Below are 115,343 nucleotides of genomic sequence, written 5' to 3' on the forward strand. Positions count from 1 at the left end.
ATGAAGGCTTATACACATGAAAATATCGGTAACTTATCTGGTGGACAACAACAACGCATCTTTATTGCTAGATCTTTAGTCAATGATCCCGAACTACTCATCTTAGATGAACCGACTGTAGGGGTGGATAATGAGAATGTACAGCGATTTTACGATTTACTTGATAACCTAAACCGCAATAAAGGCATTACGATGCTTATGATAACGCATGACACTGGAACAATCGCTGAACAAGCAACTGAAATTGCATGTTTAAATAAAACATTGCATTTCCATGGAAAACCAGAAGCTTATAAAAGAATATCGAACGAAGAGTGGTCTCATATTTATGGGCATAATATCCATTTAATTACACACGACCATTGATTTGGAGGAAGACATATGCTAGCAGATTTTTTGGAATATGATTTTTTAAGAAATACGTTATTTACTGGAATAATAATTGGTCTTATCGCACCTTTACTAGGAACATTTATTGTGGTCAGAAGATTGTCTTTGCTAGCTGATGCGCTATCCCATGTCACTTTAGCTGGAATCGCATTCGGTTTATTATTAGAAAAAAATTTCGCACTCATGATCAGTCCACTGTATACCGGAATAGCTTTTTCTGTGTTCGGTTCAATATTAATTGAAAAGTTGCGTGGCGTTTATAAGGCATTTCAAGAGCTGGCTATTCCAATCATATTATCTGGTGGTGTAGGGCTTAGCGTTATATTTATTTCAATAGCAGATGGATTTAATACAGATTTATTTAGCTATTTGTTTGGCTCTGTATCTGCAGTAAGTAAAAGCGATTTTTATTCTATAGCTGGTATAGCAGGGTTTATTATTATTATCATCGTCTTGTTTTTCAAAGAATTATTTACACTTTCTTTTGATGAGGAGCATGCAACTATTTCTGGATTACACACGAAAGCAATCCATTTATTATTTATCGTTTTAACTGCACTAGTTATTGCAATCTCGATGAGAATCGTCGGAGTGTTACTTGTGTCTGCTCTTATGACACTACCTGTTGCAGCTAGCATGCGTTTTGCTAAAGGATTCAAGCAAATGGTGTATTTATCTATTGTATTTGGTGAAATAGCTGTTATTATAGGGTTAATAACAGGGTATTATTTAAGTTTTCCACCAGGTGGAACGATTGTATTAGTATCCATTTCACTGTTAATATTATCCATCATTATAAGCAAGCAGCGTTCAAAAGCAACATCCTAAGAATTGTAACCACATCTAAACAAGCAATACTTCTTTTTTGCTCTCTATTTAAGAAACGTTTTATTACATGATTACTTCAAGCGTCTTATTAATAAAACATATAAGTAGAAATATACCATGTGGAGCATATGAAGCACAATACGAAGTGAGGGAAGCTGTATGAATAGACAAGAGGCTGTCACACTTTTACGTAAAAAAGGCTATAAAATGACGGGGAAACGAGAAGACATCTTATCTTTTTTTGAAAAAGCAGATGGTTACCGTACCGCTAAAGATTTAATTACACATTTAGAAGAAAATTATCCCGGTATCAGTTTTGATACCATTTACCGTAATTTACATCTCTACCACGATCTAGGCATTTTGGAAACAACCGAATTAGGTGGTGAAAAGCATTTTCGAATGAATTGCGCACATCATCATCATCACCATTTTATATGTAAAGATTGTGGTAAAACAAAAGAAATTGATATTTGTCCTATGGAAGAAGTCGAACAACTATTAGCTGCATATTCGATTGAAGGACATAAATTTGAAATCTACGGAAGGTGTCCTGGATGCATGTTAGCACAAACATAAAATTAGTCACAGCAATTGGATTAGGCGGAGCAGTTGGAGCAATGGGAAGGTATAGTCTAACATTTATATTCTCAACAGATGGCTTCCCATTTGCTACGTTGTCCGCCAACTTGCTTGGCTGTTTTTTATTAAGTTATTTATTACATCATAAACAAATTAAAAAACACTTGCCACCAACGTTGTTCACAGCATTAACGACTGGATTAATTGGCTCATTTACTACTTTTTCCACTTTTACCGTTGAAACGATTGAGCTTTGGAATAGCCATTTTTTCTTAGCGATTACCTATGTTTTACTTAGCATTGCCGGCGGCTTGTTATCCTGCTATATTGGTTATTTATTTTCCATACATACTAGAAAGAAGGCAAGAATATGAGCTTTTTTTATGTTGCTTTAGGAGGCTTTTGTGGAAGCTTTGTCCGCTATCAACTGTCAATTGTCGCAAATAAGCGATTAATTGGAACTTGGCTTGCCAACGTCACAGGATCTATCCTTTTAGCATCTCTTGTACTTATATACACAAAAGAAATCCTTCCACATACTTGGTGGCTTATTCTTGGAGTCGGTTTTTGTGGAGCCTATACCACATTTTCCACATTTGGTAATGAAACCATGCAATTACTATTACAACAACAATGGAATAAGGCTATCGGCTATATTAGCCTATCGTTCATCGTTTCTATTCTACCAGCAACATTGATTTTATCGTTATAATACCAGCGTCTAGAAAGACTGACCATGTATATATCAAGTCTTTCTAGACATAGTTATAACCTCTATATTTTCATGTATCTTTTACTAATTTTAAAACACACACAAGTGAAGTGTATATCGTTGACGCTGAAAATGCTGTTGTTTTACTATATCTATCCCGAATAACGAATTATGTTGCTACCGTTATTCAGGGATGTACTTCACAACTCCCTTTGGATTATGCGAAAACTTCCTCAATTATTCTCTCTGATGCATGATCTAGCATATTTTTATTGATCACTTCATCAGGTTGCTTATTCATTTGATCTTGCAATGCTTGCGCCTGTCCTGGTTCACCTATTACCACTATTTTTTCCCAGCCCTCATCTTTAGCTAGCTTATCCAATTTAGGAGCTACAGATTTATACCAACGATGTTTATTCGCTTCAAAGCGAGCGTTTAAATCGTCCTTTTGAGTCGTAGGATTCCCTGGTCCCATCGCCGTTTTTTCACGCCAATCATCTACATTAACATCTAATTCAAAATGCTTCTCCATATCCAATTCATTTAAATAGGATTCGATAACTCTCACTTCGTTTTGCTGCACCAATACGATCCCAGTTTTTGGGTATTCTTCTTTCAATTTCTTTAATTGTTCTAATTGTGGCGTTTCCTGCCAGAAAAATTCTGTTTCTAAACGCATTTGAACTCGTATTGCAAACCACACTTCTTCATCTGCTGTTGCAAACACAATAACACCTTTGCGAAATTGTTGTTCATTGCCTCTAATGAAATTTTCCACGTTTTGTTTTACATGTTGAAAATTACGAAGTTCTTCTTTATCATCAGATTCTTCTAAATAATGTTCGAAATTACGTATTCCGTTTTTGAAATGAATTTTCCATTCCCCACCTTGTTGTTCAGGGTCAGAAGGGTCTGTATTTAAATACATGGTAAATACTTTATCAGGACCTCCTCTTTCTACTGACTCTAATTGTTTTAGTTCTTTGTTTAAATCCATCTCTATCTTCACTCCTTCGTTGCTATCTGCTTCTTAGTAATGTATTACCGATTGAAGTAGATCATAAACATATGGGTGAAAATACTTCTTTTAAAAATAGTTAAACTATCGCTATTTCCTCACTTGGAGGCCTTGTTTTGCTTACAAGCTAGGCCTCAAATTCTTATGTTACCCCATAGTAGAATGAAACTATGAAATGAGTTTCAAACCAACTGCTGCACTTAAAATCATGCCAATAAAAAGTAACCTCTTCCAATCGCTAGATTCTTTAAAAAATAACATACCAACAATGGCACTGCCTACTGTTCCCATTCCTGTCCAAACAGCATAAGCCGTACTCATTGCAATTGTTTCCATTGCAACACCAAGCAGTATGAAACTTAGTCCAAAACCACCAAATAACCATAAAATGGAGATGACACTTATCCGTTGATTCACTTTATTAATTCCCGTAACACCGAGAATTTCACTAAACCCTGCTAATACAAGTATAAGCCAATCCATTATGACACCTCTTTCCTATCTTTTTGTGATGTGACTAATTTTAAGCCGATAACTCCTGATACTAACAATAGAATGAGCGCCATTTTCAAAAGTCGAATTGGCTCTCCAAAAATCACTATGTCTGCTATTACTGTCCCTGCCGTCCCTATACCGGCGAATACCGCATAACTGGTACCAACGGGCAAGCGACGAGAAGCCATAATAAGCAAGTGCATACTAATATAAATAGCTATTAGCGTTAACCCCCAATCAACCATACTGTTTGAGTGTTTTAGACCAATTACCCAGCAAATTTCAAATAAGCTAGCGATAAATACAGTATTCCAATCTTTATTCATGCTCATCACCTTTTCTCATCTATTTTTAACGTACTTTTGTAAGTAGTCTCCCTCTTTCAGAAATAAAGGGAGACGCCAAGCGGTAAAGCGGGATGCATTTAACCTAAGAACTTTTTCACAACGTAGTAAACTACACAATTTGTTGTTTGGCAAGTGGTTATTTAAGGTCGAATGGATGACTTATTGCTACGCCATATAGCATGGGTCATCATTTTCCTTATGCTATAAGCCTTATACTTTTCTATAATAGAAAAAAAGCAAACAAAAAACCCAGAAAGATATCCTATATTTAGATATCCTCCCGGGCTTTTATCCCTCCGTGTACACGTTGTGGAAAACGCGCATTTTCTCTTGGTCCAGACCAGATAATAACTTATCATCTGCGGAACCCTAGAAAATTAGGTTAAAAATTTAGTCATTATGACTTATTATAACGATACATAAACAGGTCTGTCAAATATACTTTTTGTCTACTATGCGGCAAACATTCAGACTAGCTACTTTCTTATTTTCAATAGCACTAGTTGATTTTTTTCATAAGCCTATTATGAGATAGATTTACTAAAATTTTTCACAAATAACCTTGAGCTATTTTTTAATTAATGTAACCGTAACAACCTGTTGAAAAAGAACAGCTTACATCCTCAAAATGAGAGTTTTTCCACTATACTATGTAGTGTGCACACTTTCTTGCTTTCTAGTTCTCTTTATCTTGTTTTACTTGTTTATAATCACTTGACAACATCCGTGTAAATGAGATGATCATCAGCAGCAATATGACCGTAAATGGGAGCGCTGATATTAACGAAACGGTTTGTAAAGCTTCTAAACCTCCTGCTAATAAAAGTACAATAGCAATAGCAGTTATTAAAAGCCCCCAAACAATTTTTGTCACTAATGCTGGGTTTAAGCTTCCTTTTGAAGTCATTACACCAAGGATATATGTTGCAGAGTCTGCTGAAGTCACAAGGAATGTAAATATTAGAAATATAGATAAGATAGAAAGTATATTTGTCATCGGCAAATGCTGATACGTTTCAAACAAGGCTACTGCAATATCTACATTCACAGCTTGTGCTATAGAAGTTCCATTCATTAGATCATTATATACTGCTGTCCCTCCAAAAGTCGCAATCCAAATACAAGCAATTGCTGGTGAAACAACCAATACTCCTAAAACATATTGACGAATACTTCTTCCTCTAGATACGCGCGCTACAAATGCTCCAACAAATGGAGACCAGGCAGTAGCCCAAGCCCAATAGAAAATAGTCCATTCCCTTACCCAAGTATCTCCTGTATAAGGGGTTAAACGAAGACTGTAATGAATGTAACTTGATAAGTAATCACCTAATCCTAAAACAAATGTATTTAAAATAAAAACAGTGGGGCCTGCTAGAAATACAAACACTAGTAACAGTAGACAAAGCCCTAAATTAATATTGCTCAACCATTTTATCCCTCTATCTAATCCTGTGCTAGATGATATTAAGTAGGTTACAAGCATGACTCCAGCAATACCGATTTGTACCCATATGGAAGTCGGTACATCAAAAACAGACTTTAAGCCACCATTCATCTGAAGTATTCCTAATCCCAAAGACGTTGCTACTCCCATCACAGTCGCTACTACTGCTAGAGTATCCACTGTATTTGCAATCGATTTATTTTCACCTATGATTGGTTGAATGGAAGTTGAAATTAATCCTCGTTGCTTTTTTCTAAACTGTAAATAGGATATAACAAGTCCTACAATCGCAAATACTGACCATTGGCTAATTCCCCAATGAAAAAAGGCGTAACCCATAGCAACTCTCGCTGCTTCTTCTGTCATAGCTTCTACTTCAGAAAATGGAGTGTTAAAAAAATGACTCATTGGTTCTGCTACGCCCCAAAAAACAAGACCTGCTCCAAAACCAGCTGAAAAAAGCATACCAACCCAGGTAAAAAAAGAATATTCTGGTTTAGAATGCACTGCTCCTAATTTTATCTTCCCATACTTACTAACAGATAAAATAAGTAAAAATGCAACAAAGATAAACACAGCCAAGAGGTAAAACCAACCAAAATTAATAGTAGTAAAATTAAACATTTTTTCCGCTACATCGCCAAAATGATTTGGCATAATCGCTCCGACGATAACAAGTAATAGCACAACAAACGCTGACACATAAAAAACTGGGTTGTTAAAAGTATTTTTTTTCATAACAATTCCTTTCTATTTGATTTACCGGTTTTATTTCTAGAATAAGCGGGGAGTAACACGCGAACAAAATAAACAAGAGGGATACCTTAATGTATACCCAAATAAAAAAACAATAAACCTAATTTTCTAATATTTGCGCGTGAGCTTTCCTATAGTGGAACAAAAGCTCGGGGCGCACTATCATTCCATCAAGGGTAAAGACTTTGTCCTTCGCTCCGCTTCGTCAATGATTCCAGTATTGCTTTTTTAAAAGGCGTCATAATATAGCTATTTTAACATCTTTTTCACTTAATATTTTTTTAGATGATTACCTTTAGTTATAATGAAACGCGAAATGAATATTAATATAGAGGATAGGTTAAAAAATGGTGGGGTTCTGTATAATACAATGGCTAGCTTGAAAATATACAGATCTTTTAATTTTTTGATAGGAGCAGTTACGAGTGGAATACTTATTAGGTCATAGGAGGAACTATATTGGAAATATTACGAATGGATCATCTGGTTTTAACAGTTGAAAGTGTCGAGCAATCAATACAATTTTATGGTGACGTTTTGGGGATGGAAATTGAAACGTTTAACCAAAATAGAAAAGCAGCTAGATTTGGTTTACAAAAAATTAATTTTCAAGAAGTTGATAAGGAAATTTCGCCTAAAGCTATTCACCCAACTCCTGGATCAGGAGATTTTTGTCTTATTACAACAAATACACCGAAAGAAGTACTTCGACAACTTAAAGCAAAAAGAGTGTCTATTGTATTAGGCCCCGTTCAGCGTTCAGGTGCTCTTGGTTCTATTACTTCAATTTATGTAAGAGATCCTGATCAAAATTTAATTGAGATTTCTAGCTATCATCCACATGTTAAAGTGCACGGTAAATAGAGTATTTTGTTTTACATCAGAAGAGAATCTCGTCACTAATTACATGGCTGTTTTATTTTTGCATATAAAGTTGGTTTGTTTTCGTTTTTGAAGGGCGAGGCTTGGACAATACGCTAGAAATCAGTGGGAGTGAATTACCCCACTGATTGAAACACCTTCTTTTATAATTTCCTAGACCACAAAAAAAGCCGTCCTCACTTGAGAACGGCCTTAAGCTTATTCGATTAAAGAACGCGACGTACATGCCCTTTAAATGCATTGCTCCAATATGAATTAGACATGCTTTCTATGGATACTCCTGGCGTACTTTGCGCACCAATGAAATTACCTCCACCCATGTAAATAGCGACATGTCCATTTTTCTTATACGTATCAAAGAAAACTAGATCTCCGGGTTGAATTTCACTGTATGAGATTTTTTGACCTACATTTACTAATGCGCTTGTGCTTGATGGAATAGAGTAGCCACCTTGTGCAAATGCCCAAGATACAAATCCAGAACAATCAAATCCACTTGGGCCCTTTCCTCCCCAAACATAAGGCACGCCTAAATGTTGACGTCCAGAATTAACAATTGTACTTACGCTGCCACTTCCAGCTGACATTTTTGGTGCAGCAGAAGAGCTTTTACTTTTTGTTTCGCTTTTACTACTTAGCGTTTGCAATTCTCCACCATTTGAAGCATTACTACGAGTTGTAGCTTCAGGTTGACGTTCAACTTGCATGCTTTGTCTTACTTCCGCTTGAAGATCAGCAAGATTACTATCTTTGATTTCTAAGTCTTCTTTTAAGCCTTCAAGATCAGCTTTTTTATCTTTTAGTTTTGCTTCTTTTTTCTCGTTTTCTTCTTTTTGTTGTTTAATAGTTTCCTGTATACCTTTTAATTCAACTTGTAATGCTTCCATTTCCTCTAAACTATTAACAACTTTATCTTTCTTTTCATTTACTTCTTTTTTATCTTTTTCTTGTTCTTCTATTAAATTAGCATCTGAATTTGTAATTTTATTAACAGCTGATACACGGTTAATAAATTCACCAAAGTCCTTAGAACCAAAAATAACTTCTAAGTAGTTAACGTCGCCACCACTTTTTTGATAGGAAACGGCACGTTCTTTTAACTTATTAAAACGCTTTTCGATTGCATCTTCCAATGTTGCTATCTCTTTTTCAAGCTTGTCCACTTCTTGTTCTTTTTTAGCAATATCGGCTTGCACTTTTTCAATTTGTGCTTTATTTTCTTTCATTGCATCATCGAATTGCGTGATTTGTTGATTCAACTCTTCTAATTCAACGAGTACATCAGCAATTTTCGCTTCTGCTTTTGAAAGATCGGCTTTAATTGCTTCTCGATCACTTTTAATTTCTGTTTGCTTATCTTTTAAGTTCCCTAGTGTCTCCGCTTGCACCTGTGTATGAAAAAATGCACTGCTAAATCCAACGACTGTTACAGTCGCAACTGTTACAATTGACTTCTTCAAAATACTCCCCCGCTTTTTACATAGAATTTTTTATATGTATCTATCTTTTTGCTGTAGCTAATAATAGACATTTAATTATGTATAACTATCTTTAGTAGGCAACTCGTATTATAACAGCTAAAAGTTGCAAGCGTGTTATAGTAATATTACAATTATATTTCAAATGCGACATAATGTTTAACTTTTCATGAAAAGAAGCGTTTATTCGCTAACGAACAACGCTTCTCCGGGGATATTTTCGAAATATAAATGAAGTTCTTAGATCATTTTACTTATAAAGAAAATTGCTCTTCTTCTGTGGAACCTTTTAATGCAGCCGTTGAGGACGTGCCTCCAGAAACCACCTGTGCAACTTCATCAAAATACCCAGTTCCTACTTCTCGTTGATGTCTTGTAGCAGTATATCCAAATTTTTCGCTATCAAATTCATTTTGTTGTAACTCCGAATATGCCTTCATACCTTCTGTTTTATATTTTCTTGCCAATTCAAACATACTGTAATTAAGAGCGTGAAATCCTGCTAACGTAACAAACTGGAACTTATATCCAAGTTCTGCTATTCTATTCTGGAACTGAGCAATTTCTTCGTCTGTCAACTTTTTCTTCCAATTAAATGATGGTGAACAATTATAAGCTAACATTTTGTTTGGATATTTTTCGTGTATCGCCTCGGCAAATTGTTTAGCTTCTTCGTAATTTGGTTCTGAAGTTTCACACCAGATTAAATCAGCATACGGCGCATACGCAAGCCCCCTTGCGATCGCTTGATGAATGCCGGATTTTGTCTTATAAAATCCTTCCGTTGTTCTCTCTCCAGTAATAAATCGAGCATCATAAGGATCGACGTCGCTCGTAATTAAATCGGCAGCATTTGCATCGGTTCTAGCAACAATAATAGTTGGTGTTCCCATTACATCCGCAGCCAATCGAGCAGCAATTAAATTTCGTACCGCTGTTTGTGTAGGAAGCAATACTTTTCCGCCTAAATGGCCACATTTTTTCTCCGAAGCTAGTTGATCCTCAAAATGTACTCCTGAAGCACCTGCCTCAATCATGGATTTCATTAATTCAAAAACATTTAATTGGCCACCAAAACCAGCTTCTGCATCAGCGACAATTGGCGCAAACCAATCGATATCCTCTTTCCCCTCTGAATAATGAATTTGATCCGCTCGTTGCAACGCTTGATTTATCCGCTTTACTACATTTGGTACACTATTCACAGGGTACAAGCTTTGGTCTGGATACATTTGCCCTGCTAAGTTCGCATCTGCAGCTACTTGCCAACCACTTAGATAAATTGCTTTTAATCCAGCTTTAACTTGTTGGACAGCTTGATTTCCTGTTAAAGCTCCCAGTGCATGAATGTAATCTTCCGTTTGTAATAATTCCCATAATTTCTCCGATCCTTTTTCTGCCAATGTATATGCTATATCCACGGAACCCCTTAAACGGATAACTTCTTCCGCACTATAAGGCCTTTCTACACCTATCCACCGTTCATCATTTTCCCAAGCTTTCTGTAATTTTTCTACACGTTCAGTTATCATTTTAAATTTCCCCCTTTGTTAGTAAATACAAACTCTTTTTGTTATAATACAAATTTTATTGTTATATAACATAGATGCCAAAAAAATTAATCTTGTTTTTTAGAAAGACAATGATCACATTCCTGAATGATGCTTTCTCCATCTACAGCTTTCCCACATTCTGGACACATTGTAAATTCTTTTTGCACGTTCACTCCTCCTTTTATATAACAGTTACAATATAAATGCTTTTGTTATAAAACAGTTTATGAGATATACTCGAAAAATGCAACCCTTTTTTTCAATTTGGTTGAAAAATTTTTTAAATTCATGGAAAATAGATGAGGATATTAAATTTTGTCTTATATATATAAAGTGCTATTACACCCACTTTTGAAGTGTTCTGTAAGGAAAAGCGAAAGGGAAGATAAAGCTGTACAATTTCTGATTTCGTCTTAGAACCCTTTCCTTTGTAACTTTAACTCTTATAGTACTAAATAATCCGATAGGACAAGCTTTTATGTAATACATCTAGGAGATGAACTATAGTGAAACCTTCCCATTTTATTGGCAGCAGAGTTGTAAAAACTGGTGTCGCAGTTTTCCTTACCGCTTGGATTTGCGAACTGTTTCATGCACCAGCCGTGTTCGCTGTCATAACAGCTATTGTAACAATCGAGCCAACTGTAGCTGATTCCATACGTAAAGGCTTTATACGCTTTCCCGCCTCCGCAATCGGTGCTGCCTACTCTGTATTTTTTATATATTTATTTGGAAATTCACCAATAACCTACGCGCTTGCAGCAACATTGACCATCGTCACTTGTTTCCGATTAAAGCTGCACGCAGGACTATTAGTTGCTACGCTTACAGCTGTGGCAATGATTGAAGTCATTCATAGTAATTATTTTATATCTTTTCTCATTCGTCTTGGCACCACTACTATCGGCTTAGTAGTTTCTACAACAGTTAATATGTTCGTTCTACCACCTGATTATACAGCGCATATTACGGAGAATATGATGGCCATTCGAAAACGTTTAGCAGCTAAAATTGAAAAAGTATTCTATGCAGTAACAGCAGAACAGCCAATAACAGCGGTCTATTCATTACAATCATCGGATGATGTATATAAAAAAATTCGCCAAACGGAAACACTTATCCAATTCCAAAAAGAAGAGGCTAAATATCATCCACTAACAAGTAACGAAAAGGAATTTTTCAAGCAAATAGAAAAACAGCTAGCAAGCTTAAAACTAATTCATTACCATATTGATAATGTGCTTACCACGAAGTTGAGAAATGACCTTTGGATGGACCATGAAAAAAAGATTATTAGAGAGGTTGTTGATGAATTGGTGGACACTTTCTACCATAAAACCAAGTTAAATCAAACGGACATTTGCAATCTAAGAGAACTTTATTGGCGAGAAAATGGAGTTGCCAGTCGAAAACCAGATGCAAATATTGCAAATCTTCCACCCGAATTAATTATTACGTATGAGTTACTTACTATTTGTCAGTTAACGAATCGTTTCTTAGAGTATGGAAATAAGGTTGAAGTGGTAAAGTCATCTGATTAAGGAGTACGATGTGCAGTTAATAAGTAATAAAGCTAAGCTTATCACCAAGTTTCATGCCAAAACTCTATCGTTGACCTATGAATTATTTCACAGGAAATATTACCTTAGGACAAAGGTACAAGCGCCTGGTTAGCAATGTAACGAGTGGAACGAAGTAACTAAAGTTTTAGGAATCATGGTGAGACGGTGTTGTACGAACCAATGATGGCTTATCATAGGGTGGATTCGTTAAGTCGCCTAGTTGCTGGGCGCCGGAACCGGACGTGGCTAAAAACTTAGTAAGTTTATCCTCACTGCAAAATTTTATAATTTTCTAGACTACAAAAAACGAGCTCTCCGGCACTCGTTTTTTTTACTTATTCAACTAAATGATTTTTAAAAGCATATATAACCGCTTGCGTGCGATCTTGCACCTCTAACTTAGATAAAATATTACTTACATGTACTTTTACCGTTTTTAACGAAATAAACAATTGATCGGCAATTTCTTGATTTGTTTTTCCTTGAGCGACTAACAACAAAATTTCCCATTCCCTTTCTGTTAAAGCTTCGTGCAAAGCTCGTTCTGGAGAACGCATACGATTCATAATTTTCCCTGTCACCTCTGGCTCCAACACAGTTTGTCCTTCAAAGGTTGCCCGAATTGCTTTAGCTATCTCTTCCGCTTTCGATGTTTTCAACATATAACTTGTTGCACCTGCTTCTAAAGCGGGATACACCTTCTCATCATCTAAAAAGCTAGTCACAATAATTATTTTAGCTTCTGGCCATTGTTCTATAATGAGCCGTGTTGCCTCAATTCCGTCCATTTCTTTCATAACAAGATCCATTAAAATAATATCGGGCTTTAGCGTTAACGCTAGTTCTACAGCTTCTCCTCCATCAGATGCCTCTGCAACAACTTCTATATCTGGCTGGGCCGTTAAATAAGAAGTTACTCCAATACGTACCATTTCATGGTCATCAGCAAATAGTACATGTATCACTCCATCTCTCCTCCTTCTTTAAAATAAGGAACTTTTACTTCTAGGCGCGTGCCTTGCTTAGGAAAACTGATTATTTTATAGCTGCCACCTATTTCATAAGCTCTTTCTCGCATATTTTGTAAACCATATGATCCAGTTTTTAATTTTTCCATATCAAACCCAACCCCATCATCCGTTGCTCGCAAAATAATATTTCCATCTCTTTCTACTAACATGACATGTAAAGAATTAGCTTTTGCATGGCGTAATGTATTTGATAAAGCTTCTTGGATAATCCGAAACAATTGATCCTCTACACCTTTATCAACGGTAAAATCCTCAATATTCCAATCAATTTGCATTGGCACTTTTTGTGTGAGTTCAATTAACAACTCCTTCGTCCCTTCTTGTAAAGATTTCCCTTTCAAAGCTACAGGACGTAAATGTAAAAGAAGTGCTCGCATTTCTAACTGCGATTGTTGAATCATATTCTCTACCATTCGAAGTTGTTTTTTCATTGTTTCATCCTGAGGTGGATTTGTTTCTGTAATTGTCGACATCATCATTGAAGCCGCAAATAATTGCTGACTGACGGAGTCATGTAATTCGCGAGCTAATCTATTTCTCTCTTGAACAACAATTTCCTGTAAGCTTTGTTCTCGTTCTACGGCTCGTTCCGTTGCTAAGCGTTGAGCATGCTCCGTTTGCATCCTAAATTTATGTTGAATTTGCTCAAGATGATGCTGCATTTGTTCCAAGCCTTTTGGTATTTCCAAATCAAAACTTAGTTTTTGTCCTTTAACAATTTCTTCCATTCTCTTTTCCACAAAGTGAACACGTTGTCTCCAATAGATACCTGCAACTATCCCAGTTATAATACCAACAGTGACAGGAATAACAAATAAAATAAATAAGAAGGAGATATCTTCTATTTTTTTATTAACTATCGTACTCCAATCATCTACGAACGCAAAAAGTGTTACTCCTGTTACTAATATTGTTAAAATAATACTATATAAAACTGCAGTAGAGATATGCCGTAATAACAGGTTCATATTCGTTTCACCTCGACATCTCCAGAGAATATAGCTATAATTATTTTTACACGAGGGAACGACGTATCATAATTTTTCGTTTGATATAATAACGTTTGGTTCATCATACGATCATGGTAATTTCCAAAAATGTGCGCACGTCCAATAACCGAGCTATGATGAATACTAACTTCTACGTCATATGGCACATGAATCTCGATATTTCCTACAAGATGGCGAATAGAGATGACTGCCGTATCATTTGGTAACACAGTATTACTTAAATCTATAACTCGATCACCGAATGCTCCATGAATGTTAACATCTCTCCATTGATAAGCAACATCATCCGTTCTTTGGTCATCAAAAAAGCGGTGATCAAAAAACGGGTGTTTACGAACAAGGTCTTCTTGTTCCACCTGCGCCGTTTCCGTATTTAAATAAGGTTTTACCCATTTCGCTACCTTTTTTGATTTCGAATATTGAATAACAAATATGGCTATTGTAGCAATAACAAAAAATCGAATCGCAAGCATATTTAAAATGGAAAAAATAATTCCTATTAAACCTGCCCAAAAAAATAATTTCCCCCAAAAACGTTTTAGATTTTTTCTTCCCACATAAATAAGCAAGGCAAAAAAAAGCGCAGGAATAATCATGCCGCCTTCAAAAAAAGTAATCTCTAATACAAAGAGAATGACACCAACAATCAGTATCCAATTCAATGTATCGGTTGATAGTCGATGAAACATGCTGCACCCCTCCTACATTTGCCAAGCCTTCTAAAAATTTGTTTTCAAGGAATAAAAGAGAAGTAAGGTTGGCTAACTTCTTCGTTCGCCTCCAAAAAACAATGCTCCTTTACTCTATGCCTTGCCTAGTAACCAAAAGTGTCATCATAAAATATACTTTTCGTATACATTTTAGACAAGCTATTCCAGAAGAAAAACAGGCGCTCTATCTTGCGCCTGTATAGTATACCATGTTTTTCTATTACAAAGAAGAACTGACAGAACGCTAGGCAATACTTAAAACACTGTGAAAACTTCTGCTACATGTCCGATTATACTTCTTCTTTATCATTCATTTCTTTTTCTAGTTTAGCAATTTTTTGATCAAATGTGCTCCGGTAATAAGCGCTATTTACTTTATATTCTAACCCTTCGATATAACGTTCCATTTCAGCAAATTTAGAAAATGGTTTGTCCGCAGTTTCACCAATGACCCGATTTATTTGAGAATTTGCGCGTGCTATATTTTCTCGCCCCATTAACTCCATGCGCCGTAAATGCATATCCTTTAACTTATGCTTCATACTTTCGTACTTTTGTTCTAATGTATCAAGTTCTGCAACGGCCTCATCCCGAGAAGCTTTCATACGCTCAGCTCTTGCTTGATATTCTTGATGTTCGCGGAATGCAAATTCGTACATTTCTGTTTCTCCGGCTCTTTCAGCAATATTAGCTTGCTTTAACCGTTTATCTGCTAAATCTTGCGCTAATTGATATTCCTTTAAAAACTCATCTTTTAGCTTGTACTGGCGTTCCAAAAGCTTCCGTACTTTTTCCTTCTCTTGCTCACTTTGCCTCAAGTAATGGTTTAAAGCTGCAATAGGGTTTTTTTGCTCCTTTTGATCCATCATGTGGTGTAAATCGCTAACGACAGACTCCTTCATTCTTGTGAAAATGTTAGTCATTCATTATCTCTCCTTTTTGTTCACTTATTTAATTCTGCCCATTCACGTTCAAAATTTGTAAATGGGTCGTCTTCTTTTATATGATGTACAACTGGAACATCGTCTTCTTTCTTCCAACTTTTATAAACCATGTAGAGTGCCGCTATCGCAACAACGCCTATTAACGCAAACATATTTGAAATGGTCATACTCAAAACAATGAGCCCTACAATAACCCAGCCTACTTTTCCTGCAACTGAATCAGTTTTCATAAACTGCTTAAAAATAACATACAGTAACCAAATACCTAGCGCGAAGAATACCATTGGTCCTATGTTAGCAAGTAGGACCATGAAGGCTACTAACCCTGCTAGAAACAAAAGAAATTTTTTCACTGCAGCTCCTCCTTCCTTTAACTTACTTCTATCATACAAGCTAATACTTTGTTTCGTAATGAACTATAGCCATATTTTCGTCTAGTACTTAAGGCGTACTAGGAGTCAATGAATGAAGTAAAATGGTTGGTAACAGATAATGTTCTGGTTTGTTCTCGCCTAGGAAATTATAAAATTTTGCAGCTACAGATAAACTTGCCATGTCCGGACCCAGCGCCCAGCAACTAGGCGACTTCACTCCATTGCCTTACGATAAGTCATCATTGGTTCATACGAAATACGGAGGCTCACTAAAGACAGGCTTGCCGGAAGGCGCCGGCATACTCATGTTGCAGGAGCATGATTCCTAATACTTTAGTTGATTGGTTCCAGTCGCTACGTTGCTGAACGGGGCTCAAGCGCCTTTGTTCACTGTCTGTTGCGACACGACACAAAAAAGACAGCAAGATTATTGCTGCCTTCTCCGTTTGATATATAAGTAAACGATAATACCGATCCCTACACCGATACAAATATAAATAACTGTAGAATACAATTCCATAAATGATAATATGTTGGTCCATGATTCACCGAGCTGAACACCGATCAAAATTAATAAAGTGTTCCAAGACAATGTACCAGCAACTGTTAGGAATAAAAACATGACAAAATTCATGTTTGACATCCCTGCTGGAATGGATATTAAACTTCTAACCAAAGGGACCATTCGACAAATAAATACCGTCCAATAGCCGTACTTATCAAACCAAGCATCTGCTCTTTGAATATCTTGTTTTTTTATTCTTAGCATAGAGCCATATCTGTGAATAATTTTTTCTAAGTGTTTAACATCAAGCAAAAGACCAATGCCAAATAAAATAACTGCCCCAAGAACTGATCCAACTGTTGCTGCAACAATAACACCTACGACAGATAAATCAGTCGTTGTTGTTAGAAATCCTCCAAATGGTAAAACAATTTCTGAAGGTATAGGTGGAAATATGTTTTCTAAAGCCATCATAAAAAACACACCAATATAACCTAACTCTTCCAATACTGAAGTGACCCAATGTTGCATCTAAATCTCTCCTAGTTTTGCTATTTTACTATCAACCGACAGAATATGAACACAAACTAATTTATCACCGTATCAAGATTGCTTCAAATCTGATAGGGTATTTAGATTTTATAATTGTCATGTTGACTTACAAAGAAAGTAGTTTAGCTAGGTTAAACAGGTTTGCGCAATTAATTGGTAAGAAGTCTTTCTGCTGACATAATCAGGAGTGTTCGTTAAAATCATCATTTCATCTGCTTGTATGCTAGTTGCAATGCTTGGAGTCGCCTATGAACTTGGGATGGATCTCCAAAAATATATTCACTTTTTATTTTTTCTAATACCCTTTCTTCCTTTGCAACATCATCTTTTCGAGTCTTCTTATCCCCTGCTGGTTCTTTGTTTGCCCGATAAGAACTTTTTGCTAGCTCTTTCGCCTCTGAAAATGTTTTCGCGCAAATTACAGAAACAGCAACGATTACTTTTTCATGGCACCTTTTCTGATACTGATGAACAATTGTTGGACCATCCTTATCTGTCATAAAATGACCAAACACATAGGGTAAACCTTTTTCAACAGCAAGAATAGCACTCTTTTCACTTGTACCTAGAATCCAAAGGTTTGGAGAAGAATCAGGTATAGGAGTAGGGGAAACTTTTGCATACATATGATCCTTAGGGAATGTTTGGTGAAAGAAATGATGTAACTCATCAATATCCGTGCCAATGTTTTTAACTTTTGTTAAATAATCTCCTGATAAAGCAATGATTGCTTCCGCTGAACCACCAGGGGCTCTACCAATACCTACGTCTATTCTTTGCGGATATAATGTTGCTAGAATATTATATCTTTCACTAATATTAAACGACTGATAGTGTGGTAATAAAACGGCTCCGGCTCCAATCTTAATATGTTCTGTCCTATTCCCAATTAAACCGAGAAGAATGTCCGGAGCAGGGCAGGCAAATCGTTTCATGTCGTGATGTTCGGCTACCCAATAACGTGAGAAACCAAGCTTGTCCGCTAATCTGTTCATTCAAGCGTAGCTGTTATAGCCTCTTTTGGTGTAGCCCCATTTAATACAGGCACTTGATCTAAAATACTAAGATTCAACCATCTACATTATGTATCCATTTTATTAGCAATGCGATCAACCATCTTTTCTGCTGCTCGTCGATAATAATTACTCATATTAGCAAGAGAAGTAACTAATAGAAGCTCCTGTAAATAATCAGCATTCTGACTAGGTAAAGATTTACTATGCTCTTCCACATCATGCATTAATTGTTCGGTTTCTAATTTCATTTGTTGCATACTATCTTCAGCAAGCTGTACATAACTTTCATATAAATTTGCTAAGGCAAAATTTTCTTCTGTAATCATTTTGTTCAGTTGATGCAATGTTGTTTTGACGTCATTAATAGATAGAGCACCTTTTAGCTGGTAAATCATCGCAATTAGCATTAAATGATTCTTAGAGTATTTCTTATTTTCAATCGGATAGAACAGTTTCCCTTTCGCATAGTTATTAATCATCGTTTTCGTTAAAACTTTTTCTTGTTCATCTCGCTTTAACACGTCAAACTTATTTTCAAATAATTGAATAACTTGATCCATATATAAATCTAAATCTGGAATATCATCCAATGATAATTGGCTATTTAATTGAATTTGTTTAAAGAAATCATGCACATTTTCCATTCAATACCCTCTTTTGTACCTTCAATGTAAATTGATTTATTATCAACTTATTATACGAAATTAAAAATAAGAAGTAAACCTTGACTACATCTTAAAATACATATATTATGGTTATATAGTTTTTGAAACTACATACCAAGATAAAGGTGTTGATTAAAATGGGTGTATATATTCGAGAACCGATTAATGGACTAACTCATTTATTCGGTGCAATATTGTCGTTTATCGGTCTTTTGGCATTAATTTTTAAAGCAAATGAAACAATTGGTTCCCCACTTGCCATTACAGCAGTTGTAATTTTCGGTTTAAGTATGACATTGTTATATTCCGCATCAGCAACATACCATATGGTTATTGCAAAAAAACAGGTCATTGCTTTTCTTAGACGTATAGACCATTCCATGATTTATATATTAATAGCTGGAACGTATACACCATTATGCCTCATCAGTTTAAAAGGTACGTTAGGGTGGACACTTTTTATTATTATTACAACCTTAGCAGTGTTAGGTGTAGTATTTAAATTAGTATGGTTCCATTGCCCAAGGTGGCTATCTACTTTACTCTATATAGGAATGGGCTGGATTGTAGTATTTTTCAGTTCAAATTTAGCGCCTATCATAAATAAAGGTGGAATGGTATTTCTAGTCTTGGGAGGAGTCATCTATACCGTTGGTGGTATCATTTACGCATTAAAGCCAAAAACACTAAATTTTAAGCATATGGGCTTTCATGAAATTTTCCACCTGTTTATTCTAGCAGGTAGTTTATTCCATTTCATTACTGTATATGTTTATGTCTTATAAAACGTAGCTTCAACCAGTTTGGAGATTTTATATCCTATGCTATTAGAAAACTGGACTTATCACCAAATAATATGATCGTTTTTCTTTAAAAACCAAAAAACCTTATACTTTCCTATAGCGCGAAAAAGTACGCCGCTGACCAAGATCAGCAACGTACTTTTTTATTGCTGTGGACTTGAAGGATTCGAAATACTGGACAAAGCTTCTCCTGCCTCATTCTGTAGCTGATGATCTACAGCTAAATCCCCTAAAGCAACCATGCCAATAATTTTGCCATTTTCCACAACGGGTAAACGTCTAATTTGTTGTTGTGCCATTAGCTCAGCTGCTTCATGAATATCCATTTCAGGAGTACCATGAACAATTTTTTGTGCTGTCATCACTTGAGAAACTGGGGTTTGTGCTGCTTCCCCTTGCGCCGTAGACCGTAATGTAATATCGCGATCTGTCAACATACCTACCAAATTCCCTTGTGCATCTACAACAGGTATGGCGCCAATATTATGCTCACTCATTAATGCTGCAGCTTCTTGAATAGTTTGTGAATCGTTTACTGTATACACATTTTGTGTCATATAGCTACGAATTTGCTGATTCATAAAATAACCTCCCTTTATGCTTAGGATGGCTAAAATGTTTTTGCTTATTCGGCTTATTTTTTTAGAAAAACTTGGCTTGTCACCAAGTCTTATGGCGGAAACTGTAGTTTTTCTTATACTTTTTTACTTTCTTTTAGTAAAAAACCCCTCCGTCTATTTTTAAAGAGGGAGAGATTATTTATAAGAACTACTTTTTAAAAAAAGAAGATAGGAGTGGGCTTACTTGGCCATATAATTTGTTTACCTGTGACGCTACTTCTGTCACTTTGTTAAAATCAACTTGCCCTTCCTGATTACGAAAGTTAGTTAATAGTTTCATCACACCAGAAGAAGTTTGGTCCTGTTTGCGTGGTTGAGTAGGCCTTCCAATCCAATTAGGTGCATGTCTAGGTCGATCTTGTAGTAGCTGTTTTCTTCGCCTTTCAGGAAACAATGTCATCACCTCTTTCAAGGATGTTTCTATATAGTCTATGTGTGGCTTAATATGAATGAGAATGGACATTTGTATTATTTTTACACTATAGGAAAGCATAAGATTTTTTGGTTTTAGTAAAAGAAAAACGAAGACTTTCGCCATAAGACTTGGCAACAAACTAAGTTTTTCTAAGGAAAAAGTCAAGCTAAAAACTTCGAAGTATGAAAGAAACTTTTTTATTTGTGCATTGCTGTTGTAGGAATACATTTATTTAAAGTTATCCGAAGCTCCTGTTTTACTAATATTTACATCTACCGTTACATGAATATCTGCTTTGGAGAAATAGTTTTCCCCTTGATCCCAATTGTCTTTTACTTTTTGCCATAGGTCATAGTGACGTTGAAAAAGTGTATCACCTATTTGGATAACATCTACTTGTAAATCATCCTGGACTACTTTTATCGTTTTTTCTGTAATTTCTTTCACCTTTTTTTCAGTTTCTTTTTCCAACTTTTTAAAAAATGAAGCTTTAAGGACTTTAGAATTTCCAAACGTCTCTGCTATGCTTCCCTCTATATTCAAGGAAATCTCAAAAGCTAGATTATCTTTATCATCACTTAAAACATCGTATGTGTGATTTATATCTAATACTTCAATCACAACGTCTTCGCCATCGACATTAACCATAACCGGACTTGTTTGATCGTGCTCTGTTAAAAATGCTAACCCCCTCGTCTCTTCTCCCGATAAAGAAGCAACCATTCTATTTTCAGGAGCTTGAAAAACAGCGGCGTTTTTATATTTTAACGTTTGGTTATCTCCCACTTGAATTTCTGGAATGGTGTAACTCCGCTTCGTTAACATCCGTTCCTGCAATTGGCCAACTTGAAGAGGCTCTAAGGAACTAGCTGTTTTATAGCTATTCTCCAATAATGAATCAATATAAAGTGCAGGAACTTTTTCTCCAGGTGGGAGTACATCTAGAATTTCTTTTGCTTCCGTTCCTTCTTTGGCAATTAATATTCTCATACCTCTTCGCATTTCATGGTCACGTATATACACATCCATGACCTTGGAAAATAACCCAGGTTCTCTCGCAACTTTATCGGACACGACAACAACTTTCATATGTTGAAAAAAAAGCCGTTCATTCGCGGAAGTAGCCATTTCTCTAATAATTTCAAAAATACTATTGCCTGTTATTGTTATATTATGATAAGCCTCTTGTTCCCTACCCCCACCTTGCAATGGTGTTCCCAAGCCGCCGGGAAGTACAATTTGATTTGTAAGCTTTATCTTAAAAGAATTATCATTACCATTTTCTTCCTCAAGGTCAATCGCTGATCCCACCACGAACCCCTGATCTTCAATCTCCGTTCGGTCCCAACACCCCGTTAAAAGCAGGAATACAACCATACAAAGGACAAAAATGGGTATTTTTTTCACATTGCATCCATCCTTTTGTTTCTCTTTCCATTCTTTTTCCCTACTTTTTACGTTTTATACGGAAGCAAATGCGAATACATTGGATAATAGCTATGATTAAAAAAGGAAAGCTTGCTTAAATATAAAATGACATTTTTAAAATGTTAAATATCGTTAATCCATCTGTAATCCATTTTATTTTTAACCTAAAAATCCATTTAACAAAGAATACAGTCTAAAACAATTGTAGGAGGCTGACTAATGAATAAGATACCAACAATTTAAGATATGGAATTCAAGGTAAAACATTATATAAAACATCATGCATTATTGGAGTTACTTTTAAAATTTTTTCATACATGCTATATTTTTATATAGTTTACTTATACAAAACAAAGATGAGCGTGATGAGAAAATGAATCGTTTCAAAATTTTAATCATAGAAGACGAACCGATAATTCGCGACGAGTTAAGAGATCATTTACAGAATGCAGGATATAAGACGGATGTAGTAACTGAGTTTCAAGATATTTTGTCTTATGTTCGAAAATCAAGCCCTGATCTTATTCTTCTAGACATTAACTTACCTTATATTGATGGTTACACACTTAGTCGTGAGATTCGCAAAGAATCAAATGTCCCGATTATCATCGTGACAAGTAGGGATAATGAAATGGATGAGTTATTGAGCATAAACCTTGGAGCTGATGATTTTATAACGAAACCTTATAACTTACAAATATTAACTGCAAGAATAGAAGCTTTATTCAAAAGGACATACGTTAATCAATCTAATAATGTACTTTCTTGTGGAGAGTTAATATTAGATATAGCAAAAGGTGCTGTTTATTACCATGATAAGCAACAAATACTTACTAAAAATGAGTTGAAAATTCTTCACTATTTAATGCAGCATAGAGGAACAATCATTTCAAGAGAAACAATGATGGAATATCTCTGGTCTTCCGATCTATTCGTTGATGATAACACGCTTTCTGTTAACATGACACGTTTGCGCAGAAAACTAGAGAAATTGGGTATAACTAATCCTATTGAAACTCGTAGAGGACTAGGGTACGTGATGTCATGAATATCTTAAGTTTTTCCCATGAAAAATTACCATTTTTATTAATAAATGTTGTATTGTTTGGTTTGTTTAGTATCATTCTTTGGAAGATCCATATATCTTTTGAAATGATTTTAATAGTTGGATTAGCTTGGTTCGTCCCTTTAATTATTGCCTATCTTTTAGAGTATGGAAAAAAGCGAAGATATTATCAACATTTGATTGATTATCAGGAGTCGCTTGATAAAAAATATTTACTTCCAGAAATATTGGAACGACCCACTTTTTTAGAAGGAGCAATTGTACAGGATGCTATAGAAATCGCCTATAAGCAGATGCATGAACATATCAATATATACAAACGGGAGCAAAAAGATTATCAAGAATATATTGAAACATGGGTTCATGAAATTAAAACGCCTCTCTCCTCAGCAAAATTAATTTTGAACAACCGTGATATAGATTATGGAGTAATACAAGAATTAGACAGGACAGAACAATTCATAGAGCAAGTACTTTATTTCGCAAGAAGTAACAATGTCTCAGAGGATTATCTTATTAGCAAATTCTCACTTAGAGAAGTTGTTACTAGAGTAGCCAAAAAAAATGCCAAAGATTTCATTTACAAAAAGATCAAATTATATCTTGGGGAGCTCAATGAAATGGTCTATAGTGATAAGAAGTGGGTGGAATTTATTTTAAATCAGATTGTAGTCAATGCTATCCAATACAGTAAAAAGGCTAGTAGCGAAATACAAATAACTTCAACTCCTTATGATAACAAGGTCGTGTTACAAATTAAAGATAATGGAATTGGAATTAAAAAGAAAGATCTACCAAGAGTTTTTGACAAAGGTTTTACAGGAGAAACTGGTAGGACATATAGTAAGTCAACTGGATTAGGGTTATATTTATGCAAACGGTTGGCTGATAAGCTAAATCTAGGAATAAGTATAGAATCAAAACAAAATATTCATACAACTGTTTTTCTTGTTTTCCCAATGAATAAATCACTTTTAATGGAACCGTAATAGTACGGTTCCATTTTTAAATGGTTAAACTTACAAAAACGTAACTTTCATAACACTTAATGCAATATGAAAGAATAACATGAAGGGTTATACTGAAACTAATTCATTAAACTTGGAGGAGAAAATATATGCAAAATATACTACAGGTCGACCATATAGAAAAATATTTTGGAAATAAGGGAAATATAACAAAGGCCCTTAATGACATTTCCTTTAAGGTAGATAAGGGAGAATTCGTGGGAATAATGGGACCATCCGGAAGTGGTAAAACAACGTTACTTAACTGCATCTCAACTATTGATACAGTTACAACTGGTCATATTACCATCAACGGAAAAGATATTACTACCTTAAAGAGGAGGAATCTGGAAAAATTCCGTCGTGATGAACTAGGATTTATTTTTCAAGATTTTAATCTATTGGATACACTTACTGCTTACGAAAACATTGCCCTAGCATTATCTATACAAGGAGAAAAGCCATCTAAAATTCAATCTAATTTACAAGAGATCGCCGAAAAATTGGAAATAAGTTCTGTCTTAGATAAATTTCCTTATGAAATGTCAGGTGGGCAAGAACAACGTGTTGCCTCTGCTCGTGCTATTGTTGCCAATCCTTCCCTAGTATTAGCAGATGAGCCCACAGGGGCACTTGACTCTAAGTCTTCTAGATTATTATTAGAATCATTTGAAAAACTGAACAAAGAACTTTCAACTACAATTTTAATGGTTACGCATGATGCTTTTACTGCCAGTTACTCTAATCGAATTCTGTTTATCAAAGACGGGAAAATTTTCAATGAACTTATAAAGGGGAATGATTCAAGAAAAGCGTTCTTTAATCGTATCATAGAAGTCATAACCCTTCTAGGAGGCGATGCAAATGATGTATTCTAAATTATCCTTACGAAACGTTAAACGGAGCTTTAAAGACTATGCTATTTACTTTTTAACCATTACATTCGCTGTTAGCCTTTTTTATAGTTTTAATTCTTTGACCGCACAACAGGCAATGCTAAAACTGTCCAATAGTCAAGAAGATATGGTACAAGATTTAATATATACCATTGGAATTATTTCTATTTTCATTTCCACCGTACTAGCGTTTCTAATTATTTTTGCGAACAGTTTTTTAGTCAAACGTCGTAAAAAAGAATTAGGAATGTATATGACGCTTGGGATGAGTAAGTTCAACATTTCCAAAATCCTTGTAATGGAAACCTTTTTTATTGGGCTTGTTTCTTTACTAGTTGGTCTAGGCTTAGGAACCATTTTATCACAAGGATTGTCCTTATTAACCGCTGCACTTTTTCAAGTAGACATACAAGAGTATACTTTTGTATTTTCTACAACGGCAATGTTAAAAACTATTCTGTATTTTGGGATTATCTTCCTAATAGTTATGCTTTTCAATGTAATCATGATAAATCGTTACAAGCTGATCGATCTTTTTATAGCAAATAAAAAAAATCAGCAAGTAAAACTGAAGCGAACATCCACTGCTATAGGTGTTTTTGTATTATCTTTACTTTTGATTGGCAGTGCATACTTCCTTATGTTGAAATATGGTTTATTTAAGAGCATGAATTTACTCTGGACCAGTGTTGGTCTAGGATCAATCGGTACATTTCTTTTCTTCTTTTCATTATCAGGATTCTTGCTGAATATAGCGAAAAAAAACGAGAAATTATATTACAAGAACATCAATATATTTCTATTAAGACAAATAAATAGTAAAGTGAACTCTACGTTCATTTCAATGACCATTATTTGTTTAATGTTATTCTTTACAATAGGAGTACTCTCGACAGGATTTAGTTTGAAAAATAGTTTGGAAAAAGATCTAACAGTAACTACTCCTTACGATTCCACGCTCTCTTTCTTTAAATATGAAGAAAGTGTTGAAAATCTTGAAAAGAAACTTGAGGAATTAAATGTTAAACAATATGGGGACAACATTACATTTAAAGAATACTATTCAGATGAATCAATTTCCTCGTATTTAAAAGGATATACAGACAAACAAGCAGAGTCTGTTTTAGAAGGCAAAGCATCTGCTCCGTTAACATTAATAAAACGCTCTTCTTATGAAGGCTTAGCCCGATTACAAGGAAAAGACCCTGTAAACTTGGAACAAAACGAAGTACTCATTCTAACCAACCAAAAAGATATGAAAAAAACGATGAAGCGATTTGTAGATAACAATAAAAGTATTAAAATAAATCATAAAGAATATCCACTATCAGGATTTCAATTCATGTCTGTTAGAACAGATAAATCAGCTAAAGACACTATGATTGTAGCATTGCCAGATCAAGCAGTATCAGAAATGGAACCATCCAGAATTTCGCTAAATATACAGTATGAGGGAGAAGCAAACAAAGCAGACCAAGAACTGTATAACTTAATCGAAACGTATAACAAAAACGCTGATAAAAACACGTATTTATTGGGAATGACTAAAACTTTAGTATATGAAGATGCTACAGGTACCTCTACAATGATAGTGTATATAGGAATATACTTAGGAATTATATTTCTAATTTCTAGTGCTGCAATCTTAGCATTACAACAGCTGTCCGAGGCTAGCGATAATAAGGTACGATATGACCTGCTAAAAAAGATAGGCGTAACACAAAAGGAAGTAAATCAATCCATTTTCAAACAAATATTCATTTATTTCATGATGCCACTTTCTCTAGCTATCATTCACTCAATTTTTGGTATAAAGGTAGTGAATAGAGCCATTATGTCTGCTGGAGAATCAAATGTATTCTTCCCTTCCCTTCTTACTGCTGGAGTTATTATAGTAGTGTATGGAGGATACTTTTTAGCAACATATTCTGGATATAAATCAATTCTAAAGAAGTAAATTATAAATTTCCGAGAACTCATCAATGATTAAACCAATCACATACCAGCTAAATTCAGTTTTAATTGTTGTAGATGATTAGTGGAGTCTTCTTTTAAATCCCATACTTCTACTCGGTTAGCTTTTATCCACAATAAATTCTATGATAAGATAATATTGCACTCTTTCCCTCTCCTTTACCTTTTTTTGTCAGCAACACAAGGTTATCAAAAGAGAGAGGAATGAGTGTATTTTTTTGCTTCTTTCTGCGCATTGGCACAATAAGGAGTGCCACCACATTCCTAGAGCCCTATATATAGCCATTTGTACCCAAGTACAGAAAAAGAAGCCGTACTCCAATGGAAGACGACTTCGAACCAGCTAAAATATTTAAATTTAAATAAAAGTCTTACCACAATTCTTACCACGCTGTTTTTAACACTATCACACCAATACTTGTATGTATTTGGTGGAGACGGTGGGAATCGAACCCACGTCCAGAGATATCGCCACTCAGGTTTCTACACGCTTAGTCAGTATATTATCATTCGCTTACTCTACAGCCTACTGACAGGCTTTCGAGCAGCTAGTCTGATTCATTTCAACTATCATCCTCAGACGGTGAATGATAGTATAGCCCGCTTCATTTGAGACCCTTCAAATCTGCCACACGGGCGATAGCAGGAAGGATCGCTTAGCAGTGCTTAGGCAGCTGCTAAAGCAGTGTTATTGTTTGTTTTGCCAGTTATTATTAGGCATAACGTTTTACGAGTCGTAACCTCGACGTGCAACCTGAGCTCAATCTATCCCTGTCGAATCCGTAACGTCCCCATAAAAAGGATGCGCTATGGAAGATTGAGCAACTATTCTTTTTTTGTCCATTAGTTATTATAACATTTGTAGAAAAAAAGTCAACTACCACGAGTCTTATCTATTTATTAACGCATATGATCTTTGATAGCTCGATCCACGTCTCGTTTCATTTGCTTTCTTTTCAAATCTTCACGCTTGTCGTATTTCTTTTTACCTTTTCCTAACCCTAACAGTACCTTTGCATAACCATTTTTAATGTAAATTTTCAATGGCACAAGTGCATACCCTTGCTGTTGGGTTAAACCAATTAATTTATCAATTTCTTTACGGTGTAAAAGCAGCTTTCTTGTACGAGTTGGATCGTGATTAAATCGATTCCCCTGTGCATATTCTGCAATATGCAAATTAATTAATTTTACTTCACCACGATCAATTCGCGCATGCGCATCCTTAATATTTACCCTTCCAGCACGAATCGACTTAATCTCTGTGCCTTGCAGAACAACCCCTGCTTCATACGTATCTTCTATAAAATAGTCATGAGATGCTCTTTTATTTGTTGCAATTACTTTTCCTTGTCCTTTTGGCATCGGTACTTCCTCCTACTTCTTACATGCACCTTATTCTACCAAAATACGAGCCATATTCCAATAAATACATGTATATTATTCTGATGAATTGTATATCTATATGAACCATACAAAACAAAATCTAAAAGCTAAACGATGTAAAACTTGGCTTATAGTCAAATCTTTCTGACGTAAGCTATAATTTTTCTTATACTATAAGTCTTAAAACTCTGAACCATCCTATAGTTTCACAAAACCGCCATCCATATAGAACAGCGGCTGTAAATTATTTCTTTATTCGTTTCGCTTTAATTTTTTTCTTTGGTTTCGTTTCTTCATCGTATACAATGGAAAAATCAACCGTGCGTTCATCAATGTTAACACTTGCTACTTTTACTTGCACTTCTTCTCCAATGCGGTACACTTTAGCTGTTCTTTCTCCAATCATTGCTTGACTCCGCTGATCATAATGATAATAATCATCCGTTAAATAACTAACATGTACCAAGCCTTCTACTGTATTCTCTAGTTCCACAAATAAACCAAAATTCGTAATGGAACTAATTACCCCAGTATATTCTTCACCAATTTTATCCTGCATAAATTCTGCCTTCTTCAAGTCATCTGTTTCTCGTTCAGCGTCGACCGCTCGCCTTTCAGCAGCAGAAGTTTGTCTAGCGATTTCTGGAAGTTCGTCTTTCCACTTCTGCAATGTTCGCTGATCCATCTTTTTATCAATTAGATAAGTACGAATCAAGCGGTGTACCATTAGATCTGGATAACGACGAATTGGAGAAGTAAAATGTGTATAAAAAGATGTCGCTAAACCGAAATGCCCAATACTTTGTGGGTCATATTTTGCTTGTTGCATCGACCGAAGCATTAATTTCGAAACGATCATTTCTTCTGGCTTTCCTTTTACCTCTTCCAACACCTTTTGAAGCGCTTGTGGATGAATTTCATTATTCATACCTTTGACCACGTAACCAAGACCCGCTAAAAATTCAAAAAACGTTTGTAATTTATCAGGATCTGGGTCTTGGTGAATACGATGAATAAACGGCACGTCCATCCAATGGAAATGCTCTGCTACCGTTTCATTTGCCGCTAACATAAATTCTTCTATCAGTCGCTCTGCAACAGAACGCTCTCGTAACACAACATCCTGTGGCTTTCCATTTTCATCTACTACTACTTTTGCTTCTTTGAAGTCAAAATCAATCGCACCTCGATTCATTCGCTTTCTTCGCAAAATAGCAGCTAATGCTTCCATATTTTCAAACATAGGTATAAGATCTTGATATCGTTCTTGTAAAGAACTATCTTTTTCTACCAAGATTTGATTCACATCATGATAGGTCATCCGCTCGTTTGTTCGAATAACGCTTGGGAAAATTTCATGTTTTACAACGTTGCCAGAAGTATCTATTTCCATTTCGCAACCCAATGTCAATCTATCCACTTTAGGGTTCAGTGAGCAAATTCCGTTAGATAAACGGTGTGGAATCATCGGAATGACGCGATCAACTAAGTAAACACTAGTACCTCTTTCAAAGGCTTCTTCATCCATAGGGCTACCTTGATCAATATAATGGCTCACATCAGCAATATATACTCCGAGAAGATAGTTACCATTGTCTAATTGCTTTACAGATACAGCATCATCTAAATCTTTTGCATCTGCACCGTCAATGGTTACAATGGTTTCCTCACGAAGATCCTTGCGTCCTTCCATTTCCTCTTTCGTAATCGTTTCAGGTATATTAGCTGCTTGCTCTAACACTTTTTCAGGAAAGTCTACTTTAATGCCATGCTTATGAATAATGGACATAATATCAATGCCAGGGTCATTTTTATGTCCTAAAATATGAATAATTTCCCCTTCCGCACTTTTCCTTCCTTCTGGATATTTCGTAATATGCGCAATTACTTTATGTCCGCTAACAGCACCATTCGTACTATCCTTAGGGATAAAAATATCATTAGGAATACGCTTATCATCTGCAATAACAAAGCCAAACGAACGATTATTTTCAAATGTACCGACAACTTGTAATGTCGCTCTTTCTAAAATCCGAATGACAGTTCCTTCCGAGCGATTTCCAGAATCACTTCTTTTCTCAATACGGACAAGCACTTTATCCCCGTTCATAGCAGAGCCAAGATCAGAATAATGGATATAAACATCATCGCGTGATTCATCATCTGGGATTAAAAAAGCAAACCCTTTGGCATGCATTTGAATTCTACCACGGACAAGGTTCATCTTTTCAGGTAATCCAAATCTGTTTTTTCTTGTTCGTACGAGCTCCCCAGATTCCTCTAACGCATTTAATGCTTTGATGAGCTCTTTAAATTCTGTTGCATCTTCAATCTCTAGCGCTTCTTCTATTTCATGGACTGTTAAAGGCTTTGTACCATTTTCTTTAAAATATTGTTGAATTTTTTCTTTCATTGTTTCTTCACCCTCTTTCTATTTATTATTCTCATTTGACTGTTATTATAATCATTGTTCCCAGTTTAAAGTTTCGAGAAACTGATAAATATCCTCAAAAACTTGCTCTTTTTCTTTTCCCATTGTAATAACGTGTCCTGACTCTTCATACCACTTGATCGTTTTATGCTCTGCTTCTACATTTTCATAAATATAGTTTGCACTGTCCGTATTAATCATTTGATCCTTTCTAGCTTGAACGACCATTGTTGGCGTATAAATCGTATCTACTTCATTTTTCACTTCAGTAATAAATGCACCTAATTGTTTAAATAGCGGTTTAGAATTTGTTAATAACGTATCTAATTCTTGTTCTATCACATGATCATCTTTACGTTCCAGCTGTTTATATTCTTTGGCAAATAGTCGAAACCCTTTTGTTAATTGCGTTTCATTATCAAAAAACATAGGTGAACACATTGGAATAACAGCCTTTGTTTGTTCTGTGTATGCTAATTTCAAGCCTAGTACCCCACCTAATGATAAGCCAGAAACAGCAATTTCTCTATACCCCAAATCTTTTAAATGCTGGTATGCTTCTAACACATCCTCCCACCACTCGTCTGGTGTCGATTGAATTAAGTCTTCAGGCGGTAACCCATGCCCTCTGTAGATAGGTGCATGACTAGTATACCCGCGTTTTTCTAAATATCGCCCTAACATACGGACGTCTGCAGAATGTCCAGTAAATCCATGTAATAATAATACGGCGCGTGGCCCTGCTTCAAAAGTAAAGGGTTGAGGTTGTTTTATTTTCATGATTGATAACTCCTTTTCCTGCTTTATTACAATTACCTATTTTCGTTTATTGTAAACTCCTTATTGAAACAAGTTACCCCTTTTTAGTAACCTTGCAGTTTAATATACTATTTCATCAACGAGAACTGCATATTTTATTTTAATCAAATTAGAACCCTTTTAACAAAACTTCTGCCTTTTATTAGAAAAAATTGGCTTGCCGCCAAGTCTCATAGCGGAAGCCTTATACTATAATTAATAATAATTTTTATGCTTCCCTATAGTGGAACAAAGGTGCAAGGTTAGCAACATAGCGAGTGGAACAAATCAACCGAGATAAAGGAATCACCTTGGGTGACAAACCGATGATAACTCAGCTTAGGGAGATTCGTGAAGTTGCCTAGTTGCTGAGCGCTTGAACTAGACGTGGTTACTCGGTTAATTCTTCATTCTATACTTTCTTACTTTTCAGTAAAACTCGACTATCGCCAGCGTCTTTATGACGATAGGAAGACTTCATTTTTCTGAAAAACACAAGAAACCAGCATGGTTCGCATTTCGAACCACCATCTATTATGAAAACAATAAATTTCGCAACATGAGCCATAAGACTTTCTAATAATAGAATAAAACCCTTACCTGCCAGGTTAGAAGCGGTAAGGGTCTAAAATATCATTTATTGTAATACATAGGCACTTAAAAATGCTAATACAAAGAAAATGACCGCTGTGACAATTGTTCCTCGATGTAATACAAGATCAATTCCCCTTGCCTTCTGTTTACCGAACAACTGCTCAGCACCTCCAGAAATAGCACCTGATAAACCTTCACTTTTTCCAGATTGTAGCAGAACTAATATAATCATTATAAGTCCGTCAATAACTAACAATACATTAACTATTCCAAGCATAACTCATTATACCTCCTGTAACAGATAAGCAAGCACGTCGTACACTTTTTCCGAATTTACAAGTATGCTTTTAGAGCATACGTAGACTTACGTATAACTTTAGCACAGTTATAGGAAATATAGCAAGCCTTTTTAAGTAGACGAAAAAGAAATCTACAATTATGATAGGAAATAAGAAATGGAGGCTGATGTCTTATGAAACAGCAAACTTTTTGGTACCAAACTGATGATCATACAAACGTATTTATAAAAAAATGGGAGCCCGCTTTTCCTGCGAAAGGGGTTATTCAAATTGCTCATGGCATGATGGAGCATATAGAAAGATATCATGATTTTGCTACTTATTTAACGTCTCAAGGGTTTATCGTTTATGGAAATGATCATAGAGGACACGGAAAAACTGGTGAAAAACAAGGCATGCTTGGTTATTTCGCTGAAACAGATGGCTTTTACAAAGCGGTTCATGATCTGCGCCAAGTATCGGAACTTATTCAGACTGCTCACCCATCATTACCTTTATTCTTATTCGGACATAGCATGGGATCTTTTTTTGTCCGTTCTTATATCCAGTCTTATAGTAATTCCATTTCTGGAGCTATTCTTTCTGGAACTGGATATTATCCTACAACTCAATTAATAGCCGGTCAACGTCTAGCATCTCTCCTTCCGCCGAAAGAAAAAGCCGTTTGGATGAATAAGCTTGTCTTTGGTTCGTTTAATAAAAAAGTAGGTCACGCTCCTACTGGATTTGAATGGTTAACGCGGTCAACAGAAGCAATTGAGGAGTATATCAAAGATCCGTACACTGGATTTATTCCAACCGGACAATTTTTTTACGATTTATTTACCGGTTTGCGAAGTATTCATAACCCGAACAGTTATCTACAAATACGACGCGATCTACCAGTACTATTGATTAGCGGCGATCATGATCCAGTTGGAAATTACGCAAAAGGTGTTTGGAAGACAGCTGAATTTTATACCAATTGCGGTTTAACTCAGATTGTAACAATGCTGTTTGCTAACGCGAGACATGAGCTAATTCATGAATGGAATAAACAGGAAGTATATGAAGTGATTATGCAGTGGACGAAGAAAGCGATTGCTTAAAACGTTATTTATAAAAGTTTTGCTCATGAACACTTTTATAGCCTTTAAACTTACTTTGTTTACACTCCTGAACATTGTCATGTATCTTAATTAGACTGGATAAAAATACATGATGTGGAAATAATACACATAATTCACCACTTTTTGCGCTTGTTTTCGACAAAGTTTTTAAAATCTCTTTTAATTGCTTGTACGTTCCTACACAAGCAGTTAAAATAGATATGATTGATACAAAGAAAGGTTGGAAAATGATTATGGCTAACATTCAAGGAATTGCTGCATCTTCAGGTATCGCTATTGCCAAAGCATACCTATTAGAAACTCCAGACTTATCATTTGAAAAAATCACGACAGCTACCCCACACGTGGAAATAGAACGACTTGACAAAGCACTTGAGATTTCCAAGCAAGAATTAGAGCAAATTAAAGCTCATACGAAAGAAAATATTGGTGATGAACATGCGGAAATTTTTTCTGCTCATTTGTTAGTACTTAGTGACCCTGAATTGATTAATCCTATGAAGAATAAAATGAATGAAGAAAATGTAAACGCAGAAGCTGCGCTAGATGAAGTTGCTACCATGTTTATCGACATGTTCAAAAATATGGACAATGATTATATGCGAGAAAGAGCAGCAGATATATATGATGTAACGAAACGTGTTAAAGCCCATCTATTAGGGGTCACTTTCCCAGACCCTGCATTGATTGATGAAGAAGTAATTGTAATCGCAAAAGACTTAACACCATCCGATACTGCGCAATTAAACAGAGATTTCGTTAAAGGTTTTGCGACAGATATTGGTGGCCGTACATCGCACTCAGCTATTATGGCAAGATCGCTTGAGATCCCAGCAGTTGTTGGTACAAAAGAAGTGACAAACACCATCCAAAAAGATGATTTAATTATCGTTGATGGTAATGAAGGGGTTGTAATTGTTAACCCAACGGAAGAAATAGTCGCAACTTATGAGAAAAAGCAAGAAGAATTTGCCAAGCAAAAACAAGAATGGGCAAAACTAAAAAACGAACCTACATTAGCTGCTGATGGCGAACAAGTAGAACTAGCTGCAAATATTGGTACACCAGATGACGTACTAGGCGTTTTAGACAATGGCGGGGAAGGTGTCGGCTTATACCGTACAGAGTTTTTATATATGGGTAAGAGTCAGCTCCCAACAGAAGAAGAACAGTTCACGGCATATAAATCCGTGCTTGAGCAAATGGAAGGAAAACCTGTTGTTGTTCGTACTTTAGATATTGGTGGGGACAAAGAGTTAAATTACTTAGATCTTCCTAAAGAATTAAATCCATTTCTAGGTTTCCGTGCTATTCGTTTTTGCCTAGATAATGAGCATGTGTTCCGACCACAATTACGTGCATTACTACGGGCTAGTGTTTATGGAAATCTAAAAATTATGTTCCCAATGATCGCTACGTTGGAAGAGTTTCGCCAAGCAAAAGCCATTCTAATGGATGAAAAAGAGGCTCTTTTAAAAGAAGGAAAAGAAGTATCTGATCATATTGAAATAGGGATCATGGTAGAAATCCCTTCAACTGCGGTTATTGCAAAACAATTTGCAAAAGAGGTAGACTTCTTCAGTATCGGTACAAACGACCTGATCCAATATACGATGGCCGCAGACCGAATGAACGAACAAGTTTCCTACTTATACCAACCATACCACCCAGCCATTTTAAATTTGGTAAACAATGTTATTGAAGCTGCTCACAGTGAAGATAAATGGGTAGGCATGTGTGGAGAAATGGCAGGAGATGCTATTGCGATTCCTATTCTACTCGGTCTTGGTTTAGATGAATTCAGTATGAGCGCTACATCTATTTTACCTGCACGTACACAAATACGTGACCTAGATAAAGGAAAGTTAGCATCCTATAAGGACGAACTTCTTTCTATGAGCACTGCTGAAGAAGTGGTCCAATTTATTAAAGAAAAAACAGAATAAGTTAGATAAAACCGCAGGACGCTTTCGTTTTGCGGTTTTATACTACTATTTTAATATGTCTTTTGTCATCGTACAATTGCATATGCGTTTTCGTTTTTCTTCATTCCCTCTCCCTGCAGGTCTACAGTAGTATACAGGGTTAACTTAAGAAACACTATTCGCATCTTGTATTATTCATGCTAACAGCCTACGTAGTACTTTTCATCCGCTCTTCTCCCCTAAGTGAAGAAAATTTTTTAGTAGGACCGATGTTATTACATTTTCCCCCCTCATTCTAGTTGCTTATAACTAACGACTATTCCTTTACGTTGGGAATTAGGAAGATATTTTATGTGATCTAAGATCTTATTAGTCTGTTTTTCTCATTCAAGAAAAATTGTTTTGTTTAAAACAGCGAGAAAAAATAACTTGCATTCGCGTATAATTGCTTATATACAACTTCTAATGGTGCTGCTTTCAGTTGTGACATTTTATGTACTGCTCGATGAATCATAGTCGGTTCTGTCATTTCGCCTGCGAACGGCCCTTCAAAAGGCCACGGCCCATCTGTTTCCACCATCATATGCGTTAAGGGGTACCTTCGTACAAGCTGTTGGATCTCTTTTTCATAGCAAACATCTGGCGTAATCGATATTAAATATTCATTTTCTATCATCCGTTCTACGGTCCGTTTACTGCCTTTGAACCAATGAAAATGTGCTTTTTGAATAGAATGCTTCTCTAATAGATCACATACGACATCTGCATCTTCATAAACGGCATGCAAACTAATTGGTAGGTCAAGTCGCTTGGCTAGCTTTATAAATGCCTCTAGGACTTTGATATAAGCTTCTAATTTTAACTCTGGATCTTCTTGCCGTTTATAATATGGTAAACCAACCTCACCAATAGCGACTGCTTCATAATGGTGCTTTTCGATATACAGCAACAAATCTGCCAGATCTTCCTCTGTTGGAAGAGTTTGCTCAGGATGAAAACCAAACGCAGGCTTCACCCTTTCAAATTGTTTGTGTAAATCAAGATTCATTTTACAAGATGGTAAGTCATAGGACACGCTAACCATTGCTTCTAGTTTCGTTCGCTCTGTTTGCTGGAGGATTTGTTGTCGTTCCTTTTGTTTATACATGTCTAGATGGATATGTGCATCGATAATAGCTACATTCATGCTTACTCCCTCAATTCATAATAAAGCTGTTTTTTATAATCTAAAAAAGATTTGCTTAACACAAGTTCCTCTTCACGTGGTCTCTCAAAGGGGATAACAAGCTCCCTTTGAATCCTTGCTGGTTTATTTGACAATACAAGAATTCGATCGGATAAAAATAATGCTTCTTCAATATTATGGGTAACAAACAAAACGGATCTTCGATGTTTTTCCCATATAGATAGTAACCACTTTTGCATTTCCGCTCTCGTAAATTCATCCAAAGCAGAAAAAGGTTCATCTAAACAAATCATCGATTGTGGACTCTTCATACTACGAAGAAAAGAAACACGCTGTTTCATGCCTCCTGACAATTCATGCGGGTATGCTTGCTCGTAACCTTGTAACCCAGCTTTGGCAATCATTTCCCGTGCTTCTTCTTCATCTGTCTTGCCAAGAACAATTTCTTCCCCAAGCAAAACATTTTGTAAAACCGTTCGCCATGGAAAAAGCGAAGCGTTCTGTGGCATATAGCTAATATTTCCACGTAATCCCGAAATATCCTGTCCATTTAAATAAATAGCACCTGTATCTGGAGCGGTAATGCCACCAATTATATTAAATAATGTACTCTTCCCGCTCCCTGATGGACCTAATATAGACACAAACTCACCATCTTGAACCGAAAAAGAAAGTTGCTGTAACACTTGCTGATTACCAAACGATTTACTTACATTTTGTACGTCTAATTTCCCCATTTCATTCTCCTTCTTCCATATCGCAATGAAAAACTATAGCGTTATTATTCATCTTCTTGAGCAGGCGCTTTTACCACTTTTCGTTCTACAAAAGAAAGCAGTCCAAAAAACAGTAAACTTAACGTGACAATAAACAAAATCGCAACAAATACGCGATCCGTTCGAAACGATGAGGAAGCAAGTGTCATATAATAACCAATTCCCTCACTCGCACCAAGCCATTCGGAAATAACTGCCCCCATTACACTATAAGTAGCTGCGATTTTCAAGCCACTGAATAGGGATGGTAAGGCATGTGGCCATTCTAATTTGAAGAAGATTTGCCGTTTATTGGCACCAGCCATTAGCATATAATGATGTAATTCACGACTTGTTTGTCGAAACCCACCCAAAGTAGCTATCGTGATTGGAAAAAAACAGACGAGTGTAATCACAATTAATTTAGGTAATATGCCAAAGCCGAACCAAACAACGAGTAATGGAGCTAAAATAATGATTGGAATATTTTGTGAAATTATTAATAATGGATAGATCGCCTCTCGTAAAACTGGCACTAAATGTAAACAAATAGCAACTAGGATTCCAACACTACTGCCAATAACAAATCCTATCACAGATAGTTGAATGGTTGCCCAGAGATGATGATTGTAATCGCTCCAGCCAATGATGGTTTCTTGCCCAATAGATGTAGGGGGAGGCAAGATCCATTCCGGAACCTCAAATAGCTTACTTGCTGTCTCCCAAATGATAATCAAAAGGATGAGGACCAAAGCTGGCCGCCATCCTCTTCTCAATACATTCCTATCCATTACCGATATTTCTCCGTTAACGTATCCATCGAAGCCCCTGATGGCTGGAAAAATATCTTCACTTGCGAAATAACGCTTGGACAACCTAATTCTTCCATCCGCTGGTTCATTTTCTCCACAATCTCAAGCAAGTTGGATAATTCCCCTTCCATCGTCGTTTCCAAAGGGCTTACATGATAAGGAACCCCAGAAGCATCAATAATTGCAATCGCTTCATCTACATAAGGAATTACATCTTCCCCGTTTTTCGTTTTTGGTATAATTTGTACACTTACAAGTGCATTAGCCATGACGTCTCCTCCGTTACTTCTGTTTTGAATCTAAGTGTTCGCCACAAAATAATGTGACGTTTGCTCATTTATTGTTTAACGAATCCTTGCTCTTGCTTAGTTGTTTGGTAAAAATTCATTCGTAAACGCTTTTTCACTGTCAAGAGGCTTATCCAGTAAATCATTGTCATACATCCAGGTCGAATAATTTTCCCATACTTCTAGTTTTTGTTCGCCCCATCTAGCTGCATCATCTTGATACTTATCCGCTAACCATTTTTGACTTGCCTTTACTAAGTCTGCGTCCAAATCAGGCTCGGCTTGAATTAAAATCTCGGCCGCTTCATCAGGGTTTTCAATTGCTAGTTCATACCCTTTTGTTACAGCAGCTAAAAATTGCTTAATCGTATCTGGGTCTTCTTCTATCATCGTTTCATTGGTTGCCAATACTGGCGTATAGTAATCTAATTTTTCCGTATAATCAGTAAGATAAACCATATTGATCTCTTCATTTCGAAGTTCCGCTTCAATGCCTGTCCAACCATAAAATATCCAAGCAAAATCAATATCACGTTCTACCGCAGTAAAGAAATCGGTATCGCCCATATTAACAATGTCCACTTTCTCAACGTCAGCATCATCTTGCTTCATCAACGAGCTAATTACTGCTTTTTCAAGGGGGGCACCCCAGCCGCCATACGTTTTTCCTTCGAAGTCTTTAGGCTCGGTAATATCTTTTTCCTTTGGCGAGGCAAATCCAGACGTATTATGCTGAATAACTGCTGCAATTGATACAATAGGGATATCTTGTACTCTTGCTTCCGTAATCCCTTCTTGGTAACTTACACCAAAATCAGCCTTACCAGAAGCCACTAATTGATCAGCACCTGCTTCTCCTGGCATCTTAATATCAACATCCAATCCTTGCTCTTCAAAGTAGCCTTTTTCCTTCGCTACATAGAGTCCTGTATGATTCGTATTTGGCGTCCAATCAAGCACTACAGAAACTTTTTTTCGTGCTTTATCTGCTGATTTTTCTTCTTTACCTTGCTCACTGTCATTTGCATTGCATGCTGTTAGTAAAACAATGAGCAAACTAAGCATAATAAATTTTTTCAATCTGTCTCCTCCTCCAGTATAACTACAGCTATGTAAGGTGCAGAGAATAAGGAAAACTTTATTTCACGATCGACTTAGCTTTCCCCTTCATTGATGGATAAATGACCTGATTGGGAAGTCTAGCAACAATCCATTCTGTCTTAGATTTGTTGTTGATATTGGATGTTTATCATTTTGAAAAGCACGCATGAGTTTAAAAAAAGCCTTAGGCGATTACGTACACCTAGGGCTTTTTCCACATGCAAATGATACTTTCTTATCGACATGTTCCCTACGCTGGTTTTACCCAGATCAGGTTCTAAGAGTCCGTATCTTAAGGATACAATCTCAACCAGCAACACTGGTCCCCCTACAACGCTTGTATGCTATTATATAGTTGTCTTTCCATAAGTAACTATGCCATATTTGAAGGGATTTAGCAAGTTTTAATAGGTCTTTTTGTGCAAGGAAATAGCATTAACTATGTCTTGTTTCCAAATGTTTTTTATTAAACATATCCAATAACTGTAACAAATTATAAATACATAAACTTCGGAAAATGAATGTTTATTGAATAAAAAACTTGACATAAAGAATATAATATTTTACATTATGAACATAATACTTTACTAAGTAATATTTTTAATATATCTTTAAGTCCCTTTAATAATTACGACTAAAGAAGGTGGTCATCATGCTTAGCAATAGAATAGCAGTATGTAGGGCAGAAAAGAAATGGACACAACAAAGACTAGCTGAAGAAGTAGGTATAAGCCGCCAAACAGTTACAGCTATGGAAAATAAAAAGTATAACCCTTCACTCATTTTAGCATTTAAAGTATCAAAAGCTTTAGGTAAACCAATTACAGAAGTTTTTAATTACAAGGAGGAAATTTAAATGTCTACAACCTTAGTGATGATTTTTTTAGTAATTATTATTGTTTCAGAACTTTACAAATCAAACTTTGAAAAATCAGTTGAATCGAGAGATGAAAGAGGTCGACTTATTTTATTAAGAGTTAAGTCACTATCATATAACTTTTTAACTGGTGGAATTTTTCTAGGTATGTTCTTGACAGCTATTTTTAACATCATGGAGTTAGAATTTTTCCCTTTTTATGTCTTAGCGATATTTTTGTTACAAGGTGTTATATCATCCGTCTATTTAGCTATTATTAGGAAGAAAGAAATTTGAAAAGTAGATAGCACAACAAAGAACATGCTCTAAGCTGATTTCATTCTCGAGAAAAAACTAGCAACGTTTTTATACTTAAGCTAGATTTAGACAATACAATTACATATTAATGATGATAATTAAAGCTGCTCGACTACCTTTTTGTAATCGCTATCAAGAAGCTGTTCACATAAATCTTTCAGCTATTTCTTCATTACTATTTTTTTATTTACATACCTTTCTCGGTACTTTTTGCAAGATTATAATATTTACTAGCATTCAGGACTACCATAAATATTCTTTATTTGTTATTAGCTTTCTCGGTTTCTAAACGTCACCCTATACAATTACTACCTTTTTTACACCAATTTTTCATTTACGCTATTTCTCTATTCCCTCCATTATTTTCAGATAGGCTCCAGATCCTAAACAATATGAAATAGATGACTGCACTAATTAAAGCACAAACCATAATAAAGCCAAAAACCTTTATAGATGTTTGGCTGGCGCAGCCATACCTGACCTTCATGTAGTAACACAGCGGAAAGAAGGAAAAACTTGACTTACCAACAAGTCTATATAACGAAAATCATTGTATCTTTTTATACTATAGCCATAGAATCTTAAGCATTTTCTGAAAGCTAATTTGGGATAGCATGAAAAGCTTCCCAATCCTTCACTACACAGTAATACATAACCTCATCGTTTATCTTAAAGTTGCGGGTGAAAAGCCAATTAAAAACCTCCCTATTCGCTATTACACGAACAGGGAGGTCGTTAACTATTTGTTATTTATTCAAGTTGTAAAATGCTGTTTTTCCAGCATATTCGCCCATGCCAGCTAATTCATCTTCAATACGTAGTAATTGATTGTATTTAGCTACACGATCCGTACGTGATGGAGCACCTGTTTTAATTTGGCCAGCATTTGTTGCTACAGCAATGTCTGCAATGGTAGCATCTTCTGTTTCACCAGAACGGTGAGAGATAACAGCTGTGTAACCAGCGCGTTTTGCCATTTCGATAGCTTCAAATGTTTCCGTTAAAGTACCGATTTGGTTCACTTTAATAAGGATGGAGTTACCAATTCCTTGCTCAATACCTCTAGCTAATTTTTCTGTATTGGTTACGAACAAGTCATCTCCAACTAGTTGTACTTTTTTGCCTAGACGATCTGTTAGAAGTTTGAAACCATCCCAATCATTTTCATCTAAACCATCTTCAATAGAAACGATTGGATATTTACTAATCATATCTTCATACCAATCAACCATTTCTGCAGAAGTACGTACAACACCTTCGCCTTTTAAGTTGTATTTGCCATCTTCGTAAATTTCAGAAGCGGCTACGTCCATTGCTAATTTCACTTCTTCACCAGGCTTATAGCCAGCTGCTTCGATAGCTTCTACAATCGTTTGTAATGCTTCTTCGTTAGAGCCAAGGTTAGGTGCAAAACCACCTTCATCCCCTACAGAAGTGTTGTAACCTTTTGATTTCAATACATTTTTCAAGGAGTGGAAAATCTCTGCGCCCGTACGAAGTGCTTCTTGGAACGTTTCTGCTCCTACTGGCATAACCATAAATTCCTGAATATCTACGTTGTTGTCTGCATGTTCCCCACCATTTAAAATGTTCATCATTGGTGTCGGTAATGTTTTGGCATTGAATCCACCAAGATAGTTGTAAAGTGGTACTTCTAAATAGCTTGCTGCAGCGTGTGCAACAGCCATGGAAACACCTAGAATAGCATTTGCACCTAATTTTCCTTTATTATCAGTGCCATCTAAGTCAATCATTAGTGCATCGATAATATTTTGACGCGTTACATCTATTCCTAATAGTTCAGGCGCAATTACTTCATTCACATTTTGCACTGCTTTTAAGACACCTTTACCTAGATAGCGGCTTTTATCGCCATCGCGTAATTCTACTGCTTCATATTCTCCTGTAGAAGCTCCGCTAGGAACTAATGCAGAACCAAAAGCACCTGATTCTGTAAATACTTCTACTTCAACGGTTGGATTACCGCGAGAATCTAATACTTCGCGTGCGTAAACATCTGTAATATATGGCATTCAAATCGTCTCCTTTTTTTCAAAACGTTTGTTAGTTTTAGTATTTTATTAATGATTCGCCAGTCATTTCTTTTGGCTTTTCAATATCTAATAAATCAAGTAAGGTTGGGGCTAAGTCTGCTAAAATTCCGCCTTCACGTAAGCTGATCCCCTCTTTTGTAACGATAACAGGAACCGGATTCGTTGTATGAGCAGTCATTGGCTTTCCGTCTGGTGTAATGACTTCATCCGAATTACCGTGGTCGGCTGTAATAATAGCGTGTCCGCCAAGTTCAATAATTTTATCAACAATTTTTCCGAGGCACTCGTCAACGGTTTCGATAGCTTTAACAGTTGGCTCTAATTTTCCAGAGTGTCCTACCATATCTGGATTGGCGAAATTTAAAATAATCGCATTACGGTCACCAGTTTCGAGTTCTTCTAATAACGCGTCCGTCACTTCGTAAGCACTCATTTCTGGTTTTAAATCGTATGTCGCTACTTTTGGTGAATTAATTAAAATTCTTTTTTCACCTGGAAATTCCGCTTCACGTCCCCCACTCATGAAATACGTAACATGTGGGTATTTCTCCGTTTCAGCTATTCGCAATTGCTTCATATCATGCTGTGCTAAAACTTCACCAACTGTATTATCTAAATTAACCGGCTCATAGGCAACATAGCCGTTTACTGTTTCGCTAAAGTTCGTTAACATCACAAAGTCTAAGTTTTTCGGCACTTTGTCTCCACGGTCAAAGTCATGAAAATCTTCATTGGCAAATGTACGTGAGATTTGAATAGCGCGATCTGGACGGAAGTTGTAAAAGATAATGGAGTCTCCATCTTCCACAGTTCCAACTGGGTCACCAGCTTCATTCGTAATAACGGATGGAATGACGAACTCATCATAGATTTCACTAGCATAAGACTCTTCCACAACAGCGAGTGGATCCGTGTATTTCGGACCTTCTCCGTACACCATGGCGTCATATGCTTTTTTCACACGATCCCAACGCTTGTCCCGATCCATGGAATAATAACGTCCAGAAATCGTCGCAATTTGCCCAACTCCGTATTCTGCTATCTTATCTTGTGTTTGCTTAATATATGTTTTAGCAGTCTGTGGACCAACATCTCGTCCGTCTAAAAATGCATGGATATAAACTTTCTCTAGTTCTTGTTCTTTTGCAAGCTTCAAAAGCGCAAACAGGTGATTAATATGGCTGTGCACACCACCATCAGAAAGCAATCCAAAAATGTGCAGCGCCTTCCCATTTTTTTTCGCATGTTGCATCGATTTTATGAACGCTTCTTTTTCAAAGAATTCGCCTTCTTTAATCGATAAATTAACACGGGTCAAACTTTGATACACAATTCTCCCCGCACCAATATTCAAGTGGCCAACTTCAGAATTACCCATTTGCCCTTCTGGTAAACCGACAGCTTCACCACAAGCTGTTAGCTGATTATGGGCGTATTGATTCCAATAGCGGTCAAAATTAGGTTTGTTCGCATGTTTGACAGCATTCCCTTTTTCTTCGTCACGAATAGCGAAACCATCTAAGATGATTAATGCCGCTAGTTTGTTTTGTTTCATTTGGCACCTGCCTCCACTAATTGCAAGAATGATGCTGGTTCAAGGCTTGCTCCACCAACTAATGCACCATCAATATCGGATTGAGCCAGTAATTCATCAACATTTGCAGGTTTTACACTGCCACCATATTGAATAATGACTTTGCTTGCCGTTTCTTTAGAAGTAAGTTTTGCAACCACTTCACGAATATGCGTACAAACTTCATTTGCTTGTTCACTCGTTGCTGTTTTTCCTGTACCAATTGCCCAAATCGGCTCATAAGCAATAATTGTGTTAGCAACTTGTTCTTCGCTAAGTGCTTCTAGAGCTTTTGTAACTTGCATTTCGACATGATCCATTGTTTCGTTAGCTTCACGCTGTTCTAGTGTTTCACCAACACAAACAATTGGTGTTAGTTCGTGTTTAAATGCAGCATGCACTTTTTTATTCACTGTTTCATCTGTCTCGTTATAATATTCTCTACGCTCTGAATGCCCTAAAACAACATATGTTACACCTAAATCTGCGAGCATTTCAGGACTTACTTCGCCTGTAAATGCACCACTTTCTTCATAATGCATCGTTTGAGCAGCAACTGCTAACTTCGAACCTTTTGCTTTTTCCACAAGCTGAGCTAAGTAAGGAAATGGGGAACAAACGATAGCCTCCACCTTGTCTGATTGAGGTAGTTTTACTTTCACCTCATCGACAAACTGACTCGCTTCACTTGCTAGCTTGTTCATTTTCCAGTTTCCAGCAATTACTTTTTTGCGCATCGTCTCACCTCATACCAATTTATTTGTCAGTTAAAGCAGCTACACCTGGAAGAACTTTACCTTCCATAAATTCCAAAGAAGCTCCTCCACCAGTAGATACATGATCCATTTTATCACTTAGACCAAATTTTTCTACTGCAGCAGCTGAATCGCCACCACCGATTACTGTATAGCCTTCTGTTTTTGCTAATGCATTAGCAACTGCCTTTGTACCATCCGCGAAAGCTTCCATTTCGAAAACTCCCATTGGACCATTCCAAATAATTAATTTAGATTTAGCAACAATTTCAGCATACTTTTCTGATGTTTTAGGACCAATATCCAATGCTTCCCAATCCGCTGGAATTTGATCAATGTCCACTTCTTTTTTATTTGCATCTTCAGCAAATTTGTCAGCTACAACAGCGTCAACTGGAAGAACAAAATCTACGCCTTTGTCTTTAGCTTTTTGCATAAATTGCTTGGCTAGATCAATTTTGTCTTCTTCCAATAGGGAATTACCAATTTCATAACCTTGCGCTTTAATAAACGTATAAGCTAAGCCACCACCAATAATTAAATGGTCAACTTTTTCAAGTAAATGATCGATAACATCGATTTTATCTTTTACTTTCGCACCACCAATGATAGCTGTGAAAGGACGTTCTGGATTTTCTAATGCTTTACCTAAAACGGATAATTCTTTTTCCATTAAAAATCCTGCAGCAGCTGGAAGCTTTTCAGCTACACCAGTTGTGGAAGCGTGGGCACGATGAGCTGCGCCAAATGCGTCATTGACATACACATCTGCTAGATCAGCAAAGGCCTGAGACAATGCTTCGTCATTCTTTTCTTCGCCCGCTTCGAAACGAACGTTTTCAACTAAAATAATGTCGCCTTCGCTTACCTTAGAAATAGCCTCTTGCACTTCCTCACCATATACGGCATCTGTTTTAACTACTTCTTTCCCAATTAAATCACTTAGTCGTTTTGCTACAGGGTCGAGACGTAGTTCTTCTACGACCTTCCCTTTAGGACGACCAAGATGGCTTGCTAAAATGATAATTGCACCTTGATTGGATAAATATTCTATGGTAGGGAGAGCTGCTTTAATTCTTGTATCATCTGTTACCTCTCCATCCTTCATCGGTACATTAAAATCCACACGGCAAAAAACTTTTTTCCCTTTAACATCAAGGTCTTTTACTGACATTTTATTCATGTTCTTCTGCCTCCTAAATGTAGGATATGTAATTATCCCTTTATCGAATTGTTAGGTACAAAGAAATAGAACTATCCAAAAAATAAATTTCTACTTCATTCATTCTTCGTCTTAGCACACCAATCGCTTGTTTTCATTTAAGCTATCGCTAAAATGTCAAGCGTAGTTCTAACTTTTTCAGTTTCTTCATAAACTATACAAAGATCCCTTTCTCCGAAGACTACTAAACATTTTATATCTTTTCTTACAAGGAAAAACGGAGGAGGAATAACCATGCTCCTCCCCCGCTATTTTTTCTTATAGTCCTTTGTTTTTCATTAATACTGCTAAATCAACACAGCGAGCAGAGTAGCCCATTTCGTTATCGTACCAAGAAACAACTTTCACTAAGTTATCTTCTAGAACAATAGTAGACAAACCATCTACAATGGAAGAATGCTGGTTACCTAAAATATCTGTAGATACAAGTGGTGCTTCACTGTATTCAAGAACACCTTTTAGTTCACCGTCTGCAGCTTCTTTTAGTGCTGCATTGATTTCTTCTGCTGTTACATTCTTATCTAATTCAGCTACAAGGTCAACTAGAGAACCGTCTGGTGTAGGTACACGCACAGCTCCACCATTTAGTTTACCATTTAATTCTGGAAGAACTTTCCCTACTGCTTTAGCAGCACCTGTTGTTGTTGGAATAATATTTTGTGCTGCTGCACGAGCACGACGATAATCTTTATGTGGCAAATCAAGGATTTGCTGATCATTTGTATAAGAGTGGATTGTAGTCATTAGTCCACGTTTAATACCAAAGTTGTCATGTAATACTTTAGCGTACGGTGCCAAGCAGTTTGTCGTACAAGATGCATTCGATACAACATGATGGTTAGCTGGGTCATATTCTTTATCGTTAACACCCATTACTACTGTTAAATCTTCGTTTTTACCAGGTGCAGAAATAATAACTTTTTTTGCACCTGCATCAAGATGCTTTTGTGCATCTTCTCTATTTGTAAAACGTCCTGTAGATTCCATAACAATTTCTACACCAAGTTTATCCCAGCCTAATTGAGCAGGATCTCTTTCAGACATTACTTTAATTTCTTTTCCACCAACAACAATATTTGAACCATTGACAGAAACTTCTTCCTTCAACATGCCATGGACAGAGTCATACTTTAATAGATGAGCTAGCATTTCAGCGTCAGTTAAGTCGTTGATTGCTACTACTTCTACATCTTCATTTTGTAGAGCTAGACGAAATACGAGACGTCCTATTCTACCGAAACCGTTAATTCCTACTTTTACTGCCATGATAATTCCTCCTAAAAATGAATTAAATTATATATATTAAAGGGTGGATATTCCCTTTAAAATCTCTTCCGCCGCTGCTTCATCTGTAATGAGCAGGTTTGTTGTTGCTCGTTTGAAATAGGAAGCAATTGCTTGCGCCTTGGAGCGACCGCCAGCAACGGTAACAACAAAAGGAACTTTTCCTAAATCTTCTAGTTGTATTCCGACTGTACGCACCTTATGTACAACATTTCCCTTTTTGTCGAAATAATAACCAAATGCTTCACTAACTGCTTGATGTTTGCGTAGTTTCTCCACAATATCTGCAGTTGTTTTCCTTCTGTATGCCATCGTTAACGCATCACCAATACCATGCATTACAACAGTTGCAGTTTTTATTTGCTGCAATGTTTCTTTGACGCTTGGCTCTTGGATAATCATTTGATAAGCCGATTCACTTAACGGATCAGGGACATAAAGTAGCCGATAGTCACCATGAGCTTTACGAGCCATTTCAGCTGCGATTGTGTTCGCTTGGTTCTCTACCTTTTCACCAATACCCCCTCGAGCTGGAAGAAAAAGGGCTTCATTGCTTTGTTCAAAAGGTGTCATTGCCGCTGCAATAGCAGCCATTGTCGTTCCACCAGTTACAGCAATGGTCGGATGTTCACCAACCATGTTTTTCAAACTGGCTACACAAGCTTTTCCCATTTCTTGCTTGACCCACTCATGATCATCACTATTTCCAGGAACAACGATAACATCAGTAATGGACAGTGCATCTTTTAGTTTGTTTTCTAGTGCGCGCAAGTCCATAATTTCATTCATAAATGTACCTAACTGTTCCAAGATTAATTTACCCGCTTTTGTGATAAACATACCTTTAGCAGTAATTTGAATTAAATCTTGCTCCTGTAAAAGTTCTATTTCTCCTCGTACAGTTCTCTCGGTAACATTTGTGTTATCAGCTAATCCCCTGCGACCTATTGGCTCCAACAAATCTATAGTGCGTAACATTGCATAACGTCGTTGCATCACATCCAACAGATCAGGTAGCAGCCTTTTTTGTAGTTGAATCAAGTTTCTCATTACGAAGGACTCCTTCACCTGGTCTTTTGGAGTCCCGGGTGGAATTAATACGTCCCGGAAGCTGCAAAAAAAAATTTTCCTTGCTTTATGTTTTCTTGCTTACATGTATATTATACCAAATTTATTTATTTACACAACCGATTTAATGTTAAAATTATGTGAAGCAAATTTAATTAGACAAAATATGAAGTAAAACTTGGCTTATCGCCAAGTCTTTATATCAATAATACAGTTTCTTAATTCGATAAACCTTAACACCAAAATAAGTAATTTGGTAGAACCTTTTATTAAATCGTTGACAAAATGAATTTAGAGTCAGTTATTTTCTCTCATAAAAAGCTTTTAGTATTTTCGCTAATTCTCTCGAAGCTTGTTCATTTACTTCATGTCCTGCATTGTCAACCATTTGAAGTTCTGAATTTGAAATGTATTCTGCTAATTTTTTTGATGCTTTTTTGTTTACATGGTCTTTCCTACCACAAACAACCATAGTATCGCACATAATATCACTTAATTTTCCACTGAAATTAAGCGTAGTCATTGTATTTGTTAGCTGAATAAAGTCTTTCTTTTCGAAGCCTATATTTTGAAAGGAAGACTTCGGAACACACTTAAATACCATATTTTGCAATTTCAACAACATTTTCGGCATGTTATATTGCACAGCTATTAATACTAATGAATCTACCTTTTCAGGATAATCAATTGTATAATTTAAAGCTAATACTCCGCCTAATGAGAGCCCACAAAGATGTAACGGTTCGTCAAAATTTTCACAGTAGGTATTGAAACTATCATACAAATTTTGATACGTGACCTCTTTATGCTGAAGCATCGCAGAAAGGTTTGGACTATATATATTACGATATTCGCTTAAATAAGCAATCGTATCCTGCCAACTGGATGCACTTTGCCCAAGCCCATGAATAAAAACAACATGCCCCATATACAACAACCTTTCGCTATTATTTTTAAAAAACTGTAGGATAGTAACTTATATCAGATAAGATTTATGTTCTAATAAGCTCTTCGTACAGCATGTTTAAATATTTTAAGCTTATATCAAATACTTGATGTATTTTTGAAAAAAAGCACATAAAGCACTAGCAAGAAAAATAATGTGCATATCTCATTTTTTATTACCTACATGTTGATCTAAAAGAATTTTTAACGTATGCCAATTTAGTTGGGATGCGTCCAATATTGCATTATTTACTTTTACACAAGGAATTAATAACTGGTATTCCTCTAACCAAAGATCATTCGTATAAATATCACATTCTCGAATTTCGAAATCGTATTCATCTTGAAAAAATTCTAACATAAACTTTGCTTCATTACATAAAAGGCAAGCTTTTTTTGTATAAAAATGGATCGTTACCAAACTAACATTCCTTTCTTTTCGTAGATGATGGTATTTGTAGTTGCTCTCTATATTTCATGACTGTACGTCTCGCAATTTGAATTGTATATTTCTCAGCGATCAATTTTCGTAACTTCTCATCAGACAGCGGCTTATACTTATCTTCCTGCGCTATAAGGTCAGCAATCATATTCTTAATTGCAAGTGCAGAAGCTTTGGTGCCGTTGCTTTGCTTAACGCCAGATTGCAAAAAGAAATTTAATGGTAAAATGCCATTTGGTGTTTGCACATATTTATGAGCAATGGCCCTACTTATAGTGGAAACGTGTAATGCCAATTCTTCTGCAATATCTTTTAATGTTAATGGCTGCATCATATGTGTGCCCTGTTCAAAATACAGAGATTGCTTTTCAACCATACATTGAATAACACGTTCTAATGTATCACCTCGATAAGTAATCGCTTTTTTCACCATTTCTATTTGCGTTTGTTTTTCTTTAATATATTTCTCCGTTTCTTTTCCAACCCCTTCCATATGAAAATATGCCTCATTTAAAGTGATTTTTGGCTTGCTCCACGAATAAAAAGATAATTGCCATTTCCCATTTTCTTTATAAATAGAAGCTTCTGGAATAATGTAATGATCTATCTTCGTATCAAGTAAGTGCCCTGGTTTCGGGTGGCATGCTTTAATTTGTGCAAATAAACCCTTTACATATGTTTCACTTTTACCGTATTCATTGGCTACAGCTTCTACATCTTCTTCCGCTACCCATTGTAAATGATTTTCTAATAAATTATGTACTAATGGTTTATCCGCAGCAGAAATTTTTAATTGTAATATAATACATTCGCTTAAGGTTCTGGCGCCAATTCCAGCTGGTTCTAGTGATTGGATAAGTTTTACCGCTTGCTCTACCTGCTCTAATGTCGCATGACACTGCTTTGCCCAAAGTTGTAACTCAACATCCAAGTAACCGTTTTCATTTATGGAATCAATACCATATAACACAATAGGTCGCATTTTTTCAGGTATATGTAATATATATAACTGTTTTTTCAAAAGGTCGTACATGCTTAACTCACTTGCATTGATTTCTCCAGGTGCTATAACATCGTCCGTTGATGAACCATATGGAAGAGTAGGGTCATCATAGTTTATTTCTTCAATGAGCGGGTTTTCTTTTTCCAATTCTTTTAAATAATCCACCAGTTCTGTATTGGAAAGTTGTAATATTTGAATCGATTGCATTAAGGATTGGTTCATCTTCCACTGTAAGACTTGTTCATTAACAAGTTGTAATTTCATGACCATTCCCCTTTCTCTGCCCTTTCATTTATTGTGCCATAAAAACAAAAATCCTTCTAGAGAAGACCATATTGTCTTTTTAAAAAGAACTTATAACACATGTGGAATCTATTCTTTTACTATCATGAAGTCAACATTGTATCCTTTTCTATCGTATAGCAAAGCATATTTTATAGATTATTTCCCTTTTATTCTCCATCTAAAAGTGATTAACGTGTTTCTACACCATCTTATATGCTATAATCAGCTTACACATAAGGAGGAACATGCGCATGATAGAGGTATATACAGACGGTGCATCCTGTGGTAATCCAGGACCAAGTGGTGCGGGTGTTTATATCAAACATGGACAGAAACATTATAAATACAGCTATTTTTTAGGGGATTTTTCCAACCATGAAGCGGAATTTCATGCAGTTATTAAAGCTTTAATGATCTGCAAAGATACATTCCCTTCTGATATTTTATCTTTTCGATCTGATTCTAGAATCGTTGTAGATACAATCGAGAAAAATCACACCAAAAACACCCTGTTCATCCCATTATTACACCAAATATGTGAGCACGCCTCTGATTTTCCGCACTTTTTTATTAAATGGATTCCGGAAAAACAAAATAAGCAAGCAGACAAATTAGCTAGAATAGCTATTCAGCACCAAACAAATAGGCAGAATAGTTGAGGTTTTTTAAGTTATTCTTGTTTAGACAAGGAGTGTTTACATTGGACCCTGGCGAAATATCTGTTTTAGTAGCAAGTATAAGCATAAGGGAAGAAAAGCATGGATTTACTATTATTAGTATGTCCCCTGCTTTAACGCTTATCGGAAGCGGAAGAAGTGCAGTTGTATGTAAAATCCGATCGACAAATAGAGTAATTAAAGTATTTCCATCAGGTTATGAGCATATAGCGGGCGAAGAAGCTACTGTTTATGAACAATTACAAGATTGTGCTTTATTTCCGGAGCTATACGCAAGTGGTGCTAATTATCTCGTACTCGATTATATTGACGGAGTTACCTTATACGATTGTTTAGTTCAAGGAATCCCTTTTACAAAGAAGCATATTGATGAAGCTGATCAAGCATTTGCATATGCAAAACGACAAGGTCTAAACCCAGCTGATATCCATCTACGAAATATTATTCTTACACCTGCGAATACGATTAAAGTAATCGATGTTGCTAGATTTAAACAGGAGGAGTATGACCAGCAGTGGGAAGATATTAAATTCTATCTTCATTCCATCTATTTCAAGAGGTATTGCCCAAATAGAATACCAATTTTGGTTTTGCGAAGCATTGCGACATTATATAAGAACAAACTAACGAGCAGGTTGCTTGGTAGGCGAAAGCATGTTAGAAAAACTGGTCTAATTGCCAATTCAATGTGGAAAAAGCCGTAATGTTGCTTATGCGATAAATCTTAAAACATTTATACTTTCCCTAGTGAAACCGTTCTATTCTGCTAATCAAAAATATGAGAAAAACTTAGCTTGTCGTCTAATCTTATGTTTTCCTAAAAGTTCAAGAAGTTCAACTCTCTCTATTAGTCGCCAACAACTCCACCACTTTCCACTCTTGTGGATTGCTTGAAGTACTTTAAAAATAACTTTCAACAAGCAAAGCTACATCGTTTTATAGCGAGGTAGCTTTTTATTATTATTTCGAATAACGATGGATCGTTTGTAGCATATATCTTAATTCAACAGCTGTTATTTGTCCGGGAGCAGAAGCTTGTATCGCCGAGCCAAAAGAAGCGGCAGAACCTACAACTTCTCCTCCAATCCTACTTAATATACCTAATGGCCCCATTGCTATAGTAATGAATGGCTTTTGGGCATAGGTTGATTTCATTTTTGCCGCAACTTGTAATAGACGCAAAACATCTTCTTCATTTTGCGGCATTACCGCTAATTTTACAATATCTGCTCCAGTCTCTTGCATGGCTATTAGACGTGCTAACATGTCTCCATTAGCCGGAGTGGTTTGAAAATCATGGTTAGACATTAGAACAATTACATTATTTTGTCGAGCGCATTGTATCAGTCTTTCTGTAATCGTTTGTTCCATGTATAGTTCAACATCAATGACATCAATGCATCCTGACTCTATAACTTGACTTAATAATTCTTCATAGTAGTTAAGCGTTACTTCTTTCCTCCCCCCTTCTTTATAAGTACGGAAGGTGAAAAGCAATGGAATATCATCGATTAACTTTCTAATTTCTGCTAGTGAACGAAGTACTTTTTCTATATTATTGACATGTAAGAAAGCATCCGCACGCCATTCTATCATATCAGGTTTTTCCTGCTTAGCTTCACTTAATTCATGGCTCATTTCTTGCAATGTTTTTCCCATTATTGGAATGATAATCTTTGGCATTCCTTTTCCTAAATGTAAATTTTTAATTTTTACCGTCTCCACACCTAACGCCTCCTCGTATACTATTTTTACTATTTCACCCATTATTACGAACATTTTATGTTTTTCTGTTTGAAATTTTATACATACTTGACATTCGCAAAAAGCGCAAGCTCATGCTCTTTCCGCTGGGAGTCAGCACCTTGGTTCAAGCCTGATCATCATTCATAGACAATAGCAAATCATCTGTTTTACATATCGCCGCTTCTATTAAATATTTATTATAAGTCTATTAGACAGGATTGCCAACAAAAATATAATTTTCCTTGTACAAGTCACTAGCTTTTCGCTTATAATAAATAAAATATAACTTATTGTTTGCTTTTTGTTAAAAGTAATGACTAGCTAGAAGCCGATGCGCCATTATAAAATAAAATAATCTTATTACATGTAATTTTCTCTAATGAAAGATAGCAAAACTTCTTTGATGTAAGGGGCTGTTACACCTCCGCTCCCCAAATTAGAACATGTAAATCATATGAATAACCAAATGAGTGAAGAATAAGATCCTTATTAAACAGAAGACTCGCTTTATTTGCAAGTCAAAAAGAAAGAGGTAACCCAATGTATAATGAAATCCCTATACGTCAAAAAAGCATTGTTTTAATTGGATTTATGGGAGTTGGTAAAACTTCTATCGGTAAATCAGTAGCTGCAAAACTGTACAGAGATTTTATTGATGCTGATCAGGTCATTGAAAACATATTTAAAATGCCAACCACAGATATATTTAAAACATATGGCGAACCGTTTTTTAGAAAAAAAGAAAAAGAAATCATTCGTAGTTTATGTGAACAAAAGTTAAAAATCATCTCATTAGGTGGAGGTGCTTTCCTACAAGAGGAAATTAGAAGCATTTGCTTAGAAAAGTGTATTGTTTTCTACCTTGATTTATCTTGGGATTCATGGAAGGATAGAATTAATTTACTCATTGACAGTAGACCTGTGTTACAAGGAAAAAGCATAGCAGAAATCAAGCAATTATTTCATGAACGTAAAGTCATCTATCAAACGCATCATTCAACAGTACAGACCGATTCTCTCATGATAGAAGAAGTAGCAGATTATATTGTAAAAGCTTTAAAAACAGCTTGGGATATTTACGAACCGCAAACGAAATAGGTAGGATGTCAACAAGTGATATTTATAAACGAAGATACTTTCAAGAGCTAATAAATGTCCATCAGATTTAGAATAATTTGGCTATCGCCAAGCCTTTCTGGCGATAGCAAAAGCATTCCCTTTTTTTATCATACACATAAGGGCGGCCCACCAATTAGAAATGCAGACCAACCATCATACTACTACGTCCATATATCCAACACTTGCCTCCGCTTGATTGCTTTGCCTGATTGCAAATAAAGACACTCATTTGTGATCTGCTTTACCTTCCCTTTGCTAGTTAAAAAATCACGACCATTGAAGTACTTAATTTCAATAACGATACCCTGACGAACGGCAGCTTGTAATTGGACATCCAACTCCTCCAGCTTTTGTTCGTCCAAAATAGGCATTTTTTTGCGCTCAAGCTTTTCCCACATATCCTGAAGTACATCCACATGCTCTGGTAACATCATAGAGGTCCATTTTATCGTCCCTCGATCATATATCTTCATCTTATGCACTTCCCTTTCTTTTCACACGATCACAAGAAAGGATATAGCTAAATTTAAACCTGCGAACTTCTTTACGATAAAAACAAAATGCTATAAATGCGTCTTCGTATATCTCTATCACACGTATGAATCGTTGTGTTATTTGGTTATTTTGATCCATATAAAACAGAACCAGTTTTTGCTTGTTCTCCTTTGACCACTGTAACATGGAGTTCATCGTATAGCCCCCTAAAGAACGTTTGTTCTCATTATACCACAAAAAACCGCACGTGTGTACGTTTTTTAGTCATTTCAAAAGAAATCTACGATTGAGATTCTGTATCTTGCCGATCTTTCGTTAATGCTACCAAGGAAAGTGCTTCTCGAACAATGGAATTAATTTTTTCGTGAACAAGAGCTTCTCCATATACTTGTTTAGCTGCTTCAATTTGCTCGACAACATCATCAGTAAAAGAAATGAGGGGGGGCGTCCGCTTCCATATTGTTATACAGCTCAATAAAAGTATCTAACGCTTTATCAAATTGTTTACTTTCTTCTTCTGAAGCCTTCATCATGCATCACCTTCCATAAGTTTGCCCCAAAAACAAAACGAACAAACTATAAAAAAAGGAAAAGCGCTTTTTCACCCCCTACCCCTCTCGCAGCACATATTCTCGCTCATCCTAAGGCTTTCCATTTAATACGAGCTGCTATTTGCTGTAATATACGCTTATGTTCTAACAATATCGCCTCCGCTTCCACTAAACGCACCTCTTGAAAACGAACAGAAGTATTTGGTCGTGTTTGAGCAAGCGTGGCTAAATCGGCCGAAATAACTTGAGCAATTTTTGGATAACCTCCTGTAGTTTGGCTGTCGGCCATTAAAATAATAGGTTGTCCATTTGGAGGAACTTGGATGGTTCCAAATGTAACTGCTTCGGAAAGCATATCAAATTTTTCAGTCAAGGATAGCAAGTGACCCGTTAAGCGGTACCCCATTCGGTCTGATTGCGTTGTAATGGTATAATTTTCATGAAAGAACGCGTATTTACTTCCTTTATCGAATTGCTCAAATTCATTACCTTTCATAATTCGAATGAATGAATGATTATGAAAGGTAATGAGTGGAGAAGGATTGACTGACCAAGATAAATGATCAGGGGCGCGTTCTAATTGATGCACGAGTGCTTCTGCTATAGGACTCCTATCACCACAAGCAAAAGTATCGCCTTTTTGTAAGGTCCTTCCACCATATCCACCTATGCCAGCTCTTACATACGTACTTTTACTATCCATTATTTTTGGTACATGAATACCTCCAGCAAAGGAAACATAGGCATAGCACCCTTTAATAGCAAATCGAAACTGGAGAACAGAACCTTTTTTCACTAAAATCGGACGCCACATAGGTACTGGTTTCCCATCTAATTTGGGCGTTAAATCGCCTCCAGTAATAGCAATAACATGCGATTCATTAAATTGTAAGGTTGCTCCAGCTAACGCCATTTCTATTACCGCTTCTTTTTCTTCATTTCCTACTAGCAAGTTAGCAATCCGTAAAGAATAAGCATCCATTGGTCCGCTTACAATTACTCCATATTTTTGATAGCCAAATCGACCCAAATCCTGAACTGTTGTATACAGACCTGCCTGGAGCACACGTACACTATTCATTCTCCTTCCCTCCCCATCGATATTGCCTATACTCCTCCAGGGATATGGATACGAACTGTATCGTATCACCAGCTTTTAACAAGGATGGCGGTACTTGATCAGGTAAAAATAAATCAATGGGGGTACGGCCAATAATTTGCCAGCCTCCTGGCGTCGCTAAAGGATATACCCCTGTTTGTGCTCCAGCAATTCCCACTGATCCTGGTGCAATAGTTAAGCGGGGTGTATTTTTGCGAGGAGTAGCAATTTGTTTACTCATACCACCAATAAAAGGAAAACCAGGGGCGAAACCAAGCATATAGACCAAATATTCTTTTTCCGTATGAATACGAATGACATCCTCGATGGACAAATTGTGATAATTGGCGACATACTCTAAATCTGGGCCATAATCACTACCATAGAGAACAGGGATGACAACCTTTTGGCCAATAAATATTTTCCTGTCATCGTTTAATTTATGTAGTAGCCCATTTATGTAAGTCTTTACGATCTCAAAAGGAGATACAGGTGTTATATGAAAAGGCTGCGATTCATACACCGTATAAGGATCATAATAAACAGTCACATTAAGGTAAGCAGGCACACATTCTATAAATCCAACAAAAGGGGTATCTTCTAAAAGAGTTACGAATTGCAATATTTTTTGGTGTACGATTGGGTTTAAATCATCTCCTAATTGTACTATAAGAGCAGATTCATTAAACGGCCAAATCTTTACTTTATTTAGAACACAACTCATTCAATTACCTTCTTTAATCCATTTTTTGAAATAATGATAAAAACATATACTGATTATACGACTTATAAAAATAGTACGTCAATATGACATGTGACAAAATTCTAATTAAACAATAAATAACAATCTTTTCAACATAAAAACAATATGCTACTATTTCTTTATACTAAAAATTTAAAAACTAGTATTAAATCTATTGAAGAGGAAGAAGATAATGGTATATCAAGTAGACTTAAATTGTGATATGGGAGAAAGTTTCGGAAGGTATAAACTAAGTGAACAAAAGGAAATTTTAGCGTATGTTTCCTCAGCTAACATCGCTTGTGGTTTTCATGCCGGAGACCCTACTGTAATGAGAGAAACAGTGCAGCTGGCTCTAGAAAATGGAGTGAAGATCGGAGCGCACCCTGGCTTGCCAGATTTAATTGGATTTGGAAGGCGAGAGATGGCGATCACAGCTCAACAGGCTTATGATATGGTTGTATATCAAATTGGCGCACTACATGCTTTCTTAACTACATACAATGCGCAAATGCAACACGTGAAGCCTCACGGCGCCTTATATAATATGGCCGCCAAAGACAAGGAATTGGCTGCTGCCATTGCGCAAGCTGTAAATGATTTTTCCACAAATCTAGTATTGTATGCTTTATCTGGCAGTGAACTTGCGAAAGCCGGAGAAAAAATCGGTTTGACGACTGCCCACGAAGTATTTGCCGATCGCACTTACCAATCAGATGGCTCATTAACTTCTCGTAATGAAAATAATGCATTAATTACCAACAGAGAACAAGCAGTATCGCAAGTAATTCGTATGGTGACAGAGAGTAAAGTCATTTCTACACAAAACAATGCTGTTCCACTAAAAGCAGATACCATTTGTATCCATGGAGATGGTAAACATGCTCTTGAATTTGCTGCTTATATAACCGATGCGTTCCAAAAACACAACATCCGAATTTCCCCAGTTTAATTGAGAAAGGAAAAACTACATGACTGCAAAGAAAATACATTCTCAACTTGAGACAAAAAAAGTGAAAAAGAAATCTAACAGAAGCATTCTTCTTGGAGCAGCCTTTTTAATGGCGACTTCATCAGTAGGTCCAGGATTTTTAACACAAACGACTGTATTTACACAACAGTTAGCAGCAAGTTTTGCCTTTGTCATATTCGTTTCTTTATTATTAGATGTGTTTGCACAGCTAAATATTTGGAGGATTATTGCAGTAACAGAGCTACGAGGTCAAGAAATTGCTAATAAAGTCCTCCCTGGGCTTGGCATTATTTTAGCAATTCTCATCGTGTTAGGAGGTCTCGCTTTTAATATAGGAAACGTTGCTGGAGCTGGCCTAGGTTTAAATGCTATGCTCGGTTTAAGCCCCATTTATGGAGCAATAATAAGCGCCATTTTTGCTATCTTGATTTTCACCATAAAAGAGGCCAGTAAAGCAATGGATAAAGTGGTACAAGTTGCTGGCTTTATTATGATATTATTAATGCTCTATGTAGCTTTTAAAACCTCTCCACCTGTTGGGGAAGCGATGATAAACACGGTAAAGCCAGAAAAAATTAGCATGTATGCCATCATTACTTTAGTTGGAGGAACTGTTGGTGGTTACATCACCTTTGCAGGTGGACATCGTTTGTTAGATGCTGGAATAAAAGGAGAAAAAAATTTATCCTACGTAACAAAAAGTTCTATAACTGGCATCGTTGTTACAGGTGTAATGCGTGTGGCCTTATTCTTAGCAGTTCTCGGTGTTATCTCACAAGGACTAAGCATAGACCCTAGCAATCCCCCTGCTTCCGTTTTTCAACTAGCCGTTGGTGATATAGGGTATCGACTGTTTGGCGTAATTATGTGGGCAGCAGCTATAACTTCTATAGTTGGAGCAGCCTATACCTCTGTTTCATTTATTCGTTCTTTTAGTCCAGCGATCGAAAAATATCATAATTGGATTACCATTTTATTTATTATCATTTCTACAGCTACATTTGCTTTCATTGGCAAACCTGTTCAGATGCTTATATTAGTAGGGGCTTTAAATGCCCTTATCTTGCCACTTGCTTTAGGAACCCTATTGGTGGCTGCAAATAAGAAAAGAATTGTTGGTTCGTATAAACATCCACTTTGGTTAACAATAACTGGAGGAATTGTAGTTGTGTTGATGGGTTACTTAGGCATTCTAACAATGGTAGAGCAAATTCCTTTGTTTTTTTAGAAAAACTTGGTTAGCACCAATCTTTATAGATCGAGGAGAAAGGAACCTATCTTTTTGGATTGTGTTCCTTTCCCTCGCATATCTGTGTGGGAGTTATAAATGCACACGGATCCTCTCCAATATCTTTCTCAAAATGCAGCTAATCCTTTCCCTTCATTCGTAAGTTTAAAACCCGGATTTCGGAAGGAGAAAGATGCGCAAAAACAGCTGAACGCTTCCCATGTGAACGGCTTATGCTTGCTTCTGCGGTTCGTCCACTTCATTTACAAGTTATTTCCATAATAGATGCTGGCTCGAAATGCGTGCCATGGTAGTTTACTATAGTACAAATTAAGCGTATCCTTGAACCGATAGAGAAGAACCCCCACACCTCAAGCTAAGTTGTAATTAATTTGCCTGTTCTTTAGGACGTATTACTCCAACTTCAACATGAAACTTTCCAGCAAATATAAAACACACCCTCCATTGCTACGAAATGAGCAATAATGGAGGGTGCATACAAAACAAATTCCAAAATGCAAAGAAATACTTTTATTCAGGCTTAGCCGCCCATAGTTCAATTTCAATCTTTATTTCTGGTAAGCCTAATTCAGAGATATAGCCAATCGTCATTGCAGGGTAATTTTCACCAAATAGGCCATCCCACTCATAATATAGATAGTCCCAATCGATCTTTTCTGTAGCCCAAATATTTACTTTAATGATGTTATTCTCATCTAATGCTTCCGATTCGAGAACATGTTTCATATTAATAAAGGTGTTTTTAACTTGAGTGTTAAAATCAATCGGGATATCTCCCTTCATGTCCACTCCAATTTGCCCTGAGGTTACAAAAAGATCTGCTTCTTTAGGTATTCTTGTAATATGCGTATAGTTACCCACTGGAGTGGGCATTGTTACAGGGTTTTTTCTAGTAATTTTTCCGTTCATTTTATTACCTCGCCATCAAATTATTCTACTATTATTCTTCAAAAGCTATTTTGGGCACACTTCACCAATTTATATAACTTTTAGAAAAAAACAGCAGTAGAGTATCCATATCCCATTGATAAATAAGCAAGTATTTTTTTCTTCATGAGCTAGATACTCCTTCCTTAAAGATGACAAAGTAAATTCTTTATTTAATATACCACATTCTTTTTAAATCCACAATTATAGCATTAAGAATTAACCTCATTAGATTTTTTAATTCCATTCATTTTTTGGCATGCTGCACTTTTACTGCACAACTATTCCTTTATAGAAAAAATAAAAACGCCCCTTTTATTACTTACATAGACAGTAATACAAAGAGACGTTTTAGTCATCTAATAAATTATAAAAAATCACAGTATGAGGTACCATAAAAACTTCCGATGGTTTTCTCGGATATAAAATCTTTTTTACGCGCCCGGAGGGATTTGAACCCCCGACTCACGGTACCGGAAACCGTTGCTCTATCCCCTGAGCTACGGGCGCATATTTTTATTTTGAATGAAGACACATAGGATATTATAACCTGTATTCTAATAATAGACAACCCCTTTTTTCTTTTATATGTTTATTTTCATAGAAAACGGGAATAAATGGATGTATATTTGTCAAACTTCAATGTTTATTGTTTGACCTTATTTGACCTATTAGTTATGATAAATATATCGATATCAAAGATATACGAATAGATAGAGGAGGATAATTGTTATGAATTTAATACCAACAGTAATTGAACAAACTAACCGCGGTGAACGCGCCTATGACATCTACTCACGCTTACTTAAAGATCGAATCATTATGTTAGGAAGTGCGATTGACGATAACGTTGCAAATTCCATTGTAGCCCAATTATTGTTTCTAGACGCAGAGGATCCTGAAAAAGATATTTCACTATACATCAACTCACCAGGTGGATCAATCACTGCCGGCATGGCAATTTTCGATACAATGCAACTCATTAAGCCAGATGTTTCTACAATCTGCACAGGAATGGCAGCATCTATGGGGGCATTCCTATTAACTGCGGGTGCCAAAGGCAAGCGTTACGCATTACCTAATAGTGAGGTAATGATTCATCAACCACTAGGTGGAACACAAGGGCAAGCAACAGACATAGAAATTCATGCACGTCGAATCATTCAAATGCGTGAAAAAATTAATCAAATCCTTTCTGAACGAACAGGACAGCCAATTGAAGTCATTGAACGTGACACAGATCGCGATAACTTCATGACAGCTGAAAAGTCTGTAGAATACGGTTTAATTGATAAGGTACTAGAGCGTAAACCTGATTAAAGAACATAGAAAACCACCCTTTTTGGGTGGCTTTCTATGTTTCAGAAACAAACTTTGTTAACCTTTCAATAGCCTGTTCTTCATCTGTTCCGTCAGCAATAAGTGTAATCTCTTCTCCAGCAACTATAGCTATGCTCATTAATCCCATAATGCTTTTTGCGTTCACTTTTTTCCCATTTTTTTCAATGAAAACATGAGCATGAAAACGATTTGCTTCTTGAACAAATTCCGCTGCTGGTCTAGCTTGTAGACCAGTAGAAAGATTTACTTTAATTATCCGTTCAACCAATTAGATCATCCTCTCTCCCTCTACAGTAAGCGTTATCATTCTCCTCTGATATCGCTAGCATCAACCTAAAAGCCTTCCCATATCGCTTTTACTTTATGCAAACTATTACTACAACATGGGAGAGAGGAACCCCTCTCCATGTTATCGCATCTATGCAAAACATTTATAATTTACAACCATTATATCATGGTACATTTTGTAAGCAAAGATTAAGGTACAAACTCGCCATTTCTAATTTTTTCGGCGAAGTCATCGATTTTCTTCAAACGATGATTTACACCTGATTTAGATATCTTACCACTTTCTACTAATTGGCCTAATTCTTTCAAGGAAACTTCTTGGTGTTTCACACGGAGAACAGCAATTTCCTTGAGCTTTTCTGGTAGCTGCTCCAAACCAACTGTACGATCAATGAACTGTATGTTTTCAATTTGGCGAAAAGCTGCTCCGATTGTTTTATTTAAGTTTGCTGTTTCACAGTTAACAATACGGTTAACCGAATTGCGCATATCTCGAACAATACGCACATCTTCAAATTTAAATAGAGCATTATAAGCACCAATTATACTTAAGAATTCTGAAATTTTTTCTGCTTCTTTTATATAAACTATATACCCGTTTTTTCGTTCTAATTTACGAGCATGTAATTCAAATTGGTTAAGCAAATCACAAAATGAATTATTATGTTCCTCATAAATATTAAAAATTTCCAGATGGTAAGAAGACGTCTCTGGATTGTTCACTGACCCACCAGCAAGAAATGCTCCACGCAAATAAGCTCTCTTACAACAAGACTTATGAATAAGATGATCAGAAATAACCCGATTAAACGTCATTGGTTCTTGCAAAATATGGAGATCTACTAAAATTGGTCTTACACCTTCATTCAAACGAACAATATATACATTATTTTTTTTCAATTTCATTTTCTTTCTTACTAATAATTCCACTCTTGTATCATAAGTTGCTTTAATTAAAGAATAAATCCTTCTCGCTATAGCAGCATTTTCCGTCTGTATATCCAAAGTATATTTTTGCTTTGATATTGAAATTGCCCCATTCATTCGAACTAATGCAGCTAATTCCGCATATTTACAGCAATCATCTACTTCGATTGCTGTTAATTCTTTTTTTATTTCGGAAGCAAAGGACATACTTATCCCTCCCTTCTACAGATCAATAGTAGGTGCTATTAACGGCGGCCACCAAGGCTACAGATTACATTGTTTCGTTTTTAAAATAAATTTTTCTGTGAAAGCTATTTCCTTTCTTGCTCCTATTACACTAGTTCTTCAAATACAAAATTGACGTGACACCTTTTTTATCTACAATATTCATTTGTTCAAAAGCGAATGTAGCAATGATGCAATTTTATGATTATCATGCCTTAAAGTAGGCTGTGTCGGATCAATAATATCTCCCTCTATAATTTGCAGGCCCATACCTATTAAACGCTCTATATCATATACCACGGGAGAAGCGTTTTCTTCTGCATACATCTCTCGTATCGTTTTTTCAATGGGTTCATTATGTACGACAATCGCATCAACACTCGCTTCTCCAATATGATCACAAATAGCTTGCACGTGGTCAGCAGCTGTATAACCAGTAGTTTCGCCCTCTTGCGTCATGACATTACAAACATATACCACTTGGCATTTTGCATTTTTTATTGCTTCTGCTATTTGTGGCATAATGATGGTCGGCATGATACTTGTATACAAGCTACCAGGTGCAATAACGATTAAATCGGCATTATTTAGAGCACGTACTGCATTCGGTAATGGTTCAACAGGCTGCGGGCTTAAAAAAACACGTTTTATTCTTTTGTTAGATAAAGGAATTTTCGACTCCCCAGACACGATTGTCCCGTCCTCCATTTCAGCATGGAGCGACATGTTATCATTTGAGATCGGATATATTTTTCCTTTTACATTTAGGACGCGAGAGATTTCTCTAATCCCCATATTAAAATTCCCCGTAATCGAACTCATTGCTGCTAGGAGTAAATTTCCAAGTGAATGACCAGATAAGCCATTACAAACATCAAAACGATGCTGAAATAATTCAATTAACATCGGTTCAGCATCAGATAAAGCTGCAATCACGTTACGAATATCCCCTGGAGCAGGAATTGCCATTTCATTACGTAACCTTCCCGTACTTCCTCCATCATCGGCTACAGTAACTAATGCTGTTAAATGAATAGGTAAATCCTTCAGACCTCGGAGTAGGACAGGCATCCCCGTTCCCCCTCCAACAACTACTACATTCGGACGTTTCTCCTCAGTCATATTATTGTCCCTTTCTTTTATCAATATCACGATGCGTGACGTGTGTAATATAGTCTTTATGCAATTCTTTAGCGAAATGTTCAGCCAGTGCGACGGAGCGATGCTGCCCACCAGTACAACCAATGGCAACAACCAATTGTGACTTTCCTTCTTTTTTATATTGTGGTAACATGAATTGCAATAAATCAAGTACTTTTACGATAAATTTTTGTGTATCTGTCCATCGAAATACATAAGAAGATACATCTTTATTTAAACCTGTTAATGGTTGTAAATTTGTTACATAATGAGGATTCGGCAAAAAACGAACATCGAATACAAGATCGGCGTCAATTGGTAAACCATATTTGAAACCAAATGAAACCATGTGCACAGAAAATACTTCTTGATCTTCTTCTGAATACTTTTGAACAATCTTTTCACGAAGCTCTCTCGGCTTTAAATTCGTCGTGTCAATAATTCTTTGTGCTCTTCCTCTTAGTTCATCCAATATTTCTCGTTCTTGCCGGATTCCATTAAGCGGTAAACCTCCAACCGCCAGCGGATGTGAGCGCCTCGTTTCTTTATACCTACTGACAAGCTTTTCATCTTTTGCATCTAAGAATAGAACATGTTCATCTAACCATTCTTCATCTGCTAAAGTATCCAAAGATTCAAACAAGGAATCAAAAAATTCTCTAGCACGTAAATCCATGACAATAGCTACCCGCTGTATATTGTTTGTAGAATCTCTCATGAGTTCAATAAATTTTGGCAATAATGTAGGAGGAAGATTGTCAACGCAATAGTACCCTAAATCTTCAAAACTTTGCACTGCAACCGTTTTACCGGCACCTGACATTCCTGTAATAATTACTAATTTTGTTTCAAGATTTTTACTCATATTCATTATCTCCCTCTTTCATTGGCTTCCTTGCAGAATGACATTAGAAAATTACTTCGTATCGGACGAACCATCTATTCGATAGGTAATCAAATCATCTTTAGGTGTATAAGTAAAAGTTCCTGATACAACATGTTTACTTTCCAGAATATGCTTATAAATTAACCGGTCACCTTCAGCCATCGGTAACTGTAATACCTGATTCACGGGAACCCATTGCAGCTCTCCTTCTCTACAAAAATCTGCCAGTTTACCGCTGTAGTCTTGACAAGTGAATGTATACATCATCCATTCTTTCATCTGTTGATCATCTTGTAAAACATTGAATGTAAATACCCCAGCTAAACGCGGATTTTGAATAGTCAAATTAGTTTCCTCTTTATATTCTCTAATAACGGCTTCTTTTATCGTTTCACCAGATTCCATCTTTCCACCAGGCATTGCATACCAGCCATGCTTCGGTTTTTTTAATAATAAAATATGGTCTTGTTTTAATAATATGCAATTTGCTACTTGTTGCATTCCTATCACCTCTAAATGAACCGAAACTAAATAAACAAACTTTCTTTCCCTATCTAATTATACTAGTTTTATGTTGAAAATGAAACTTCCTAAAAGCAAGAGAATGACAAGCTATGATATGGAGATGGAAACATATGCTAATGAGGCGCTACTAACGAGAAAGGAAAACAGACTTTATTGCTTCATGACACAGCAAGAACAAATTTCGGGAGTGTCTTCGTTTCTTCTTTTCGCAAAAACTTGTCTATCACCCGGGTGTTTTTAGGAAAATCTTTGTTGTTTTTGTTATACTTTACGTCTAAAAACAGAAAAAAACACAGATACGTGATCTGTGTCCATTAACTAATCTATCTATTAAAAGGGGGTCAATTAGTTATTTTTATTATAACCCATGAATATTGCGCTTATATTACAGCGCGATTAAAAAGCAATGACTCATCGTAAATTTTTCTTAAAAGAAACCTCTAATTACGAATGTGTTGCTTTTAACTCTTCCATTAAATCTTCCACATATTTAATGGCCTGTTCAGCTGCAATACTTCCATCACCAGTCGCTGTAACAATTTGACGTAACGTTTTTTCACGAATATCACCAGCAGCAAATATACCAGGAATTTTTGTTTCCATATTTTCATTGGTTGGAATGTACCCTTCCTCATTGGTAATACCCAACGATGTAAAAGGTTCACTTAAAGGTACCATGCCGATATAAACAAATACACCATCAATTTCATGATCGTAGGTTTCACCAGTGTTATTGTTCTTTAAAGTAACGCTTCCTACTTTCCCGGCGCCTTCGTTAATTTTTTCTACGACAGTATCCCAAATAAAGTCGATTTTTTCATTGTCAAAAGCACGATCTTGCAAAATACGTTGAGCACGTAATTCATCACGTCGATGAATAATGGTTACTTTGTTAGCGAATCGCGTTAAATAAATGCCTTCTTCCACTGCAGAGTCTCCCCCACCAATAACAACAAGGTTTTTATCTTTAAAAAACGCTCCATCACAAACAGCACAATAAGAAACCCCTCGACCGCTAAGCTCTTCTTCCCCAGGGATGCCCAATTTTTTATATTGTGCACCAGTAGTTATAATAAGTGCTCGCGTATGGTATTCTTTTTGTCCAGCAACAATCGTTTTGTACGCTCCATGATCTATTACTTCTTTAATATCACCATACGCATACGTAGCACCGAACTTTTTCGCATGCTCAAACATTTTATTTGATAAATCTGGTCCTAAAATATGATCATAACCTGGATAGTTTTCAACATCCTCTGTATTCGCCATCTGGCCACCCGGTATACCACGTTCAATCATTAGTGTCTCTAAATTAGCTCGAGAGGCATAGACAGCCGCAGTCATTCCGGCTGGGCCTGCTCCTGCAATGATTACATCATACATTTTAATATCAGACATTGTATTCGCCTCTTTTCTCATAAATAATTCAGCCATACTTAGCTTAATAAACAAAACAACTTTCGTCTATTATTCTGCTCAAGGCGCTTCAACACTCATGCCAAGGTGTATTTTCGTTTTTTAGTTCAGGATGTTTTTTACACCCTTCCCTCCAAATAGACATGGCTTTTTCATGGTCTCCTATATGGTATGAAGCTAATGCATAAAAGCGAAAATATGATAAATGCCCATTCAATTTGTCTTTTTTAAGCATTTTAAACCTATCTACAGCAGCTGCATACTGCCCTGTTCGGGCTAATGTTACTGCAATACGTAATTTTTGTTGCTCGTGAATTGGATATACTTTTAGTAATGGCTCGATATAGAAATTATATGCTTCCATTTGACCTAAATAATAATTAAATATAGCTAAATTACTGCATCCATATAGTGAAGTTGGATTTGATTCCATTTCTTCAAGCTCCATATGAACCGCTCGCTGTTCATAACCTAAAAAAAAGAGCGTTTCTGCATATTCATGCTTTATATTTGGTTGATTTGGAAACAAGACAAGCATTTCCTCTAAAATATGCATCGCCTTTTCCCACTCATGATGCTCCATATGGTAAAAAACCGTTTCCTGGTAGATAAGAAGCTCATCCTCTTCTTCCAACTCTTCATCCTCTAGGTCTTCTTCAATTTCTAGTAGTTCTAATAAATGGAGTACTTCTTCTTTAAAGTCGCCATTCGGATCTTTTTCCATATAGAGATGAGCGTACTTTTTTGCATCATTTAATAAGCCTAAATGAGCAAAATTGTTTGCTATTAAATAGTAACAATCGACATTCTCAGAAACCTTTAGTATATTCATTAAAAGGTCATTTGCAGCATGATATGCACCAATTTCCGTATATATAATAGATAATTGACATTGATATAAAGTTTCATCAGGCTTGTGATCAATTGCCTTTTTTACCCACTTGACAGCACTATCAAATTTTCTTTTTTGGAAAGCTTCTATACCTTTTGTAAAATAAAAATCACCTTCAGGAATAAAAGGGAGAACGTTATTTTGTTTTCCTTTCGTTTTACTCGTAACTTGCTGCATAAATATCCCCCTAATTTGTAGACATACAAATTAAATTATACCATATTTAATAGCACGTTGGTATAGGTTCGAATAAGAGTAAAGCTTGAAGCTATCCTACAGGAACAAAGGCGCAAGCGCCCGGTTAGCAACGTAGCGAGTGGAACGAATCAACGAAAGTTTTAGGAATCATGCTCCTGCAACAGGAGTATGCCGGCGCACTCCGGCAAGCACGTCTTTAGTCGGTCTTCCTATTTAGCAACGAACCGATAATGACTTATCGTAAGGTGATTCGTGAAGTCGCCTAAGTGCTGGGCGATGGAGTCGGACGTGGCTCATTCGGTTATTTGGTTATCACATAACATCAAATTTTTATACTTTCTTATCTCTGTACAAAACTCCGTGAACTTTCAACAAAAACGAGCATCTCCTAATAGATGCCCGTTTCTGTTTTTAATTATTTACTACCGGATGAATAGCCTCTTCCATTGCTAAACTTAATTCATCTGTATACTTCTCTACTTCCTCCTTCGTCCATTGTAATACCTTAGCCATATATGAAATAACTTTGTCTTTATGAGCCTTCACCCATTCTATTTCAAAAAATAATGCCCCAGTTCGTCGAATAAAGAAGTCTACAGGCTTATACGCTGCCTCGAACTCTACCGCATATACAAGTTCTGCAAAAAGACAACGTTCAATTCCTTCAGCACTTGCTTCTTGCTGTCTATCACGGTAAAATTCTAAGATCTTATCAAAATTCGATCCATACCTGTAAATTAATCTTCTAGCTGTCGAATCATCCATCCCTTCTGAGACTGCTTCTTCTGTCTTACGAATAACAAATTTGGCAAACCCTTGCGAGCCACCAACTTCTCCACCTGAGATTGGGAGATGTACTGTATCAGATTTAGAATATAAGATACCTTCTTCTTCTTTTAACTGCTGTGTAACTTTATCCACGACATCTTCAGCCATCTTACGGTAGCCGGTTAATTTCCCCCCAGCCATTGAAATCAGCCCAGAATCAGAGACAAATATTTCGTCTTTACGTGATATTTCTCCTGGATTGTCTTTCCCTTCTTCAGCAATCAATGGGCGTAAACCAGCCCAGCTCGATTCTACATGGTCGGCAGTAATATTTAATGACGGGAACATATAATCAATAGCATTCAAAATATAGTCACGATCAGAAACTGTCGTTGTCGGATTCGCGATATCCCCTTTGTAACTCGTATCTGTTGTACCGACATAGGTTACATTTTCACGAGGTATTGCAAAAATCATGCGACCATCTGGGCTATCAAAGTAAATAGCTTGTTGTAATGGGAAAACTTTTTTTGAGAATACAAGATGAACCCCTTTTGTTAAATGTAGGGCTTTCCCTTGTTTCGATCCGTCTATTTCTCTTAACTCATCCACCCATGGTCCACCGGCATTAATCATTTTTTTGGCATGCACTTGATAACGTTTTCCTTTAATTTGATCTTCAATAATAGCACCTGTTATTTGTTTATTTTTATCATATATAAAGTCCACCACTTTAGCATAGTTAGCTGCATGTGCCCCTTTTTGTACAGCTTTTTTCAATACTTCGATCGTTAATCGGGCGTCATCCGTCTTATACTCTACGTAATAACCGGCTCCTTTCAAGCCATCTTGTTTAATCAACGGTTCCTTTGCCAAAGCCTCTTCCATATTTAACATTTTTCGCCGTTCTGATTTTTTTACACCAGCTAGCAAATCGTATACGCGCAAACCAATATTTGTCGTAACTGGTCCAAATGTGCCTCCTTTATAAAACGGCAACATCATCCATTCTGGCGTTGTTACATGTGGGCCATTTTCATACACAATGGCTCTTTCCCGTCCTACTTCTGCTACCATTTTAACTTCCATTTGCTTTAAGTAACGAAGCCCTCCATGGACAAGTTTTGTTGAACGACTAGAAGTTCCTGCTGCAAAATCTTGCATCTCCACTAGCCCTGTTTTCATCCCTCGCATTGTAGCGTCTAAAGCAATACCGGACCCAGTAATCCCTCCGCCAATGACCAATAAATCCAGCTGCTTACTTTCCATATGTTTTAAGTTATCCTCACGTTGAAAGCTTGAAAAAGTATGCATTCTCCATCACTCCCTAAATATTCGACTATTGTTTCTATATATCCATACCCCATTTACAGGATACGCATGTATAAAATGGAACGAAAATATATTTACACATAAAAGGATAAACGAATATTATTCATCAATGCTGCGTTTAGAAAAACTTGGCTAGATGTATACGATAAACCAAGTGTAAAAAAAGAAAGCCACAAAACAAACTAATATAACATATATTAGTTGCTTTGCGGCTTCTCCATATCTCCGTCCATCTATTAACTTACTTAAAGTATAACATATATGTAGACAATCAACAATGGTTTACTTTTACCCTATTACCAAAGATCTGTATTAGAAGTTGAGACTCCCACAGCTCCAGCCTCTAGCGCTTGCCTTACTTGATCACTTGTTTTAATGAGTCCCCCAGCAATAACTGGCAGCTTTGTTTGTTCATTTATCGATTGAATCATAGTAGGGATTAGACCTGGTAATACTTCAATACAATCCGGCTTGGCATTTTCAATCTGCTTTAAATTTTGCTCCAGCGCTAAACTGTCCAATAGAAACACCCGTTGAATAGCCAGTAAGCCATGTTTTTTAGCCATGCGAATAACATTTGCTCTTGTTGATAAAATACCATCTGGTTTGATTTCCCTAAGTACATATTCCATTCCGTAATCATCAGACTTTAAACCTTGAATTAAATCGAAATGAATGAGAATATTTTTATTTGATTTTTTAGTGTGGGCAACGAGACTCTTAATTTGTGCTAAACGCGTTTCTAAAATAACAATGGTCGGGTATCCTGTTTCTAATGCTTTATCAAAGTCCTTCATCTTACGAATAGCCGGCAATATACCAGTCGGAACGTGCAAATCTCTCACCTGCTTTCATTTGAATTATGTTTTTCCTCCCTTTCTTTTTTTGTATGGATTATTTGCATTGGATTTCCACCAACAAATGCTCCTTCAGGCACATCTTTGTGCACTAATGTACCAGCTGAAACAATCGCCCTATCACCAATATGAACTCCCGGCAAAATAGTCGTGTTCGCTCCTATCATGACTTCATCACCGATCCTAACCTCTCCGAGCCGATACTCTGTAATTAAATATTCATGAGCTAAGATCGTCGTATTATAACCAATGACACTATTTTTTCCTATCGAAATCTTTTCTGGAAACATTATATCTGGCATAACCATAAGCGCAAAAGCAGTTTGTTTACCGATTTTCATCGATAAGCATGTACGATAAAGCCAGTTTTTCACAGGTAAAAACGGCGTATATCTGGCTAGCTGAATGATGATAAAATTCCTCATGATTTTCCAAAAGGACACTGTCTTATATATTTGCCATAAGGAATTTGTATGTTGCACAGGGTAACGCTTTGTTCTTCGCATGTTTTACACTCCTGTAAGGCTTAAAAGATCACGCATATCCTCTAGCATAAATGTTGGTTCATATTGTAATAAACGTTCTTTTCCTTTAAAAGACCATGCTACTCCAGCTGTTTGCACACCCGCATTTTTCCCAGCCTCTATATCGTGTGCATTATCGCCGATCATCAATGTTGAATGTTGTTCTGCCAATAACTCTTCCATCGCTTTATATACTGGTTCTGCGTGTGGCTTTGGGTTCTTGACATCATCTAATGTAATCACCGTATCAAAATAAGCTGTTAGCTTTGTAGTAGCTAACCCTTTTTCCACGCCTGATCGCATCTTAGTAGTAACAACCCCTAATTTGAACCCGTTTCGTTTTAGCTGCTCCAATGTTTCTATAACATAAGGAAATACCTTGACATAATTATCATGTTCTTTCATATTATGGCTTCGATACGTTTGCACCATGCTGTCTGCTTTTTCTGAATCGATTGCCTTAAACGTATCTACTAAAGGAGGCCCATTAAACTCAATAATTTCTTCTCGCGTAAATTGTAGATTATATTGCTTAAATGTATGGAAAAACGAGGCAATAATTAACTCATTTGTATCTATTAATGTCCCATCTAAATCAAAAAGTATTGTACGAATGCTCATTTGTTGTCGGTTCCTTCCCTTTATTTTTATCTAGTTTATTCCAAAAATAAGCTATAGTCATCGTTAATACAATTGCTGTTACTAAACGAATGATTAGTAGCGGCCAAACTGGTATGCCTAGCGGAATAAAAACGAGCGTGTCTTCTACAACAGCATGGCATGATACAAGGAAGATTAGCGCAAGCATCATATCCTTTTTCTCTACTCCATCTTCTTTCACAGCCTGTATCATAACTCCAGCGCCATAAGCTAAACCAATCGTTAGTCCTGCTACCATCGTCATCGAAGTATTTTCTTTCATTCCAAGCGCTTTTGTAAATGGAGCAAAGCCTTTGGAAAGTTTTGTTAGCCAACCCATTTCGCGCAAAAATTGCATGACGATCATAAGTGGAATAACGATAAGTGCTAATTGAACTATCGCAATAGCTGCTGTCTGTAAACCGTGTAAAACTATTTCTCCCCAGCCATTTAAATCAGTATCTGAACTGGAAATAAAACCGTAAACAGCTTGTTCAAAACCACCATCCCATACAAGGTTAACGACAATTGCAGCAAATATCGCTAAACCTATACGAATGCCAGAAATGAGCCACCAACTAACTCCTACTCTGGACGCTACTGCTGATTCAATAAATAAGTTATGAGAAAATGACAGCATTATAGCCATAATAAAAACTTCTTTTACCGTAAATTCAAAAGAGACAATAGCTGCTATACCTGCATATAGATTTAGCGCATTTCCTAGCACTAATGGAACAGCAGCTTCTCCGGAAAGACCAAATACCCCCATTAAAGGTGTTAGTTGTTTGATTACCCACGGAAGTACGGGTGTAAATTGTAAAATGGTTACAATTAACGTGATGGGGAAAATAACTTTCCCCAATGTCCATGTCGTTAAAAGCCCTTGCTTTAATCCTCTTTGCGCCGTCCCTTTCATGCTCTTTTTCCTCCTCTTATATTTGGCTAGTGTCCTTTATAGTAAACTAAACGTATTTATGGATAGTACGTGCGTACTACTAATTAACTTTATTTCTTCTTTTTCTTTTTCTTTCCAACTGTTTTGGTTTTCTTTGCTTGCGATTGTCGTTTCATGATATCCAAATAACGAACGTGTGAAGTTTTACGACGGTAAATAATTAGTGCAAGTGCAACGACTATAATTACAATAGAAATTACTTGCGCTTGACGCAATTCGCCGAATACATACAAACTGTCAGTACGCATGTCTTCAATAAAGAAACGTCCTACAGAATACATAATGGCATAACTTAAAAATAACTCGCCACGATGCGGGTTAAACCTTCTAAACAAAAGCAACAATGCAAAAACCAGCAAATTCCATACAGATTCATAGAGGAATGTTGGATGATACATAACGCCATCAATACACATTTGATTCATAATAAAATCAGGCAAATATTGATGGAAACTTTCATATGTAGATGCTGAAATAGGCCCTCCATGAGCTTCTTGATTCATGAAATTACCCCAGCGCCCAATGGCTTGACCTAAAATAAGACTTGGCGCTGCAATATCAGCTAATTGCCAAAAAGATACACGCTTCACTCGAGCATATATAATAGCAGTCAGAACAGAACCAATAAGTGCACCATGAATAGCAATGCCGCCTTCCCAAATAGCAAAAACATCCGTCCAGTTTCCACCAGCATATTGATCCCATTCAAATATAACATAGTACATTCTCGCTGAAATAATAGCTATAGGGATCGCAAAAACTACTAAATCTACCATGATATCTTTTTTCATCCCTAAACGACTGGCTTCACGATTTGCTAATAAAAGCGCTAAAAAGGCTCCAGCGGCAATAATGACGCCGTACCAATAAATTGGGAAAGAACCGATTTGTAAAAATACTCTATCTAATGGTTCTGCTGAACAGCTCATTCAATCATCCTCCTTATAAGTGATCCTCTGTCTCTTGATCAATCATACTCGTTAACCGCTCTGAAAACTCTTCAGCAGCATTAACACCCATGCGTTTCAAACGAAAATTCATCGCAGCCACTTCGATAATAACTGCGAGGTTCCTTCCTGGGCGAACAGGTATCGTTGCTTTTGGTAATTCCACATCCATAATCTTCATCTTGTCTTCATCCAAACCAAGGCGATCATATTGCTTATGTTGATCCCAGTTCTCCAAATTAATGATTAAAGAGATCTTTTTAAAGTTTCGAACTGATCCAGCTCCAAATAATGTCATGACATTAATAATTCCTAACCCTCGTATTTCCAATAAATGTTCAATTAAAGGAGGGGAGTTTCCAATGAGGGTGTCATAATCTTCCTGTCTTATCTCCACACTATCATCTGCAACTAACCGATGTCCTCTTTTAACAAGTTCCAAAGCAGTTTCACTTTTCCCAACGCCACTTTGCCCCATAATTAATACACCTACTCCATAGACATCAACTAAAACGCCATGAATAGCTGTAAAAGGGGCAAATTTGGCCTCTAAAAAGTTAGTTAGTCTACTAATAACTCGCGTTGTTTTTTGCTTGGAATGGAGAATTGGCACACCGGATTCATTAGCAGCATCCATCAAGACTTGAGGAATTTCCATGTTTCTTGTGACAACTATCCCAGGAGTAATATCTGTACATAACTTGTCAACACGATGGGCTTTTTCTTCATCATTTAATTCCAAGAAATATGCCATCTCTGTTCTACCTATTAATTGAAGCCTTTCCTTAGGATAGTATTTGAAGTAACCTGTCATTTCTATCCCAGGTCTAGAAATATCTCCAGTTGTTATCTCTCTAAACAAACCGTCTTTTCCAGCTTTTAATGTTAAATTAAAATTATCCAATAAATCCTTCGTACGAACTGTTGACATTGTTTCTATTTCCTCCTTGTAGTCAAACGGACACACGCTGTAAATTAACCATTTTTATAATTAAGTGCTTATTAGAGAAGCTTCTTGGCTATCATCAAGTATTTAAGGCGATAAAGCGCCGTCGTTTTGCTTATACCTTAACGTTTAAAGTTTTATACTTTGACATGCTGTTGCTTTATTAGCTTATCTTTGCTGCGATCCTTTTAACAAAAAACAAAATTATGTAAAAGCGCTACATTGTTAGAAACACATCGCAACACTAGGTTTTTCTTGTTATAACTTGAAATTTAAAGTGTGTACAAGTTATTTTTGATTTAGAAATCTATTTTCATTATAAATGGTTAGTCACTCCATACCAAATGGCTCCCCATAAAAGAAGCAAAAGTTTTCTTCATTGTAGCACATACCGTAAAAAAATCGTAGACAAATATGCCTACGATGATTTATTTGAATTGGTTGTGCGTATAGAAAATCTTTGCTAGCGTCAAGTCTTTATGCCGAAACGAAGCCTTATAGTGCAAACAAAAACTGCTTTAGCCTAAGGAATCTCGCACTAGACGATTTAATAATACATTGATAACTGAAATAATAATGGAAGCTAAAACAGCTGTACCAAACCCACTAATTGCAAAAGAACTCCCCATAACTGCTTGCGTGATCATAAGTGTAAATGCATTGATGATAAACAGAAATAATCCTAATGTAAGCATCGTAATGGGCAACGTTAAAATAACTAAAATTGGTTTTACAAGGATGTTTAATAGCGATAAAATAAAGCTTGCTAGCATTGCTGTACCAAACCCTTCTAAATGAAACGAATCAAATAGCTGAGCAACGACAATCAATGCAACTGCATTAAGAACAATTGATAAGAGCCATCTCTTCATGCTTAACGTATCTCCCCTTCAGCTGGAATAATCATTGCAGCAATAAGATAAATAACAGCTACCGTGAAAAAGCTCATAAATAACAAAACAACAAATAGTAGCCGTAAGATGGTTGCATCAATATTGAAATATTCTTCTAAGCCACCGAAAACACCTGCTAGCATCTGATTTGAATTTGAGCGATACAACTTTTTCATTATCATAGCCTCCATCCTTATTTAAGAAATAAGTGTCATTGACTTACGTTTAGAAGTTTCAAAAACAATGGTGTTGGCACCCTTTTAGCACGTCACGGCAGTTTCTTATAGTGTAAAAAATGCTTCTTTGCCAAATCGGTCTTTTGCTTCTTGTAAGACTTCTGCTCCTAAATCTTTATAGTTTTTTAATTGTCCAATCATCCCGCCTGCCTGTGATTGGTGACATAGAATAGCATTCATTTTTGTTTCAAACTGATCCTCTACATCATTAATTATATCAGGCTCTCCTAATTCTTTTTGAAATCCTCGAGCAAATGCTTGTGCCCAAATAACAGGACGACGCGATTTTTCCATTTGCTCTACAGCTTGAATTGCAGCTGCACCTAAAGCGTTATGATCTGGATGCACGGCATAGCCTGGATAATGCGTAATAACTAGACTAGGATTTATTTCCTCCAAAATGCCTTGCAAATGGTTAGCGACTGCATTTCGATCTTCAAATTCAATCGTTTTATCTCGATAGCCAAGCATCTTTACATCTATATCAAGCACTTCACATGCATTTTTTAATTCTTGCTTGCGAATTTCTGGTAAAGTCTCACGGTTGGCAAATGGCGGGTTCCCCATATTTCTCCCCATTTCACCAAGTGTGCCGCATAAATAAGTTACTGGTATTCCCTGACTTCGAAATTGCGCAATGGATCCAGCAGATCCAAATGACTCATCATCTGGATGTGGTAATATGATAACGACGTGTTTATCCAATTTCATCACCTGTTCTTTCTTAGAATAACTTAACTTATTACCAGTCTATGTGGTAAAGCTTGTACTTAACCTTATAGATAAACTAGCAAATTACATGTTTCCCTATAGTGTAAATTAATAATCAAAAGGGGTTTCACTTAGTTGCAAAGCAACCATTAATCTTCCTTCGCGATCATGACCAGCAAGTAGCACTTTTGTGTCTTCATGTATCGTCCAATCCGTTAACCCTTCTGCATAAATCCACCCATTGCTTGTCTTTAAGCCAACACGAAAAGCATTCCCTTCGCCAACAATTTTTGCTTGCGTGTAAGTAATCTGTACATTCCTGACATAAGCACCTACATTATACGCTTTGTCATCAAAATGACTAGCATAAGCACCATTTGTTGTTTCTACATGAATATAAACTGACGTGTTTATGAATTTATCCAACCATCTTTGTACTTGGTTAATTTCAATTGGTTTCATTGTGGTTCCTCCCCATTTTCTGCTCCTTTTAGCTTAACGAAAGAAAGAGATATGGTCAAAACATAAACACAGGAGAGGTATTGTTTCTTTTAGCAAACAATTGACCTACTAAAAGAAGATAACAATGGCTACATTACATGGTATAGGAGATGAAAGCTTTTGGCGTGGAAAAGAAAGAAGTAAGAGTATGATGAACTGTGCAATTTTTCTAAGGGTACTCCCAATCAGTGGGGGAGAGAAAAAACCCACTGATTAAAGTATACCTTTAACATCCAATGCTTTTTAAAAATATTTCGAGAGTCTGTAAAAATCACTTTACTTTGTCGCTAACTTTTCTGTCGTTTTAATGAAAGCGCCCATCCGTTTCTGGTCACGCTCTAAAACATTTTTTAAATATTTCCCTGTATAAGAATTGTCTTTTTTAGCAATTTGTTCGGGTGTACCAGTAGCAATAATGGTTCCCCCTCCAGCACCGCCCTCAGGGCCTAAATCAATAATGTGATCAGCTGTTTTAATAACGTCTAAATTATGCTCAATGATAAGAACGGTATCCCCATTTTCGACAAGTCGCTGTAACACATTTAGCAGCCGACTAATATCATCAGCATGTAAACCTGTGGTTGGTTCATCTAAAATATAAAAGGATTTACCATTGGAACGTCGATGCAGTTCACTTGCCAACTTGACGCGCTGTGCTTCCCCACCAGATAGAGTTGTAGCCGGTTGACCAAGCTTTATATAGCCGAGGCCAACATCATAAATCGTTTGTAATTTCCGCTTTATTTTCGGGATATTCGCAAAGAATTCCAATGCCTCCTCAATCGTTAAACCAAGCACATCAGAAATGTTTTTTCCTTTATACTTTACTTCTAATGTTTCCCTATTATATCTGCTCCCATGACACACTTCACAAGGAACGTACACATCTGGGAGAAAGTGCATTTCTATTTTGATAATGCCATCACCATGGCAAGCTTCACAACGGCCTCCTTTAACGTTAAAACTGAAGCGCCCCTTCTTGTATCCGCGCACTTTGGCTTCATTTGTTTGCGCAAATACGTCACGAATATCATCAAATACGCCCGTATATGTTGCAGGGTTAGAACGAGGAGTCCTGCCAATTGGTGATTGATCAATATCAATGACCTTTTCAATATGCTCTATTCCTTTTACTGCTTTATGCTTTCCTGGCTTATGTTTCCCTGTATATAACTCTTTCGCTAACGCTTTATATAAAATTTCATTTACTAATGTACTTTTCCCCGATCCAGATACACCAGTAACGACGGTCATTAAACCAATCGGAATCTTTACAGAAACCTTTTGCAGATTATTCTCTTCTGCCCCTACGATCTCAATAACACGCTTATCCTTTTTCCTTCTTTTTGCGGGTAAAGGGATGAATTTCTTACCAGCTAAATATTGCCCTGTTAGTGATTGTTCATGACGCATCACGTTTTCAGGTGTGTCGCTCGCTACAATTTCACCGCCATGCTCTCCCGCACCAGGCCCAATGTCAATTAGCCAGTCAGCAGCAAGCATCGTATCCTCATCATGTTCTACGACAATGAGTGTGTTATCCAAATCACGCATGCGCTTTAGCGTTCCAATTAAACGATCATTATCACGTTGATGTAATCCAATGGAAGGCTCATCTAGCACATACAAAACCCCTGTTAATGCAGAGCCGATTTGTGTAGCTAACCGTATCCGCTGCGCTTCTCCTCCAGAGAGTGTCCCTGCAGCTCGCGATAACGTTAAATAGTCTAAACCTACATTATTTAAAAACTCCAACCGATTGGATATTTCTTTTAAAATCATCTTCGCAATTTGCTTTTCTTTTTCCGATAACTGTAATCCTTGAAAAAAGGTCTGTGCTTCTGTAATAGAAAAATCGGTCACTTCACTAATATGCCGTTCGTTGATTCGAACAGCTAGCGCTTCTTCTTTTAAACGATATCCTTTACAAGATGGACAGTTTTTCTGAGCCATGTATCTTTCTAAATTTTCACGAATAAAATCCGAAGATGTCTCTCGGTAACGTCGAGCGACATTATTAACGACACCTTCAAACATAATATGATTATCTCGAACATTGCCGAAATCATTTTCATAGTGAAAATGAATTTTTTCTTTACCACTGCCGTAAAGAATTTTATCCATCTTCTCTTTTGGAATATCTTTTACAGGTATATCCATGTCAATATCATAATGGTTACAAACACTGTTTAACAATTGTGGATAATATTGCGAACTAATCGGTTCCCAAGGCGCAAGGGCATGTTCATTTAACGATTTATCCCAATCAGGAATAACTAGGTCTAAATCGACTTCCAAATTTGTACCTAATCCATCACAAGTTGGACATGCACCGTAAGGGCTGTTAAAAGAGAAGAGACGTGGCTCTAATTCTTCAATCGAAAATCCACAAATAGGACATGCATGGTTTTCACTAAATGTAATTTCTTCTTGACCGATTACATCAACAATGATTTTTCCTTCGCCTAAAGCTAATGCTGTCTCTATCGAATCACTTAACCGCCCTTCAATATCCTCTTTAACAACAATTCGATCAATCACCACTTCGATAGAATGTTTCTTATTTTTTTCAAGCTTTATTTCCTCGGTAACTTCTCGCATTTCTTTATCTACCCGAATGCGAACATAACCTTCTTGCTTTAATTTTTCAAATACCTTTACATGCTCCCCTTTTCGGCCAGATACTACTGGTGCTAAAATTTGTATTTTAGTCCGTTCAGGGTATTCCATAATTCGATCTACCATTTGTTCTACGGTTTGCGACGTAATTTCTACCCCATGCTTCGGACAAGTAGGGTGACCAACTCGAGCAAACAATAAACGCAAATAATCATATATCTCTGTCACTGTTCCTACAGTAGAACGAGGATTTTTACTTGTCGTTTTTTGGTCAATCGAGATTGCTGGAGATAAGCCTTCAATAGCATCTACATCCGGCTTATCCATTTGACCTAAAAATTGTCTTGCGTAGGCAGATAAAGATTCAACATAACGCCTTTGACCCTCAGCATAAATCGTATCAAAAGCCAAAGAAGACTTTCCAGAACCAGACAGGCCTGTGAGGACGACCAGCTTATTCTTTGGTATATTAACATCAATGTTTTTTAAATTATGAGCTCTAGCACCTTGGATGGTTATATATTTACTAGGCATTTCATCACCTTCCTGCTTTCAGTTCAAGTATGACATCTCGAAGTTCAGCTGCTTTTTCAAAATCTAATGCTTTGGCAGCTTCCTTCATTTCTTTTTCCATATTCGCTATTACTTTTTCTTTATCCTGCTTTGCTAGCTTTGTAACACTTTTTGTTTTGCTTTCGTACGTTTCTTGGTCTTCAGCAGCAACAGTTGCTCGAATCACATCTCGTACGTCTTTCTTAATCGTCGTAGGAATAATACCATACTTTTCGTTATAAGCAATCTGCTTTTCCCGTCGACGATACGTCTCATCAATGGCTATTTGCATCGACTTCGTAATTTTATCAGCATACATAATAACCATGCCATTTTCATTACGTGCAGCCCGTCCCATCGTTTGAATAAGGGACCTTTCTGAACGTAAAAATCCCTCCTTATCCGCATCTAAAATTGTTACTAAAGATACTTCTGGAATGTCAAGACCTTCACGTAATAAGTTTATTCCAACGAGAACATCATATTTACCAACACGTAAATCACGAATTAATTCAATTCGCTCCAATGTTTTAATTTCTGAATGCAAGTAAGCAACTTTTATACCAAGTTCTTTTAAATAATCAGTTAGATCTTCCGACATTTTTTTCGTTAACGTGGTGACTAGCACACGTTCGTTTTTCTCGGAACGTTTATGAATTTCCCCGATTAAGTCATCAATTTGTCCTTTAATTGGTCTTACTTCTACCTCTGGATCTAAGAGACCTGTTGGTCGAATGATTTGTTCTGTCATGACTGGCGAATGCTCTTGTTCGTATGGCCCTGGTGTGGCAGAAACATAAACAAGTTGGTTCGTAGCTTTTTCGAATTCTTCAAAGCGTAACGGGCGGTTGTCTAGCGCTGACGGCAATCTGAATCCATGATCTACAAGTACTTGTTTTCGCGCTTGATCCCCGTTAAACATACCACGAATTTGTGGGAGTGTGACATGTGATTCATCAATCATAATTAGAAAGTCATCAGGAAAGAAATCAAGCAATGTATATGGTGTCGCACCTGCTTCGCGCAAAGTAAGATGGCGTGAATAGTTTTCAATGCCTGAACAGAAGCCCATCTCATGCATCATTTCCAGATCGTAATTCGTCCGTTGTTCTAAACGCTGTGCTTCTAGTAATTTCCCTTGATCTCGTAACTCTTTTAAACGCTCTGTTAATTCCTTTTCAATATTTTTAATAGCAAGCTTCAATTTTTCCTCTCGCGTTACGAAGTGAGAGGCTGGAAAAATAGCAATATGCTCTCTATCGCCAATAATTTCCCCTGTCAATGCATCCACTTCACGAATGCGGTCGACTTCATCACCAAAGAATTCGACGCGTATACAGTGTTCCTCTCTAGAAGCTGGAATTATCTCCACAGAGTCGCCACGCACTCGAAACGTCCCGCGTTGGAAGTTAATATCATTACGAGCGTATTGAATGTCTACAAGTTCACGTAATAGTTGATCTCGATCCTTTTCCATGCCTGTCCGAATGGAGAGTACTTGACTTTTATATTCTTCAGGAGAACCTAATCCATAAATACAGGAAACACTCGCAACAATTAAAACATCTCGTCGCTCGAACAATGCTGATGTAGCAGAGTGCCTTAGTTTATCAATTTCATCATTTATACTCGCATCTTTTTCAATAAATGTATCGGTGGATGGTACATAAGCTTCAGGTTGATAGTAATCGTAGTAGCTAACAAAATACTCCACCGCATTATTAGGAAAGAATTCTTTAAACTCACTATATAGTTGACCGGCTAAAGTTTTATTATGCGCAATCACTAAAGTTGGCCGATTGATCTCGTTAATTACATTCGACATAGTAAAAGTTTTACCAGTTCCTGTTGCGCCTAAAAGTGTTTGGTGCCTTTTTCCTGCCTTAATACGTTCAACAATTTCTTTAATTGCTTGTGGTTGATCACCTTTTGGTTCATATTTGGCAACTAGTTCAAATTGATTTTCCACTAGCTTCTCCTCCGATCCGTCCATAACTAGTACTTATTTTATCATAAACCTTACATATGTTAACAGAAAAACGAACAAATATTCGTTATTGTAATAAATTCCCTTCAGCTAAAGGCTAACATATGCTTTATGAATTGCTAATCAATAAGTATGTTTAAGCTTCATATTGTAATTAAACGCAGGCTCCTGTGATAATAAAATAAATGCATGATTTGTTCTTTTATAGCAACTTAAACCTTGGAAAATTATCATTTATTACTTACTCCCGCGAAGTAGTAATTGTTTCATATAATCTTGATTGCCTTCATTTTTCTTGTACGCTAAATCACGAAATTCGTATACTTTCCTCAAGTAAAAAAAGCATGCAGATAATATCCTCTCTACATGCTTCAAACATCTTTACTTTTTCCCTAAAAAGCTTACCTATTATCACAGCTAATATCCCTATACTTGACTCGCTATTATTTGCTTGGCTTCATCTATGTGGATTATTTTACGCCATCTTATATATAGGAGATACTATTTCCCCCTTTGTGGTTTGTTTGTTGTGTAATCCGTTTTATAATAGATGCTACAGAATCTTGCTCCCTATTTTCCAAGTAGTTATGCAACTGTTGATACAGTTGTTGTTGCTTGTAATCATTTGAAAAATAATCCATTATTTGCTTGCCAATTGGTTTGTTTTTATCAATTGCTTGTACTAAACCTAAACGTGTTAATTCCTGCAAATTAATTCTTTCCTGGCCTGGTAAAGCGTTGTATATAAACAGCGGTTTCCGCTTCACAAGACACTCGCTAACGGTTACACCACCAGGCTTCGTTATAACAGCATCTATACGGTCATACAATTGATTCATTGTTTGCTTAGAATGCAAATAGCGTAATGGTGTTATATGACAACATTTTTTAGAATGAAGCTTTTGATATAACTGCTCATTTTGTCCGCATAAAACATACAGATGTACCCGAGAAGATAAATTTAATTCATTTAGCAAACATTCTAAATCTCCCGTCCCTAAACTACCGCCAGCTATTAGCATTTGCAGTCCCTCTTTTTGATTTTGATTGCTAGCCGTATAATAAAAACATGGGTGAACAGGGATGCCAGTAACAAATATATTACTTTCCTTTACACCACACTGTATTAAATGTTTTTTCATGGAAAGTGTCGGAACGAAATGATAGTCAATTCCCTCTATCCCCCATAAAGCATTTATAAAAAAATCTGTATACACATTTACTGTAATAGCTTCTATTTTTCTTTGTTGCTTTAAAACACTTGCCATATTGGAAGGTAAAGCATGTGTAAAAAACAGTATCTTCGCTTCAGCTTGCTGTACTACCTTTTGTAGTATTGGACGAAATAAAGTTTCATAATGCCATTGTCTGGTTCTTTTTTTAGTCCCTTGTTTATAAACTAAAAACGAGTATAAACGGTCATATCCTTCCGGGAAATATTTGATCCAAGTTAAATACGTAGAAGAAACTAACTTTTCTATACTTTTATACCCATAACTAAGTATGTCCACCTTTTCATACGGATGATTTGGATAAATGCTTTTGTACTCAGCAATTAGTGCATCTGCTACGTGGTGATGCCCGCTTGGAATTTGTAAAAAAGGAAGAAATAATGCTTCTGATGGTTGGATTTGCCTCATTTGTTTCATCCTATCGTTCGTTTTTAAAGTGAGTTCAATCGCAAAGACTGTATTTCCTACTGTCTAGGCTTAAAAAAATCTATGCTTAAAGATTAAAAAGTAAAATTTTTCATTAACAACGATTCCCGTATTTCATTAATAACTTCCCTTTTGACATAAATAAATAAACAGGTTTTATTGATTTTTTTCCAGTTAAAAAGCTAATCGGGAATAATGTTATTTTCTTGAAAATACGATAAAATTTATTTTGCAAGGCTTTCTCTTCAAACCCTAATTTCTTTCCACCTTTTGATAAATTAGTAATTCCAATTATCCCTTTTACTCTTTCCTGTTCCGCGTGATTTTCAATATATGTTGCTAAACTCGGCATTGCTTTTTTTACACTATGATAGATAATAACCGCTCGTTTCATGTCATTCGACTGTTCCGAGAGTTTTTTAAGTAATTTAACATTATGCAAATGTATCTTTACTAATAAATCATCCTTCTCTATTACGGTCCCATCAGACAGAACCATTTTAGCACCTTTATATTTTGTTAATCGAGCTCGTAATAGCGTCCTTTTTTGGTTTGGCCCAACAATATATGTTAGCCTAGAGCAAGTAAAATAAATTGGGTCGATACTTCCCCAAAAATACAGAAAGCAGTTGCGCATAAACATGAGCCACTCAACTCCAACACTTTTTATATTAGCTTGCAACATTTTTTCAATATTATTACCCATCGGCATAAAAGCTCAATAATCGGGTTAACGCTATTCTTTAATAAGGAGAGGTTTACACCTTATGAGTGTTGACACTCTCACTAACACTGTTCAGGTAACATCTTGAAATAGGCGTTTTACAGCACTTATATTTGAAGTGAAAAGCAACCAGAAAAACCTGACTTATCCCAGCATTAACAAAGAGAATAAGACAGGTTCATGCGATAGCTATTTGGTTCATTCATTTCGATTACGCGTTAAACAAAAGGTTAACATTTAATAAATTATCCTTCCCCATTACTTACATTAAAATGCTCATGATCGTGTGGGGTAGAGGCAAATAATAGTCCTAAACCATGATGATCACCCTCATACCATGCCCCTTGTAGTAATTCTATTTCTCCTTCTCGATTAATAATTTCCAACTTAAAAAAAGCTCCACTCGTTTGCAAGGCGTGATAAAACGATCCAGGTTGATTCACTTTCTTCCCGTTTACTTTAGTGATCAACGTACCTACGTGAATACCTAACCGATCAGCTGGAGAATTCGGAAGTACAGCAAGCACTTTTAACGCTTTATCCGTTGATTGAAAATACCCTGGTTTATTTTGTTCGTTAATTCGAAAACGATAGTTTATCCATTCCCTTCCCAAAATAGCACATATTACCGCTATAAATGAAAACAAGGAATAATACATACTACCTACTGCAAGCGCAGCGACTAGGAAGCTTAATAACAATGTAGATCGCGCTAGCTTTTTAGCAGCAAATGAAGGGTGTTGCGCACGTACAATATGATCAAAACCGAGAATAAAAGGAATAACTACAAGACCGTATGTCTCCCCATTTAACGTAAAATAAGGCCAAAAATCGGCAAACGGAGTTAGTGAACCTGTTGGGACAAGTGTAAAAAACGGAAGTACTGTCAGCTTCTTTAAATGATGCTGTCCGACCCATATTCCCCGTTTACTAAGTGTCAGCTCTGGATAGGTTACATCGCTTCTGGAGCCAAATAATAAGATGCTCTCGGCAAGCAATAACAGGGCTAATAAACTAACTAAACCTGAAAGGTGAACATCTACCTGCATACGAAAAGGAAGAATCTTCTCTACGTCTATCCATTCGGGTACAAACATCAAGATTAAATATGTTCCGCCAATAATATAGCTTGCCGATAGTAAGTTAATTCTTCCCGTTATACTAATCAGTATAGTTATGAAACCGAATAACAATATAACAGGATATGTAAGTGTAACGCCCACACCTAGTGTAAACGCAGAAAGTAACAGTCCTAATACAAACGACATCCAAAACGTATTTTTCCACTCAGAATACAAATCATAAATTTTAATACCAAAGTCTTCTCTTTCCCGTTTTATCCGCTTCATTCCAGTAACAATAATTAGAATAAAGATCCAGTAAAATAACGGGTTTAAAACCATTTTACCTATCCCTTTAGCGATTTCCAATAAGCCTGATTCTAACAAGTTTATCACCCCAATAATCAAAGTCGCTTTCCTACAACTTACTATGATCTTCATCGAGTTAGGTGTCCTAATATATGTTTTGCGTTTATATAGAAGCTGCCAGGCTCTTCATTCAAAAATTTGAAATGCTTGAGGCTGCATAACAGCAGCTACACCAATTTTTGTAAGTGGCCTTAGTCATAGCCTTTGATACGAGGCATGAATATCACCCCAGTAATGGAAGCTTGACTTTAGGTATGCTCCGTATATTAGGCGCAACAGCGCTTCATAACTATAGTTTTTTATTGCTACATTCATATGAGACATTTCAGGAAAATCCGCGAGCAAATACTCGCGGACATAAATTTTTATTGCTTAGAAATTACTTATAAACTTCTTCTAATGCCTTATCTAATTGTTTATCATCTTTCCCATCACGAATGCTTTTAATAACTTGGGTTTCGATCAGCTTAGCTGTCTGCGCATCAATTTCACCAGATGTTGGCAAATCATTATCTTGTTGAAAAGAAATTACTGCTTGTTTTGTTTCTATACTAAAGTAGCCATCTGTACGTCCAGGATCGTAATCTAACCCTTGAAGCATAACTTGGATATTTTTAATTTTATCTCCCGTTTGGTCTTGCTTTAAAGGCTCTTTGATTTCAACAGGGCTTGTATAGTAATATTCAGGCTGTTTTTGGTTAATAGTAGGTTGGACACCTTTCTCATGTATCCATTTCCCCTTTGGTGACAACCATTTAAAAAAAGTGAGTTTAATGGTACTTTCATCCCCTAAAGGAACTGCTTGCTGAATCGTTCCTTTACCAAAACTTGGTTGCCCAACTACGTCATAACCCATTTCTTTCATAGCCACAGCTAATATTTCTGATGCTGAGGCACTTCCTTCATCTATAATGACACTGATCGGATACTTTTTCTTTTCCTTTAAATCGGAATAATATGGTGTTTTGTTACCTTTTTGGTCTTCTACTTGTAAGTAAGGCATATCTTCTGGAACAAATTGTTTTAAAATATCTTCAATGACATTTAACAACCCACCAGGATTTCCTCGAACGTCAATCACTAATCCTTCAATACCATCGTCTTCCATTTTTGTCAGCTGTTCATTGAACTCCTGAGCTGTGCGTTCGGAAAAATTCGTCACTTCTAAAATACCTGTTTTTTTACCGTCTACATTCTTCGTTTTACTGTATACCGTTTCTTGAGGAATAGTGTCTCTTACTATTGTCACTTTAAAAGGTTCCGCAACTCCAGCTCGGCGGATTGTTAACTCCACTTCGGTTCCTTTCTCTCCTCGTATCTTAGCGACAGATTCATTTTGACTTAAGCCTTCTAAGCTTTTCCCGTCAACTTTAAGCACTTGATCATTTGGTCGTAATCCTGCTTTTTCAGCTGGAGAGTCCTTCACCGGAGCTACTATACTTAATACATCGTCTACTTTATTTACCTCTGCTCCTATCCCTTCAAATGAAGACTCAATTTGCTCATTAAATTTCTTCATTGTTTCTGCATCCATATAAGAACTGTATGGATCTTCCAATGTAGAAAGCATGCCTTGAATCGCACCTTCCGTTAACTGCTTATCATCAATATCTTCTAAGTAGTTTTCTTTAATTAACCGAAATGCTTGATCCACTTTTTCCATATCTTGGGTTATTGCTTCATTGGCAGTCGTTTCACCACCTAATTTCATTGACTGTTCTGTAGGCGGAGTTGTTTTCTGAGCTAGCTTCACTCCCGTGTAACCTCCAGCCAGACCAATAGCTAAAGCTAATATAAAAAGTAGTACAATATGTAGCTTTCTTAATTTCATCCTTTCACCTCAACTCATTAAACATAAGAATCTCACTTGTGCAAACCTTCAAACCAACTGTCAATTAGTAACAAACAAGCGTTGTAGGAGCATGCTTCAATATGTTAAAATATTCTCTTGTTATCATAACATATGCAATTCAAAAATTAATTACCATCGCTATTCCGTTTTGGAGAGATTTTTTAACTTTCTTCTCAATACATTTATAAACATACCTATCCATGAAATAGGTAAATCCTAAGAGGCTGCCTAAACTCATCCAATCATTCAGCTTCTCTTTATGATGTCATTATACATGTTATCAGCAAAAAAGGCATCAATCGAATTAGAAATTGATTGATGCCTTTAGATTAAAACTAATTTAAAACTGTCATTGGATCAATGGAATTACTTTTAGAACCATTCCAACCACCGCGATGAACTTCAAAATGCAAATGTGGCCCTGTAGATTGCCCAGTATTTCCACTAGCACCAATAACTTGGCCAGCACTTACAGTTTGACCTTGACTTACTCCGATACTATTTAAATGAGCATATAAGGTTGTATAAGATTGTCCATTTATATTATGTGACACTAAAATAACATTTCCATAACCTGACATCCCAGCTTGAGAAGCCGAATTCGTCATAATAACAACTCCAGATGCTGCCGAACGAACCGGCGTACCTATTGGCGCACCGAAATCTGTACCATGGTGCATTGATCCCCAACGAGTGCCATAATGAGAAGTGATTGGCGCAGAGATAGGATACATCATATCCCCTCCCATATTTTGTTCAGGAGCTGGCGCTGGTGCCGGTGCTGAACCACCACTTGAACTTGAACTAGAGCTACTATTAGCAGAAGATGAATGATTATTGGACTTAGGTTTCGTTTTTTCTTGTTTTGCTTGTTGCGCTGCTTTTTCTTTAGCTAGCTGCTCTAATTCACTCTTTTGTGATTGAGCAAGCTGTTTTGCTTTTTCCGCTGCTTCAGCCTGTTGTGCCAAAATTTCTTGTTCTTCTTCTACACTTACTTTGTATGCTTCCAATTCTTTGTGTTCTTCTTCCAAGCTCGCCATTAGTGTTTCTTTTTTCGACAATTGTTTATCTAACTGTCCTTTTAAAGCAACTAAATCCTGTTTTTGAGCTTGCAAGGATTGTTTTCGTTCTTCCACTTCGGACTTTTTATTTTCTACGTCTACTTTATTTTTTTCCACAGTTATTTTATCTGCTTCATGCTGCTCCATAATCGATTTATCTTGATCCATAATCGTGTTTACAGCAGATGAACGACTAATAAAATCACCAAAACTTTTCGATCCTAAAATTACTTCTATGTATTTCATAGAGCCACCATTTTGCTGAATATTACGCAGACGATCTTTTAATAATCCTTCTCGTTTAGCAATACGTTCTTTAAGAATAGTAATCTCTTTCTTGAGCTTTTGAATTTGTTTTCCTAATTCCTCTATTTGTTGATTGGTGTTACTGATCTCTGTTTCTTTCGTTGTTATTTGCTCTAACGTTTTTTGTAGATCTGTATCAATTGAATGAATTTCTTTTTCAACAGATCCTTGTTTATCTAGGTTTTTATTAATCTTTTTATCTGTTTTATCTGTGTCACGCTGTAACTTACCTTGTTTTTCTTCAAGTTGTTTTTGTTGTTGTTGCAATGCATCAATTTTTTCATTTAAATCTGTCGTTGATTCTGCGGATATGGAAGTCGTTGATAATGTGATGGTAGAAGCTGCAACAATGGTTGATAATAGGACTGGAAACTTTCTCATTGGTCTGTTCACCTTTCCCTCTGTTTTTGTTATGTTCTACATAGAGAGATGTCAAAGGACATCTCAGCATATGCATGTTCATGGTGTCAATAAAAATATTTGGTTAGACTTTTAGGAATTTCCTAACACTCATCAAACTTCCCCAAACACCTATAGCTGCACCAATTGCTAAAATAATTCCCGATAGCTGAAAAGCGAAAGGAGCATAAGGTAAAAGTTCAATAAATTTGTACGTCGTTTGCTTACTTAGAATATCTTCTACGTAATAATACCCAGTAAGCACAATAATAATTGGTATAATCGAACCCATTACACCCAGTAATAATCCTTCCACGAAGAATGGCCACCTAATAAAACCATTGGTCGCACCAACTAGTTTCATAATGCCAATTTCTTTACTTCTAGCCATAATCGTGATTTTAATCGTGTTTGAAATTAAGAATATAGCCGTAAATACTAACCCAATTATTAACACTAAACCAATCGTTCTTGCATACTTGTTAAACTCAAATAATTTTTTCACAACGTCTTGTCCATAAACGACATCTTCTACAGCTGACATTTGTTTAATTTCTTCAGCTATAGCTGATGTATCTTCAGGCTGTTTTGCCTTCACAATATAAACATGGTTCAATGGATTGTCCTGCTCAAACATTTCCCAAGCTTGTCCATCCTCTCCCATGCTTTCAATTAACTTTTTTAACTCATCATCTTTGGAAGAAAAAACAGCAGAATCAATGTTTTCTAATTTATTGATAGATTCTCCTAAAGCTTGGATATCTTCCTGAGTCGCCGTTTGTTCTATCATGACATCAAGTTGGACATCTCTTTCTATGTTGTCTGCCATTTCGTTTAAATTCAGCATTAAAGCTAAGAAAGCAGCAACTAAAATTAATGTCGTTGTCACAGCTGCAATCGAGGCCATTGTCATCCATCCATTACGCCGGATGTTTTTAAATCCTTCACGTATATGTCGCATAAGTATTCTAACCTTCATAGCCGTATTCACCTCGATGTTCATCTCTAACAATTAACCCGTCTTCAATTGCAACAACACGGTTTTTAAAAGTATTGACAATCTCTTTACTATGTGTAGCCATAATGACTGTTGTTCCACGGTCATTGATTTCCTGCAAAACCTTCATAATTCCCCATGAAGTATCTGGGTCTAAGTTACCTGTTGGTTCATCAGCAATAACAATCTTAGGGTAGTTCACAATAGCTCGTGCAATCGATACACGTTGTTGCTCACCTCCTGATAATTCATGAGGGAGAAATCTAGCTTTATTTTTCAAGCCGACTAAATCTAGTACTTCCATGACGCGTGTTCGAATAAGTGATGGATGGGACTCGATTACTTCCATCGCAAAAGCTACGTTTTCATAGACTGTCAGTTTAGATAACAATTTAAAATCCTGATAAACGACCCCAACATTTCTCCGCAGCAAAGGCACTTGCTTTTCTTTTAATTCATTAACATTCATTTCATTTACATAAACCGTTCCTTTTGTTGGCTTTACTTCTCGGAAAATTAGCCGAATAAATGTGGACTTACCTGCACCACTTGGACCAACTATGTATACAAATTCACCACGATCAATATTTATATTTATTCCATTTAGTGCCGAAACACCATTATTATACGTTTTATATACATCTTTCATATGTATCATTTTATTAATCACCTTTATTTTTTTAATGTAGCGTGCCACGTTAAGCATGATGCACATCGTCAAACAGAATAGGAACCTTTTATCATTATGAGGCAATAATATCATATAATTGGCATAACTGAAGGGTTCTAAACAATTTGGATATGTAGACGTAGGTCTTTCTCACTCCCCCTTTTTGCGCAAAATCCACTTTTGAGGATAGTGACTCTAGCACGTTTAAAAATCGAGTTAAGATAACCACTCATAAATGTTTCGAGGAGTGTGTCTACATAATTATAACATCTTTCCGCACCATTTTTAGACACAAAATTATTACATTTGTATTTCAAAGTGAGGCTTATGTGAAATAAATTGTCATATTATAGAAAATCAAGTGACTTTTGTACTATTTTCAGGAGTGGATATACTTACCAATCCCGATTATGTCGTAAGTGAAAAGAAGCAATTGCCGAAGAAGGGCTCTACGCATATTTGGAAGATTTAGATACTTGTTTAAGTAACTTCACTTGTATAAAAGCAAAAATTTAGCATTTTTTTAACAAACAAAAAACAGCAGCAATTGTAAAAGGCTACTGTTTTTTCTTAATTTAAGGTGTAGCAACTCATCGTGAATAATTGTGAACTTCAGCGACTTCTACGTGAACTTCGAGTAACTATTTTGTGAACTTCAGCGATTTTTTATAAAACTCAACCGAAAATATGATGAACTTCAGCGACTTTTCAAATCCGTTTAGAAGTTTTCGTCCATGCAGAGCGCATATATAAAAAGCTTACTTGTTTATTTTTCCAAGTAAGCTTTGTTAATAAATTCATTATTTCTTTTCTGCTAACCAATCAGCAAGTAATTGAACATCATCGCCTTTAGCCATGTTTTCAGGCATACTTCCTTTTCCATTTTTAATAATGTCTGCAATTTCTTCTGAAGAATACTTTGATCCTACATCTGTCAAAGCAGGGCCATTACCGCCAGATAAGTCTGCTCCGTGGCAGCTTAAACAATTATCCTGATAGACTCCTTCAGCAGCTGTAGCATCTACACTTCCACCATTTTCCTCTGTTTTTGTATCGTCCTTATCAGCTGGTTTTTCGGAAGCATTTTCATCATCGCCGCCCCCACATGCGCCCAACACTAATACAGTACCAAACAGCATTGCTAATAACCATTTTTTCATGATTCTAATCCCCCTAACTATGTTATTAATCATATATCAATTCTATTATAACCAAAGACTACTGTTTTAAAACTCTTTCTGTTTCCAAATATTACTACAAAAAAGGCGCTAAAGGTTGATAGGTCAACTCGCAAAGTCAATTATGACGAATTTATGAAAAATTAATATTGCTTTAATTCACCTGTTGTCTTAGATAAGCATCAATAAACGAATCAATTTCTCCATCCATAACCGCTTGCGTATTACCAACTTCTACATTTGTGCGATGATCTTTCACCATAGAATAGGGATGAAAAACGTAAGAACGAATTTGACTACCCCAACCAATTTCCATTTGGTCACCACGAATTTCAGCCAATTCCTGCTTTTGTTTTTCAATTTCACGTTGATATAATTTTGACTTTAGCATTTTCATAGCTGCTTCTCGGTTTTTAATTTGAGACCGTTCATTTTGACAAGTAACAATGATGTTTGTCGGTACATGCGTAATACGTACAGCAGAATCCGTTGTATTTACGTGTTGGCCGCCTGCTCCGCTAGCACGGTACGTATCGATTTTTATATCTTCCGACTTTACTTCGATATCTACATCCTCCGTCATTTCTGGCGTCACTTCACACGAAACAAACGACGTATGTCTTCTACCCGATGAATCAAACGGTGATATTCGTACAAGGCGATGTACACCTTTTTCTGCTTTTAAATAACCATAAGCATTATGTCCTTTAATGAGCAATGTTACACTTTTAATTCCTGCTTCATCACCTGGTAAATAATTTAACGTCTCAACTTGAAATTTCTTTCTCTCTGCCCAGCGCTGATACATTCGTAACAGCATGCTTCCCCAGTCTTGAGATTCCGTGCCACCCGCACCAGGGTGTAATTCCAAGATAGCGTTATTGGCATCATATGGATCGCTCAAAAGAATTTGTAATTCAAAGTCATTGAATTGTTGTCGTAAAGAAGTTAATTGCTGAATTAAATCTTCTAATAGCTCTTGATCATTCTCTTCTTTTACAAGCTCATAAGAAACTTCTAAATTATCAAGCTGTTGCTCAAGCTGAGAAAAATTATTGACATATGTTTTTAAATGATTCATTTCATTGATGACGCCTTGAGCTTTTTCTTGCTCGTCCCAAAATTCAGGAGCAGTCATTTGTAGCTCTAATTCATGAATACGCTCTGTCTTTGCCTCTAAGTCAAAGAGACCCCCTAAAATCGTTGATGCGGCCATTCATCTTATCTAAATCGTTTCTAATATCTACTAGTTCCAATTCAATCACCTCTATGTAATTATTGTTGCCAAAGCGTCAGGAAAGCACTCCGTTTTTGGAGTGCTTCTTCCTTTTTACTTCCCGTGGCAATTTTTATATTTTTTTCCACTACCACATGGGCATGGATCATTTCGACCTACGTTGTTCTGTTTGACAAATGGTTTACGTGTTTTTTTCTTTTCTTCTTGATCGCCAGAAACAGCTTGCGTATTTTTCACAACTTCCTGACGTTGAAGGTTATCACGAATTTGGGCTTTCATGATATACTTCGCTACTTCCTCTTCAATACTTTGAATCATCGACTCAAACATAGCGAAGCCCTCTAGTTGATATTCCCGAAGTGGATCGTTTTGACCGTATGCACGTAAATGAATTCCCTGGCGTAACTGATCCATTTGATCAATATGGTCCATCCATTTAGTATCAACAGTACGAAGGAGAATCACTTTTTCAAACTCTCGCATTTGTTCTTCCGTTAATTCTTGTTCTTTTTCGTCATAACGAGCTTTTACTTTTTCCATAATCCATTCGGTTATTTCTTCTTGATCTTTTCCTTTGAGATCATCTTCTGATATGTCATTAGGTTCAAGCAAGTTACCTGTTACATAATCTACAATTGCTTTATAATCCCACTTATCTTCATCATCGTCTTGAGTATGTGTTGTAACAACACGTTCCAATGCAGACACAATCATATTTTCAATAATTTCGCGTAAATTGCCATCTGCATCAATCACTTCAAAACGCTGTTTATAAATAATTTCGCGTTGTTCACGTAAAACATCGTCGTAGGAAAGAACCGTCTTACGCGCATCAAAGTTATTTCCTTCCACCCGTTTTTGTGCTGATTCTACTGCACGAGAAACCATTTTACTTTCAATTGGTTGCGAATCTTCCATTCCTAAGCGCTCCATCATGGCGCGGAGGTTATCAGACCCAAATCGACGCATCAATTCATCTTCCATGGAAAGGTAAAATTGCGATACACCTGGATCTCCTTGACGTCCAGAACGTCCACGTAGCTGATTATCAATACGCCTAGATTCATGACGTTCCGTTCCTATTACAGCAAGTCCACCTAATTCCACAACGCCTTCGCCTAATTTAATATCTGTTCCTCGACCAGCCATGTTCGTTGCAATAGTAACGGCACCACGCTGCCCAGCATTTTCAATGATTTCTGCTTCACGAAAGTGATTCTTTGCATTCAACACTTCATGTTTAATGCCCGCTTTTTTTAGCATCTTGGAAATGAGTTCGGAAGTTTCGACGGCAACCGTACCGACGAGAACGGGTTGGCCTTTTTGGTGGCGTTCTTTAATATCTTCAACAACAGCACGAAATTTTCCTTCCATGGTCTTATAAATTAAATCAGGCTTATCATCTCGAATAATAGGCTTGTTTGTCGGGATGGCAATAACATCCATATTGTATATATTTCTAAACTCTTCTTCTTCCGTCTTAGCTGTACCTGTCATTCCGGCAAGTTTATTATACATACGGAAAAAGTTTTGAAACGTAATCGATGCCAATGTCATACTTTCATTTTGAATTTGTAACCCTTCTTTTGCTTCTATTGCTTGATGTAATCCGTCACTATAGCGACGACCTTTCATGAGACGACCAGTAAATTGGTCGACAATAACGACTTCCCCATCTTCCACAACATAATCATCGTCACGGTGCATCGAGATATGTGCTTTTAAAGCTTGGTTAATATGATGCGTTAAAGAAACATGATTCAAGTCGAATAAATTATCGATAGAGAAATAACGTTCTGCTTTGTTAATCCCTTCTTCTGTCAACTGAACGCCTTTCGTTTTCTCATCGTAAGAATAGTCATCTTTTGTTAATGTCGATACAAATGCATTTGCCTGTTGATATAAACTTGCGGATTTTTTAGCAGAGCCTGATATAATTAATGGCGTTCTTGCTTCATCAATTAAAATAGAGTCCACCTCGTCAATAATTGCATAATTCAACGGGCGTTGTACCATCTGCTCTTTATACAAAACCATGTTATCACGTAAGTAATCGAAACCATACTCGTTGTTCGTACCGTACGTAATATCTTGGTTATAAGCCTCTCGTTTTTGTTCTTTTGTAAGTCCATTTCCGTTAAGTCCAACTGTTAAACCGAGAAATTCATAAAGTTCACCCATCTCTTTTGCGTCACGACTTGCTAAATAATCGTTTACTGTAATTATATGGACGCCTTTTCCAGCTATAGCATTTAAATATGCAGGCATCGTGGAAGCTAATGTTTTACCTTCCCCTGTTTTCATTTCTGCAATATTTCCTTCATGTAAGGCGATTGCTCCCATTAACTGGGTTTGAAATGGACGCATACCTAAAACGCGTTTTGCAGCCTCTCGCACAACTGCATATGCTTCTACTAGCAATTCGTCTAGCGTTTCTCCGTTTTGATATCTTGTTTTAAACTCTTCTGTTTTTTGTTGTAATTGCTCATCAGATAATTTTTCCATTTCCGGTTCTAACGCTTCAATTTGATCGACAGTTTTTTGAAGTTTTTTCAATTGTCGTTGCGTTCCATCACCAAAAATTTTCTGTAATATACTTGCCATTTACGCAGCACCTCAATATTTATCAAAAATAACAAATTTCTTGAATCCCCTATATCTTAACATGTAGCATACGCATTGGATAATTGGAGATGTGTATTGTTAAACTCGTTTTAATATTTTCATCCATCATTTATCATAACACTTTCTAAAGATAGATGACAACTTGTAGCATGAAATCACACCTAGCAATGTCTTTCTAAACAAAGTGATTACATCCTAAAACTTGTACACACATAAATGAAAAAAGAACAGGTTAGACGGACATATGCTTTTTAATTTCTCAACCAATGGAAGATATACATCCATGTCAGAGGCCGTAAATATGTATTTTCATTATTTTAGCACTTCAATTTTTACCAGTTTCATTTATGCTTAAACGTTCAGAACTGTTTCGCCCCTCTCTTAGAAAAATTTAGCTTGTCGCCAAGTCTTATAGCGGAAGTCGTAGTTTTTCCTATAGTGTTAAAAAGCCATGCTAAAGAACGTCACTGTCTTGAAAAAAGTAAGAAAATATGCAAGCATACGATACTACTTTGCTTTAGAGTAAACGTCATCATTCACTAAGAGCTTATTCTAAATGCTAGTAATATGCAGCTCAAACCATACAAAAGAGTGGTTCGGGGATGAACCACTCTTTTCAGAGAGGATAATTGGGGGTTTTGGGAGTTTACTTATTGCGAGGAAATTTTTACGGAGAAATTTATCGCTTTCGTTCCATTACTCCCTCCTTGTATGTAGCTAATTGTCGATTTAAAACTGCTACAATTTCCACAAGTTGGCTAATCGTTCTCTCATGTTGCTCTATTTTTTGAGTAATATGCTTTAGATAAAGACTTTTGTCACAATCCAATGGCTCACCTCCTACCCTTACATATTTTATATCACAAAAAGCCTTCATGAAGCGAACAGCCAAAATTAGTTTTTAGGCTTACAAACGACATAATTCTGCAATTTTAGGATAAAATACCCAGTGAATGAGTGGGTTTCTACCACATTTCACAACATTTTTACAAACATTATTTAAATTTAGTATAATGGACATCAATTTCCGACAAGATTTTTAGTCTGTTAGTAACACCTTCCTTATTAGCTACGCAGAAAACATACCAACTAAAATCATAGAAGTGTGATAACCAAAACAGCTGTAGGTACAATGTGGTTCTAGATTATTTTAAGAACAAAGGTGCAAGCGCCCGGTTAGCAACGTAAAGAGTGGAACGAATCAACGAAAGTTTTAGGAATCACGCTCCTGCAACAGGAGTATGCGGGCGCCCTCCGGCAAGTCCGTCTTTAGTTGGCCTTCCTATTTAGAACGAACCGATGATGACTTAGCTTAAGGCAATGTAGTGAAGTCGCCTAGTTGCTGGCGCTGGAGCCGGACGTGGCTATAAAACTTAGTTAGTTTATCCACAGCTGCAAAATTTTATAATTTCTTAGACCACTAAAAAAGTAAAAGCCAGCTGTCATAAAACAACTGGCTTTTACTTTTTATAAAATTTTTTATGCGTTTGGTTCAATTAACCCGTACTTTCCATCTTTTCTTCGGTACACAACGTTTGTTTCACCATTTACAGCGTTTTCAAAAACGTAGAAAGAATGACCGAGCATATCCATTTGTAACACCGCTTCTTCAGAGTCCATTGGTTTAAGGTCGAATCGTTTTGTTCGCACAATTTCTATATCGGAAGACTCTTCTTCTTGCTCTCCATTTAAAGCGTCTTTTTCTAATTCTGCAAAAACATGCTTAGGAGATCCTTTTTGTCTAAACTTTCTATTTACTTTTGTTTTATGTTTTCTAATTTGCCTTTCAAGTTTATCGACAACTAAATCAATAGCAGCGTAAAGGTCAACATGCTGTACCTCACCGCGCAATAACAAATTAGTCATCGGAATCGTCACTTCAATCCTTTGTTCATCATTATAGACACTTAAATTCACATGTACATCAGAAGCTAGCGGAGCATCAAAATACCTTTCTAACTTACCTATCTTCTTCTCCACGTAATCACGTATAGCCCCTGTTACCTCAAGATTTTCACCACGTATGTTAAAATTCATATCAGTGTCCTCCTTTCTCCTGCTACTTTCATTATACAACGTTTCCCATTAAATTTCCTGTAAAAACTATTAAAATGTAAAGAAATTGTTACATTAAATCGTTTAAACCTTGATACAACTAGGTTTAGTTAATTTACACTAAAAAACAAGTTAAGATAGCACGTATTTTTGGTAAATTTCTATCTTAACATCGGGGAAAATAATCGGGAGGAAAAAGCACTTTTTTCCTCCGATCTATTTAATAACTTGGCAATCCTTCATCAAGTAATAGAAAATGAACACAATCCCATTGCATAAAATTACACTGCATTTATTTTTTCCGATCTAAATAGATTCCATCTCGTGCTTGTATCGTTTCATATGGATGAATATACTTTCGGTTGGATTGTTTTTGTTTTTTCATTTGGCGCAATTCTACTTTCAAATCATCAAACAGTAACAGCATTCCGTGTTCAATTAACTTGTTTAATTGCATAATTTTTTTTGCTGTAGCTTTTTCTTCCTCTGAAAAAGGCGGTTTTAGTGCATTCATTTGTTCACCACGTTCTTCAATCAAGTCATTTACTTTCGAGATGATCGATTCGCGTTCTTTCGGTTCTATTTCTTGTTGAAGAAGATCATGTAAATGTTGGGTAGTATCATACAAGGAAGTTAACCGATTCATCACACTTGAGCACCTTTAGAGTATTGTTTTTTTCTAGTTTGTAAAATTACTTGCTTCCACGTATCCCGAAACTCGATAACAAAGCTAAGTACTTCTTCCAATGCCGCTTTATCATGTTGTGTGTTCGCCTCTGTTAAGCGGTGATGCATATATTCATAAAGTGACATAAACTGATTGGAAATATCAACTTCCATATTTAACGTAACCATTAACTCAAGAATGATATTTTGCGCCTTTTGGATATTTTTATTTTTAGCTTCAAACTGATCTCCATCTATATCCTTCATCGCTTGTTTAATAAATTTTATGCAACCGTTATAAAGCATTAACGTTAATTCGGAAGGTGACGCTGTATTTACTGCGTTATCTCGGTAAACTTGATGTTGCTTATTAAAAGACATATTGCTCACTCACTCCCATCCTTACATGCCACCACCGAATTGGGACATTAATTGCGCTGACTGTTGATTCATTCTTGAAATTGCTTTTTCCATTGCTGTGAATTGGTTCCAATAACGAGCTTCAGCCTGAGCAATTCGATCTTCAAGCGATTCCATCCGATCATCCACATCTTTCATTCGTTTCCCCAATGTATAACTTTCTAATGAAGGTGTTAAAATACTACCAGCTTTTTCACTGATTTGCTCTTTTGTTGTTTCCAGAGAATCTTCTAAACGTTGGATTAGTCCACGTGAATTTCCTTCGTCACTGTTAGTAAATAAATTTTGTACATCAGCAGGGTTTTCCCGAAGTGCTGTTTTCAGCTCTTTTTCGTTAACTATGAGCTTTCCGCCATCTAAATAGTCTTTGGATGTTTCAATTCCAACCTGTGTCAATGTTGTATATTCTCCGCCAGTATCTACCTTTTCGTACCAGCTAGAGCGCAGATTAAATAAGCCATTAGAAATTGTCGTGTCTCCTCGTAAAAGCCCACTTTTAGCTCTTTTTTCCCAAAGTTCAATTTCGTTCTCCGACATATCCTTTTTTTGTTCAGCGGTTAATGGTGGGTAATCACGATGACGCTCCTCTAACTGTGACTTGTGTAGCGCTTCTACGACTTCATTATACTTATCAACAAATTCCGTTATTCTCTCGTAGGAAGCGTCCACATCATTTGTTACAGTAAGGCTGACGTTTTTACCCTCTGTCTCTTGCTTAAATTCCAATGTCATTCCATTTATCTTATAGGAATTTGTTTTCGATTCCATGATTAACCCGCTATTATTGTATTCAAACTTCGCATTAGTACCGCCTGATTCCTTATCCATATCCATGTGAAGCACGTTAGCTAAAAATGAATTATTATCAAATTGAATTTCTGCACCATCACGGTAATTTCCTGTCCTTGTCGTTTCCATAATTACTTTTTCCGATTGTTCATCATAAAACATACGTACATTATTATCATCTCGAGATATTTTTTTTAATACGCCCGTTAATGTATCGCCTTTTTGAATCGTATACGTATATGGTACTTCTTCACCTTTTTCATTTATCGTATTAAAGGCTATTTCATCACCTTCAACTAGCTGTACATCTGATTTTACAGTATTTGTGCTTACATTAATCGCTGTACTGGCTAATTGATTCACTCTAATTTGATATGTACCATTGGCAACATCCGCATTTGCAGTTGCTGTTACTGCACCTTCTTTGGTTGAACTAACATTTTTTGCGTTATAAGCTACACTCTTCCTCATTTCAAACATTAAATCATCTAGCTCTGTTAGCTTGCTGTTGATTTCTCGAAAAGCATCTCGTTTCCATTCTAATTTCGTGCGGTCTTGCTCTAATTTATTTAATGGTATACGTTCCGCTTTCATTAATTTATCTACCATTGCTTCAATATCCATACCGCTTGCTAAGCCACCAACACGCATGACCATTTGTCTCGCCCCTTTACATTGTATTATTCAAATGTTTTTTTAAAGATTCGCTTTTCGCAAAACCCTTTATGGCGGAAAACCGCCATTATTTTACTTATACTCTAAAATTTTATCCTCTCTCAATAGTACAGAAGCCACTTTAAACGTTTTATATTTTCTCATCGATTAATATCCCCATATATTCCGCCATATCCGCATACATATCTAGCATTTTTTTCGGCGGTATTTCTTTTATAACTTCATCTGTTAATGGATTGACTACTGTCACATAGTATTCATTCAGCTTTTCATGGAATTTAAAACGTAGATCTGTTCGGAGTGGCTCAATAAATTCGTTCAGTTTTTCTACGGCTGTTTTCAGTTTATCTTTTGTCACGACCATGGACGGACGAATAACATCGGTCCGACTTTGATCGTTATTAATTGCCTCCTTCATCACCTTTTGCCGATCGTTACTCTGTTCTTGTAACTTAGGATGTGACCCGGTCCCAATGCGCTCTAATCGCATATTCATTTGCTCCACAACCTTTTTATTTTTATATCGGATTAACTGTACAATTATTTAATCTGTTTAGTAAAAATGCTATTAATGAAGAACTTATAACAATGCGGCAAAATATTTTAGCCTCTGGTTTGTTATGAAAATATCTATGTATTATCTTTTAAAAGATTCACTATTTCATTTGAAATATTTGCCGCTTTATTGTTTTCATGAGTGATGTCTAAATAGAGTTCTTTACGATAGATATCTACAGAAGTAGGAGCACTAATGCCGATTTTCACTTGATCGCCTTCCATACCAAGCACTTTTATCTCAATATCTTCACCGATTTGGATTGCCTCATTACGTTTACGAGTTAATACAAGCATATTTATTCTCCCTTCGCCATTAAAGGATCGTTTACAGTAATCGGCTCTCTCGTGTTGTATTGGTTCGTCTTAATTACAAACTGCTTACCACACCATTTGTTTGCATTAATAATTATCGGAGCTTGCAAATTAATCGTGCTATCCTTAAAAGGCTTCTTTAGGGTGACAATTGATAATACAACGATATCCGTTTCGTCTCTCAGTTTTAATGCTTGTACAATACTGTCGTCCAATTCAAATGCATAATTTGTATACATTTGGTAAGGATTCAATACAATAAATGCTATTTCTCTTTCTTTTGTAGATTGTAATAATTGGAATACAGATTGCTTAGGAAAATCAATTAAAACAAATTCTGTTTCTTGAGGAAATCCTAATATACCAGTTGGAAAATGGATAACTCTAGCAGAATCAATGTCCATCTTCCCAAAATATTTTGTCATTATACGCATAATCGTACTCCTTCCATTTCTTTAACTAATCTAATAGGTTGCAAAACATGATGTTTTAATTAAGTTAGATAACCGTACTGTTACACTTGTGTAGTATGGAATATTACTTTTCTTGCAGTACAAATTTACAATATTCTGTAGCAAAGACAAACCTCATTACATAGTGAATTTCCATTCGTCTAGGTTTCTTCCCCCTATGACCTAAAGCTTTTTCAAAAAAGGGATTTAAGGTGAAGTTATTTCCTAATTAGACTTGTTCAGCTTCTATCTTTTCTTCATGAAGTGCGAGTCTTATAATACCTTATCTTCAGGATAAACGACTTCAATCTGCAAATCTTGGTATTGCTTCATTTTGGTCAACACATCTCCAGGTACATAGTGATGCTCAGGTGAATTTGTTTGCACCTTAATATTTGGCTTTTTTGCTTGTACATCTATATGAAGTTCTGCTGGTTTATAGTCTATTTTCACTGAAAACGGAGAAGGGATAAAAGCTATTCCTAACCGTTTCATTGGTGTATATGCATTCATTTTTGCTTGAGATATTAGAGGATTTCCTTTTTGCTCAATCTTCATTAGTTCTGTTCCTTGCTGCGCACGTCTCTCTATCCCCTCTAAAACGGCTTGTTTTCCTTCTCTTGCAAATTGATCATTTCTTTGGAAAATAGACATTAAATTTGCATCGGCAAATGCCTTTGTTTGATCAATAGTTAACTTACTAGGAGTTGTCCGCATACTCACTTCTGCCTTAGGCTGTTGAATTGATATGTCTGCTTTTGGTTGCCGGATTGTTTGTTTTGGTTTCGTTTGTTGCAGTTCAATTTGAGCCATTTGGGATGTCATTTTCAGTTGAGGAATATTCATGCGTCATCGTTCCTTTCGTATTCATGACGGAAACCCTGCCGCCTAACAAAGGGACAGGGTTATGTTATTATCTCAAGAAATCAACAAGGGTTGGCTGGATAATTCTAGAACCCGTTGATAATGCGGCGCGATGTAAAAATTCCTGCGTAATTAAATTAGTAATGGCTTCACTATAATTAATATCCTCATTATCGGACATCATTTTTGTAGCCATTATTTTCTGATCACCCAGTCTATTTTCCACGAGTTCCAAACGATTCATGCGAGCTCCCAAGCCTGCTCTTGCATCAATAATTTGATTAATTCCTGTATCAAGTTCTGTAATACTTGCACCAATGTCCTCTTCAATACCTTCTTTGTCATAATCATCAAGCTTCTGAATAAAAGAATCGACTTTATTAAATAAACCATTACCGAACACTGCTTCTCCGTCCACGTTAGCTTGTAGTTCCAAACCAGCAGCAATAGGAATGTTAACAGATTCCGTATTAGGTAAAAAATCGCCATTTTGATCAAACGGGGAATTGGTCGTATCCGTCCCATTGAATATGTATTTACCATTTACTTTTGTATCTGCTATACTAATTAAATGCTCTTTCAATTGTTTAGCTTCTTCTTTTATACTCTTATATTCTTCATCATCATTCGTTCCATTACTTGCCTTAACTGCTAATTCCCGTAACTTTTGCATTGCTTTTGTAGCCTGATCAAGTGCTGCATCTGAGTTATCCATCCAATTATGTGCCTCGCCTGTATTCCGTAAGTACTGCTCCGCTTCATTTTCCTGCCTACGATAATTAATCCCCTTCATTGCTACAACTGGATTATCCGAAGGGCGATTTATTTTTTTCCCTGTTCTTACTTGTTCCATATACGTATCCAACTTCGTATAGCTATTGGACAAATTCCGTAACATGTTATTTGAAAGCATACTCTGCGTAATTCTCATACTACCATCTACCTCCCAACAAGACCCATATTATTAATGATACGGTCTAGCATCTCATCAATGGTTGTCATACTTCGTGCAGCAGCGTTATAAGCATGCTGAAATTTAATCATGTTAGACATTTCTTCATCTAAGGAGACACTGCTCACTGACATCCGTTGTTCTTCTACTTGTGATTTTAAGATCCCTGTATTTTCTGTCATTCGTTTAGCTTCTTCGGCTTCTACACCCATTTCTCCAATTAACGAATCATAAAAACTATTAATCGATGTATTCTCGCCTAACGGATTTCCAGCTAATGATTTATTCGTAAATACTTCAGAAAGCGCTAAGGCATTTGCTCCTTCTCCATCCGTGTCATTTGTACTTGCTGCAATGTTATCTGGCTCATCCATAATAAGTTGGTTTACCGTAATTCCAGCAGCACCGCTCTTACCGTTTTTAAAGGCGAAGAAATCAATACCGTCCGTTCCATCCAAAGCTTTTCCACTTTTATGTACACGATTAAATTCCTTAGCCATTTCGGTTGCCATTTTATCCAAATTCGTTAACATATCCGTGTAAGTGCCTTGAATTGCCCCATCACCGTCTATATCATGACCATAAGAATCAATGAGGCCTCCTAAGGTTCCATTTGATTCAAGAACATTAAATGTTTCTCCATTTACACTTATGCCGGTTACTGATGCATACGGATCAGAGCCATACTCCGGATCATCAAACTCATTAATCTGCTGTTGGCCAGATGTTCCGTTTATTAAAACGATATTAGGTTGAAAAGAATTACCAGTGTTATCTACAACTTCAATGGAGGCTATTCCATCAGCTATCTTTGGCGAACTTTCAGAGCTTTTAGAGTAGGTTACTTTTATATTCATTTTACTCGATAATTTATCAATGAGGTTATCTCTACGATCGTATAGATCATTAGGTAAATAACCATGCGGCTCAAGCTCACTAATTTGTTCGTTCAGACTGCCAATTTGCCGTAATAATGAATTTGTTTCTTTTACCGTTGTATCAATTTGATTTTTTAAGTCTGTTCTATGGGAAGATAACGATTTAGATAAATGCTGAAAAGTTTCTGCTACTGCCATGCCACGATTTGCAACAACAGATCTCGCTCCGGAGTTATCGGGATTCACTGCCAATTCTTGCAGGGAATTCCAAAATTTTTCCATTGTACTTGCTAATCCGTTGTCAGATGGTTCATTTAATACTGTTTCCATTCTGCTAAGAGCTTCTGATTTTGAAGTCCAAAAACCTGATTTACTATTTTCAGACCGAAATTGATAATCTAAAAATTTATCGCGTACGCGTTGAACAGAGCCAGCTTCAACACCTGTGCCTATTTGTCCAGGTATTTCAGGACGGTTTCTTGAAGCAGCAGGGTAAGGAGTCGTCGTTTCAAAATTAACCCGTTGCCTCGTATAGCCTTCTGTATTCGCATTGGAAATATTATGCCCCGTTGTATATAATGCTGATTGTTGCGCAAACAGCGCCCGTTTTGCCATTTCTAATCCATGAAAACTACTCATCTTACGGCCTCCTATTAAACCTTTGAGTCAAATAAAGACTGTTTAGATCTTACTTGCTTTTCCTTATTCGTTCCATAATTCATTGATTCAATTGTTGGATTCATGAGATCCAGAGAAAAGTGAACAAATTGTAAAGACTGTTGAATTAACATACGGTTCAATTGCTCTTGTTGTTTCAACTGCGCCATTGTCCTCGTTAGCTCCGTTGTTATTTCGATTAGCTGTTCTTTGTCATTTTCAGATTCTACTTGAGATAGAAGCGTCGTAACAGTTTTCTCTTGCTTCTGAGGCTGATTAGCCTCAAACCAAGTAGCCATATATTGTTGTCGTTCTTTCTCTACTTTCTCCATTTTTCTAGACAGTTTACGTTCTCTAGCTATAATAGATGATAATGTATCCACATCGCCGTTTTTTACAACGTTTGTTTTCGTCTTTGAGAGATCAACGAATTCTACATGTAAATGTAATAATTCTTCTAATATGTCTATAATCGGTTTTAAACTCAAGCAAATCCTCCTTTCCTTCATTACTTTCCAGTAAAGAAATCAATTAATTTCTGCGCTGTTTGATCATAGTTCATTTTATACTCACCAGATTCTATCATTTCTTTTAGTCGATCTATTTTGGCATTTCTTGTATTATTTTCCCTATTGTCCTCATGCAACTGTTTTGCTTCATTTGATATTTCTAATTGGTCTTTTTTCATTGTTTGTTTAACTTCCGTTTGTTTAGGCAGTTGTTGTTTATGGTATGGGTTAAAGTCAGATTGATTAGGCCCATTTATTTTCATTTCCACTCCACCTCTTTTAGAGCAAATTCCAATGACTACTTCTATTATCGGATTACATCATTAATTATTGAAGCTATTATTTACAAGTGATTGATCTATGTTATTAAAACGTGAATCTTCAATCTTGGACGTTTTCTTTCATTGCTCTGGTTAGACTAGGGCAGCAATATTTCTTAATTGGAATTTTCCACACCTATATCTGGCATAAACATATAATACTTAGTACCACATTCCATTGTTATTAATTATCAAACGAGTAATACGTTTTTTGTCTATCTTTTTCTTCTATTCGCCTTTCTTTTTGCGCTTCATACTGTTGTAAGTCTTTTTTTAAATTCTCTCTACAGGAGATACATAAATTGCCTGCAGTAATGCGGTTACCACAATGACTACATGGATAACCAATGTTCGGGAATTCAGATGGCAATAAACGTTTTTCTTTAATAAATTTAATAATTAATTCCTCATCTACACCTGTGTTTTCAACAATTTCAGACATTGTCGCTTCTCTATTTTTTCGTTTGGACATAAATTGATAAACAGTTCGAAACGCTTCCTCCTCTTGTTGGTAGCAATTTTGACAAATTGTACGTGCTCCTTTTAAGAATAAACGATCACAACGAGAACAGTTTGCTAATTCTGCCATAATAGATCCCCACTTTCCATTGAAATCCGCTTCAAGCATTTTCTCTTATTATAACACGGTCATACACTAGCTTCGAATAAGTGTAAAGGAAATTACATTAGGGCAGCCTTGCTCTAACAATACTCTAGCTGCGTGCCTCAATGTCATTCCTGTCGTATATATATCATCGACTAAAATAACAGGTTTGTTAAGCGATTTTTTTAATCTAAAGGGATTTGCGGATTTCATCCTTTCTTCTTTTGATTTTTTTGCTTGTTTTTCACTCCCAATCCGTTCTAAATAATTCGCTTTTGGGATGGGGAGAAACTCAGCTAACATGGCTGCTTGATTAAATCCACGCTCCTCTTGTCTTTCTTCACTTAAAGGAATCGGCACTGCTACATACGCCTTTGAAGTAGTCTTTATCATGCGTTTAAAGTGGATACGAAATGTTTTTTTAAACACATTACCAAGTTCATAATCTCCTTGATACTTCCATTTCGTGATGATTTCTTGCATGAAATTATTATACGGGTAAACTGAATAGTTTCTAGCTAAACTATCCTTTGAAGGAGTTTTTTCCCAATGGATACAATCCAAACAGTTCCCTTTTGTACTCGAACGACTGCATCTTGTGCAACGTGGGCCATCTATTGCCACTAATAACTCATTGCAAGCATCACAAATAACTTTTGCTTCTGGATAAAGCGCGGTTCTCCACGTTACTTCAGGGAGAATATTCTTTTCACAAAGTAGACATGTCATCTTGTATATCCTCCTAGTCGATTCATTCTTTTAATGAAGCGGATGGCTCGCACCATGGCATTTGTTTTTCCATCATGAAAGAAAACGACTTCCCCGTCAGGATCTTCTGCGCTTCTTCCTGCCCGTCCTGCAATCTGAACGAGCGCTGCTTCATCAAATACAGAATGACCAGCGTCTATGATAGCCACATCAACAGAAGGAAAAGTGACGCCTCTTTCTAAAATGGTCGTGGTGACTAATACTAGGAGCCTTTTATTTCTAAATTGAGAAATTTTTCGTTCTCTTTCAGGATCAGATGCATGTACAGAGGTTATTTCTGATGCATCTTTAATTATTTTATGGTTAAAAAGAATAGTATATATTTGACTAGCTACTTTTTCTGTAAGAGAGATCGTTGGAAGGAAAATCAAGAGTTGACGTTGCTTGTTTTCTCGCTGACAAAGCCACCGGATAAATGCGCGAGGAACGGTTCCCTCTTGTAATTGCTTGTGTAGAGAAAAGCACATGCACATCTGAGGAACAGGGAGGGGATAACCGTGATAACGGGTTGGCACAAAAACATGTTTCAACTGATTCCACTGTAGTTTACGTCGTTCTTTACGTCTAGGAGTAGCAGTTAAATAAATCATTGTACCTGAAGTCTTTAAAGCTCTTTCTGTAGCAAAGGCTAAAGAAGTATCTGCATGATATGGAAAAGCATCTAACTCATCAATAATGACCACATCAAATGCATGTTCAAAGCGTAAAAGTTGATGGGTGGAAGCAATAATGATTTGCGAGGAGCCTCTCTTTTCCTCGCTGCCTCCGTATAACGCTTGAATCGGTATGGTTGAAAAAGCTTCTTGTATTCTCGGAAGTAGCTCCCTTACTACATCGACTCTCGGAGTAGCAAGACAAATGCGCATCCCTTGCCGTAAAGCTCCTTCAATACCAGCAAATAGCATCTCTGTTTTTCCAGATCCGCAAACAGCCCATACTAAAAGCGCAGATTCTTGCTGCAAAATAGCATCACGGATTGTTTCAGAAGCCTTGGTTTGCGCATCAGTGAGTTGACCTTCCCAAGTACAAGCCGACTCATGCTTTTGCCAACAAGCTGGCTCACCATTCCACCGATACAGTGGCTCTGTCTCTATTACTCGCCCCATTTGGATGCAATTACGGCAGTATGCAATAAGGCGTTTCTTATTGAAGTCATACATGTTGGAGAATTGAGATTTTTTTCGATTCCCACAACGTCGACATATTTTGATAAATGGAGTTTTTATGATAGATGAAATCGGTGTAAATATGTTTTGACCGAGAAACGCGTGGAATAAATCTTCATCAAGAGGAATTTCTTTTCGGAGCAGTAATTTTCCTTCACAACGTTTGACAAGTTCTAAGTATAGCGAGGTAGTAAGTTTTTCGATCATCTTCATCTCCTTTACTTGTATTAATTATATAAAGTAGGACAGATAGCAATAGAGGTACACTTTTTAGAGAACTTGACTTACCGGAGAACAAACTATAATTACTTATCTGCTCATAGGTGGTGTTCAGAAGGGGGCGTATATAGTCCATCATAGCAAATGAAATAGGGTTTATAAAGTGACAATTGCAAGTTTTCTTTCGCGTAACTAAAAAAGTAAATTTGCTCTAGAAATTTCGTGAAAAACCCTACTTTTTTCGTGCTAGTACAAAATGATACGAACTTTTATAATTTAAACGTATTGAGCTTTTATAAGGAGGATGTAATTATATGTCACAAACCGCTAACCTGCTTAAGAAAATAACGGAAGCTTTAAAAGAAGATTCTTCCTTAATAGATGATATGGATGTCGTTTATCAGTTTAATTTAAAAGGCGATTATCCAACCACTTACCAACTACTATTACGCGGAAAAGACAGTTATGTGGTAGAAGGAGAAGCTATAGAAGCCGATTGTATTTTATTTATGAAAGAAGAGCATTTTCTTCAGCTAGCGACAGGTAAATTAACCGGGACTAAGGCGCTCTTTACTGGTAAGTTGAAAATGGAAGGAAATGTGAAATTGGCATTAAAATTAGAACGTATTCTATCTGCTTATAATCAAAATAAGACCGTTTAAGTTTTAACGACTTCCGAAAGAGGTCTCCCTCTTCAAGCGTGTAAAGGGCTGAGCTCAATGGTAAGGGGGAGTGAATTTCGGTTGGGCGATAGCTTTAAGGTTCTTTTCTCTGACATTTGGTATAATCAGTCTCATAATATAACATTGAAATGACTATGTTCATTTTTCTTCAAAGCACAACCCAACAGTAAATGATCGAATTCATTAATGCCTATAAAAGTGCCAGCTTCAGGTTAGGGTGGTATGTGGTGAGAGCAGTTCACATGATACCTTTTCTAATTGCATAAGCAACCGCCTCTGTCCTGTTTTTCACCCCCATTTTCCGCATAATTGCCGTCATATAATCACGGACTGTATACTCGCTTAAATGTAATTTATCAGCCGCACTACTCGTTGACTCTCCTTCTGCCATCAGTGCTAAAACTTCAACTTCTCTCACAGTTAAGCAGAATGAGCGTTTATCTATAAGCGGTTTTTTTTCGAACTTTCCAATCACTTCTCCTGCACTTTGTCCAAATTTAAGTAAAGCCGTATATGCGTCTTGAGAGATAGAAAATTGGCTATAAGGCCCTTGATCAAGAATAGCTGCACCTATAAGCCTATTATTTGAAGGTTGATACAGCGGAGCTACAACAATAGACTTCAATTGAAATTTATTAATGTATTCAATAGGAAAGCTTTCCTTTGCATCCGTAATGAAAAGAGGCTGCAGATATTTCATCCCTTCTCCAAACAGCTGCAATAACTTCATTCCTTTGTCAATCAAAGGAAGATTTCGTACATCCTCTATTATTTCTTGAATTGCTTTATTATCAAATTGATGACCTAACAAGCCACTTCCCACTCTATCATCTGATGAATAGGAAAAAACACCACATCTTTCAAAAGGTAAATAATTAACGAAGCCTTGTGTAACTAATTTCACAGATTCATCAAATGTTTTTGCTTGAATAATGGATTCATAAAACATAATAACAGAGTCCTTCCATTGCTGTTCTTGACAATGTACCTTTAATCTCCTTGAACTGTTTTCAAATATTTGCAGTATATAGTTTATAAAAGGAATCGTATAGCCAGCTCCTTTTCTATCTATACATATTAAAAGTGTACTATACTTATAGGGTATGGTAATTGTATTTTTGTTATTGGAATATGGCATACTTTTTAATAATTCTTCTGTTAAATTAAAAAAGGTGCTAGCTTTAAAATCATGAGATGGACGGTTCGATTGTTTATTACTCTGAAACCATTTGCTGATGTAAAATACTTGCTCATTTTTTTCCACGACTGCTATCCAATCAATTGGAAATTGTTCCGAATTTACAAGTTGATCAAGAAAATCATCTATAGTAAATAGAAAATCATGTTTATCTTTAAGCATATGGTCCCGCATCTTCATAAACACATATTGAATGGCTTGCAGATCACTATAATCATATTTTGACTTCCGTTTAACTACCCTATGGACAGCAATTTCCATTAAAGTAATAACAAATTGGTTCATGGGTTGACTTACAGATTCTCTCTTCCCAACTTCGTTTATTTTAATTAATAAAGCTTCTTTATCATATTGAGAATCAAAGATTAAATCTGAAAGCATTTGTAATGAAATAGGGATTTTTGCTAACTTCGTTTCACCACTTTCAAAATACCCTGAAACTTGTTTCCAATGATACTCAATTTGTTTTTGGTTTTCTCTTAATAAACGTAAACCATACTGAAAAAAAGTATCCATATATTGGTCTAACCGCATTTCTTTCGCCCCTTTTCTTTTTTAGATAAAAGTTAATAACAATTACCTCACCAACCCCTTTTATGAATGATTATTCATTCATAACCAGACGACAATCCTACAATTATAGGGTGTAGTACTGCTCTTTTTTTGAAATGCTACAATTTTCGGAATTGATTAAACAACAAAAAGAATCTACAGTTACATTAACAACTTTCAGTATAACAGATATGATTTTCCATTTCTGTACTATAACTGAATTTATATTAACAAATAATGAAAAGGTTTACAACATGATGCAAACATCGTTGAAAGGAGCGTGATATCAAAAAACGCATTTAGGAAAGCATTATAAATGAAGAAGGAGGAGATTCTCATTCATAAATTCCCAAAAAAATTAATCATGGTATTGTTGAGTATTTTTATTGTGTTTTTCTATAGTGGTGGGATGAAGACGGCTCATGCTCAAGAAACGACAAAATCATTTAATTATGTATGTACAGCCAATACTTCTTTTGGTGAGATCGCTATTAATATGAACGTTACACCAACTGCCACAGTACCAAACAAAGTACAAGCCAATCAGGAGTTTTCTGTTTCTAATATACAAACTACGATTGGTGTAGACTTAACCGGACAAATCGAACCATTAAAGGGATTTATTAACCCATTTAACGGTCATGTAAATCAATTGGACCTAACATCGTCAAATGAAACAGTGAATGTGTTTGGTTCGGAAGGAGTGGCTATTCCCGAGACCCCATTTGATCCCAACGATACCCAGATTTCCTTTCAAATTAGTGGCAATGATACAAGTTTCAATGCAGGAGAGAATGATGTAAACATTCATGTAGGTGAAATAGAAGCAGAAATTTATGCAAAATTAGGCACGACACCAATTGATCTACCTGTCACTTGTACGCCTCCAGAAGATACACTGTTTACAACAGTAAAAGTGGAAGAAAAGCTGGATAATCAAGCACCAGTTATTACGTTAAAGGGTGATAACCCAATGAGTATAAAAGTTGGTGAAACATACAACGATCCAGGAGTCATGGCTAAAGATGAAATAGATGGGGACCTAACTAAGCAAGTCATAGTTTCTGGTGATGTGAATACTGAAAAACCAGGGGAATACAACATTACATATACAGTAGAAGATAAGGCTGGAAATCAAGCGACAGCTACTCGGACTGTATATGTAGAAGCTGCAGAACCAGATGACGATGAAAAGCCGAGTGATGGTGAAAATCCGGGCGATGGTGAAAAGCCGAGTGATGGTGAAAAACCTAGTGACGGTAAAAAGCCAGGTGATAATGAACAACAGGATGATGGCGAAAAACCGGGTAATGGTGAAAAAACTGATGACGGTGAAAAGCCAGGCGATGATGAAAACCCAGAAGAAAATAATTTAGGTGCAGGAAATAATGACAATAAACCTGGTAATGGAGCAGTGCTTCCAAATACAGCAACGAACATACCGTTCACATTATTAATTGGTGCAATACTTCTAGCTGCAGGCGCTTCCATACCTTTGTTTAGAAAGTATATTTTTAATTAAACATGGAAGTTGGCAGTGAAAATCTGTATTGATTTTCATTGCCTTTTTAGAAAGTGGTACTAAAGTCAATTTCCTAAACTTATAATCTATCGAGTAAATAGATAGAAAATCACAACGACACATCTTACATCAAAATCTATACTTAATTCATGTTTTTTAGAAAATTTGGCTTGCCGTCAACCCTTATTGGAGAAAACTTCTACATACTTTAAAATTCCACACTGCCACTGTACAAAGGAAGTGCCGGCTTACAAGCATTTGAACAACACCTAGAAGCCAACAAGATAATTCAAAGGAGGATATGATATGGGAAAATCAGGTTATATTTCCGCAGAAATAAAACGTATTTTCCAAAATAAACATGTAATTCTTACCGTCTCTTTAGCTATATTCGTCCCACTTCTATATGCAATGATTATGTTGTCACCAAAATGGGGGCCTTATGACAATACGAATAACTTACCAGTAGCAGTAGTAAACAAAGACCAAGGTGCGATGTCAGATGGTGAGCGTCTAAACATCGGCGATAGTTTAATGGCTAGCTTGAAGGAAAACGAATTGCTAGGCTGGGAGTTTGTATCGTCCAAAGAAGCGAAAAAAGGCATGGATAATATGAAATATTATATGATGATTGAAGTGCCAGAAGACTTCTCAACAAAAGCCTTGACCGTTCTGGATGAAGAGCCAATAAGACCTACATTACAATACACGCAAAATGAAGGGCTACACTTCATGGCAGCACAAGTTACTGATAAAGCTGCTGAATCAATAAAAACGCAGTTATCTACACAAATAACCACAACATATGTAGAAAATGTAGTCGCTCAATTAAAAGAAGTATCAGGTGGATTTACAGAGGCCTCAGATGGCGCGAAACAAATCAATCATGGGTCTAATGAACTAAAAAATGGGTCTGAGCAAATTCTCGATTCTTTAAATGAAAA

General features: G+C 36.4%; 116 protein-coding genes, 1 tRNA gene, 1 other RNA gene and 2 riboswitches (2 of these 120 cut by a window edge). Of the genes, 26 read left to right on the forward strand and 92 right to left on the reverse strand.

Translation table 11 applies throughout. From position 1 onward, the window contains the following. From BUB45_RS08495 to BUB45_RS08515, 5 genes are all read left to right on the forward strand, one after another. On the forward strand, positions 1 to 366 hold the end of the coding sequence (locus tag BUB45_RS08495) for a metal ABC transporter ATP-binding protein (RefSeq protein WP_101932353.1). It extends 390 nt beyond the left edge of the window; the window shows 366 of its 756 coding nt (coding positions 391-756); the start codon falls outside the window, past its left edge; its stop codon occupies positions 364 to 366. A gap of 15 nt (positions 367 to 381) precedes the next feature. Then, the gene (locus tag BUB45_RS08500; RefSeq protein WP_073007366.1) at positions 382 to 1,218 is read left to right on the forward strand and encodes a metal ABC transporter permease; all 837 of its coding nucleotides are present in this window, start codon (positions 382 to 384) and stop codon (positions 1,216 to 1,218) included. A 159-nt stretch (positions 1,219 to 1,377) separates the two neighbouring features. Continuing rightward, the gene (locus BUB45_RS08505; protein WP_073007369.1) at positions 1,378 to 1,797 is read left to right on the forward strand and encodes a Fur family transcriptional regulator; all 420 of its coding nucleotides are present in this window, start codon (positions 1,378 to 1,380) and stop codon (positions 1,795 to 1,797) included. After that, positions 1,776 to 2,174, forward strand: a complete 399-nt coding sequence (gene crcB / locus BUB45_RS08510) for a fluoride efflux transporter CrcB (RefSeq protein ID WP_073007372.1) — start codon at positions 1,776 to 1,778, stop codon at positions 2,172 to 2,174. Before BUB45_RS08505 ends, crcB begins: the two co-directional genes overlap by 22 nt. After that, positions 2,171 to 2,512, forward strand: coding sequence for a fluoride efflux transporter FluC (locus BUB45_RS08515; RefSeq protein ID WP_073007375.1), 342 nt, complete (start codon positions 2,171 to 2,173; stop codon positions 2,510 to 2,512). The genes crcB and BUB45_RS08515 overlap by 4 nt, the downstream gene beginning before the upstream one ends. Positions 2,513 to 2,729: 217 nt before the next feature. On the opposite strand, the gene BUB45_RS08520 is transcribed toward BUB45_RS08515, so the two are convergent. From BUB45_RS08520 to BUB45_RS08535, 4 genes are all read right to left on the reverse strand, one after another. Beyond that, positions 2,730 to 3,512: a VLRF1 family aeRF1-type release factor gene (locus tag BUB45_RS08520; RefSeq protein WP_073007378.1), complete on the reverse strand. Its 783-nt coding sequence runs from the start codon at positions 3,510 to 3,512 to the stop codon at positions 2,730 to 2,732. Positions 3,513 to 3,701: 189 nt separating this feature from the next. Continuing rightward, positions 3,702 to 4,016 (reverse strand): DMT family transporter, encoded by a 315-nt coding sequence (locus BUB45_RS08525; protein ID WP_073007380.1) that lies wholly within the window; start codon positions 4,014 to 4,016, stop codon positions 3,702 to 3,704. Then, the gene (locus BUB45_RS08530; RefSeq protein WP_073007383.1) at positions 4,016 to 4,354 is read right to left on the reverse strand and encodes a DMT family transporter; all 339 of its coding nucleotides are present in this window, start codon (positions 4,352 to 4,354) and stop codon (positions 4,016 to 4,018) included. The genes BUB45_RS08525 and BUB45_RS08530 overlap by 1 nt, the downstream gene beginning before the upstream one ends. A 296-nt stretch (positions 4,355 to 4,650) precedes the next feature. Then, positions 4,651 to 4,759: riboswitch (guanidine-I (ykkC/yxkD leader) on the reverse strand. A gap of 292 nt (positions 4,760 to 5,051) precedes the next feature. Continuing rightward, positions 5,052 to 6,560 (reverse strand): BCCT family transporter, encoded by a 1,509-nt coding sequence (locus tag BUB45_RS08535; RefSeq protein ID WP_073007385.1) that lies wholly within the window; start codon positions 6,558 to 6,560, stop codon positions 5,052 to 5,054. Positions 6,561 to 7,052: 492 nt separating this feature from the next. On the opposite strand from BUB45_RS08535, the gene BUB45_RS08540 reads away from it, so the two are divergent. Continuing rightward, positions 7,053 to 7,442, forward strand: a complete 390-nt coding sequence (locus tag BUB45_RS08540; protein ID WP_212590758.1) for a VOC family protein — start codon at positions 7,053 to 7,055, stop codon at positions 7,440 to 7,442. 224 nt (positions 7,443 to 7,666) lie between these two features. Here the strand turns inward: BUB45_RS08540 and BUB45_RS08545 are convergent, their stop codons facing one another. Then, complete coding sequence (locus tag BUB45_RS08545) at positions 7,667 to 8,920, reverse strand: C40 family peptidase (RefSeq protein WP_244527693.1); 1,254 nt, start codon at positions 8,918 to 8,920, stop codon at positions 7,667 to 7,669. A gap of 272 nt (positions 8,921 to 9,192) precedes the next feature. Then, positions 9,193 to 10,470, reverse strand: a complete 1,278-nt coding sequence (gene aceA / locus BUB45_RS08550; protein ID WP_073007392.1) for an isocitrate lyase — start codon at positions 10,468 to 10,470, stop codon at positions 9,193 to 9,195. Positions 10,471 to 10,997: 527 nt separating this feature from the next. Here aceA and BUB45_RS08555 point away from each other — a divergent pair. Continuing rightward, complete coding sequence (locus BUB45_RS08555) at positions 10,998 to 12,032, forward strand: aromatic acid exporter family protein (RefSeq protein ID WP_073007395.1); 1,035 nt, start codon at positions 10,998 to 11,000, stop codon at positions 12,030 to 12,032. Positions 12,033 to 12,388: 356 nt separating this feature from the next. Here the strand turns inward: BUB45_RS08555 and BUB45_RS08560 are convergent, their stop codons facing one another. The 5 genes from BUB45_RS08560 to BUB45_RS08580 all read right to left on the reverse strand — a co-directional run bounded on the left by BUB45_RS08560 (position 12,389) and on the right by BUB45_RS08580 (position 16,101). After that, positions 12,389 to 13,018 (reverse strand): response regulator, encoded by a 630-nt coding sequence (locus tag BUB45_RS08560; RefSeq protein ID WP_073007397.1) that lies wholly within the window; start codon positions 13,016 to 13,018, stop codon positions 12,389 to 12,391. Continuing rightward, the gene (locus BUB45_RS08565) at positions 13,015 to 14,052 is read right to left on the reverse strand and encodes a sensor histidine kinase (RefSeq protein ID WP_073007400.1); all 1,038 of its coding nucleotides are present in this window, start codon (positions 14,050 to 14,052) and stop codon (positions 13,015 to 13,017) included. Before BUB45_RS08565 ends, BUB45_RS08560 begins: the two co-directional genes overlap by 4 nt. Then, the gene (gene liaF, locus BUB45_RS08570) at positions 14,049 to 14,783 is read right to left on the reverse strand and encodes a cell wall-active antibiotics response protein LiaF (RefSeq protein WP_073007403.1); all 735 of its coding nucleotides are present in this window, start codon (positions 14,781 to 14,783) and stop codon (positions 14,049 to 14,051) included. The genes BUB45_RS08565 and liaF overlap by 4 nt, the downstream gene beginning before the upstream one ends. A 311-nt stretch (positions 14,784 to 15,094) precedes the next feature. After that, positions 15,095 to 15,727 (reverse strand): PspA/IM30 family protein, encoded by a 633-nt coding sequence (locus BUB45_RS08575; RefSeq protein WP_073007406.1) that lies wholly within the window; start codon positions 15,725 to 15,727, stop codon positions 15,095 to 15,097. Between the two features lie 20 nt (positions 15,728 to 15,747). After that, entirely contained in the window at positions 15,748 to 16,101 is a 354-nt protein-coding gene (locus BUB45_RS08580; protein WP_073007408.1) for a lmo0954 family membrane protein, read from the reverse strand. Between the two features lie 200 nt (positions 16,102 to 16,301). Between BUB45_RS08580 and BUB45_RS20155 the strand changes: the two genes are divergently transcribed. Beyond that, a complete protein-coding gene (locus tag BUB45_RS20155; protein WP_212590756.1) occupies positions 16,302 to 16,451 on the forward strand; it encodes a hypothetical protein in 150 nt (49 codons plus the stop codon). A 98-nt stretch (positions 16,452 to 16,549) separates the two neighbouring features. On the opposite strand, the gene BUB45_RS08585 is transcribed toward BUB45_RS20155, so the two are convergent. From BUB45_RS08585 to BUB45_RS08595, 3 genes are all read right to left on the reverse strand, one after another. After that, positions 16,550 to 17,158, reverse strand: a complete 609-nt coding sequence (locus tag BUB45_RS08585) for a DedA family protein (protein ID WP_073007411.1) — start codon at positions 17,156 to 17,158, stop codon at positions 16,550 to 16,552. 224 nt (positions 17,159 to 17,382) lie between these two features. Beyond that, a complete protein-coding gene (locus BUB45_RS08590; protein ID WP_244527694.1) occupies positions 17,383 to 18,174 on the reverse strand; it encodes an MsnO8 family LLM class oxidoreductase in 792 nt (263 codons plus the stop codon). Between the two features lie 86 nt (positions 18,175 to 18,260). Then, positions 18,261 to 18,839 carry a DUF1836 domain-containing protein gene (locus BUB45_RS08595; RefSeq protein WP_073007415.1) on the reverse strand — a complete coding sequence of 193 codons (579 nt, stop codon included), beginning with the start codon at positions 18,837 to 18,839 and terminating at the stop codon, positions 18,261 to 18,263. 158 nt (positions 18,840 to 18,997) lie between these two features. Here BUB45_RS08595 and trhA point away from each other — a divergent pair, with 158 nt between their 5' ends. Beyond that, positions 18,998 to 19,645: a PAQR family membrane homeostasis protein TrhA gene (trhA, locus tag BUB45_RS08600; RefSeq protein ID WP_073007418.1), complete on the forward strand. Its 648-nt coding sequence runs from the start codon at positions 18,998 to 19,000 to the stop codon at positions 19,643 to 19,645. A gap of 161 nt (positions 19,646 to 19,806) precedes the next feature. Here the strand turns inward: trhA and BUB45_RS08605 are convergent, their stop codons facing one another. The 3 genes from BUB45_RS08605 to BUB45_RS08615 all read right to left on the reverse strand — a co-directional run bounded on the left by BUB45_RS08605 (position 19,807) and on the right by BUB45_RS08615 (position 22,105). Further along, the gene (locus BUB45_RS08605) at positions 19,807 to 20,244 is read right to left on the reverse strand and encodes a CBS domain-containing protein (RefSeq protein ID WP_073007421.1); all 438 of its coding nucleotides are present in this window, start codon (positions 20,242 to 20,244) and stop codon (positions 19,807 to 19,809) included. 187 nt (positions 20,245 to 20,431) lie between these two features. Continuing rightward, complete coding sequence (locus tag BUB45_RS20160) at positions 20,432 to 20,821, reverse strand: YppG family protein (protein WP_212590757.1); 390 nt, start codon at positions 20,819 to 20,821, stop codon at positions 20,432 to 20,434. A 105-nt stretch (positions 20,822 to 20,926) separates the two neighbouring features. Next, entirely contained in the window at positions 20,927 to 22,105 is a 1,179-nt protein-coding gene (locus BUB45_RS08615) for a Ger(x)C family spore germination protein (protein ID WP_073007427.1), read from the reverse strand. Between the two features lie 394 nt (positions 22,106 to 22,499). Between BUB45_RS08615 and BUB45_RS08620 the strand changes: the two genes are divergently transcribed. The 4 genes from BUB45_RS08620 (at position 22,500) to BUB45_RS08635 (ending at position 27,052) form a co-directional block, all read left to right on the forward strand. After that, the gene (locus BUB45_RS08620) at positions 22,500 to 23,174 is read left to right on the forward strand and encodes a response regulator transcription factor (protein WP_073007430.1); all 675 of its coding nucleotides are present in this window, start codon (positions 22,500 to 22,502) and stop codon (positions 23,172 to 23,174) included. 104 nt (positions 23,175 to 23,278) lie between these two features. Then, a complete protein-coding gene (locus BUB45_RS08625) occupies positions 23,279 to 24,181 on the forward strand; it encodes a sensor histidine kinase (RefSeq protein WP_244527695.1) in 903 nt (300 codons plus the stop codon). A gap of 128 nt (positions 24,182 to 24,309) precedes the next feature. Continuing rightward, the gene (locus BUB45_RS08630; protein WP_073007436.1) at positions 24,310 to 25,077 is read left to right on the forward strand and encodes an ABC transporter ATP-binding protein; all 768 of its coding nucleotides are present in this window, start codon (positions 24,310 to 24,312) and stop codon (positions 25,075 to 25,077) included. Then, the gene (locus BUB45_RS08635) at positions 25,064 to 27,052 is read left to right on the forward strand and encodes an FtsX-like permease family protein (protein ID WP_084723582.1); all 1,989 of its coding nucleotides are present in this window, start codon (positions 25,064 to 25,066) and stop codon (positions 27,050 to 27,052) included. The genes BUB45_RS08630 and BUB45_RS08635 overlap by 14 nt, the downstream gene beginning before the upstream one ends. Before the next feature lie 446 nt (positions 27,053 to 27,498). Here BUB45_RS08635 and ssrA read toward each other — a convergent pair. From ssrA to secG, 5 genes are all read right to left on the reverse strand, one after another. After that, positions 27,499 to 27,862: a transfer-messenger RNA gene (ssrA, locus tag BUB45_RS08640) on the reverse strand. A 107-nt stretch (positions 27,863 to 27,969) separates the two neighbouring features. After that, complete coding sequence (gene smpB, locus BUB45_RS08645) at positions 27,970 to 28,434, reverse strand: SsrA-binding protein SmpB (RefSeq protein ID WP_073007438.1); 465 nt, start codon at positions 28,432 to 28,434, stop codon at positions 27,970 to 27,972. A 265-nt stretch (positions 28,435 to 28,699) separates the two neighbouring features. After that, on the reverse strand, positions 28,700 to 30,868 hold the full coding sequence (rnr, locus tag BUB45_RS08650; RefSeq protein ID WP_073007441.1) for a ribonuclease R: 2,169 nt from the start codon (positions 30,866 to 30,868) through the stop codon (positions 28,700 to 28,702). A gap of 51 nt (positions 30,869 to 30,919) precedes the next feature. Then, positions 30,920 to 31,666: an alpha/beta hydrolase gene (locus tag BUB45_RS08655; RefSeq protein ID WP_073007443.1), complete on the reverse strand. Its 747-nt coding sequence runs from the start codon at positions 31,664 to 31,666 to the stop codon at positions 30,920 to 30,922. Between the two features lie 655 nt (positions 31,667 to 32,321). Beyond that, entirely contained in the window at positions 32,322 to 32,555 is a 234-nt protein-coding gene (gene secG / locus BUB45_RS08660; RefSeq protein WP_073007446.1) for a preprotein translocase subunit SecG, read from the reverse strand. A gap of 195 nt (positions 32,556 to 32,750) precedes the next feature. Here secG and BUB45_RS08665 point away from each other — a divergent pair, with 195 nt between their 5' ends. Then, positions 32,751 to 33,665 carry an alpha/beta fold hydrolase gene (locus tag BUB45_RS08665; RefSeq protein ID WP_073007448.1) on the forward strand — a complete coding sequence of 305 codons (915 nt, stop codon included), beginning with the start codon at positions 32,751 to 32,753 and terminating at the stop codon, positions 33,663 to 33,665. 4 nt (positions 33,666 to 33,669) lie between these two features. Here the strand turns inward: BUB45_RS08665 and BUB45_RS20165 are convergent, their stop codons facing one another. Next, complete coding sequence (locus BUB45_RS20165; RefSeq protein WP_073007466.1) at positions 33,670 to 33,930, reverse strand: hypothetical protein; 261 nt, start codon at positions 33,928 to 33,930, stop codon at positions 33,670 to 33,672. On the opposite strand from BUB45_RS20165, the gene ptsP reads away from it, so the two are divergent. Continuing rightward, entirely contained in the window at positions 33,920 to 35,632 is a 1,713-nt protein-coding gene (ptsP, locus tag BUB45_RS08675; protein ID WP_073007818.1) for a phosphoenolpyruvate--protein phosphotransferase, read from the forward strand. The genes BUB45_RS20165 and ptsP overlap by 11 nt on opposite strands. A 385-nt stretch (positions 35,633 to 36,017) precedes the next feature. Here ptsP and BUB45_RS08680 read toward each other — a convergent pair whose 3' ends face one another. From BUB45_RS08680 to BUB45_RS08700, 5 genes are all read right to left on the reverse strand, one after another. After that, on the reverse strand, positions 36,018 to 36,797 hold the full coding sequence (locus BUB45_RS08680) for a TatD family hydrolase (protein ID WP_073007468.1): 780 nt from the start codon (positions 36,795 to 36,797) through the stop codon (positions 36,018 to 36,020). A 2-nt stretch (positions 36,798 to 36,799) separates the two neighbouring features. Next, a complete protein-coding gene (locus BUB45_RS08685) occupies positions 36,800 to 37,534 on the reverse strand; it encodes an ABC transporter ATP-binding protein (protein WP_073007471.1) in 735 nt (244 codons plus the stop codon). Between the two features lie 44 nt (positions 37,535 to 37,578). After that, positions 37,579 to 38,343: an ABC transporter permease gene (locus tag BUB45_RS08690; protein WP_073007473.1), complete on the reverse strand. Its 765-nt coding sequence runs from the start codon at positions 38,341 to 38,343 to the stop codon at positions 37,579 to 37,581. Next, positions 38,343 to 38,633 (reverse strand): thiamine-binding protein, encoded by a 291-nt coding sequence (locus BUB45_RS08695; protein WP_073007476.1) that lies wholly within the window; start codon positions 38,631 to 38,633, stop codon positions 38,343 to 38,345. Before BUB45_RS08695 ends, BUB45_RS08690 begins: the two co-directional genes overlap by 1 nt. A 96-nt stretch (positions 38,634 to 38,729) precedes the next feature. Then, complete coding sequence (locus BUB45_RS08700; RefSeq protein ID WP_073007479.1) at positions 38,730 to 39,731, reverse strand: ABC transporter substrate-binding protein; 1,002 nt, start codon at positions 39,729 to 39,731, stop codon at positions 38,730 to 38,732. Positions 39,732 to 39,982: 251 nt separating this feature from the next. Next, positions 39,983 to 40,092, reverse strand: a riboswitch (TPP riboswitch). 312 nt (positions 40,093 to 40,404) lie between these two features. Here BUB45_RS08700 and BUB45_RS08705 point away from each other — a divergent pair. After that, complete coding sequence (locus BUB45_RS08705) at positions 40,405 to 40,608, forward strand: helix-turn-helix transcriptional regulator (protein ID WP_073007481.1); 204 nt, start codon at positions 40,405 to 40,407, stop codon at positions 40,606 to 40,608. Further along, positions 40,609 to 40,905: a hypothetical protein gene (locus tag BUB45_RS08710; protein WP_073007482.1), complete on the forward strand. Its 297-nt coding sequence runs from the start codon at positions 40,609 to 40,611 to the stop codon at positions 40,903 to 40,905. A 767-nt stretch (positions 40,906 to 41,672) separates the two neighbouring features. On the opposite strand, the gene eno is transcribed toward BUB45_RS08710, so the two are convergent. From eno to rpoN, 9 genes are all read right to left on the reverse strand, one after another. Further along, positions 41,673 to 42,959 carry a phosphopyruvate hydratase gene (gene eno / locus BUB45_RS08715; protein ID WP_073007485.1) on the reverse strand — a complete coding sequence of 429 codons (1,287 nt, stop codon included), beginning with the start codon at positions 42,957 to 42,959 and terminating at the stop codon, positions 41,673 to 41,675. A 37-nt stretch (positions 42,960 to 42,996) separates the two neighbouring features. Next, entirely contained in the window at positions 42,997 to 44,535 is a 1,539-nt protein-coding gene (gene gpmI, locus BUB45_RS08720) for a 2,3-bisphosphoglycerate-independent phosphoglycerate mutase (RefSeq protein ID WP_073007488.1), read from the reverse strand. Next, entirely contained in the window at positions 44,532 to 45,290 is a 759-nt protein-coding gene (gene tpiA / locus BUB45_RS08725) for a triose-phosphate isomerase (RefSeq protein ID WP_073007490.1), read from the reverse strand. Before tpiA ends, gpmI begins: the two co-directional genes overlap by 4 nt. A gap of 19 nt (positions 45,291 to 45,309) precedes the next feature. Continuing rightward, on the reverse strand, positions 45,310 to 46,491 hold the full coding sequence (locus BUB45_RS08730; protein ID WP_073007493.1) for a phosphoglycerate kinase: 1,182 nt from the start codon (positions 46,489 to 46,491) through the stop codon (positions 45,310 to 45,312). A 297-nt stretch (positions 46,492 to 46,788) separates the two neighbouring features. Next, positions 46,789 to 47,796: a type I glyceraldehyde-3-phosphate dehydrogenase gene (gene gap, locus BUB45_RS08735; RefSeq protein ID WP_073007494.1), complete on the reverse strand. Its 1,008-nt coding sequence runs from the start codon at positions 47,794 to 47,796 to the stop codon at positions 46,789 to 46,791. 36 nt (positions 47,797 to 47,832) lie between these two features. Further along, the gene (locus BUB45_RS08740; protein ID WP_073007497.1) at positions 47,833 to 48,864 is read right to left on the reverse strand and encodes a sugar-binding transcriptional regulator; all 1,032 of its coding nucleotides are present in this window, start codon (positions 48,862 to 48,864) and stop codon (positions 47,833 to 47,835) included. A gap of 319 nt (positions 48,865 to 49,183) precedes the next feature. Next, positions 49,184 to 49,810: an alpha/beta fold hydrolase gene (locus BUB45_RS08745; RefSeq protein ID WP_073007500.1), complete on the reverse strand. Its 627-nt coding sequence runs from the start codon at positions 49,808 to 49,810 to the stop codon at positions 49,184 to 49,186. Between the two features lie 183 nt (positions 49,811 to 49,993). After that, the gene (locus tag BUB45_RS08750) at positions 49,994 to 50,248 is read right to left on the reverse strand and encodes a glutaredoxin family protein (RefSeq protein ID WP_073007503.1); all 255 of its coding nucleotides are present in this window, start codon (positions 50,246 to 50,248) and stop codon (positions 49,994 to 49,996) included. A gap of 1 nt (position 50,249) precedes the next feature. Further along, positions 50,250 to 51,536: an RNA polymerase factor sigma-54 gene (gene rpoN, locus BUB45_RS08755; RefSeq protein WP_073007505.1), complete on the reverse strand. Its 1,287-nt coding sequence runs from the start codon at positions 51,534 to 51,536 to the stop codon at positions 50,250 to 50,252. A 272-nt stretch (positions 51,537 to 51,808) separates the two neighbouring features. Here rpoN and BUB45_RS08760 point away from each other — a divergent pair, with 272 nt between their 5' ends. Both BUB45_RS08760 and BUB45_RS08765 read left to right on the forward strand, forming a co-directional pair. Next, positions 51,809 to 52,216: a ribonuclease HI family protein gene (locus BUB45_RS08760; RefSeq protein ID WP_073007508.1), complete on the forward strand. Its 408-nt coding sequence runs from the start codon at positions 51,809 to 51,811 to the stop codon at positions 52,214 to 52,216. A 41-nt stretch (positions 52,217 to 52,257) separates the two neighbouring features. Then, positions 52,258 to 52,938, forward strand: coding sequence for a hypothetical protein (locus tag BUB45_RS08765; protein ID WP_084723583.1), 681 nt, complete (start codon positions 52,258 to 52,260; stop codon positions 52,936 to 52,938). 256 nt (positions 52,939 to 53,194) lie between these two features. On the opposite strand, the gene aroD is transcribed toward BUB45_RS08765, so the two are convergent. Then, positions 53,195 to 53,959, reverse strand: a complete 765-nt coding sequence (gene aroD, locus BUB45_RS08770; RefSeq protein WP_170861734.1) for a type I 3-dehydroquinate dehydratase — start codon at positions 53,957 to 53,959, stop codon at positions 53,195 to 53,197. A 561-nt stretch (positions 53,960 to 54,520) separates the two neighbouring features. On the opposite strand from aroD, the gene BUB45_RS08775 reads away from it, so the two are divergent. Then, positions 54,521 to 55,078, forward strand: coding sequence for a shikimate kinase (locus BUB45_RS08775; protein ID WP_073007510.1), 558 nt, complete (start codon positions 54,521 to 54,523; stop codon positions 55,076 to 55,078). A gap of 182 nt (positions 55,079 to 55,260) precedes the next feature. Here the strand turns inward: BUB45_RS08775 and BUB45_RS08780 are convergent, their stop codons facing one another. The 5 genes from BUB45_RS08780 to pxpB all read right to left on the reverse strand — a co-directional run bounded on the left by BUB45_RS08780 (position 55,261) and on the right by pxpB (position 57,968). Beyond that, on the reverse strand, positions 55,261 to 55,572 hold the full coding sequence (locus tag BUB45_RS08780; protein WP_073007513.1) for a YolD-like family protein: 312 nt from the start codon (positions 55,570 to 55,572) through the stop codon (positions 55,261 to 55,263). A 1-nt stretch (position 55,573) separates the two neighbouring features. Next, a complete protein-coding gene (locus BUB45_RS08785) occupies positions 55,574 to 55,789 on the reverse strand; it encodes a hypothetical protein (RefSeq protein ID WP_073007515.1) in 216 nt (71 codons plus the stop codon). 85 nt (positions 55,790 to 55,874) lie between these two features. Further along, on the reverse strand, positions 55,875 to 56,069 hold the full coding sequence (locus BUB45_RS19545; RefSeq protein ID WP_170861735.1) for a hypothetical protein: 195 nt from the start codon (positions 56,067 to 56,069) through the stop codon (positions 55,875 to 55,877). 161 nt (positions 56,070 to 56,230) lie between these two features. Continuing rightward, the gene (locus BUB45_RS08790; RefSeq protein WP_073007517.1) at positions 56,231 to 57,226 is read right to left on the reverse strand and encodes a 5-oxoprolinase subunit C family protein; all 996 of its coding nucleotides are present in this window, start codon (positions 57,224 to 57,226) and stop codon (positions 56,231 to 56,233) included. Beyond that, positions 57,219 to 57,968 carry a 5-oxoprolinase subunit PxpB gene (gene pxpB / locus BUB45_RS08795; protein ID WP_073007521.1) on the reverse strand — a complete coding sequence of 250 codons (750 nt, stop codon included), beginning with the start codon at positions 57,966 to 57,968 and terminating at the stop codon, positions 57,219 to 57,221. The genes BUB45_RS08790 and pxpB overlap by 8 nt, the downstream gene beginning before the upstream one ends. Before the next feature lie 211 nt (positions 57,969 to 58,179). Between pxpB and BUB45_RS08800 the strand changes: the two genes are divergently transcribed. Both BUB45_RS08800 and BUB45_RS08805 read left to right on the forward strand, forming a co-directional pair. Beyond that, positions 58,180 to 58,938, forward strand: coding sequence for a LamB/YcsF family protein (locus tag BUB45_RS08800; protein ID WP_073007524.1), 759 nt, complete (start codon positions 58,180 to 58,182; stop codon positions 58,936 to 58,938). Positions 58,939 to 58,957: 19 nt separating this feature from the next. Next, complete coding sequence (locus tag BUB45_RS08805) at positions 58,958 to 60,187, forward strand: NRAMP family divalent metal transporter (protein ID WP_073007526.1); 1,230 nt, start codon at positions 58,958 to 58,960, stop codon at positions 60,185 to 60,187. Positions 60,188 to 60,718: 531 nt separating this feature from the next. Here BUB45_RS08805 and BUB45_RS08810 read toward each other — a convergent pair. Both BUB45_RS08810 and BUB45_RS08815 read right to left on the reverse strand, forming a co-directional pair. Then, complete coding sequence (locus BUB45_RS08810; RefSeq protein WP_073007529.1) at positions 60,719 to 61,117, reverse strand: RidA family protein; 399 nt, start codon at positions 61,115 to 61,117, stop codon at positions 60,719 to 60,721. A gap of 455 nt (positions 61,118 to 61,572) precedes the next feature. Beyond that, positions 61,573 to 61,645, reverse strand: a tRNA-Arg gene (locus tag BUB45_RS08815). A 222-nt stretch (positions 61,646 to 61,867) separates the two neighbouring features. Between BUB45_RS08815 and clpP the strand changes: the two genes are divergently transcribed. Then, positions 61,868 to 62,455, forward strand: a complete 588-nt coding sequence (gene clpP, locus BUB45_RS08820) for an ATP-dependent Clp endopeptidase proteolytic subunit ClpP (RefSeq protein WP_073007532.1) — start codon at positions 61,868 to 61,870, stop codon at positions 62,453 to 62,455. 34 nt (positions 62,456 to 62,489) lie between these two features. Here clpP and BUB45_RS08825 read toward each other — a convergent pair whose 3' ends face one another. The 46 genes from BUB45_RS08825 to BUB45_RS09045 form a co-directional block, all read right to left on the reverse strand. Continuing rightward, complete coding sequence (locus BUB45_RS08825) at positions 62,490 to 62,744, reverse strand: HPr family phosphocarrier protein (protein WP_073007535.1); 255 nt, start codon at positions 62,742 to 62,744, stop codon at positions 62,490 to 62,492. 209 nt (positions 62,745 to 62,953) lie between these two features. Beyond that, positions 62,954 to 63,898: a DNA-binding protein WhiA gene (gene whiA / locus BUB45_RS08830; RefSeq protein ID WP_073007538.1), complete on the reverse strand. Its 945-nt coding sequence runs from the start codon at positions 63,896 to 63,898 to the stop codon at positions 62,954 to 62,956. Positions 63,899 to 64,078: 180 nt separating this feature from the next. Next, on the reverse strand, positions 64,079 to 65,038 hold the full coding sequence (locus BUB45_RS08835; protein WP_073007542.1) for a gluconeogenesis factor YvcK family protein: 960 nt from the start codon (positions 65,036 to 65,038) through the stop codon (positions 64,079 to 64,081). Between the two features lies 1 nt (position 65,039). Beyond that, a complete protein-coding gene (gene rapZ / locus BUB45_RS08840; RefSeq protein ID WP_073007825.1) occupies positions 65,040 to 65,921 on the reverse strand; it encodes an RNase adapter RapZ in 882 nt (293 codons plus the stop codon). A gap of 51 nt (positions 65,922 to 65,972) precedes the next feature. Then, positions 65,973 to 66,443: an NUDIX hydrolase gene (locus tag BUB45_RS08845; RefSeq protein WP_073007544.1), complete on the reverse strand. Its 471-nt coding sequence runs from the start codon at positions 66,441 to 66,443 to the stop codon at positions 65,973 to 65,975. A 468-nt stretch (positions 66,444 to 66,911) separates the two neighbouring features. Then, on the reverse strand, positions 66,912 to 67,886 hold the full coding sequence (gene trxB / locus BUB45_RS08850) for a thioredoxin-disulfide reductase (protein ID WP_073007828.1): 975 nt from the start codon (positions 67,884 to 67,886) through the stop codon (positions 66,912 to 66,914). 67 nt (positions 67,887 to 67,953) lie between these two features. After that, positions 67,954 to 68,952, reverse strand: a complete 999-nt coding sequence (locus BUB45_RS08855) for a tetratricopeptide repeat protein (protein ID WP_073007546.1) — start codon at positions 68,950 to 68,952, stop codon at positions 67,954 to 67,956. A 432-nt stretch (positions 68,953 to 69,384) separates the two neighbouring features. Beyond that, positions 69,385 to 71,055: a glycerol-3-phosphate dehydrogenase/oxidase gene (locus BUB45_RS08860; RefSeq protein ID WP_073007549.1), complete on the reverse strand. Its 1,671-nt coding sequence runs from the start codon at positions 71,053 to 71,055 to the stop codon at positions 69,385 to 69,387. Positions 71,056 to 71,369: 314 nt separating this feature from the next. Then, positions 71,370 to 71,909, reverse strand: coding sequence for a glycerol-3-phosphate responsive antiterminator (locus tag BUB45_RS08865; RefSeq protein ID WP_073007849.1), 540 nt, complete (start codon positions 71,907 to 71,909; stop codon positions 71,370 to 71,372). 5 nt (positions 71,910 to 71,914) lie between these two features. Further along, entirely contained in the window at positions 71,915 to 72,436 is a 522-nt protein-coding gene (locus BUB45_RS08870; protein ID WP_073007552.1) for an acyltransferase, read from the reverse strand. A gap of 3 nt (positions 72,437 to 72,439) precedes the next feature. Then, complete coding sequence (ppaX, locus tag BUB45_RS08875; protein WP_073007555.1) at positions 72,440 to 73,075, reverse strand: pyrophosphatase PpaX; 636 nt, start codon at positions 73,073 to 73,075, stop codon at positions 72,440 to 72,442. Continuing rightward, a complete protein-coding gene (locus BUB45_RS08880; RefSeq protein ID WP_073007558.1) occupies positions 73,050 to 74,012 on the reverse strand; it encodes a nucleoside recognition domain-containing protein in 963 nt (320 codons plus the stop codon). Before BUB45_RS08880 ends, ppaX begins: the two co-directional genes overlap by 26 nt. Before the next feature lie 89 nt (positions 74,013 to 74,101). After that, entirely contained in the window at positions 74,102 to 74,980 is an 879-nt protein-coding gene (gene lgt, locus BUB45_RS08885) for a prolipoprotein diacylglyceryl transferase (RefSeq protein ID WP_073007560.1), read from the reverse strand. 13 nt (positions 74,981 to 74,993) lie between these two features. Continuing rightward, positions 74,994 to 75,929, reverse strand: a complete 936-nt coding sequence (gene hprK, locus BUB45_RS08890; protein WP_073007563.1) for an HPr(Ser) kinase/phosphatase — start codon at positions 75,927 to 75,929, stop codon at positions 74,994 to 74,996. 533 nt (positions 75,930 to 76,462) lie between these two features. Further along, entirely contained in the window at positions 76,463 to 76,816 is a 354-nt protein-coding gene (locus BUB45_RS08895) for a phage holin family protein (RefSeq protein WP_073007565.1), read from the reverse strand. A gap of 2 nt (positions 76,817 to 76,818) precedes the next feature. Further along, positions 76,819 to 77,013, reverse strand: coding sequence for a PspC domain-containing protein (locus tag BUB45_RS08900; protein ID WP_073007568.1), 195 nt, complete (start codon positions 77,011 to 77,013; stop codon positions 76,819 to 76,821). Positions 77,014 to 77,118: 105 nt separating this feature from the next. Next, entirely contained in the window at positions 77,119 to 77,778 is a 660-nt protein-coding gene (gene bshB2, locus BUB45_RS08905) for a bacillithiol biosynthesis deacetylase BshB2 (RefSeq protein ID WP_073007852.1), read from the reverse strand. 114 nt (positions 77,779 to 77,892) lie between these two features. Further along, positions 77,893 to 78,246 (reverse strand): YojF family protein, encoded by a 354-nt coding sequence (locus BUB45_RS08910; RefSeq protein ID WP_073007571.1) that lies wholly within the window; start codon positions 78,244 to 78,246, stop codon positions 77,893 to 77,895. A 315-nt stretch (positions 78,247 to 78,561) separates the two neighbouring features. Further along, positions 78,562 to 81,438: an excinuclease ABC subunit UvrA gene (gene uvrA / locus BUB45_RS08915; protein ID WP_073007574.1), complete on the reverse strand. Its 2,877-nt coding sequence runs from the start codon at positions 81,436 to 81,438 to the stop codon at positions 78,562 to 78,564. Positions 81,439 to 81,442: 4 nt separating this feature from the next. Beyond that, positions 81,443 to 83,425, reverse strand: a complete 1,983-nt coding sequence (uvrB, locus tag BUB45_RS08920) for an excinuclease ABC subunit UvrB (RefSeq protein ID WP_073007576.1) — start codon at positions 83,423 to 83,425, stop codon at positions 81,443 to 81,445. Positions 83,426 to 83,928: 503 nt separating this feature from the next. Beyond that, positions 83,929 to 85,083 (reverse strand): MGDG synthase family glycosyltransferase, encoded by a 1,155-nt coding sequence (locus tag BUB45_RS08925; RefSeq protein WP_073007579.1) that lies wholly within the window; start codon positions 85,081 to 85,083, stop codon positions 83,929 to 83,931. A 112-nt stretch (positions 85,084 to 85,195) separates the two neighbouring features. Beyond that, positions 85,196 to 85,807 (reverse strand): YkoP family protein, encoded by a 612-nt coding sequence (locus tag BUB45_RS08930; protein ID WP_342068348.1) that lies wholly within the window; start codon positions 85,805 to 85,807, stop codon positions 85,196 to 85,198. Between the two features lie 263 nt (positions 85,808 to 86,070). Continuing rightward, positions 86,071 to 87,273 carry a PDZ domain-containing protein gene (locus BUB45_RS08935; RefSeq protein ID WP_073007858.1) on the reverse strand — a complete coding sequence of 401 codons (1,203 nt, stop codon included), beginning with the start codon at positions 87,271 to 87,273 and terminating at the stop codon, positions 86,071 to 86,073. A 361-nt stretch (positions 87,274 to 87,634) separates the two neighbouring features. Then, a complete protein-coding gene (locus BUB45_RS08940) occupies positions 87,635 to 89,086 on the reverse strand; it encodes a S41 family peptidase (protein ID WP_073007582.1) in 1,452 nt (483 codons plus the stop codon). Between the two features lie 356 nt (positions 89,087 to 89,442). Continuing rightward, complete coding sequence (locus BUB45_RS08945) at positions 89,443 to 90,855, reverse strand: murein hydrolase activator EnvC family protein (protein ID WP_073007584.1); 1,413 nt, start codon at positions 90,853 to 90,855, stop codon at positions 89,443 to 89,445. A 103-nt stretch (positions 90,856 to 90,958) separates the two neighbouring features. Then, on the reverse strand, positions 90,959 to 91,852 hold the full coding sequence (gene ftsX / locus BUB45_RS08950) for a permease-like cell division protein FtsX (RefSeq protein WP_073007587.1): 894 nt from the start codon (positions 91,850 to 91,852) through the stop codon (positions 90,959 to 90,961). Next, a complete protein-coding gene (gene ftsE, locus BUB45_RS08955; RefSeq protein WP_073007589.1) occupies positions 91,842 to 92,528 on the reverse strand; it encodes a cell division ATP-binding protein FtsE in 687 nt (228 codons plus the stop codon). Before ftsE ends, ftsX begins: the two co-directional genes overlap by 11 nt. Before the next feature lie 812 nt (positions 92,529 to 93,340). After that, entirely contained in the window at positions 93,341 to 93,700 is a 360-nt protein-coding gene (gene cccB / locus BUB45_RS08960) for a cytochrome c551 (RefSeq protein ID WP_073007592.1), read from the reverse strand. 172 nt (positions 93,701 to 93,872) lie between these two features. Then, positions 93,873 to 94,974, reverse strand: a protein-coding gene (prfB, locus tag BUB45_RS08965; RefSeq protein WP_139300125.1) for a peptide chain release factor 2 whose coding sequence is annotated in 2 segments (ribosomal slippage) — positions 93,873 to 94,901 and positions 94,903 to 94,974 — 1,101 coding nt in all. Because the reading frame shifts where the segments join, the coding sequence is not laid out codon by codon here. A 74-nt stretch (positions 94,975 to 95,048) separates the two neighbouring features. Continuing rightward, on the reverse strand, positions 95,049 to 97,559 hold the full coding sequence (secA, locus tag BUB45_RS08970; protein ID WP_073007594.1) for a preprotein translocase subunit SecA: 2,511 nt from the start codon (positions 97,557 to 97,559) through the stop codon (positions 95,049 to 95,051). A 700-nt stretch (positions 97,560 to 98,259) separates the two neighbouring features. Then, the gene (locus tag BUB45_RS19845) at positions 98,260 to 98,409 is read right to left on the reverse strand and encodes a hypothetical protein (RefSeq protein ID WP_162985847.1); all 150 of its coding nucleotides are present in this window, start codon (positions 98,407 to 98,409) and stop codon (positions 98,260 to 98,262) included. Positions 98,410 to 99,059: 650 nt separating this feature from the next. After that, positions 99,060 to 99,617 carry a ribosome hibernation-promoting factor, HPF/YfiA family gene (gene hpf, locus BUB45_RS08975; protein WP_073007597.1) on the reverse strand — a complete coding sequence of 186 codons (558 nt, stop codon included), beginning with the start codon at positions 99,615 to 99,617 and terminating at the stop codon, positions 99,060 to 99,062. Between the two features lie 310 nt (positions 99,618 to 99,927). Beyond that, positions 99,928 to 100,281 (reverse strand): flagellar protein FliT, encoded by a 354-nt coding sequence (gene fliT, locus BUB45_RS08980; protein ID WP_073007600.1) that lies wholly within the window; start codon positions 100,279 to 100,281, stop codon positions 99,928 to 99,930. Next, positions 100,281 to 100,682, reverse strand: a complete 402-nt coding sequence (fliS, locus tag BUB45_RS08985) for a flagellar export chaperone FliS (RefSeq protein WP_073007602.1) — start codon at positions 100,680 to 100,682, stop codon at positions 100,281 to 100,283. Before fliS ends, fliT begins: the two co-directional genes overlap by 1 nt. Before the next feature lie 21 nt (positions 100,683 to 100,703). Continuing rightward, positions 100,704 to 102,167 (reverse strand): flagellar hook-associated protein 2, encoded by a 1,464-nt coding sequence (locus BUB45_RS08990; RefSeq protein ID WP_244527697.1) that lies wholly within the window; start codon positions 102,165 to 102,167, stop codon positions 100,704 to 100,706. Positions 102,168 to 102,315: 148 nt separating this feature from the next. Further along, on the reverse strand, positions 102,316 to 102,675 hold the full coding sequence (gene flaG, locus BUB45_RS08995; RefSeq protein WP_073007604.1) for a flagellar protein FlaG: 360 nt from the start codon (positions 102,673 to 102,675) through the stop codon (positions 102,316 to 102,318). Between the two features lie 140 nt (positions 102,676 to 102,815). Further along, on the reverse strand, positions 102,816 to 103,037 hold the full coding sequence (gene csrA / locus BUB45_RS09000) for a carbon storage regulator CsrA (RefSeq protein WP_073007607.1): 222 nt from the start codon (positions 103,035 to 103,037) through the stop codon (positions 102,816 to 102,818). 2 nt (positions 103,038 to 103,039) lie between these two features. Beyond that, positions 103,040 to 103,489: a flagellar assembly protein FliW gene (gene fliW, locus BUB45_RS09005; RefSeq protein ID WP_073007609.1), complete on the reverse strand. Its 450-nt coding sequence runs from the start codon at positions 103,487 to 103,489 to the stop codon at positions 103,040 to 103,042. A gap of 291 nt (positions 103,490 to 103,780) precedes the next feature. Beyond that, on the reverse strand, positions 103,781 to 104,353 hold the full coding sequence (locus BUB45_RS09010; protein ID WP_073007612.1) for a DUF6470 family protein: 573 nt from the start codon (positions 104,351 to 104,353) through the stop codon (positions 103,781 to 103,783). Between the two features lie 67 nt (positions 104,354 to 104,420). Beyond that, positions 104,421 to 105,302, reverse strand: coding sequence for a flagellar hook-associated protein FlgL (flgL, locus tag BUB45_RS09015; protein WP_073007614.1), 882 nt, complete (start codon positions 105,300 to 105,302; stop codon positions 104,421 to 104,423). 8 nt (positions 105,303 to 105,310) lie between these two features. Beyond that, positions 105,311 to 106,840: a flagellar hook-associated protein FlgK gene (flgK, locus tag BUB45_RS09020; RefSeq protein WP_073007617.1), complete on the reverse strand. Its 1,530-nt coding sequence runs from the start codon at positions 106,838 to 106,840 to the stop codon at positions 105,311 to 105,313. Between the two features lie 14 nt (positions 106,841 to 106,854). Further along, the gene (locus BUB45_RS09025; RefSeq protein ID WP_073007620.1) at positions 106,855 to 107,346 is read right to left on the reverse strand and encodes a flagellar protein FlgN; all 492 of its coding nucleotides are present in this window, start codon (positions 107,344 to 107,346) and stop codon (positions 106,855 to 106,857) included. 20 nt (positions 107,347 to 107,366) lie between these two features. Then, a complete protein-coding gene (gene flgM, locus BUB45_RS09030) occupies positions 107,367 to 107,630 on the reverse strand; it encodes a flagellar biosynthesis anti-sigma factor FlgM (protein ID WP_073007623.1) in 264 nt (87 codons plus the stop codon). Between the two features lie 241 nt (positions 107,631 to 107,871). After that, the gene (locus BUB45_RS09035; protein ID WP_073007626.1) at positions 107,872 to 108,276 is read right to left on the reverse strand and encodes a TIGR03826 family flagellar region protein; all 405 of its coding nucleotides are present in this window, start codon (positions 108,274 to 108,276) and stop codon (positions 107,872 to 107,874) included. A gap of 66 nt (positions 108,277 to 108,342) precedes the next feature. Next, positions 108,343 to 109,020, reverse strand: coding sequence for a ComF family protein (locus BUB45_RS09040; protein ID WP_073007629.1), 678 nt, complete (start codon positions 109,018 to 109,020; stop codon positions 108,343 to 108,345). Then, positions 109,017 to 110,165: an ATP-dependent helicase ComFA gene (locus tag BUB45_RS09045; RefSeq protein WP_244527699.1), complete on the reverse strand. Its 1,149-nt coding sequence runs from the start codon at positions 110,163 to 110,165 to the stop codon at positions 109,017 to 109,019. Before BUB45_RS09045 ends, BUB45_RS09040 begins: the two co-directional genes overlap by 4 nt. Before the next feature lie 593 nt (positions 110,166 to 110,758). Here BUB45_RS09045 and BUB45_RS09050 point away from each other — a divergent pair. Further along, on the forward strand, positions 110,759 to 111,106 hold the full coding sequence (locus BUB45_RS09050; protein ID WP_073007635.1) for an SCP2 sterol-binding domain-containing protein: 348 nt from the start codon (positions 110,759 to 110,761) through the stop codon (positions 111,104 to 111,106). 259 nt (positions 111,107 to 111,365) lie between these two features. Here the strand turns inward: BUB45_RS09050 and BUB45_RS09055 are convergent, their stop codons facing one another. Beyond that, entirely contained in the window at positions 111,366 to 112,859 is a 1,494-nt protein-coding gene (locus BUB45_RS09055) for a helix-turn-helix transcriptional regulator (RefSeq protein WP_073007638.1), read from the reverse strand. Between the two features lie 334 nt (positions 112,860 to 113,193). On the opposite strand from BUB45_RS09055, the gene BUB45_RS09060 reads away from it, so the two are divergent. Together BUB45_RS09060 and BUB45_RS09065 are read left to right on the forward strand one after the other, a co-directional pair. Continuing rightward, complete coding sequence (locus BUB45_RS09060; RefSeq protein ID WP_073007641.1) at positions 113,194 to 114,399, forward strand: DUF5011 domain-containing protein; 1,206 nt, start codon at positions 113,194 to 113,196, stop codon at positions 114,397 to 114,399. A gap of 306 nt (positions 114,400 to 114,705) precedes the next feature. Further along, positions 114,706 to 115,343, forward strand: the 5' end (the start) of a protein-coding gene (locus BUB45_RS09065) for a YhgE/Pip domain-containing protein (RefSeq protein ID WP_073007644.1). It continues 1,861 nt past the right edge of the window; 638 of the gene's 2,499 nt are visible here — the first part of the coding sequence; the start codon lies at positions 114,706 to 114,708; the stop codon falls past the right edge of the window.

It is taken from the genome of Virgibacillus chiguensis, assembly GCF_900129865.1.
Classification (GTDB): domain Bacteria; phylum Bacillota; class Bacilli; order Bacillales; family Amphibacillaceae; genus Virgibacillus; species Virgibacillus chiguensis.

Coding starts and splice junctions, on each gene's coding strand:
- BUB45_RS08500 (WP_073007366.1), top strand. CDS start 382: ATGCTAGCAGATTTTTTGGAATATGATTTTTTAAGAAATACGTTATTT.
- BUB45_RS08505 (WP_073007369.1), top strand. CDS start 1,378: ATGAATAGACAAGAGGCTGTCACACTTTTACGTAAAAAAGGCTATAAA.
- crcB (WP_073007372.1), top strand. CDS start 1,776: ATGCATGTTAGCACAAACATAAAATTAGTCACAGCAATTGGATTAGGC.
- BUB45_RS08515 (WP_073007375.1), top strand. CDS start 2,171: ATGAGCTTTTTTTATGTTGCTTTAGGAGGCTTTTGTGGAAGCTTTGTC.
- BUB45_RS08520 (WP_073007378.1), bottom strand. CDS start 3,512: ATGGATTTAAACAAAGAACTAAAACAATTAGAGTCAGTAGAAAGAGGA.
- BUB45_RS08525 (WP_073007380.1), bottom strand. CDS start 4,016: ATGGATTGGCTTATACTTGTATTAGCAGGGTTTAGTGAAATTCTCGGT.
- BUB45_RS08530 (WP_073007383.1), bottom strand. CDS start 4,354: ATGAATAAAGATTGGAATACTGTATTTATCGCTAGCTTATTTGAAATT.
- BUB45_RS08535 (WP_073007385.1), bottom strand. CDS start 6,560: ATGAAAAAAAATACTTTTAACAACCCAGTTTTTTATGTGTCAGCGTTT.
- BUB45_RS08540 (WP_212590758.1), top strand. CDS start 7,053: ATGGATCATCTGGTTTTAACAGTTGAAAGTGTCGAGCAATCAATACAA.
- aceA (WP_073007392.1), bottom strand. CDS start 10,470: ATGATAACTGAACGTGTAGAAAAATTACAGAAAGCTTGGGAAAATGAT.
- BUB45_RS08565 (WP_073007400.1), bottom strand. CDS start 14,052: ATGAACCTGTTATTACGGCATATCTCTACTGCAGTTTTATATAGTATT.
- liaF (WP_073007403.1), bottom strand. CDS start 14,783: ATGTTTCATCGACTATCAACCGATACATTGAATTGGATACTGATTGTT.
- BUB45_RS08575 (WP_073007406.1), bottom strand. CDS start 15,727: ATGACTAACATTTTCACAAGAATGAAGGAGTCTGTCGTTAGCGATTTA.
- BUB45_RS20155 (WP_212590756.1), top strand. CDS start 16,302: ATGTCCGGACCCAGCGCCCAGCAACTAGGCGACTTCACTCCATTGCCT.
- BUB45_RS08585 (WP_073007411.1), bottom strand. CDS start 17,158: ATGCAACATTGGGTCACTTCAGTATTGGAAGAGTTAGGTTATATTGGT.
- BUB45_RS08590 (WP_244527694.1), bottom strand. CDS start 18,174: ATGAACAGATTAGCGGACAAGCTTGGTTTCTCACGTTATTGGGTAGCC.
- BUB45_RS08595 (WP_073007415.1), bottom strand. CDS start 18,839: ATGGAAAATGTGCATGATTTCTTTAAACAAATTCAATTAAATAGCCAA.
- trhA (WP_073007418.1), top strand. CDS start 18,998: ATGGGTGTATATATTCGAGAACCGATTAATGGACTAACTCATTTATTC.
- BUB45_RS08605 (WP_073007421.1), bottom strand. CDS start 20,244: ATGAATCAGCAAATTCGTAGCTATATGACACAAAATGTGTATACAGTA.
- BUB45_RS20160 (WP_212590757.1), bottom strand. CDS start 20,821: ATGGCGAAAGTCTTCGTTTTTCTTTTACTAAAACCAAAAAATCTTATG.
- BUB45_RS08620 (WP_073007430.1), top strand. CDS start 22,500: ATGAATCGTTTCAAAATTTTAATCATAGAAGACGAACCGATAATTCGC.
- BUB45_RS08625 (WP_244527695.1), top strand. CDS start 23,279: ATGATTTTAATAGTTGGATTAGCTTGGTTCGTCCCTTTAATTATTGCC.
- BUB45_RS08630 (WP_073007436.1), top strand. CDS start 24,310: ATGCAAAATATACTACAGGTCGACCATATAGAAAAATATTTTGGAAAT.
- BUB45_RS08635 (WP_084723582.1), top strand. CDS start 25,064: ATGATGTATTCTAAATTATCCTTACGAAACGTTAAACGGAGCTTTAAA.
- smpB (WP_073007438.1), bottom strand. CDS start 28,434: ATGCCAAAAGGACAAGGAAAAGTAATTGCAACAAATAAAAGAGCATCT.
- rnr (WP_073007441.1), bottom strand. CDS start 30,868: ATGAAAGAAAAAATTCAACAATATTTTAAAGAAAATGGTACAAAGCCT.
- BUB45_RS08655 (WP_073007443.1), bottom strand. CDS start 31,666: ATGAAAATAAAACAACCTCAACCCTTTACTTTTGAAGCAGGGCCACGC.
- secG (WP_073007446.1), bottom strand. CDS start 32,555: ATGCTTGGAATAGTTAATGTATTGTTAGTTATTGACGGACTTATAATG.
- BUB45_RS08665 (WP_073007448.1), top strand. CDS start 32,751: ATGAAACAGCAAACTTTTTGGTACCAAACTGATGATCATACAAACGTA.
- ptsP (WP_073007818.1), top strand. CDS start 33,920: ATGGCTAACATTCAAGGAATTGCTGCATCTTCAGGTATCGCTATTGCC.
- BUB45_RS20165 (WP_073007466.1), bottom strand. CDS start 33,930: ATGTTAGCCATAATCATTTTCCAACCTTTCTTTGTATCAATCATATCT.
- BUB45_RS08680 (WP_073007468.1), bottom strand. CDS start 36,797: ATGAATGTAGCTATTATCGATGCACATATCCATCTAGACATGTATAAA.
- BUB45_RS08685 (WP_073007471.1), bottom strand. CDS start 37,534: ATGGGGAAATTAGACGTACAAAATGTAAGTAAATCGTTTGGTAATCAG.
- BUB45_RS08690 (WP_073007473.1), bottom strand. CDS start 38,343: ATGGATAGGAATGTATTGAGAAGAGGATGGCGGCCAGCTTTGGTCCTC.
- BUB45_RS08695 (WP_073007476.1), bottom strand. CDS start 38,633: ATGGCTAATGCACTTGTAAGTGTACAAATTATACCAAAAACGAAAAAC.
- BUB45_RS08705 (WP_073007481.1), top strand. CDS start 40,405: ATGCTTAGCAATAGAATAGCAGTATGTAGGGCAGAAAAGAAATGGACA.
- BUB45_RS08710 (WP_073007482.1), top strand. CDS start 40,609: ATGTCTACAACCTTAGTGATGATTTTTTTAGTAATTATTATTGTTTCA.
- eno (WP_073007485.1), bottom strand. CDS start 42,959: ATGCCATATATTACAGATGTTTACGCACGCGAAGTATTAGATTCTCGC.
- gpmI (WP_073007488.1), bottom strand. CDS start 44,535: ATGAAACAAAACAAACTAGCGGCATTAATCATCTTAGATGGTTTCGCT.
- tpiA (WP_073007490.1), bottom strand. CDS start 45,290: ATGCGCAAAAAAGTAATTGCTGGAAACTGGAAAATGAACAAGCTAGCA.
- BUB45_RS08730 (WP_073007493.1), bottom strand. CDS start 46,491: ATGAATAAAATGTCAGTAAAAGACCTTGATGTTAAAGGGAAAAAAGTT.
- gap (WP_073007494.1), bottom strand. CDS start 47,796: ATGGCAGTAAAAGTAGGAATTAACGGTTTCGGTAGAATAGGACGTCTC.
- BUB45_RS08740 (WP_073007497.1), bottom strand. CDS start 48,864: ATGAGAAACTTGATTCAACTACAAAAAAGGCTGCTACCTGATCTGTTG.
- BUB45_RS08745 (WP_073007500.1), bottom strand. CDS start 49,810: ATGGGGCATGTTGTTTTTATTCATGGGCTTGGGCAAAGTGCATCCAGT.
- rpoN (WP_073007505.1), bottom strand. CDS start 51,536: ATGAAATTACAACTTGTTAATGAACAAGTCTTACAGTGGAAGATGAAC.
- BUB45_RS08760 (WP_073007508.1), top strand. CDS start 51,809: ATGATAGAGGTATATACAGACGGTGCATCCTGTGGTAATCCAGGACCA.
- BUB45_RS08775 (WP_073007510.1), top strand. CDS start 54,521: ATGTATAATGAAATCCCTATACGTCAAAAAAGCATTGTTTTAATTGGA.
- BUB45_RS08780 (WP_073007513.1), bottom strand. CDS start 55,572: ATGAAGATATATGATCGAGGGACGATAAAATGGACCTCTATGATGTTA.
- BUB45_RS08785 (WP_073007515.1), bottom strand. CDS start 55,789: ATGAACTCCATGTTACAGTGGTCAAAGGAGAACAAGCAAAAACTGGTT.
- BUB45_RS08790 (WP_073007517.1), bottom strand. CDS start 57,226: ATGAATAGTGTACGTGTGCTCCAGGCAGGTCTGTATACAACAGTTCAG.
- pxpB (WP_073007521.1), bottom strand. CDS start 57,968: ATGAGTTGTGTTCTAAATAAAGTAAAGATTTGGCCGTTTAATGAATCT.
- BUB45_RS08800 (WP_073007524.1), top strand. CDS start 58,180: ATGGTATATCAAGTAGACTTAAATTGTGATATGGGAGAAAGTTTCGGA.
- BUB45_RS08805 (WP_073007526.1), top strand. CDS start 58,958: ATGACTGCAAAGAAAATACATTCTCAACTTGAGACAAAAAAAGTGAAA.
- BUB45_RS08810 (WP_073007529.1), bottom strand. CDS start 61,117: ATGAACGGAAAAATTACTAGAAAAAACCCTGTAACAATGCCCACTCCA.
- clpP (WP_073007532.1), top strand. CDS start 61,868: ATGAATTTAATACCAACAGTAATTGAACAAACTAACCGCGGTGAACGC.
- whiA (WP_073007538.1), bottom strand. CDS start 63,898: ATGTCCTTTGCTTCCGAAATAAAAAAAGAATTAACAGCAATCGAAGTA.
- BUB45_RS08835 (WP_073007542.1), bottom strand. CDS start 65,038: ATGACTGAGGAGAAACGTCCGAATGTAGTAGTTGTTGGAGGGGGAACG.
- rapZ (WP_073007825.1), bottom strand. CDS start 65,921: ATGAGTAAAAATCTTGAAACAAAATTAGTAATTATTACAGGAATGTCA.
- BUB45_RS08845 (WP_073007544.1), bottom strand. CDS start 66,443: ATGCAACAAGTAGCAAATTGCATATTATTAAAACAAGACCATATTTTA.
- trxB (WP_073007828.1), bottom strand. CDS start 67,886: ATGAGAAAAGAGGCGAATACAATGTCTGATATTAAAATGTATGATGTA.
- BUB45_RS08855 (WP_073007546.1), bottom strand. CDS start 68,952: ATGCAGCAAGTTACGAGTAAAACGAAAGGAAAACAAAATAACGTTCTC.
- BUB45_RS08860 (WP_073007549.1), bottom strand. CDS start 71,055: ATGCATACTTTTTCAAGCTTTCAACGTGAGGATAACTTAAAACATATG.
- BUB45_RS08870 (WP_073007552.1), bottom strand. CDS start 72,436: ATGCGAAGAACAAAGCGTTACCCTGTGCAACATACAAATTCCTTATGG.
- ppaX (WP_073007555.1), bottom strand. CDS start 73,075: ATGAGCATTCGTACAATACTTTTTGATTTAGATGGGACATTAATAGAT.
- BUB45_RS08880 (WP_073007558.1), bottom strand. CDS start 74,012: ATGAAAGGGACGGCGCAAAGAGGATTAAAGCAAGGGCTTTTAACGACA.
- lgt (WP_073007560.1), bottom strand. CDS start 74,980: ATGAGCTGTTCAGCAGAACCATTAGATAGAGTATTTTTACAAATCGGT.
- hprK (WP_073007563.1), bottom strand. CDS start 75,929: ATGTCAACAGTTCGTACGAAGGATTTATTGGATAATTTTAATTTAACA.
- BUB45_RS08895 (WP_073007565.1), bottom strand. CDS start 76,816: ATGAAGAGATGGCTCTTATCAATTGTTCTTAATGCAGTTGCATTGATT.
- BUB45_RS08900 (WP_073007568.1), bottom strand. CDS start 77,013: ATGAAAAAGTTGTATCGCTCAAATTCAAATCAGATGCTAGCAGGTGTT.
- BUB45_RS08910 (WP_073007571.1), bottom strand. CDS start 78,246: ATGAAACCAATTGAAATTAACCAAGTACAAAGATGGTTGGATAAATTC.
- uvrA (WP_073007574.1), bottom strand. CDS start 81,438: ATGCCTAGTAAATATATAACCATCCAAGGTGCTAGAGCTCATAATTTA.
- BUB45_RS08925 (WP_073007579.1), bottom strand. CDS start 85,083: ATGAGGCAAATCCAACCATCAGAAGCATTATTTCTTCCTTTTTTACAA.
- BUB45_RS08930 (WP_342068348.1), bottom strand. CDS start 85,807: ATGGGTAATAATATTGAAAAAATGTTGCAAGCTAATATAAAAAGTGTT.
- BUB45_RS08940 (WP_073007582.1), bottom strand. CDS start 89,086: ATGAAATTAAGAAAGCTACATATTGTACTACTTTTTATATTAGCTTTA.
- BUB45_RS08945 (WP_073007584.1), bottom strand. CDS start 90,855: ATGAGAAAGTTTCCAGTCCTATTATCAACCATTGTTGCAGCTTCTACC.
- ftsX (WP_073007587.1), bottom strand. CDS start 91,852: ATGAAGGTTAGAATACTTATGCGACATATACGTGAAGGATTTAAAAAC.
- ftsE (WP_073007589.1), bottom strand. CDS start 92,528: ATGATACATATGAAAGATGTATATAAAACGTATAATAATGGTGTTTCG.
- cccB (WP_073007592.1), bottom strand. CDS start 93,700: ATGAAAAAATGGTTATTAGCAATGCTGTTTGGTACTGTATTAGTGTTG.
- secA (WP_073007594.1), bottom strand. CDS start 97,559: ATGGCAAGTATATTACAGAAAATTTTTGGTGATGGAACGCAACGACAA.
- hpf (WP_073007597.1), bottom strand. CDS start 99,617: ATGAATTTTAACATACGTGGTGAAAATCTTGAGGTAACAGGGGCTATA.
- fliT (WP_073007600.1), bottom strand. CDS start 100,281: ATGAATCGGTTAACTTCCTTGTATGATACTACCCAACATTTACATGAT.
- fliS (WP_073007602.1), bottom strand. CDS start 100,682: ATGTCTTTTAATAAGCAACATCAAGTTTACCGAGATAACGCAGTAAAT.
- BUB45_RS08990 (WP_244527697.1), bottom strand. CDS start 102,167: ATGGTCATGCGTGTTGGTGGCTTAGCAAGCGGTATGGATATTGAAGCA.
- flaG (WP_073007604.1), bottom strand. CDS start 102,675: ATGCGATTAGAGCGCATTGGGACCGGGTCACATCCTAAGTTACAAGAA.
- csrA (WP_073007607.1), bottom strand. CDS start 103,037: ATGCTTGTATTAACTCGTAAACGTAATGAGGCAATCCAAATCGGTGAA.
- fliW (WP_073007609.1), bottom strand. CDS start 103,489: ATGCGTATAATGACAAAATATTTTGGGAAGATGGACATTGATTCTGCT.
- BUB45_RS09010 (WP_073007612.1), bottom strand. CDS start 104,353: ATGAATATTCCTCAACTGAAAATGACATCCCAAATGGCTCAAATTGAA.
- flgL (WP_073007614.1), bottom strand. CDS start 105,302: ATGAGAATTACGCAGAGTATGCTTTCAAATAACATGTTACGGAATTTG.
- flgK (WP_073007617.1), bottom strand. CDS start 106,840: ATGAGTAGTTTTCATGGATTAGAAATGGCAAAACGGGCGCTGTTTGCG.
- flgM (WP_073007623.1), bottom strand. CDS start 107,630: ATGAAAATAAATGGGCCTAATCAATCTGACTTTAACCCATACCATAAA.
- BUB45_RS09035 (WP_073007626.1), bottom strand. CDS start 108,276: ATGGCAGAATTAGCAAACTGTTCTCGTTGTGATCGTTTATTCTTAAAA.
- BUB45_RS09040 (WP_073007629.1), bottom strand. CDS start 109,020: ATGACATGTCTACTTTGTGAAAAGAATATTCTCCCTGAAGTAACGTGG.
- BUB45_RS09045 (WP_244527699.1), bottom strand. CDS start 110,165: ATGGGGCGAGTAATAGAGACAGAGCCACTGTATCGGTGGAATGGTGAG.
- BUB45_RS09050 (WP_073007635.1), top strand. CDS start 110,759: ATGTCACAAACCGCTAACCTGCTTAAGAAAATAACGGAAGCTTTAAAA.
- BUB45_RS09055 (WP_073007638.1), bottom strand. CDS start 112,859: ATGCGGTTAGACCAATATATGGATACTTTTTTTCAGTATGGTTTACGT.
- BUB45_RS09060 (WP_073007641.1), top strand. CDS start 113,194: ATGAAGAAGGAGGAGATTCTCATTCATAAATTCCCAAAAAAATTAATC.